General features: G+C 63.5%; 107 protein-coding genes (1 of these 107 cut by a window edge). 50 read left to right on the top strand and 57 right to left on the bottom strand.

Annotated elements, in window-relative coordinates:
• The 6 genes from SO156_RS03070 to SO156_RS03045 all read right to left on the bottom strand — a co-directional run.
• Positions 1-715, bottom strand: the 5' portion of a protein-coding gene (locus tag SO156_RS03070; protein ID WP_498533771.1) for an ABC transporter substrate-binding protein. It extends 512 nt beyond the left edge of the window; the window shows 715 of its 1,227 coding nt (coding positions 1-715); it begins with the start codon at positions 713-715; its stop codon lies off the left edge, out of view.
• A gap of 224 nt (positions 716-939) precedes the next feature.
• On the bottom strand, positions 940-1,680 hold the full coding sequence (locus SO156_RS03065) for an SDR family NAD(P)-dependent oxidoreductase (protein ID WP_498533770.1): 741 nt from the start codon (positions 1,678-1,680) through the stop codon (positions 940-942).
• A gap of 159 nt (positions 1,681-1,839) precedes the next feature.
• Positions 1,840-3,351, bottom strand: a complete 1,512-nt coding sequence (purF, locus tag SO156_RS03060; protein WP_458145137.1) for an amidophosphoribosyltransferase — start codon at positions 3,349-3,351, stop codon at positions 1,840-1,842.
• 31 nt (positions 3,352-3,382) lie between these two features.
• Positions 3,383-4,012: a CvpA family protein gene (locus SO156_RS03055; protein WP_458145115.1), complete on the bottom strand. Its 630-nt coding sequence runs from the start codon at positions 4,010-4,012 to the stop codon at positions 3,383-3,385.
• A gap of 162 nt (positions 4,013-4,174) precedes the next feature.
• Complete coding sequence (gene radA, locus SO156_RS03050) at positions 4,175-5,620, bottom strand: DNA repair protein RadA (RefSeq protein ID WP_458145116.1); 1,446 nt, start codon at positions 5,618-5,620, stop codon at positions 4,175-4,177.
• A 19-nt stretch (positions 5,621-5,639) separates the two neighbouring features.
• A complete protein-coding gene (locus SO156_RS03045; RefSeq protein ID WP_498533769.1) occupies positions 5,640-6,368 on the bottom strand; it encodes a sulfite exporter TauE/SafE family protein in 729 nt (242 codons plus the stop codon).
• 282 nt (positions 6,369-6,650) lie between these two features.
• Between SO156_RS03045 and SO156_RS03040 the strand changes: the two genes are divergently transcribed.
• Positions 6,651-7,019, top strand: a complete 369-nt coding sequence (locus SO156_RS03040; RefSeq protein ID WP_498533768.1) for a GFA family protein — start codon at positions 6,651-6,653, stop codon at positions 7,017-7,019.
• Between the two features lie 312 nt (positions 7,020-7,331).
• Here SO156_RS03040 and SO156_RS03035 read toward each other — a convergent pair whose 3' ends face one another.
• Positions 7,332-7,574, bottom strand: coding sequence for a DUF1127 domain-containing protein (locus SO156_RS03035; RefSeq protein ID WP_458145119.1), 243 nt, complete (start codon positions 7,572-7,574; stop codon positions 7,332-7,334).
• Positions 7,575-7,724: 150 nt separating this feature from the next.
• Here SO156_RS03035 and SO156_RS03030 point away from each other — a divergent pair, with 150 nt between their 5' ends.
• Both SO156_RS03030 and SO156_RS03025 read left to right on the top strand, forming a co-directional pair.
• Entirely contained in the window at positions 7,725-9,290 is a 1,566-nt protein-coding gene (locus tag SO156_RS03030; protein ID WP_498533767.1) for a winged helix-turn-helix domain-containing tetratricopeptide repeat protein, read from the top strand.
• 254 nt (positions 9,291-9,544) lie between these two features.
• A complete protein-coding gene (locus SO156_RS03025) occupies positions 9,545-10,108 on the top strand; it encodes a cysteine dioxygenase family protein (RefSeq protein WP_458145121.1) in 564 nt (187 codons plus the stop codon).
• Positions 10,109-10,233: 125 nt separating this feature from the next.
• On the opposite strand, the gene SO156_RS03020 is transcribed toward SO156_RS03025, so the two are convergent.
• Positions 10,234-11,454 carry a lanthionine synthetase C family protein gene (locus SO156_RS03020; RefSeq protein WP_498533766.1) on the bottom strand — a complete coding sequence of 407 codons (1,221 nt, stop codon included), beginning with the start codon at positions 11,452-11,454 and terminating at the stop codon, positions 10,234-10,236.
• 100 nt (positions 11,455-11,554) lie between these two features.
• Complete coding sequence (locus tag SO156_RS03015; RefSeq protein ID WP_498533765.1) at positions 11,555-12,325, bottom strand: exodeoxyribonuclease III; 771 nt, start codon at positions 12,323-12,325, stop codon at positions 11,555-11,557.
• A 41-nt stretch (positions 12,326-12,366) separates the two neighbouring features.
• Here SO156_RS03015 and SO156_RS03010 point away from each other — a divergent pair, with 41 nt between their 5' ends.
• Positions 12,367-12,585 (top strand): cysteine rich repeat-containing protein, encoded by a 219-nt coding sequence (locus tag SO156_RS03010; RefSeq protein WP_458145124.1) that lies wholly within the window; start codon positions 12,367-12,369, stop codon positions 12,583-12,585.
• Positions 12,586-12,765: 180 nt separating this feature from the next.
• Here the strand turns inward: SO156_RS03010 and alr are convergent, their stop codons facing one another.
• The gene (gene alr / locus SO156_RS03005; protein WP_498533764.1) at positions 12,766-14,049 is read right to left on the bottom strand and encodes an alanine racemase; all 1,284 of its coding nucleotides are present in this window, start codon (positions 14,047-14,049) and stop codon (positions 12,766-12,768) included.
• Positions 14,050-14,089: 40 nt separating this feature from the next.
• On the bottom strand, positions 14,090-15,601 hold the full coding sequence (locus SO156_RS03000) for a replicative DNA helicase (protein WP_458145126.1): 1,512 nt from the start codon (positions 15,599-15,601) through the stop codon (positions 14,090-14,092).
• Positions 15,602-16,145: 544 nt separating this feature from the next.
• Between SO156_RS03000 and SO156_RS02995 the strand changes: the two genes are divergently transcribed.
• Entirely contained in the window at positions 16,146-16,346 is a 201-nt protein-coding gene (locus SO156_RS02995; protein ID WP_458145127.1) for a transcriptional regulator, read from the top strand.
• 11 nt (positions 16,347-16,357) lie between these two features.
• On the opposite strand, the gene SO156_RS02990 is transcribed toward SO156_RS02995, so the two are convergent.
• Entirely contained in the window at positions 16,358-17,608 is a 1,251-nt protein-coding gene (locus SO156_RS02990) for a cyclopropane fatty acid synthase (protein ID WP_498533763.1), read from the bottom strand.
• 284 nt (positions 17,609-17,892) lie between these two features.
• Between SO156_RS02990 and SO156_RS02985 the strand changes: the two genes are divergently transcribed.
• A complete protein-coding gene (locus SO156_RS02985; RefSeq protein WP_498533762.1) occupies positions 17,893-18,936 on the top strand; it encodes a hypothetical protein in 1,044 nt (347 codons plus the stop codon).
• Between the two features lie 78 nt (positions 18,937-19,014).
• Here the strand turns inward: SO156_RS02985 and rplI are convergent, their stop codons facing one another.
• The 4 genes from rplI to rpsF all read right to left on the bottom strand — a co-directional run bounded on the left by rplI (position 19,015) and on the right by rpsF (position 21,476).
• The gene (gene rplI / locus SO156_RS02980; protein ID WP_458145130.1) at positions 19,015-19,614 is read right to left on the bottom strand and encodes a 50S ribosomal protein L9; all 600 of its coding nucleotides are present in this window, start codon (positions 19,612-19,614) and stop codon (positions 19,015-19,017) included.
• Positions 19,615-19,660: 46 nt separating this feature from the next.
• Positions 19,661-20,635 (bottom strand): DUF2232 domain-containing protein, encoded by a 975-nt coding sequence (locus tag SO156_RS02975; RefSeq protein WP_498533761.1) that lies wholly within the window; start codon positions 20,633-20,635, stop codon positions 19,661-19,663.
• Positions 20,636-20,763: 128 nt separating this feature from the next.
• Complete coding sequence (rpsR, locus tag SO156_RS02970; RefSeq protein WP_007592020.1) at positions 20,764-21,003, bottom strand: 30S ribosomal protein S18; 240 nt, start codon at positions 21,001-21,003, stop codon at positions 20,764-20,766.
• A gap of 5 nt (positions 21,004-21,008) precedes the next feature.
• Positions 21,009-21,476, bottom strand: a complete 468-nt coding sequence (rpsF, locus tag SO156_RS02965; RefSeq protein ID WP_449378574.1) for a 30S ribosomal protein S6 — start codon at positions 21,474-21,476, stop codon at positions 21,009-21,011.
• A 494-nt stretch (positions 21,477-21,970) separates the two neighbouring features.
• Between rpsF and SO156_RS02960 the strand changes: the two genes are divergently transcribed.
• Positions 21,971-22,675 carry a TetR/AcrR family transcriptional regulator C-terminal domain-containing protein gene (locus SO156_RS02960; RefSeq protein ID WP_498533760.1) on the top strand — a complete coding sequence of 235 codons (705 nt, stop codon included), beginning with the start codon at positions 21,971-21,973 and terminating at the stop codon, positions 22,673-22,675.
• A 3-nt stretch (positions 22,676-22,678) separates the two neighbouring features.
• The gene (locus tag SO156_RS02955; protein WP_458151115.1) at positions 22,679-23,704 is read left to right on the top strand and encodes a fatty acid desaturase family protein; all 1,026 of its coding nucleotides are present in this window, start codon (positions 22,679-22,681) and stop codon (positions 23,702-23,704) included.
• Here the strand turns inward: SO156_RS02955 and SO156_RS02950 are convergent.
• Complete coding sequence (locus SO156_RS02950) at positions 23,701-24,954, bottom strand: diguanylate cyclase domain-containing protein (RefSeq protein ID WP_458151114.1); 1,254 nt, start codon at positions 24,952-24,954, stop codon at positions 23,701-23,703. The two genes, SO156_RS02955 and SO156_RS02950, sit on opposite strands and share 4 nt — an antisense overlap.
• A 342-nt stretch (positions 24,955-25,296) precedes the next feature.
• Here SO156_RS02950 and fabD point away from each other — a divergent pair, with 342 nt between their 5' ends.
• From fabD to gmk, 7 genes are all read left to right on the top strand, one after another.
• Positions 25,297-26,268 carry an ACP S-malonyltransferase gene (fabD, locus tag SO156_RS02945; protein ID WP_458151113.1) on the top strand — a complete coding sequence of 324 codons (972 nt, stop codon included), beginning with the start codon at positions 25,297-25,299 and terminating at the stop codon, positions 26,266-26,268.
• 10 nt (positions 26,269-26,278) lie between these two features.
• Positions 26,279-27,016 (top strand): 3-oxoacyl-[acyl-carrier-protein] reductase, encoded by a 738-nt coding sequence (fabG, locus tag SO156_RS02940; RefSeq protein WP_458151112.1) that lies wholly within the window; start codon positions 26,279-26,281, stop codon positions 27,014-27,016.
• A 310-nt stretch (positions 27,017-27,326) separates the two neighbouring features.
• Positions 27,327-27,566, top strand: coding sequence for an acyl carrier protein (locus SO156_RS02935; RefSeq protein ID WP_027522576.1), 240 nt, complete (start codon positions 27,327-27,329; stop codon positions 27,564-27,566).
• A gap of 105 nt (positions 27,567-27,671) precedes the next feature.
• Complete coding sequence (gene fabF, locus SO156_RS02930; protein ID WP_498533759.1) at positions 27,672-28,937, top strand: beta-ketoacyl-ACP synthase II; 1,266 nt, start codon at positions 27,672-27,674, stop codon at positions 28,935-28,937.
• 113 nt (positions 28,938-29,050) lie between these two features.
• Positions 29,051-30,328, top strand: a complete 1,278-nt coding sequence (gene mltG, locus SO156_RS02925; RefSeq protein WP_498533758.1) for an endolytic transglycosylase MltG — start codon at positions 29,051-29,053, stop codon at positions 30,326-30,328.
• 113 nt (positions 30,329-30,441) lie between these two features.
• On the top strand, positions 30,442-31,329 hold the full coding sequence (locus tag SO156_RS02920) for a YicC/YloC family endoribonuclease (protein WP_458151109.1): 888 nt from the start codon (positions 30,442-30,444) through the stop codon (positions 31,327-31,329).
• Between the two features lie 3 nt (positions 31,330-31,332).
• A complete protein-coding gene (gmk, locus tag SO156_RS02915; protein ID WP_458151108.1) occupies positions 31,333-31,992 on the top strand; it encodes a guanylate kinase in 660 nt (219 codons plus the stop codon).
• Here the strand turns inward: gmk and SO156_RS02910 are convergent.
• Complete coding sequence (locus SO156_RS02910; RefSeq protein WP_498533757.1) at positions 31,925-33,232, bottom strand: hypothetical protein; 1,308 nt, start codon at positions 33,230-33,232, stop codon at positions 31,925-31,927. The two genes, gmk and SO156_RS02910, sit on opposite strands and share 68 nt — an antisense overlap.
• Positions 33,233-33,535: 303 nt before the next feature.
• Here SO156_RS02910 and SO156_RS02905 point away from each other — a divergent pair, with 303 nt between their 5' ends.
• Both SO156_RS02905 and SO156_RS02900 read left to right on the top strand, forming a co-directional pair.
• Entirely contained in the window at positions 33,536-34,036 is a 501-nt protein-coding gene (locus tag SO156_RS02905; RefSeq protein WP_458151106.1) for a helix-turn-helix domain-containing protein, read from the top strand.
• Positions 34,037-34,199: 163 nt separating this feature from the next.
• On the top strand, positions 34,200-35,447 hold the full coding sequence (locus SO156_RS02900) for a sensor histidine kinase (RefSeq protein ID WP_458151105.1): 1,248 nt from the start codon (positions 34,200-34,202) through the stop codon (positions 35,445-35,447).
• 15 nt (positions 35,448-35,462) lie between these two features.
• Here the strand turns inward: SO156_RS02900 and SO156_RS02895 are convergent, their stop codons facing one another.
• Positions 35,463-36,368: a transglutaminase family protein gene (locus tag SO156_RS02895; RefSeq protein WP_458151104.1), complete on the bottom strand. Its 906-nt coding sequence runs from the start codon at positions 36,366-36,368 to the stop codon at positions 35,463-35,465.
• Positions 36,369-36,521: 153 nt separating this feature from the next.
• Between SO156_RS02895 and SO156_RS02890 the strand changes: the two genes are divergently transcribed.
• Positions 36,522-36,785, top strand: coding sequence for a GlsB/YeaQ/YmgE family stress response membrane protein (locus tag SO156_RS02890; protein ID WP_458151103.1), 264 nt, complete (start codon positions 36,522-36,524; stop codon positions 36,783-36,785).
• A 20-nt stretch (positions 36,786-36,805) separates the two neighbouring features.
• On the opposite strand, the gene SO156_RS02885 is transcribed toward SO156_RS02890, so the two are convergent.
• The 7 genes from SO156_RS02885 to lptF form a co-directional block, all read right to left on the bottom strand.
• Positions 36,806-37,864: an alcohol dehydrogenase gene (locus SO156_RS02885; RefSeq protein ID WP_498533756.1), complete on the bottom strand. Its 1,059-nt coding sequence runs from the start codon at positions 37,862-37,864 to the stop codon at positions 36,806-36,808.
• A gap of 126 nt (positions 37,865-37,990) precedes the next feature.
• A complete protein-coding gene (rsmA, locus tag SO156_RS02880; RefSeq protein WP_498533755.1) occupies positions 37,991-38,845 on the bottom strand; it encodes a 16S rRNA (adenine(1518)-N(6)/adenine(1519)-N(6))-dimethyltransferase RsmA in 855 nt (284 codons plus the stop codon).
• On the bottom strand, positions 38,842-39,843 hold the full coding sequence (pdxA, locus tag SO156_RS02875; RefSeq protein WP_458151100.1) for a 4-hydroxythreonine-4-phosphate dehydrogenase PdxA: 1,002 nt from the start codon (positions 39,841-39,843) through the stop codon (positions 38,842-38,844). Before pdxA ends, rsmA begins: the two co-directional genes overlap by 4 nt.
• Positions 39,843-40,775, bottom strand: a complete 933-nt coding sequence (locus tag SO156_RS02870) for a SurA N-terminal domain-containing protein (protein ID WP_458151099.1) — start codon at positions 40,773-40,775, stop codon at positions 39,843-39,845. The genes pdxA and SO156_RS02870 overlap by 1 nt, the downstream gene beginning before the upstream one ends.
• A 56-nt stretch (positions 40,776-40,831) precedes the next feature.
• Complete coding sequence (locus SO156_RS02865; protein WP_458151098.1) at positions 40,832-43,318, bottom strand: LPS-assembly protein LptD; 2,487 nt, start codon at positions 43,316-43,318, stop codon at positions 40,832-40,834.
• Positions 43,318-44,415: an LPS export ABC transporter permease LptG gene (lptG, locus tag SO156_RS02860; protein ID WP_498533754.1), complete on the bottom strand. Its 1,098-nt coding sequence runs from the start codon at positions 44,413-44,415 to the stop codon at positions 43,318-43,320. Before lptG ends, SO156_RS02865 begins: the two co-directional genes overlap by 1 nt.
• The gene (lptF, locus tag SO156_RS02855; RefSeq protein WP_498533753.1) at positions 44,412-45,581 is read right to left on the bottom strand and encodes an LPS export ABC transporter permease LptF; all 1,170 of its coding nucleotides are present in this window, start codon (positions 45,579-45,581) and stop codon (positions 44,412-44,414) included. The genes lptG and lptF overlap by 4 nt, the downstream gene beginning before the upstream one ends.
• A 338-nt stretch (positions 45,582-45,919) precedes the next feature.
• Here lptF and SO156_RS02850 point away from each other — a divergent pair, with 338 nt between their 5' ends.
• From SO156_RS02850 to SO156_RS02840, 3 genes are all read left to right on the top strand, one after another.
• Complete coding sequence (locus tag SO156_RS02850) at positions 45,920-47,422, top strand: leucyl aminopeptidase (RefSeq protein ID WP_498533752.1); 1,503 nt, start codon at positions 45,920-45,922, stop codon at positions 47,420-47,422.
• The gene (locus SO156_RS02845; RefSeq protein ID WP_498533751.1) at positions 47,419-47,871 is read left to right on the top strand and encodes a DNA polymerase III subunit chi; all 453 of its coding nucleotides are present in this window, start codon (positions 47,419-47,421) and stop codon (positions 47,869-47,871) included. The genes SO156_RS02850 and SO156_RS02845 overlap by 4 nt, the downstream gene beginning before the upstream one ends.
• A 169-nt stretch (positions 47,872-48,040) precedes the next feature.
• A complete protein-coding gene (locus tag SO156_RS02840) occupies positions 48,041-48,535 on the top strand; it encodes a hypothetical protein (protein ID WP_458151117.1) in 495 nt (164 codons plus the stop codon).
• A gap of 171 nt (positions 48,536-48,706) precedes the next feature.
• On the opposite strand, the gene SO156_RS02835 is transcribed toward SO156_RS02840, so the two are convergent.
• Positions 48,707-49,075 carry an antibiotic biosynthesis monooxygenase family protein gene (locus SO156_RS02835; RefSeq protein ID WP_498533750.1) on the bottom strand — a complete coding sequence of 123 codons (369 nt, stop codon included), beginning with the start codon at positions 49,073-49,075 and terminating at the stop codon, positions 48,707-48,709.
• A 97-nt stretch (positions 49,076-49,172) separates the two neighbouring features.
• On the opposite strand from SO156_RS02835, the gene SO156_RS02830 reads away from it, so the two are divergent.
• From SO156_RS02830 to SO156_RS02820, 3 genes are all read left to right on the top strand, one after another.
• Positions 49,173-49,649: a MarR family winged helix-turn-helix transcriptional regulator gene (locus SO156_RS02830; protein WP_498533749.1), complete on the top strand. Its 477-nt coding sequence runs from the start codon at positions 49,173-49,175 to the stop codon at positions 49,647-49,649.
• Positions 49,650-50,061: 412 nt separating this feature from the next.
• Complete coding sequence (locus tag SO156_RS02825) at positions 50,062-50,313, top strand: hypothetical protein (RefSeq protein ID WP_498533748.1); 252 nt, start codon at positions 50,062-50,064, stop codon at positions 50,311-50,313.
• A 62-nt stretch (positions 50,314-50,375) separates the two neighbouring features.
• Entirely contained in the window at positions 50,376-51,362 is a 987-nt protein-coding gene (locus SO156_RS02820) for an amidohydrolase family protein (protein ID WP_498533747.1), read from the top strand.
• On the opposite strand, the gene SO156_RS02815 is transcribed toward SO156_RS02820, so the two are convergent.
• Positions 51,346-51,852: a winged helix-turn-helix transcriptional regulator gene (locus SO156_RS02815; protein ID WP_498533839.1), complete on the bottom strand. Its 507-nt coding sequence runs from the start codon at positions 51,850-51,852 to the stop codon at positions 51,346-51,348. The genes SO156_RS02820 and SO156_RS02815 overlap by 17 nt on opposite strands.
• Positions 51,853-51,966: 114 nt before the next feature.
• Here SO156_RS02815 and SO156_RS02810 point away from each other — a divergent pair, with 114 nt between their 5' ends.
• The 4 genes from SO156_RS02810 to SO156_RS02795 all read left to right on the top strand — a co-directional run bounded on the left by SO156_RS02810 (position 51,967) and on the right by SO156_RS02795 (position 55,055).
• Positions 51,967-52,575 carry a VOC family protein gene (locus SO156_RS02810; RefSeq protein ID WP_498533746.1) on the top strand — a complete coding sequence of 203 codons (609 nt, stop codon included), beginning with the start codon at positions 51,967-51,969 and terminating at the stop codon, positions 52,573-52,575.
• Between the two features lie 41 nt (positions 52,576-52,616).
• Entirely contained in the window at positions 52,617-53,267 is a 651-nt protein-coding gene (locus SO156_RS02805; protein ID WP_458150539.1) for a cysteine hydrolase family protein, read from the top strand.
• A gap of 35 nt (positions 53,268-53,302) precedes the next feature.
• The gene (locus SO156_RS02800) at positions 53,303-54,637 is read left to right on the top strand and encodes an epoxide hydrolase family protein (RefSeq protein ID WP_498533838.1); all 1,335 of its coding nucleotides are present in this window, start codon (positions 53,303-53,305) and stop codon (positions 54,635-54,637) included.
• Between the two features lie 106 nt (positions 54,638-54,743).
• Complete coding sequence (locus SO156_RS02795; RefSeq protein ID WP_498533745.1) at positions 54,744-55,055, top strand: putative quinol monooxygenase; 312 nt, start codon at positions 54,744-54,746, stop codon at positions 55,053-55,055.
• 75 nt (positions 55,056-55,130) lie between these two features.
• Here the strand turns inward: SO156_RS02795 and SO156_RS02790 are convergent, their stop codons facing one another.
• From SO156_RS02790 to SO156_RS02780, 3 genes are all read right to left on the bottom strand, one after another.
• Complete coding sequence (locus SO156_RS02790) at positions 55,131-55,889, bottom strand: sulfite exporter TauE/SafE family protein (protein ID WP_458150542.1); 759 nt, start codon at positions 55,887-55,889, stop codon at positions 55,131-55,133.
• A gap of 323 nt (positions 55,890-56,212) precedes the next feature.
• Positions 56,213-56,896, bottom strand: a complete 684-nt coding sequence (locus SO156_RS02785) for a response regulator (RefSeq protein ID WP_458150543.1) — start codon at positions 56,894-56,896, stop codon at positions 56,213-56,215.
• On the bottom strand, positions 56,893-58,425 hold the full coding sequence (locus SO156_RS02780) for a sensor histidine kinase (RefSeq protein ID WP_498533744.1): 1,533 nt from the start codon (positions 58,423-58,425) through the stop codon (positions 56,893-56,895). The genes SO156_RS02785 and SO156_RS02780 overlap by 4 nt, the downstream gene beginning before the upstream one ends.
• A 603-nt stretch (positions 58,426-59,028) precedes the next feature.
• Between SO156_RS02780 and SO156_RS02775 the strand changes: the two genes are divergently transcribed.
• The 4 genes from SO156_RS02775 (at position 59,029) to SO156_RS02760 (ending at position 63,071) form a co-directional block, all read left to right on the top strand.
• Positions 59,029-59,379, top strand: a complete 351-nt coding sequence (locus tag SO156_RS02775) for a hypothetical protein (protein WP_498533743.1) — start codon at positions 59,029-59,031, stop codon at positions 59,377-59,379.
• A gap of 306 nt (positions 59,380-59,685) precedes the next feature.
• A complete protein-coding gene (locus SO156_RS02770; protein WP_498533742.1) occupies positions 59,686-60,780 on the top strand; it encodes a serine hydrolase domain-containing protein in 1,095 nt (364 codons plus the stop codon).
• A gap of 116 nt (positions 60,781-60,896) precedes the next feature.
• Positions 60,897-62,153 (top strand): tetratricopeptide repeat protein, encoded by a 1,257-nt coding sequence (locus SO156_RS02765; protein ID WP_498533741.1) that lies wholly within the window; start codon positions 60,897-60,899, stop codon positions 62,151-62,153.
• A gap of 165 nt (positions 62,154-62,318) precedes the next feature.
• Positions 62,319-63,071, top strand: coding sequence for a hotdog family protein (locus SO156_RS02760; protein ID WP_498533740.1), 753 nt, complete (start codon positions 62,319-62,321; stop codon positions 63,069-63,071).
• A 470-nt stretch (positions 63,072-63,541) separates the two neighbouring features.
• Here SO156_RS02760 and SO156_RS02755 read toward each other — a convergent pair whose 3' ends face one another.
• The 5 genes from SO156_RS02755 to SO156_RS02735 form a co-directional block, all read right to left on the bottom strand.
• Positions 63,542-65,218 (bottom strand): arylsulfatase, encoded by a 1,677-nt coding sequence (locus SO156_RS02755; protein ID WP_498533739.1) that lies wholly within the window; start codon positions 65,216-65,218, stop codon positions 63,542-63,544.
• Positions 65,215-66,162: a formylglycine-generating enzyme family protein gene (locus tag SO156_RS02750; RefSeq protein ID WP_498533738.1), complete on the bottom strand. Its 948-nt coding sequence runs from the start codon at positions 66,160-66,162 to the stop codon at positions 65,215-65,217. The genes SO156_RS02755 and SO156_RS02750 overlap by 4 nt, the downstream gene beginning before the upstream one ends.
• Positions 66,163-66,348: 186 nt before the next feature.
• Entirely contained in the window at positions 66,349-66,768 is a 420-nt protein-coding gene (locus tag SO156_RS02745; protein ID WP_458150552.1) for a response regulator, read from the bottom strand.
• 132 nt (positions 66,769-66,900) lie between these two features.
• Positions 66,901-67,530 carry a response regulator gene (locus tag SO156_RS02740; RefSeq protein WP_498533737.1) on the bottom strand — a complete coding sequence of 210 codons (630 nt, stop codon included), beginning with the start codon at positions 67,528-67,530 and terminating at the stop codon, positions 66,901-66,903.
• Positions 67,527-69,098, bottom strand: coding sequence for a sensor histidine kinase (locus SO156_RS02735; RefSeq protein WP_458150553.1), 1,572 nt, complete (start codon positions 69,096-69,098; stop codon positions 67,527-67,529). Before SO156_RS02735 ends, SO156_RS02740 begins: the two co-directional genes overlap by 4 nt.
• Before the next feature lie 984 nt (positions 69,099-70,082).
• Here SO156_RS02735 and SO156_RS02730 point away from each other — a divergent pair.
• Both SO156_RS02730 and SO156_RS02725 read left to right on the top strand, forming a co-directional pair.
• The gene (locus tag SO156_RS02730) at positions 70,083-70,373 is read left to right on the top strand and encodes a hypothetical protein (RefSeq protein WP_458150554.1); all 291 of its coding nucleotides are present in this window, start codon (positions 70,083-70,085) and stop codon (positions 70,371-70,373) included.
• A gap of 46 nt (positions 70,374-70,419) precedes the next feature.
• Positions 70,420-72,924, top strand: a complete 2,505-nt coding sequence (locus SO156_RS02725; RefSeq protein ID WP_498533736.1) for an arylsulfatase — start codon at positions 70,420-70,422, stop codon at positions 72,922-72,924.
• Positions 72,925-73,097: 173 nt separating this feature from the next.
• Here the strand turns inward: SO156_RS02725 and SO156_RS02720 are convergent, their stop codons facing one another.
• The 3 genes from SO156_RS02720 to SO156_RS02710 form a co-directional block, all read right to left on the bottom strand.
• Complete coding sequence (locus SO156_RS02720) at positions 73,098-74,960, bottom strand: ABC-F family ATP-binding cassette domain-containing protein (protein ID WP_498533735.1); 1,863 nt, start codon at positions 74,958-74,960, stop codon at positions 73,098-73,100.
• Positions 74,961-75,035: 75 nt separating this feature from the next.
• Positions 75,036-75,218, bottom strand: coding sequence for a hypothetical protein (locus SO156_RS02715; protein WP_458150557.1), 183 nt, complete (start codon positions 75,216-75,218; stop codon positions 75,036-75,038).
• 221 nt (positions 75,219-75,439) lie between these two features.
• Entirely contained in the window at positions 75,440-75,691 is a 252-nt protein-coding gene (locus SO156_RS02710; RefSeq protein ID WP_498533734.1) for a sulfur globule protein precursor, read from the bottom strand.
• A 293-nt stretch (positions 75,692-75,984) separates the two neighbouring features.
• Here SO156_RS02710 and ndk point away from each other — a divergent pair, with 293 nt between their 5' ends.
• Together ndk and SO156_RS02700 are read left to right on the top strand one after the other, a co-directional pair.
• Positions 75,985-76,407 carry a nucleoside-diphosphate kinase gene (gene ndk, locus SO156_RS02705; RefSeq protein ID WP_027522612.1) on the top strand — a complete coding sequence of 141 codons (423 nt, stop codon included), beginning with the start codon at positions 75,985-75,987 and terminating at the stop codon, positions 76,405-76,407.
• A 15-nt stretch (positions 76,408-76,422) separates the two neighbouring features.
• Complete coding sequence (locus tag SO156_RS02700) at positions 76,423-77,283, top strand: TerC family protein (protein ID WP_458150559.1); 861 nt, start codon at positions 76,423-76,425, stop codon at positions 77,281-77,283.
• A gap of 1 nt (position 77,284) precedes the next feature.
• On the opposite strand, the gene ppx is transcribed toward SO156_RS02700, so the two are convergent.
• From ppx to SO156_RS02680, 4 genes are all read right to left on the bottom strand, one after another.
• On the bottom strand, positions 77,285-78,787 hold the full coding sequence (gene ppx / locus SO156_RS02695) for an exopolyphosphatase (protein WP_498533733.1): 1,503 nt from the start codon (positions 78,785-78,787) through the stop codon (positions 77,285-77,287).
• 15 nt (positions 78,788-78,802) lie between these two features.
• The gene (locus tag SO156_RS02690) at positions 78,803-80,992 is read right to left on the bottom strand and encodes an RNA degradosome polyphosphate kinase (protein ID WP_458150574.1); all 2,190 of its coding nucleotides are present in this window, start codon (positions 80,990-80,992) and stop codon (positions 78,803-78,805) included.
• Positions 80,993-81,142: 150 nt separating this feature from the next.
• Positions 81,143-81,820 carry a P-loop NTPase family protein gene (locus SO156_RS02685; RefSeq protein ID WP_458150561.1) on the bottom strand — a complete coding sequence of 226 codons (678 nt, stop codon included), beginning with the start codon at positions 81,818-81,820 and terminating at the stop codon, positions 81,143-81,145.
• A 106-nt stretch (positions 81,821-81,926) separates the two neighbouring features.
• Positions 81,927-82,469, bottom strand: a complete 543-nt coding sequence (locus SO156_RS02680; protein WP_458150562.1) for a CDP-alcohol phosphatidyltransferase family protein — start codon at positions 82,467-82,469, stop codon at positions 81,927-81,929.
• A gap of 153 nt (positions 82,470-82,622) precedes the next feature.
• On the opposite strand from SO156_RS02680, the gene purM reads away from it, so the two are divergent.
• Complete coding sequence (gene purM, locus SO156_RS02675; protein WP_498533732.1) at positions 82,623-83,696, top strand: phosphoribosylformylglycinamidine cyclo-ligase; 1,074 nt, start codon at positions 82,623-82,625, stop codon at positions 83,694-83,696.
• Positions 83,697-83,701: 5 nt separating this feature from the next.
• Positions 83,702-84,355, top strand: coding sequence for a phosphoribosylglycinamide formyltransferase (gene purN, locus SO156_RS02670; protein ID WP_498533731.1), 654 nt, complete (start codon positions 83,702-83,704; stop codon positions 84,353-84,355).
• Positions 84,356-84,443: 88 nt separating this feature from the next.
• Here the strand turns inward: purN and SO156_RS02665 are convergent, their stop codons facing one another.
• Positions 84,444-84,647 carry a cold-shock protein gene (locus tag SO156_RS02665; protein WP_283042530.1) on the bottom strand — a complete coding sequence of 68 codons (204 nt, stop codon included), beginning with the start codon at positions 84,645-84,647 and terminating at the stop codon, positions 84,444-84,446.
• 384 nt (positions 84,648-85,031) lie between these two features.
• Between SO156_RS02665 and SO156_RS02660 the strand changes: the two genes are divergently transcribed.
• On the top strand, positions 85,032-86,210 hold the full coding sequence (locus SO156_RS02660; protein ID WP_498533730.1) for an autotransporter outer membrane beta-barrel domain-containing protein: 1,179 nt from the start codon (positions 85,032-85,034) through the stop codon (positions 86,208-86,210).
• A gap of 10 nt (positions 86,211-86,220) precedes the next feature.
• Here the strand turns inward: SO156_RS02660 and SO156_RS02655 are convergent, their stop codons facing one another.
• Positions 86,221-87,264 carry a LysR family transcriptional regulator gene (locus tag SO156_RS02655; protein WP_458150566.1) on the bottom strand — a complete coding sequence of 348 codons (1,044 nt, stop codon included), beginning with the start codon at positions 87,262-87,264 and terminating at the stop codon, positions 86,221-86,223.
• A gap of 65 nt (positions 87,265-87,329) precedes the next feature.
• Between SO156_RS02655 and SO156_RS02650 the strand changes: the two genes are divergently transcribed.
• From SO156_RS02650 to SO156_RS02630, 5 genes are all read left to right on the top strand, one after another.
• On the top strand, positions 87,330-87,947 hold the full coding sequence (locus SO156_RS02650; RefSeq protein ID WP_458150567.1) for a hypothetical protein: 618 nt from the start codon (positions 87,330-87,332) through the stop codon (positions 87,945-87,947).
• Positions 87,934-88,554: a GNAT family N-acetyltransferase gene (locus SO156_RS02645; protein WP_498533729.1), complete on the top strand. Its 621-nt coding sequence runs from the start codon at positions 87,934-87,936 to the stop codon at positions 88,552-88,554. Before SO156_RS02650 ends, SO156_RS02645 begins: the two co-directional genes overlap by 14 nt.
• 25 nt (positions 88,555-88,579) lie before the next feature.
• Entirely contained in the window at positions 88,580-89,140 is a 561-nt protein-coding gene (locus SO156_RS02640) for an isochorismatase family protein (protein ID WP_458150569.1), read from the top strand.
• Positions 89,141-89,166: 26 nt separating this feature from the next.
• The gene (locus SO156_RS02635; protein ID WP_458150570.1) at positions 89,167-89,349 is read left to right on the top strand and encodes a hypothetical protein; all 183 of its coding nucleotides are present in this window, start codon (positions 89,167-89,169) and stop codon (positions 89,347-89,349) included.
• A 148-nt stretch (positions 89,350-89,497) separates the two neighbouring features.
• Positions 89,498-90,880 carry an aspartate aminotransferase family protein gene (locus SO156_RS02630; RefSeq protein ID WP_498533728.1) on the top strand — a complete coding sequence of 461 codons (1,383 nt, stop codon included), beginning with the start codon at positions 89,498-89,500 and terminating at the stop codon, positions 90,878-90,880.
• 181 nt (positions 90,881-91,061) lie between these two features.
• Here the strand turns inward: SO156_RS02630 and rnd are convergent, their stop codons facing one another.
• The 6 genes from rnd to SO156_RS02600 all read right to left on the bottom strand — a co-directional run bounded on the left by rnd (position 91,062) and on the right by SO156_RS02600 (position 98,291).
• A complete protein-coding gene (rnd, locus tag SO156_RS02625; RefSeq protein WP_498533727.1) occupies positions 91,062-92,210 on the bottom strand; it encodes a ribonuclease D in 1,149 nt (382 codons plus the stop codon).
• 398 nt (positions 92,211-92,608) lie between these two features.
• A complete protein-coding gene (locus SO156_RS02620; protein ID WP_498533726.1) occupies positions 92,609-93,928 on the bottom strand; it encodes an ABC transporter substrate-binding protein in 1,320 nt (439 codons plus the stop codon).
• A gap of 11 nt (positions 93,929-93,939) precedes the next feature.
• Positions 93,940-94,809 (bottom strand): carbohydrate ABC transporter permease, encoded by an 870-nt coding sequence (locus SO156_RS02615; RefSeq protein WP_498533725.1) that lies wholly within the window; start codon positions 94,807-94,809, stop codon positions 93,940-93,942.
• Complete coding sequence (locus SO156_RS02610) at positions 94,806-95,756, bottom strand: carbohydrate ABC transporter permease (protein ID WP_498533724.1); 951 nt, start codon at positions 95,754-95,756, stop codon at positions 94,806-94,808. The genes SO156_RS02615 and SO156_RS02610 overlap by 4 nt, the downstream gene beginning before the upstream one ends.
• Position 95,757: 1 nt before the next feature.
• On the bottom strand, positions 95,758-96,609 hold the full coding sequence (locus SO156_RS02605; RefSeq protein ID WP_498533723.1) for a phosphodiesterase: 852 nt from the start codon (positions 96,607-96,609) through the stop codon (positions 95,758-95,760).
• 203 nt (positions 96,610-96,812) lie between these two features.
• Positions 96,813-98,291 (bottom strand): protein adenylyltransferase SelO, encoded by a 1,479-nt coding sequence (locus tag SO156_RS02600; protein ID WP_498533722.1) that lies wholly within the window; start codon positions 98,289-98,291, stop codon positions 96,813-96,815.
• 194 nt (positions 98,292-98,485) lie between these two features.
• On the opposite strand from SO156_RS02600, the gene aspS reads away from it, so the two are divergent.
• Positions 98,486-100,258: an aspartate--tRNA ligase gene (gene aspS / locus SO156_RS02595; protein ID WP_458144655.1), complete on the top strand. Its 1,773-nt coding sequence runs from the start codon at positions 98,486-98,488 to the stop codon at positions 100,256-100,258.
• Between the two features lie 168 nt (positions 100,259-100,426).
• On the opposite strand, the gene SO156_RS02590 is transcribed toward aspS, so the two are convergent.
• Complete coding sequence (locus tag SO156_RS02590) at positions 100,427-102,400, bottom strand: aq_1923 C-terminal domain (RefSeq protein ID WP_498533721.1); 1,974 nt, start codon at positions 102,398-102,400, stop codon at positions 100,427-100,429.
• Between the two features lie 249 nt (positions 102,401-102,649).
• On the opposite strand from SO156_RS02590, the gene SO156_RS02585 reads away from it, so the two are divergent.
• Both SO156_RS02585 and SO156_RS02580 read left to right on the top strand, forming a co-directional pair.
• On the top strand, positions 102,650-104,962 hold the full coding sequence (locus tag SO156_RS02585; protein ID WP_498533720.1) for an NADP-dependent malic enzyme: 2,313 nt from the start codon (positions 102,650-102,652) through the stop codon (positions 104,960-104,962).
• Positions 104,963-105,120: 158 nt separating this feature from the next.
• Complete coding sequence (locus SO156_RS02580; protein ID WP_458144659.1) at positions 105,121-105,573, top strand: DoxX family protein; 453 nt, start codon at positions 105,121-105,123, stop codon at positions 105,571-105,573.
• 179 nt (positions 105,574-105,752) lie between these two features.
• On the opposite strand, the gene SO156_RS02575 is transcribed toward SO156_RS02580, so the two are convergent.
• The 4 genes from SO156_RS02575 to SO156_RS02560 all read right to left on the bottom strand — a co-directional run bounded on the left by SO156_RS02575 (position 105,753) and on the right by SO156_RS02560 (position 109,737).
• A complete protein-coding gene (locus tag SO156_RS02575; RefSeq protein ID WP_498533719.1) occupies positions 105,753-106,304 on the bottom strand; it encodes a dihydrofolate reductase family protein in 552 nt (183 codons plus the stop codon).
• Positions 106,305-106,313: 9 nt separating this feature from the next.
• A complete protein-coding gene (locus SO156_RS02570; RefSeq protein ID WP_458144661.1) occupies positions 106,314-107,312 on the bottom strand; it encodes a polysaccharide deacetylase family protein in 999 nt (332 codons plus the stop codon).
• A gap of 162 nt (positions 107,313-107,474) precedes the next feature.
• Positions 107,475-108,047: a glutathione peroxidase gene (locus SO156_RS02565; protein WP_458144662.1), complete on the bottom strand. Its 573-nt coding sequence runs from the start codon at positions 108,045-108,047 to the stop codon at positions 107,475-107,477.
• Positions 108,048-108,138: 91 nt separating this feature from the next.
• A complete protein-coding gene (locus SO156_RS02560) occupies positions 108,139-109,737 on the bottom strand; it encodes a L,D-transpeptidase (RefSeq protein ID WP_498533718.1) in 1,599 nt (532 codons plus the stop codon).
• A 207-nt stretch (positions 109,738-109,944) separates the two neighbouring features.
• Here SO156_RS02560 and SO156_RS02555 point away from each other — a divergent pair, with 207 nt between their 5' ends.
• Positions 109,945-110,493, top strand: coding sequence for a CreA family protein (locus SO156_RS02555; RefSeq protein ID WP_498533717.1), 549 nt, complete (start codon positions 109,945-109,947; stop codon positions 110,491-110,493).
• Here SO156_RS02555 and SO156_RS02550 read toward each other — a convergent pair.
• Positions 110,483-110,686 carry a hypothetical protein gene (locus SO156_RS02550; RefSeq protein WP_498533716.1) on the bottom strand — a complete coding sequence of 68 codons (204 nt, stop codon included), beginning with the start codon at positions 110,684-110,686 and terminating at the stop codon, positions 110,483-110,485. The genes SO156_RS02555 and SO156_RS02550 overlap by 11 nt on opposite strands.
• Before the next feature lie 416 nt (positions 110,687-111,102).
• Here SO156_RS02550 and SO156_RS02545 point away from each other — a divergent pair, with 416 nt between their 5' ends.
• Positions 111,103-111,267: a hypothetical protein gene (locus SO156_RS02545; RefSeq protein WP_498533715.1), complete on the top strand. Its 165-nt coding sequence runs from the start codon at positions 111,103-111,105 to the stop codon at positions 111,265-111,267.
• Positions 111,268-111,308: 41 nt separating this feature from the next.
• Positions 111,309-111,671 carry a hypothetical protein gene (locus SO156_RS02540; RefSeq protein WP_458144667.1) on the top strand — a complete coding sequence of 121 codons (363 nt, stop codon included), beginning with the start codon at positions 111,309-111,311 and terminating at the stop codon, positions 111,669-111,671.
• The last annotated feature ends 88 nt before the right edge of the window (positions 111,672-111,759 follow it).

Raw genomic sequence — 111,759 nt, 5'->3', positions numbered from 1 at the left:
TGATCGCGTTGGTGGTATCGCCGCCGGCATTGGCGAGGCCGACCACCTTGGCCTTTGAGGACTGCGCCTGCAGCAGGAAGGAGGAGAAGTCGGACGTGTTGAGCGGATGCCTGACCGCGCCAAGTACCTTGCCGCCACTGGCAGTGACGACGGCGGAGGTGTCGCGCTCCAGTGCGTGGCCGAAGGCATAGTCCGCGGTCAGGAAAAACCAGGTGTCGCCGCCCGCCTTCGTGAGTGCCTTGCCAGTGCCGTTGGCGAGCATGTAGGTGTCGTAAGTGTAGGAGATCGTGTTCGGCGTGCACGCCTTGCCGGTGAGGTCGGCGGAGGCTGCGCCCGAGTTGAGCAGAACCGAGTTCTTCTCCTTGACCAGATTGTTTACGGCCAGAGCAACGCCAGAATTGGGTACGTCCGAAATGACGTCGACCTTGTCGTTGTCGATCCACTGCCTTGCGATGTTCACGCCGACGTCGGGCTTGTTCTGGTGATCGCCGGAGACGACCTCGATGGTCCAGCCCTTGGCCTTCATGCCGGAATCCTCGACCGCCATCTTCACGGCGGCGACCGAGTTCGGTCCGCCGATGTCGGCATAGAGGCTCGACATGTCGTTCAGCACGCCGATCTTGATGGTCTTATCTTGGGCGGAAGCCGAGGTGGCGAAGCCGAGGCCGGCACAGGTCAACAGCGCGGCGTAGCGCCACGCGCGCAAATTTTTCATTGTATTCCCTCCAACTGTTGATGCCGGGACGGCCCTCTTGATTGGGGCTTTTGACCATCGGCGCGATCGGTCACGATCTTGATGTTCCCGATAGCCTGTCCTGATGCTTGCGGCAATGCGCTAATCGTAGCGGGCCGGCCGATCGGTTAACCCGATCGTCCTTCCACTGACTTAAATTTCATCAACCGGTCGCATGGCCGCGTGGCGGCCAGCATGCACGGACTTCAGGCCGGCGGACGGAAGCTCATTAGGGTGCGCGACTTGTAGTCGTAGAATTTGCCGGTTTCCGCCCAGTCGGGCGCGCACATCGGCACGATGAACTCCGCCGCCTGCTCGGGCGTGTCGAGCGTCAAGGGATCCTCGCCCGGCATCAGCGTCGCGCGCATGCGGGTGCGGATCGGCCCAGGATTGAAGAGGTTGACGCGCAGAGTGGTGCTCGCGGTCTCCTGTGCCCAGGCGCGCGCCAGCGTTTCCAGCGCGGCCTTGGAGGCGGCGTAGGGGCCGACATAGGCGGTCGCCTTGTTGGCTGCGCCCGAGGTGATGAACACCGCGCGGCCGGCGTCCGATTGTTTCAGCAGCGGCTCCATGCAGCGGATGAGCTGGAAATTCGCCGACACGTTGATCGCCATCACGTCGGTGAAGGTCTTCAGCTCGATATGGCCGAGCGGCGAGGAGGGGCCGAGCACGCCGGCATTGCCGACGAGAATGTCGAGCTTGCCGTGGCGCTCGTGCAGTGCGGCGCCGAGCCGCGCGATACCGTCGAAGTCGGTGAGGTTGAGCGGTACCAGCGTGGCGCTGCCGCCTGATTTCCGTATCTCGTCGTCGAGCTCTTCCAGCCCGCCCTGCGTACGCGCGACGGCGACGATGTGCGCGCCGGCTTTCGCCAGCGCGATTGCGGTGGCGTAGCCGATACCGCGCGAGGCGCCGGTGACGAGAGCGATGCGATTGGCGAGGGGCTTTGTCATGGCGGGGTTTTACAGGCGTGGATGGCCGGGACAAGCCCCCGCTTGGTCGTCATTCCGGGGCGATGCGAAGCATCGAACCCGGAATCTCGAGGTCCCACAATGCGCAATTGCGCATTGGGGTTCGGTCCTGCGGACCGCCCCGGGATGACGGCTACGCCGTCAACTCGCTTCCGCCAGCAGCGACAATTGCCGCGGCTGCTGCTCGGTCTGGGTCTGGTCGGTGAGATGCGTCGGATAGGCGCCGGTGAAGCAGTGATCGGAGAACTTCGGATTGGCCGGGTCGCGGCCGGGCTCGCCCATCGCGCGGTACATGCCGTCGATCGAGAGGAAGGCGAGCGAGTCCGCGCCGATGATCTCGCGCATCTCTTCCAGCGAATGCGTTGCGGCGAGCAGGCCGCCGCGATCGGGCAGGTCGATGCCGTAATAGTCGGGATAGAGGATCGGGGGCGATGCGAGACGGAAGTGCACTTCGGTCGCGCCCGCATCGCGCATCATGCGTACGATTTTCTTCGAGGTGGTGCCGCGCACCAGGGAGTCGTCGATCAGGATGATGCGCTTGCCTTCGATCGCGGCGCGGTTCGCCGAATGCTTCATGCGCACGCCGGATTCGCGGATCGCCTGCGTCGGCTGGATGAAGGTGCGGCCGACATAGTGGTTGCGGATGATGCCCAGCTCGAACGGCACGCCGGAGAACTGGCTGTAGCCGACTGCGGCGGGCACGCCGGAATCCGGCACCGGCACCACCACGTCGACCGGCACATGGCTCTCCCTGGCGAGCTGCGCGCCAAAGGCCTTGCGAACCTCGTAGACCGAGCGGCCGTGGACGATGGAATCCGGACGCGAGAAATAGATGTATTCGAAGATGCAGGGGCGCGGCGCCATCGGCGGGAACGGCTTGTGGACGTCCTGGCCGTTCTCGTCGAACACGATGACTTCGCCGGGCTCGATGTCGCGCACGAAGCGCGCGCCGATGATGTCGAGCGCGCAGGTCTCCGACGTCAGGATCGGGCAGCCGTCGAGCTCGCCGAGCACGAGGGGGCGGATGCCGCGCGGATCGCGCGCGCCGACCAGCTTCTTGTTGGTAACCGACACCAGCGCATAGGCGCCTTCGATCTCGCGCAGCGCGTCAATGTAGCGTTCGATGAAGCGGTTACGCTTGGAGCGCGCGACCAGGTGCAGGATCACCTCGGTGTCGGTGGTCGACTGCATCATCGCGCCGTTCCTGACGAGCTCGCGGCGCAGCGTCAGGCCATTGGTGAGGTTGCCGTTATGGGCGACCGCAAGGCCGCCGGCATTGAGCTCGGCGAACAGCGGCTGCACGTTGCGCAGGATCGTGGCGCCGGTGGTGGAGTAGCGGACATGGCCGACCGCGACACTGCCGGGCAGGCGGTCGATCACTTCGCGGCGGGAGAAGGTGTCGCCGACGAGACCGAGGCGGCGTTCGGAATGAAAGCGGGAGCCGTCGTAGGAGACGATGCCGGCGGCTTCCTGGCCGCGGTGCTGAAGGGCGTGGAGGCCGAGGGCGGTAATGGCCGCGGCGTCGGGATGGCCGTAGATGCCGAACACGCCGCATTCCTCGCGCAGCGTATCCCCCTCGAGATCGTCCTGAAGCTCGAGCCCGGCCGGGGGGAGGTCGAGATCAAGCTGGGCGTTCCAGTCGGGGTTTTGCATCTCGTCCATCGCGCCTCTCTTCGGGCTCAATTCAACGCGCCGCGGGTTTCTCGATCAGCTTTTTAAGGCTGTCACGAGCCGGTTTACTGTAGCCGTCGCTGCCGCCCGGAGGCTGCTGCTCGGTATCAGCTTGATCATCATCTGGTTTGTTTTTCTTGAATCTCTTCAAGATGGTGTTCTCGGGGTCATCCGGCAAGAGCGACATCAGCCAATCTCCGGTTCCCTGCAAGACCACACGGGACTTCGCCCCCGTCACCCAGTCCGGGCGCTGCTTGTCCGGGACCAGCCAGGTGAAGAACAGGAAGGCGACCACGACGATCAGGAGGCCGCGGGCCAGGCCGAACAGGAAGCCCAGGGTACGGTCCAGCGCGCCGATCCGGGAATCCAGGATCATGTCGGAGATCCGGACCGTGATCACGGAGACCACAATCAGCGTGCCGACGAATACGCCAGCCACAACCACGACGCTCGCGACCGTGTCGTTGTTGAAATAGGTCTTTGCCGTCGGCAGCAGCTTCGAGAATGAATAGAGGGTCACGATTGCCGCCGCGCCCCAGGCCGCGATCGACAGGATTTCGCGCATGAAGCCACGGACCATGGCAAGCAGGCCCGAGATCAACATCACGCCGAGCAGGATCAGATCGAGGAGTGTAATCGGCATCGGCTGGTCTGGTCCGCTCGTACTCTCAATGCTCAGCGAATCGATGTTTTGGCCGCCGCCCTAAGTGAGGGGCAGACGGTGTTCCCGGCAAGTCCGGAACCATGCAATCCCGCTGCTTTGTGACGGCTGTATAGCGGCGGGGCCGGGGATCGTCACCTCCACCTAGCCCTCTCCACGGCGGAATCTGGCAGGTGTGGCATTTTTCTCGGGCTGACTTGCGGATTCGCCCCGGCGAGAGCCGCGGGCGGCAATCTCGGCGACGAGCGTGGTCAGGCTGTTCACGGCGTTGAGCGACAGCCCGGCGTCACCGCCGGCCTCGCCCCGGGCCGATTCGGGCAGTACGGCGCGGCTGAAGCCGAGTTTCGCGGCCTCCTTCAGCCGTGAGGGGGTCTGGGCCACGGGCCGCACCACGCCGGAGAGCGAAATCTCGCCGAAATAGACGGCATCGGTGGGTAACTGTGCGTTAACCAGGGATGAGACCAGGGCCGCCGCTGCCGCCAGATCGGCTGCCGGCTCATGGATGCGAAGGCCGCCTGCGACGTTCAGGTAGACGTCGTGGCCGGACAGCTTGACCCCGCAATGGGCCTCCAGCACCGCCAGCACCATGGAAAGCCGGCTCGGGTCCCAGCCGACCACCGCGCGGCGCGGGGTGCCGAGCGAGGTGGGCGCCACCAGCGCCTGCAATTCGACCAGCACGGGGCGGGTGCCCTCGATACCCGCAAACACGGCGGTGCCGGGGGTGCCGAGGTCGCGCTCGGACAGGAACAGCTCGGAGGGGTTGGTGACCTCGCGCAGACCCAGACCCGTCATCTCGAACACACCGATCTCGTCGGTGGGGCCGAAGCGATTCTTCACGGCGCGCAAGATGCGGAATTGCTGCGAGCCTTCGCCCTCGAAGGACAACACGGCATCGACCATGTGCTCGACGACGCGGGGGCCGGCGATCTGCCCGTCCTTGGTGACGTGGCCGACCAGGATGATGGCGGCTCCCGTCTTCTTGGCGAAGCGGATCAGGGCCTGTGCGGAGGCGCGAACCTGCGTCACCGTGCCGGGCGCGGACTCGACCGTGTCGGTCCACATGGTCTGGATCGAGTCGATCACGATCAGGCGGGGGACCGAGCCTTCCGACAGCGTCGAGATGATGTCCTCGACCGACGTCTCCGCGGCGAGCTGCACCGGCGCGTCCGACAGCCCGAGCCGTTCGGCGCGCAAGCGCACCTGCGCGATCGCCTCCTCGCCGGAGATGTAGACGATCCGGTGGCCGGCGCGCGCCAGCAAGCTGGTTGCCTGCGTCAGCAGCGTCGACTTGCCGATGCCGGGATCGCCGCCGACCAGCAGCACCGAGCCGCGCACGAAGCCGCCGCCGGTGACGCGGTCGAGCTCGGTCATCCCCGAGGACAGGCGAGGGGCGTCGGGGCTCTTTCCCGCCAGGCTCTCCAGCGCGAAGGTGCGTCCCTTGCGCTTGGAGCGGATCGACACCGGCACGTTGCCGGTCGCGTCCTCCTCGGCCAGCGTATTCCACTCGCCGCAGGCCTCGCACTTGCCCTGCCAGCGGTTATAGGCCGCGCCGCAGTTCTGGCAGACGAAGGAGAGCGTGGATTTGGCCATGGGAACTGGTGAATCGGTGTCAGGGGGATTGGGTGGCGTTCCATAGCATGGAGAGGCCGGCCGCGACCATGATGGCGTCCATCACCAGGCGGAACACATCCGGCTTCATGTGCAGCACGAAGCGCTTGGCGATGAAGGCGCCGAACATCAGCGAGGAGCCTGCGATGAGGCCCTTGATTGCGACGTCGCCGGTCAGCGCGCCGAAGTGTTCGAAGGTCACGGACTTCGACAGATAGAGGCCGAGCGAGGAGGCGGCCTCGGTCGCGAGGAAGGCGCCCTTGGCGAGGCCATAGAACAGGAACAGCGGCACGCTGAGCGGGCCGGTCGAGACCACTATGCCGGTGAGATAGCCGATGATCGCGCCGCCGATCGCCAGATGCCAGAGATTGGCCTTCAGATCGTGCCGCGCGAGCCAGTGCCGCACCGGCACCATCGCGATCAGGAAAATCCCGATCGCAACATCGACCGCGTGCGAGGGCAGCGCCAGCAGCGTCCGCGCGCCGAGCGCTGCGGCGGGAATGCCCGTGATGGAATAGGCGGCACACGCCCTCCAGTCGACCTCGCGCCACCAGGCGAGGATCCGCGACAGGTTCGCCATCACGGCTGCGACTGCCATGATCGGCACCGCTTCCTTCGGCCCGTATTCATAGACCAGCACCGGCATCAGCATGATCGACGACCCCGTGCCGACGATGCCGGAAATGGTGCCGGCGACCAGGCCGACGATGAGGACGAACAGGAAGGCCAATTGCAACGGCTCCGGGAATCGGGGCGAGTGTAGCCAAATCTTGCCGCAGGTCGGACCGCTTCGCCTGCGTGACAAAAATCTCTAAAACAACCCCATGCAAAGTAGACGGAGGGCCAGTGTGACGCGCTCCGCGAAACCCTCTGGCACGGGCACAGGCCGGCATTGCCCGGCCGGGCGCTGCCTCCAAACCGGGCAGTGCGCCGCAGCACATGCTGACAGCATGTTGGCAGCAGGCCTCGGCTACGACCATCTCCTGACATTTTTGGGAACCAGGAGCGGGCCATGCCGGTCGAGGGAAGCTGCCATTGCGGGGAGACGGTGTTTGAGGTTACGGAGCCGCCGGCCAGCGTGACGCGCTGCACTTGCTCGCTCTGCGCCAAGCGGGGGGCGCTATGGGCCTATTACAAGCCGGCGCAGTTTCGCTTGCTCTCTCCGCAGGAGAACGTCGCGACCTATCAATGGGGCAGCCGCACCGTTAAACATCATTATTGCGCGAGTTGCGGCTGCGGCACCTATTCGGAGTCGCCGGACTGGTCGACCGGCAAGCCCGACTTCGACAATCCCAAGGTCGCGATCAACGCGCGTTTGTTCGACGATTACGATCTCGATGCGGTGCCGGTGAACGTGATCGACGGCAAGAATTTGTGGTGAGGGCGCGTACTCGGAGGCGCGAAAACGCACCCAAAATCGCCCGAGGATCCGGTTCAGATTCAATGACCAAAGTAGACGAGCATGGATACGATTGCTGCATACAGGACCGAACGTAGAAGGACACTCGAACGCCCCCATCGTCTTTCAGCGGAGGCCACGTTCCGCCTGAGCCAGTATTGCTCATACCAATCAGGCTGAACCCGAAATGCGCGCATCGTGGCTTGTTCGAATTGATTTGGGTGAGCCTCTTTCGGCTGCATGACACGTCCCTTATGCAGCCGGTTCATTTTTGAACCGGCTGCGCGGTCTTGCTCACGGCGAGACGACGGCGCCGCGTGGGTCGAAAGCGCGATTGGAGGAGACGTAGTCGATCTCGCCGCGCCCGATACCGAGATCGAAAAGTTCTCGATCGCTCAGACCGTCCAAGCTGGCGCGCAACTTCCCGCGTTTGCGCCATTCGAGAAACGCTTCGCGGCAATGCGCGAGGATCGTGAAGCCGAACCGCACCGTCACGACTGTCCGCCGTGACTCCAACGAGTTAAGGGCCGTTGTCATCGGGCTACCTCCCGGCGTTTCGCTGGGTCAGGATGCCCTGATGCGGCCGAGCACGCTTGACGGGCGGCTTACATTTTCCTTACCGGCGGCTTATTCTTTCGCGTCAGACCGTGCCGTGGCGACCTCGAAGGGCAATCGAGGGAATATCCCTTGCGCTATTTGTTCGAGCACTACGCGTTCGACACCGACCGGCGCGAGCTGCGGCGCGGAGATGACGTGGTGCCGACAGCGCCTCAGGTATTCGATCTGCTCGATTACTTGATCTGCAACAGGGCGCGCGTGGTCAGCAAGGACGATCTCGTCAACGCCATCTGGAAGGGACGTATCGTATCCGAGGCGGCGCTGACGACCCGCCTCAACGCTGCGAGAAGCGCGATCGGCGATACCGGCGAGGAGCAGCGCCTCATCAAGACGTTGCCACGAAAGGGTTTTCGTTTCATCGGGACGGTTCGCGAAGAGAGTCTGCATTCGGGCGCGACAGGGATCTCGGTCCGCCCCACGGGATCGGCGGAGGCTGCCCTCCCACCTGACAGGCCCTCGATCGCGGTACTGCCGTTCGAGAACATGAGCGACGATACCGAGCAGGACCATTTCACGGATGGGATCGTCGAGGAGATCATCACTGGGCTCGCCGGCTTCCAATGGCTGTCGGTAGTCGCCCGCAATTCGAGCTTCGCCTACCGGGGGCGTGCCATCGATGTGAGGCAGATCGGTCGCGAACTCGACGTCCGCTTTATCCTGGAAGGTAGCGTGCGCAAGACGGGGGATCGCATTCGCATAACGGGTCAGCTCATCGATACGGCGACGGGCACGCACGTCTGGGCCGATCACTTCGACGGCGGCCTGGAACATGCTTTCGATCTGCAGGACCAGGTGACGGCCAGCGTGGTCGGTGCGATCGAGCCGGTCGTCCTGCGGGTCGAGACCCGGCGCGCGACACGGAAGCCTGCGGCTACGTCGTGGGAGCGTTTGATGCACGGATTTGCGGTGCAAAGACGGTTGACCAGGGAGGCCAATGCGGAAGCGCTGCAAATCTTTCAGCGGGAAATACAGATCGACCCGGACTCAGCCGCGGGCTATGCGTTCGCCTCGCAGTGCTACACTTGGGCGAAGTCGTTCGGTTGGTTCACCGATCACGCGGCCGAATCCGCTGAAGGCGCGAGACTTGCCCGACGAGCGCTCGACCTCGGAAGGGATGATCCGCTATTCCTGACCGCGGCCGGTTTTGGCCTGGCGTATCTGCAAGGCGATCTCGACGTTGCAACGGATGCGGTCGCCCGTGCGCGGGCGCTCAACCCGAACTCCCCCGCCGCTTTGGGCCTGCATGGCTGGATTCATGTATGGCGCGGTGAGCCCGAGCTCGCGCTGGCCAACGTCGAACGTGCGCTGCTGTTGAGCCCTTCCGATGTCTTCGCCTTCGCATGGTGGTGTGTCGGCGCCTATGCGCATTTTGCCTGCGGCAGAAATGACGACGCACTGTCATGGGCAGAGCGGACTTCGCGGGAGCATCCCGGCTACCTTCCGGCCGCAAGGATGATTGTCGCCAGCGCCGCGCTCGGCGGCCGGCCAGAGAGCCCTGAGATGTCGTTAGCCCGCCTGCGTCAGCTCGATCCGATGCTCCGTCTTTCCAATCTCAGGGAGCAAATGCCGTTCCGCCGCGCCGAGGATCTCGCCAGGTTGACGGATGGCCTGCGAAAAGCAGGGCTGCCCGAGTAACGGCCCAGCTCCAGCATTGCCGGCTTCTGGCCCATGTCGGAAACGATCAGAGGCGCGACCGACATCTGGTTCGAGCGAGCCAAACCGACGAGTTGCTGCATCTGAGAGGCGATATGCGAAAACGTGAAAGCGAGACGATAGCTTTCGGGCGTTAAGTAGACAAAGCTGAAGCTTAGGGGAATGTGGCCCTTCTGCCCCTAACGGACGGGCCGATTGACCGGTCATTATGCGTTGGTCTCTAAAAGGAGATTGATATGTTTGAATCCGAGCAGTTCATTGCCGACTGCCGCGCAGCTTTCGCAACGGACCCAACCCACAAGGCAGTTCGTGAAGTCCTTGCGCGCGCGGTGTCCGATCCGGCGGCAGTCCTCAAAGGGCTTGGTGAACCGAAGCGCCCCGAAAGCCGCACGCTCTTCCATTCGGGCTCACTTACAATCCTCAACGTAGTATGGGCGCCGGGTATGATGGTGATGCCTCATGATCACCGCATGTGGGCCGTGATCGGCGTTTACTCAGGCCGAGAAGACAATATCTTCTGGCGACGCATTCCAAGCACGCCACACAAAGTCGAGGCAGCGGGCGCGAAGGCCCTCTGCGAAAGAGACGCCGTGGCACTCGGTCCCGACATCATCCACTCGGTCATCAACCCGATCGATCGGTTGACCGGTGCAATCCACATCTACGGCGGCGATTTCCTTGCAGTCGAGCGCAGTGAATGGGACTCGCTGACCCTCGACGAGCACCCCTTGGACCGCGAGCAGAGGCGCCGCATGTTTGAGCAGGCGAATGCACGTTACGAGGCCAGTCAACGGATTTGATCAAAGGCACCACCGACATCTGCTTCGAGAGCAAGATCGACGAGTTGCCGCATCTGGCCCGTCAGCGGAAATCGCCCGCGTGGGCCTACCTCAGCACGACCCATGCTGGTCCCAACTCGCTGGAGTCAGAACACATCGATGGTAGGGAACTGGGCATTCCCAGTGATGCAATCCCAAAGGTAGATTGCAAGGCCGATGTCTCCGGTCCAAAGCGAATATCGACCACGACCGGCAACCATCTGAGCGCCGCGATACTGGACGATGGCAGTCATGGCGAACTGGCGCGCGCGGTCGAGCCAAATCGGGTCCTTCGTGCGTCGGTAGAGTTTGAGGAATGCGTAGCCATTTCCACCCGTGCCGTGGCAAAGGTTCGAGCCCTTCGTTAGCGGTCCGGCGGCCCAGGCAAAGCGCCCGCCATCCAACAGAAGCGTGTCAAATTCTGGCGTAGCGAAGGGCGCGTCAGCAAAGGTCGTCACCATTCCCGGCGCACCGTGACAGTGCTGACATATGAAAAGTCGCTTCTCGCGCTTGCTTCTCGGGCCCCATGTCGTTCCGACATCGTACCGCCACGCGTTCGCTTCAAGCGACTTCGGCACAAATTCGGCTATGTGCGCCTGCTGTGGCGGCGTCAACCAATCCCATCCGAGCAATAATGGAATAACGTTGCCGGCGAAGCCGTGAACGGGCCCGAGAAAGCGATCTTTGGCACCGTAAAGATCCTGGGTCCAAAGTGGGCCTTGTGGCGTGTCCTCCAGTTCGGCTAACAGCCGCGCTGCCTGCACTTCGAAGAGGCCGCGCCAGCGCGTTTCCCCTGTCATCTCGCCCATATGGACTGCCGCTACCATCGACCCCGGCATACCCCACATGAGTTCTCGGATAGGCAGTCCATTGTTTGCTTCGGCGCGCCTATAAACCAGGTCGGCGAGGCTCGATGTCGGCTCAAGGCGCATTGCAAGAAGTGCCGCGCCCATGTCGCCGCGAAGCAGCGAGCCATGCTTCTCATAATCGGTCGGCGAACTGGCTTCGTGGTCGATGATTGTCCGCTCCATCAGCTTTGGCAGCACAGAGCGAAAGTCTTTGGCGACGCGGGTGGCACCTATGCGGTGTAAGTAATCTAGCGCCCAAATGACCCCTGCAGCGCCCTTGTAGAAGCTAGGGTCGCCATCGCCCGTCCCATCGTCACTCGGGTGAGCCGGCCAGAAGATGTCGGGACGGAAATGTGCGGTCGCATCGGCTGCAATTTCTTCAATTGCGGCCCGAACAACCAATTCATTCCAGGTGTCCTGGGCAAGCGGACGATGACGTCCGGGGGTAATCATTGCGTAGGGGTCCTGAGCGTCGTCCATCTGTACGTCAGATGAGGCAAGTAAGGATCGCACTATTGAACGAAGCTATCCAAAAGCGTGCCGCGTGGCAAACCAAGGTAGTGGATTTGCGAGCACGCACCTAACGCAGCACCACCCACGCCGGCGCGTGGTCGCTGGCACCGTCTTCGCCACGGATATTCTTGTCGACGCCAGCTTTGCTCAGGCGCGACGTGAGGGCAGGGCTGAGCAGGAGATGATCGAGCCTGAGGCCCGCATCGCGCAGCCAGCGATTACGCTTGTAGTCCCAGAAGGTATAGATGCGCTTCTCGGGATGGAGCGTGCGGAGCGAATCGCACCAGCCTTGCGCGACGAGTGAAGCGAACGCCGCGCGGCTCTTGGGCTGGATCAGGGCGTCCTTGTCCCAGGATTTCGTCGGATAGATGTCGAGCGCGGTCGGGGCGACGTTGTAATCGCCGGCGAGCACGACCGGCAGGTCCTGTTTGAGGAAGCTTTTTGCGTGACGCTTCAGGCGCGCGAACCAGTCGAGCTTGTAATCGAATTTCGGTCCAGGCTGCGGGTTGCCGTTCGGCAAATAGATGCTGGTGAAGATGATGCCGCGCACGGCGGCCTCGATGTAGCGCGCCTCGAGGTCGTCAGCGTCGCCGGGCAAGCGGTCGCGGGTCAACACCGGCTCGGCGTTGCGCGCGAGAATGGCGACGCCGTTCCAGGTCTTTTGTCCGCGCCAGACCGCACCATAGCCGGCCTTTTTGATGGCCGCCGCCGGAAATTCGCCATCACTAGCCTTCAATTCCTGAAGCGCGACGACATCGGGCTTCGCTGCATGGATCCATGCCAGCAGATTGGGCAGGCGGCGATTGATGTTGTTGATGTTGAATGTCGCAATCTTCATGTAGAGCTAACCGGCTCCTGCCTTCTGTCACCGGAGATACAATGTCCAAGTTGAAGTTTGCCGCCATCGTCGTCGCCGTCGCGTTCTCCGGAGCGGCCTCGGCACAATCGTCCGATCCGCGCGGCGCGTGCAAGGCGGATTATGACAAATTCTGCGCCGGCATCGCTCCTGGCGGCGGCAAGATCATCGCCTGCCTCAACGCCAAGCGCGATCAGCTCAGCGCGGCCTGCAAGACGGCGCTCGACAGCAGGAAGAAGTAGAGACTCGTGTCCCGGACGCGGCGCAGCGCTCCTGGCGATGCGAAGCATCGTCCAGTGCGGTGCGACGCAGAGCCGGGACCCAGAAGGCGGCACGGTTACAATGCGGAAAGATGGGCCCCGGCTCTGCAGCGCACCGCTGAAGTAGCGCTGCGCTGCGTCCGGGGCACGAGAGAATGTCGGTTAGGTCGGCAGCGGCGGCGGGCTCGCAGGCTGCTCGATCGGCGGCGGGGAGGGCGGCTGCTCGGCTGCCTGTACGGGCTCCGGCTTCGCCAGCGGCTCCACCACATTGCCGCCGTTGTAGACCCGGGCATAACGGTGGCCGAGGCTCGTCAGCACCTCGTAGCCGATGGTGCCGAAATGATGCGCGAGCTCGTCGACGGTGATGCCTTCGCCTAGCAGCGTTACCATGTGGCCGCGCCGCACCGCATTCGGCGGCAGATCGGTGATGTCGATCGCGATCAGATCCATGGAGACGCGCCCCGCGACCGGACAGCGTTTGCCGGCCACGATCACCTCGGCGCCGCGGGTGCCGTCATTGGAGCTGGCGGCTCGGAAGTAGCCGTCGGCATAGCCGACCGCGATGATCGCGAGCTTCGTGGGGCGCCGCGCGCTCCAGGTGCCGCCATAGCCGACCGTCTCGCCGCGTTCGATGTTGCGGATCTGCACGATGCGCGCCTTGAGATCGACCACGGGCTGCATCGGATTGTCGGCCTCCGGCGTCGGGTTGACGCCGTAGAGCGCCGCGCCCGGCCGCACCACGTCGAACTGGAAGGGAGCGCCCAGGAAAATGCCGGAGGAATTGGCGAGTGTGGCGGGAACGCCGGCGAACTCGCTCGCGATGGAGCGGAAGGTGGCGAGCTGCTTGGCGTTGACCGGGCTGTTGAGCTGCTCGGCGGAGACCAGATGGCTCATCACCAGCGTGATGCCGTGATCGCCGGCATTGATGCGCGGAATGATGGCCTGCGCCTCCTGGAGTGTCAGCCCGAGCCGGTTCATGCCGGTGTCGACGTGAATGGCCGCGCCCCTGGTCCAGCCCGTGCGTCGGCAGAACACATCCCATTCAGCGAGCTCGTTGAGATCGCCGATCACGGGGCGGCAATCGATCTTGGCGTAGTGCTCGCCGGTGTTCTGGAAAAAGCCGCCGAGCACATAGATCGTCGCGGTCGGCACCGCCGCGCGGGCGATGCGTGCTTCCTCGATCGTCGCGACGAAGAAGGTCTTGCAGCCAGCTCCGTACAGCGCGCGCGCCACCGGCTCGGTACCGCAGCCATAGGCGTCGGCCTTGATCACGGCGGCGCATTCGGCGGGCACCGCGGTCTTCTCGAGCTTGCGCCAGTTGGCGACGATCGCGTCGAGGTCGACGGTGAGCACGCCGCCATGGGCGGCGAGCGGCGCGGCCTGGTTGGCCTCCTCGGAGAGGAAGCCGGTTTGCGGGATGAGATTCGGAGCGGACGCCGCTGTCATGGCGCCGTTTTACGCAAGAGGCCGGTCTGGTTCAAGGAACTCAATAGTCGTTGTTGCTGCGAGCCGGCAGCTGGCTGTCGGGCGCAAGGTCGCCGAACCGCGTGACCGAGGCTTCAAACGCCAGATCGACGGTGCCTGTAGGGCCGTGGCGCTGCTTGCCGATGATGACTTCGGCCTTTCCGTGCGCAATACTCATGTCAAGCTGCCACTTCTCGTGTTCAGGCGTGCCCGGGCGCGGCTCCTTCATGGCGAGGTAATATTCCTCGCGGTACACAAACAGCACGACGTCGGCGTCCTGCTCGATTGACCCGGATTCACGCAAGTCGGACAGCTGCGGCCGCTTGTCGTCGCGAGATTCGACCTGGCGCGAGAGCTGGGACAACGCGATGACGGGAACGTTGAGTTCCTTGGCGAGCGCCTTCAGGCTGGTCGTGATCTCCGTGATTTCCTGCACGCGGCTGTCGCTGGCGCGCTTGCCCGAGCCTGACAGCAGCTGGATGTAGTCGATCACGAGGAGATCGAGGCCCTTCTGGCGCTTCAGCCGACGCGCGCGTGCCATCAGCTGCGCGATCGACAGGCCGCCGGTCGCGTCGACGTAGAACGGCAGCGACTGGAGCTCGATCGAGACCTCCCGGATCTTGTCGAAATCGGCTTCCGAGATGCCGCCGCGGCGGATGTGGGAGGAGGGAACGCCGGTGCGCTCGGCCACGATACGCGTGGCGAGCTGGTCGGCCGACATTTCGCAGGAGAAGAAACCGATCACGCCGCCATTGGCGGCCTTCAGGGTCCCGTCGGCCTGAAGCTCGCCGACATAGGCCTTGGCGACATTGTAGGCGATGTTGGTCGCCAGCGATGTCTTGCCCATGCCCGGGCGTCCAGCCACGATGATGAGGTCGGAGTGCTGGAGGCCGCCCATCTTGGTGTCGAGGTCCCGCATGCCCGTCGAGATGCCGGACAGCTTTCCGTCGCGCTGGAACGCCTTTGCCGCGAGGTCGACCGCGACTGCCAACGCCTGCGAGAACTTCTGGAAGCCGCCGTCATAGCGGCCGGATTCGGCGAGCTCGTAGAGGCGTCGCTCGGCGTCCTCAATTTGCGCTCGCGGCGCGAAGTCGACCGGCGCGTCATAGGCCACATTGACCATGTCCTCGCCGATGCCGATCAGGTCGCGCCGCAACGACAGGTCGTAGACGGTGCGACCATAGTCTTGGGCATTGATGATGGTTGTCGCTTCCGCCGCAAGCCGCGCCAGATATTGCCCGATGGTCATGCCGCCGATGTCGGTATCGGCGGGCAGGAACGTCTTCAGCGTCACCGGCGTGGCGATCTTGCCCATCCGGATCAGGCTGCCGGCGGTCTCGAAGATGGTCTGGTGCAGTGGTTCGAAGAAGTGCTTTGGCTCGAGGAAGTCGGAAACGCGGTAGAAGGCGTCGTTGTTGACCAAAATGGCGCCCAGAAGGCTCTGTTCCGCCTCGATATTGTGCGGTGCGCTCCGGTAGGCGGGGGTTCCGGCGTCGGGCGCGAGTTTCAGGACGGTCGAATCAGTCAGGGCCATGGTCGGATGTGCTTAGCAACTTTTCCGGCGGGATGCGGGGCGGCGATTAAGGCGCCCGCGGCTCCCAAAGCGGAAGCGAAAGCTGGTTGCTATCAACCGGTCTTTAAAATGGTGGATGATTAGCAGTCGCAGCATGGGCGATGCTTGACTGATGCTTTGCGGATTTCGCCCCGGGCGCCTTGATCTGGCTCAGGCCGGGTCACGGAAAAATCCGGATGATGTGAACCTTATGTGTCGGCGCGCAGACCTATTTTGCAGGCGCGTGGCGCGCTTGCCGGCCGACTGGTCAGACGATCAGCAGGTAGACCAGCGCAACCAGGGCGGCGGCAACGCCCGTGGCGATCAAGGCATAGTCGGTGCGGAGATCGTCCTGCACGTCGAAGGAGGTTTGGATCTTCTTGCTCATGGGTGACGGTCTAGGACAATTCCGACCACCACTTTGTGAAGCAGATCACAGACCCCCGGAATCTTTCGGGTAAGGCCCGGAACCAGCCGGCAGGCAAGGAATTGGTCCGGTCCACGACCGTCAGGAGACGAGGCGACAATGCGGCAGGAGCTGCAGGCATGGCGGAAAAGCGAGGCGGGCAGCCGGATCTGGCTGTCGGCGCTGATTGCTGCCATGGAGGACGCGTCCCGCCCGGAACCTGAGCGATCCAAGCTGCCGGCCGAGACGCTGGCGCAGTTCCGAGCGCAGCTCGCGCTGCCGGTCTCGCTGCGCTATCCGGCCTCGCGCCTGCGCCACTAGCCTTATTTTTCCTACTCGCCAGCCAGCTTCAGCCTCGGCCTGCTGCCGCTTTCCAGGCCGCGCAGCCGCGCCTCCTCATGCGCGATATAGTCGCGGGTCACCGGGACCACGCCCTGGCGTTTGGTGACCTGGATCTGGAAGTTCATCATCCCCTGCTTGCGGAACGTCATCTCGCAGGCGGCCAGGTAAAATTCCCACATCAGAGCAAAGCGCTCGTCATAGAGCTGCACCGCTTCCTCGCGCCGCGCCATGAACCGCTCACGCCAGGCCTTCAACGTCTCGGCATAGTGCAGGCGGAGGATTTCGATGTCGCAGACGAGGAGCCCAGCGTGCTCGATGGCGGGAAGTACTTCGGACAGCGCCGGGATATAGCCGCCGGGGAAGATGTATTTGGCGATCCAGGGATTGGTGGAGTCCGGCCCCTGCGACCGGCCGATCGAATGCAGCAGCATGACGCCGTTCTCGGCGAGGAGCTCGGCGCAGCGCTGGAAAAAGATCTCATAGAAGTTGATGCCGACATGCTCGAACATGCCGACCGAGACGATGCGGTCGAATGGACCGTCGATGTCGCGATAGTCCTGGAGCAGGAACTGGGCCGACCGGGTCAGGCTCTTCTCGGCCGCGCGGGCATTCGCAACCTGCAACTGCTCGGTCGAGAGCGTGATGCCCGTGACGTCGGCGCCTGCGATCTCGGCGAGGTAGAGGCCGAGCCCGCCCCAGCCGGAACCGATATCGAGCACGCGCTGGCCGCGTTTGATGACGAGCTTCGCTGCGACATGCCGCTTCTTGGCGAGCTGGGCATCGTCGAGCGAAGTGTCCGGGGTCTCGAAATAGGCGCAGCTATATTGCTTGTCGGCATCAAGGAAGAGCGAATAGAGCCGGCCGTCCAGATCGTAGTGATGGGCAACATTCGTCTTGGCGCGGGTACGCAGGTTGAACTGCCTCAAATGCCGCGTCAGGTAGCGCAAGTGCCACTGGGGTTTGGCCCATTGCGGCAATATTTCGGGTTGATCCAGGAGGATCGCCAGGGCATCGGCGATCGTGCCTTGCTCGACGACGAACTCGCCGTCCATATACGCTTCGCCGAGCCCGAGCTCGGGGTTGAGCAGGATCTTGCGCTGCGCCTCGGTTGTCGCGAAGCGGACCGCCACGTGCTGGCCGGAGCCGTCGCCACACGTGAATTTTGCGCCGCTCGCGGTCGTCACCGTCATCGATCCGCGACGGATGAACTTCATCAGGAAGCTGCGCAACAAACGGTCCATAGAACCACCCTGTCGAGCGAACCCGAAAAGATGCGACTAGCCCCCGTCACACCGACGCATCGGAATTGCATTGGTTCCTATGCATCTGCATTGGAATGTAATCAGCCGGTTCCGAACCTGCTACTGCGTTGTGTTCAAAGCCGATATTCGCAAAACGCGCGATCACATCCTTGCGTCATGAGCGCGCTTCCAATTGCGGCTCAATCGGCTAAAAGGTGACCCGCTGCCGGCGCCGCCCGACGCGCGGGCCGGCCTTCTTGCGTATTTTCAATGGAGATGACGGGATGTCGAGCCGAGCGCTCAGCCTCGCGACGGTGTTGCTTCTGATTGGCCTTGGTGCTCCAGAGGCTGCGTTAGCGCAGGCGACGAACCTCGAGGCCGGCAAGAGCCCGTCCCAGATCTTCGCCCAGACCTGCAATGCCTGCCACAAGTCGCCGCGGGGGCTTCTCAAGTCGGTGCCGCCGGGCTCGCTGCCGGGCTTCCTGCGCCAGCACTACACCACGAGCTCGGACATGGCGGGTGTGCTCTCCTCCTATCTCGTCTCCAATGGCGCGACCGACACGCGCTACCAGGCCAAGGACGGCAAGGACAAGAAGGACGGCGCTAAGGAGAAGGACGCCAATTCCAGCGCCACGCAACAGTCCGAGCATCCCAGCCGGCGCCAGCACCAGGACGCGGCGAAGCCGGAGGGCGAGGGCGCTCCCGCATCCGAAACCGGTCGCGCCGGTTCGAGGCGGATGGCGCGGCCGAGCGAAGAGGGGTCGAAGGATGGTGCAAATGAAGGCACCAAGCCCGAGGGCCAGGCGACCAATGAGCGCGGTCCCGAGGGCCGCAAGTCCAAGCAGCGACTGAGCAAGCGCGGCAGGCCCGAGCCGGAGGAAGCTCCGAAGGCCGAGACGCCCAGGGGCGAAACGCCCAAGGACATGCCTGCCGCAGCCGAGCCACCTGCCGAGGACAAGAAAAACGATACGAGGAACGACAGCGCCAAGGTCGATCCCGAAGCCAAGCCTGACAGCGCGAAGGACAAGCCGGCGGAGAAGCCCGCCGACAAGCCCGAAAGCGCCAAGGTCGAGCCTTCGACCAGCCAGACGCCCGCGCTGCGGCCCGATCCGGTGCCGCAGGTGACGCCGGCTCCGCCGGCGAAACCGGCCGAGGCTGCGCCCGAGCAGAAGCCAGCCGACACTGCGGCGAAGCCCGCCGATGCCTCTTCAAACGGCAGTGGCGCCTCTGCACCGGCGGCCAAGCCGCAGGATGCGCCGCCGACCGCGGCCGCCCCGTCGGCTCCAGCGGAGTCGTCCGGCTCGCCGGTCCCTCCGATCTCCCGTTAAAGAGAGAACGTCGCTGCCAAAACGAAAAGCCCGGCCGCTTAGGCGGCAGGGCTTCCGTTCGTCGTGTGAGCGCTCGGCTTACTCTTCGGTCGCTTCCGCCGCCGGCGCAACGTCGTCGTGCTGAGCTTCCGGATCGAAGAACTCGCCGGCGGCGGCGATTGCTTCCGCGGCCGCGTCGCGGTCCTCGTTGCGGGTCGAGATGTCCTCGCCGCGGTTGATGCGCTCGGCCTCTTCCTGGCTACGCGCGACCGTCACGGTGACCTCGACCTCGACCTCGGGGTGAACGGCGATCGTGATGGTGTGCTTGCCGATGGTCTTGATCGGCGCGTCGAGCTGCACCTGCGGGCGGGCGAGCGAGATGCCGTCCGCTTCGAACGCCATCACGATGTCGCGCACGGTGACCGAGCCGAACAGCTGGCCGGCTTCGGAAGCCTGACGGATCACGGTGATGTTCTTGCCCTCGATCTTCTCGGCGACCTTGGACGCCTCGGCCTTGGATGCGAGGTTGCGGGCCTCGAGGTCGGCCTTCATGCCGTCATACTTGGCGCGGTTGTCGGCGGTGGCGCGCAGCGCCTTGCCGCGCTTGAGCAGGAAATTGCGGGCATAGCCGTCGCGAACCTTCACGACTTCGCCCATCTGGCCGAGCTTGGCCACGCGTTCCAGCAAAATGACTTCCATAATCGTTCTCCTTTTGAAGTTCTGTGAGTTGGGATTTGGGTTGGACTTAAGGGGTTGGCAGTGGCGGCGGCCGGTTGCGCAGGAAGCGCTCGCGGAAGCCGAAGACGGCATCGGCAAGCCCGAGCGCGATCATCGCGATCACGGGCCATCCGAGCACGACGACGACGGCGTAAGTCGAGCCGAGCCAGAAGGCGCGGCTCTTCAGCGCAAGCGTCAGCGTATGCAGCACAGCGAAGCCGGTCAGCGCATAGGCCATCATCAACGCCGCCGTGATGATCTGCGCGGCGATCGCGATCAGCCCGCCGGCGAAGCAGAAGGCAATGGCGATGCACAGCACAGCGAGCGTCATCGGTGGCAGCTCGGCGGTCATCAGCGCGGGCCAGGGACGGCGCAGCCGCCCCGACGTCGCCGTCACCTTGGCCGCGAGCCAGAGGTTGAGGGTGAGCGTCATCATCGAAACGATGGTGGCGACGGCCGGTGCGACGGTCGCCAGCGCATCGATGAACTGGTCGGTATCGCCGGAGACTTGCGGATCGGCCGCGTGCAGGATGCGCATCAAGCCGCGGCGCAGCGAGGTCGTGATGCCCTCGGCATCGCTGCCGAGCGTGAGCAGCGCAGCGATCGTGATCAGCGCGGCAAAGCCCGCGATCCAGAGCAGGATGCGCCCGACCGGATACCATTCGATCTCAGCTTCGGCCGTTTGCTCCGCGCCCGCCGTGATCACGGCAGGCGTGGTATGGCGGCCGAGCAGCACGAGATGGCCGAGCCACCAGGCCGGCAGCGCGACCGTGACGGCGAAGGCGAGGCAGTAGGGCAGACCGAAAATGGCGCCGAGGCCGATCGCGGCAGCGATGCCGCCAAGGCTCGCATAAAGCGGTCCCCAGCCGATCGCGGCGACCATCAGCGGCAGGGGCGAGAGGTAGAACAGGACGAGCGAGATCAGCGCGCCCGAGACGATCGAGGCGAACATCAGCGCCGACGCAGCGCCGGCGATCAGGGCAATGAGTACAAGTGCCATCATCAGCTGTCCCGCTCCCTTCGAGCGGTTAGAGGCATTTCGCCCCAACCATCGGCAACCGGACGACCCGGAAGCCTTATGAGTTTGAATGATACGACCGGCGGCTATGGGGCCACCGGTCGAAACGTCGTTTAGCGGATCACGTAGGGCAAGAGGCCGAGGAACCGCGCGCGCTTGATGGCGCGGGCGAGCTCACGCTGCTTCTTGGCGGACACGGCCGTGATGCGGCTCGGCACGATCTTGCCGCGCTCGGAGACGTAACGCATCAACAGCTTGGAATCCTTGTAGTCGATCTTCGGCGCGTTGGCGCCCGTGAACGGGCAGCTCTTGCGGCGACGGAAAAACGGACGGCGTGCACCAGCTTCAGCCATTGTTCTTACTCCCCATCCGTCGTTTCAGCTTCGTCGCGCGGACGGCGCGGGCCGCGGTCACCGCGGAAGCCGCCTTCGCGGTCGCCACGGAAGCCGCCTTCACGCTCGCCGCGGAATCCACCGCCGCGGTCATCGCGCTCGCGATCGCGGTCGGCCTTGCGCATCATCGCGGAGGGACCTTCCTCGAGCTCCTCGACGCGGACGCTGAGATAGCGGATCACGTCTTCGCTGATGCGCTCCTGGCGCTCGATCTCGGCGATCGCCGCGGACGGCGCGTCGATGTTGAGCAGCACGAAGTGCGCCTTGCGGTTCTTGTTCATGCGGTAGGTGAGGGAGCGCACGCCCCAGTTCTCGGTCTTGGTGACCTTGCCGCCGAGACCCTCGACGATACCGGTCATCTGGGTCGTCAGCTCTTCAACCTGCTGCGGGCTCGCGTCCTGACGCGCGAGAAAGACATGCTCGTAAAGAGGCATGGAAGTCCTTTCCTCATGTTGGCGCTTCACCCGGCGTCAAGCCCTTAAGAGGCCTTCGGAAAGGACTCTGGGATTAAGCTCAGAAGGCGGAAACACGGGACGACGGGCCGACTGGCCCTGCCACATCAAAATCAACAAGTGAATTTGCTGAGACCGTCCGTTCAGCTCCCGGCCGGGGTCTGCGGATGGCGCGCTTTATACGGATTTTGGGCGGCTTGGCAAGGTTCGGCAGGCGGGTTTTGGGAGAACCGCAAGCGAACAGGATTGCGGCCGGTTCCGGTGCGGGAACACCGCGCTTGTACGGAATCCCCAGAATTTATGGAAAGTTGTAGGGTTGTGACTGCCGGGGCTGAATTTCATCTCGAAACCATTTTTACCGGCAAGGGGCCGCTCAGGAGCGGCCCCTTTCGATTCCAGCGCAACCCAAGGCCGCGCGCACCTTTGTCTTGATTTATTTGTTTGTATAGCATACAAATAAATGACGGGAGGAGCCGATGGTCAAATCCGTCAAGGATCCGCTGGAAGCGCCTCGGGGCGACCCGAAGCATACAGCTCGGGCCACCCGTTCGGCGGGGCGCAAGATGCGCTCGCTGCTCCTCGATGCTGCTAGTCCCTTGTTCAGGGAGCAGGGGCTTTCCGGGACATCGATTTCCGACATCGCGACCGCCGCGAACGCGTTTCCGAGCCAGATCACCTATTACTTCCGCACCAAGGAGGCGCTGTTCGTCGAATGCGCCTGCCGCGATCTGCTGTATCTGGCGCGCGCCACCGAGCAGGCGGCGCTCAGGGCGCACACGCCGCAGGCCTACACGCACGCGCTCGCGCAGACAGTCACGGCGACCGATTCAGTGGCCTTCTTCGCCGAAGCGCTGACGTTGACACGGCGACGACAAGATCTTGCGCCGCTGGTCGAGCGCACCATCGAGCGCCTGCACACCGAGGGCGCGCGCGCCTACGCGGCCCAGATCGAGCGCCACGGCTGGCGGACGCTGCGCGCGCCGGACGAGAGCTCACGCAGGTTCTGGGCGGTGGCGATCGGCGTCATCGTGGAAGGCTACGCGATGGGCCGCTCGCCGGATGAGCTGTGCGCAGAGATGCTGCGCGTGCTCGGCGGGCAGGCGAAATCGGCTGGCGATGCGGCGCGCCTGCGGCTCGTCGGGGATCGCGACGCATCAACACCATCGGACGAGGAGAGTTAGGCCATGACCGCGCTTCGCATGCGTGCCCGCGATTTCCTGACCGAAGACCAACTCGTCGACGTGCGCGAGCGCGTCACCTGGAAGGGCGTAGCACTGATCGCGCACGCCTGGGCGCTGATCGCGGCTGCGATCGCACTGGTTGCGTGGTGGCCGAATCCGCTGACCTACATTCTCGCGGTCGCGATCGTCGGCTCGCGCCAGCTGGGCTTGGCGATCCTCATGCATGACGGCGCGCATGGCTGCCTGTCGCCGGATGAAAAGACCAATCTGGCGCTGAGCCAGTGGTTCTGCGCCTATCCGATCTTCGCTGAGACGCGCAGCTATCGCCGCTATCATTTGCAGCACCATGCGCGCACGCAGCAGGAAGACGACCCCGATCTCGTGCTGTCGGCGCCGTTCCCAATCACCCAGCTGAGCTACCGGCGCAAGTTCATCCGCGATATCACCGGGCAGACCGGCTATCAGCAGCGCAAGGCGCAACTGCTCAATGCGCTCGGTCAGAAGGAATGGCCGTGGTCGCAGCGCGCCGCGCATTTCTGGGAGAAGCTCGGGCCGCAATGCGTTATGAATGCGCTGCTGTTTGCAGTGCTCGCGGCCACCGGCGTTTGGTGGGCCTATCCGCTGCTATGGCTGGTGCCGCTTTTGACCTGGCAGATGGTCATTACACGTATCCGCAACATCGCCGAGCATGCGGTCGTGCCCGACAGCCACGATCCCCTGCGTAACACCCGCACCACGCATGCCAATTTTCTCGAGCGGCTGTTCATCGCGCCGTACTACGTGAACTATCACCTCGAGCATCACCTCTTGTTCTATGTGCCCTGCTACAATTTGCCCAAGGTGCATCGCCTGCTGAGCGAGAGCCGGCACGCTGGCCGCATGGAGGTGCAGCCGAACTATCTCGCGGTGCTGCGGCTCGCGACGGCCAAGCCAAACCGCGATGATCGTCCCGGGCAATTGGTCAGCAGCGTTCGCCGCGCGCAGGCGGGCGCCGAGGTCGGCGCGGATCAGAAGGCAGGCGGGTTCTAGTCGGCCAGCGCAGGAGCTCTTGCCGCGGGAACGAGTGGCACCACCTCGGTGATCTCTTCGATGTCGGAGGCGTGAATCACGAAGCCGCCCTTGCCGCGGCGCTTGGCCTCGTACATCGCGCGGTCCGCCGCGCTCAGCAATTCATCTGCGGTCATCCCGTCCCGGGGCGCCGTTGCGAGCCCGATGCTTGCGCCGACACGCGCCGCCGGCGCAAATTCGAATGGTTCGGAAACCCGCGCGATGATCCGCCGGGCAATGTCGGCGGCCTCGGTGTCCGCGATGTCGGGCAGTAGGATCACGAATTCGTCGCCACCAACGCGGCAGACGACATCGGCCTCGCGCACGCTGGCGCGCAGGCGGTCCGCGACGGCGACGAGGACGGCGTCGCCGGCCGCATGTCCGAGCCGGTCGTTGACGCCCTTGAAGTTGTCGAGATCGACGCAAAACACGGTGAGCTTCGCGGCCGATGGTGACGCGGCCTCCGGCCATGGTCCGTCGAGCAGCTCCGAAAACAGCTTCCGGTTCAGGGCGCGATTGGGAAGACCGGTGAGCAGGTCGTGGTGCGCCATCTGGCGATTGTTGCGCTCGGAGCGATGCAGGTTGAGCAGGATCTTGTGATTTTCAAGCAGCAGGAAAATCAATCCCGCGGTGTAGACCGGGGTTTGCAGGCCGACGATGAACAGGAAGGGAATCGGGGACAGCATCGTGGCCACCGCAAAGGGCAGCGTCAGGATGCAGATCATGAGAATTCCATAGCGCGGCGTTCCGGCGCTACGCGAGGTAATTCCACCGGTCAGGTTGGCGAGGCCGACGCCGGCGGTCAGGACCAGTGGCAGCTGTCCCGATGCGACGCATTGATAGCAGCCCGCAGAAATCAGGATCACGGATAGCAGGCCGACCCAGACCGGCGTGCCGCTCGCGGCACCTGGCCCGTCGGCCTTGGCTCGCGCGAAGGCTTTCATCATCAGGTAGATTCGGGTGCTGCCCAGGACCAGTTCTGCCAGCACCCAGGCATAGGCCCATGCGGCGCCAGTCAAGGCAGCGGCGAGCGATGCGATCAGCAGGGACGCGAGCACCGCCACCGCGAGCGTCTTCGTCTTGTTGGTCCTTTGCTGAAGAAACTCGTTATGAATGTCGTCGGGCTGCGAGGTCGGGCCGGCAAGCAACCAGTCGACGCAGCCGTGCCACCACAGCTGCGGTTGCGCGGCAGCGGTGGAAGCTGTCGAAGTCGGTGTAACTACGGATGCCATGGCCGCAATTTCGACAGCCGGTATTTAAGGTGGCTTAAAGCGCACCAGCGAGTTCCAGACAGCGTAAATGTTTGCTGCATGGCGGCTGCACCGTCCGCCGGAAGGCATGGCAGCAGCCCATGGCCGCGCGGTCGGGCCGGGAGGGATGAATCAGGCTGCATCGGGGGCCGGCGGTGGGGCGTAATCCGTCAGTGATCCCCGGTCCCGGACGTCGTCGCGGCTTGACATTCCGGCCCCGGTCAGTGTCTACGGCCCCCTTTGGAGCATGATCGGGAAACGGCCCGCGCCCGGCGTAGAATGGCCGCCCGGTCCTAATGAGGCTCAGCGAGCCAGGGAGCGCCGATGACGGCAGCATTCACATTTCCGGGGCAGGGTTCCCAGGCCGTCGGCATGGGCAAGGCCCTGGCCGAAGCCTTTCCTGCGGCCCGCGCCGTGTTCGACGAGGTCGATGCCGCGCTTGGGGAAAAGCTCACGGCCACCATCTGGGATGGCCCGGCGGAGACCCTCCAGCTTACCGAAAACGCCCAGCCGGCCTTGATGGCGGTCTCGCTCGCCACCTTGCGCGTGCTGGAGGCCGAGGCCGGATTTTCCGTGGGGCGGGATGCGGCCTTCGTCGCTGGGCACTCGCTCGGCGAATATTCGGCGCTGGCTGCGGCTGGGAGCCTGACGATTTCCGATACCGCGCGGCTGCTGCGCACACGCGGGCTCGCAATGCAAAAGGCCGTCCCGGTCGGCGCCGGCGCGATGGCCGCGCTGCTCGGCCTCGACTACGAGGCGGCCATGGAGGTCGCTCATGAGGCGGCGCAGGGCCAGGTTTGCCAGGCCGCCAACGACAATGGCGGCGGTCAGGTCGTGGTCTCCGGCGACAAGGCGGCGGTCGATCGCGCCGTCGAGATCGCCAAGGGCAAGGGTGCCAAGCGCGCGATGCTGCTGCCGGTATCCGCGCCCTTCCATTGCAAGCTGATGCAACCTGCCGCCGATGCCATGGCTGAGGCGCTGTCCAAGGTCACGATCAAGGCGCCCGCGGCGCCCCTGGTCTCGAACGTGCTGGCAAGCGCCATCACCGATCCCGACGAGATCCGGCGCCGTCTGGTCGAGCAGGTCACCGGCACGGTGCGCTGGCGCGAGTCGGTCTCCTATATGGCGGGTCACGGCGTGACGCGCTTCTTCGAAATCGGCGCGGGCAAGGTGCTGACGGGTCTCGTCAAGCGCATTGCGGACGGCGCCGTCGGCGTGGCCGTCGGTGGGCCAAACGATATTGCCGCGGCCAAGGACGCCTTGAAAGACGCCTTGGCTGCCGCGAAGCAGGGTTGAGGAGCTATCGATGTTCGATCTGACTGGCAGGAAGGCGCTCGTCACCGGCGCGACCGGCGGCATCGGCGGCGCGATCGCGCTGGCACTGCACGCGCAGGGCGCCACGGTTTCGATTTCGGGGACGCGGAAAGAGGTGCTGGACGAGCTTGCCGGCAAGCTCGGCGAGCGCGTGCACGTGCTGCCGTGCAATCTCTCCAAGGCCGACGAGGTCGAGGCGCTGGTGCCCGCCGCGGAAGCTGCGATGGGGCAGGTCGACATCCTCGTCGCCAATGCCGGCATCACGCGCGACAATCTCTTCGTGCAACTCCGTGACGAGGACTGGGAAGAGGTCATCAACGTCAACCTCACCGCGACCTTCCGCCTCGCGCGCGCCGCGACCAAGCTGATGATGCGCAAGCGCTTCGGCCGCATCATCGCGATCACCTCGGTGGTCGGCGTCACCGGCAATCCCGGGCAGGGCAACTACACCGCCTCGAAGGCGGGCCTGATCGGCATGATCAAGACGCTCGGCGCCGAATATGCCAAGCGCGGCGTGACCGCGAACTGCATTGCGCCCGGCTTCATCAAGACGCCGATGACGGACGCACTCAACGACAAGCAGCGCGAGACGATTCTGACCAAGGTTCCGGCCGCCCGGCTGGGGACGCCGGAGGATATTGCTGCAGCTGCGGTGTATCTCAGCTCCAACGAAGCAGGCTACGTCACCGGCCAGACCATCCACGTCAACGGCGGCATGGCCATGATCTGAACGTAATCCGGCCGGCCGAGGGCCGGGCGGACCGGATGCGGCAAACGGCCGTTTCCGAAGCGAATTGAGGCTTGTAGTCAAGGCAATTGAAGTGTGATAACCGGACCTTCAACGGATGGGCAAAGAACGCCATTGCAGGTTTTTGAAACCCTGTATATTGGCGATGCGGAGCCTTGGCCGTCGTTCGCCGGGCCCTGCATCGGCTAGGATGGGGCCAAATCAAGTTCGTACGCAAAGGCAGTTAAACGACCACGACGGCTCGTATCGTCCCGGGGGGTCGGGTCTACAGGGAACAACACGAGGTTAAGCAATGAGTGACATTGGCGAACGGGTTAAGAAGATCGTGGTCGAACACCTTGGTGTTGAACCCGAGAAGGTTATCGACAGCGCGAGCTTCATTGACGACCTCGGCGCCGACAGTCTGGACACCGTCGAGCTGGTGATGGCGTTCGAAGAAGAGTTCGGTTGCGAGATTCCGGACGACGCCGCGGAAACGATTCTCACCGTCGGCGACGCGACCAAGTTTCTCGAGAAGAACGCGAAGAGCTAAGGCTCCAAAATCCGCGGTCGAGCCACGAAACCGGACGGATCGTTACAGCGATCCACCGGTTTCTTATTATCGGCCGCGATTCCTTGAGAACCGGAGTTTCGGGATATGAGACGAGTTGTCGTCACGGGCCTCGGCATGGTGTCGCCACTCGGCTGCGGCGTCGAACCGACCTGGCAGCGTATCCTGAACGGCGAGAGTGGGGCGCGCAAGATCGAGACGTTCGACGTCTCCGATCTGCAGACCAAGATCGCTTGCGTCGTGCCGCGCGGCGACGGTTCGAACGGCACTTTCAATGCCGACCAGTGGATGGAGCCGAAGGACCAGCGCAAGGTCGACGACTTCATCATCTTCGCGATGGCTGCGGCGACGCAGGCCCTCAACGATGCCAACTGGCATCCTGAGAACGAAGAGGACAAGTGCGCGACCGGCACCCTGATCGGCTCCGGCATCGGCGGCCTCAACGGCATCGCGGAGACCGCAATCCTGCTGAAGGAGCGCGGGCCACGCCGGGTCTCTCCGTTCTTCATTCCGGGCCGGCTGATCAATCTCACCTCCGGTTACGTCTCGATCGAGCATGGGCTGAAGGGGCCGAACCATTCCGTGGTCACGGCCTGTTCGACCGGCGCGCATGCGATCGGTGATGCCGCCCGTCTGATCGCGCTGGGCGATGCCGACGTGATGGTCGCCGGCGGTGCGGAATCGCCGATCAGCCGCATCGGGATCGCCGGCTTCAACGCGGCGCGCGCGTTGTCGACCGGATTCAACGATACGCCCGAGAAGGCCTCGCGGCCTTATGACAAGGATCGCGACGGCTTCGTGATGGGCGAGGGCGCGGGCGTGGTGATCCTCGAAGAGATCGAGCACGCTAGGCGCCGTGGCGCGAGGATCTATGCCGAGGTGATCGGCTATGGCCTGTCGGGCGATGCCTATCACATCACCTCGCCATCTCCGGATGGGGACGGCGGCTTCCGCAGCATGTCGGCCGCGTTGAAGCGCGCCGGGCTGACGCCGGCCGATCTCGACTACATCAACGCGCATGGCACCTCGACGCCGCTCGGCGACGAGATCGAACTCGGTGCGGTTGAGCGGCTGCTCGGCAACGCGGCGTCCAAGGTCGCGATGTCCTCGACCAAATCCTCGACCGGGCATCTCCTCGGTGCAGCGGGCGCGATCGAGGCGATTTTCGCCATGCTGGCGATTCGCGACAACATCGCGCCGCCGACCATCAACCTCGAGCACCCGTCGGTCGAAACCGCGATCGATCTCGTGCCGCAGGCGGCGAAGAAGCGCGAGATCAACGTGGCGTTGTCGAATTCATTCGGTTTTGGCGGTACCAACGCATCGGTGATCGTCAGGCGTCTGGCCGATTAGCTCGCGTTTGAGACGAATTCACCGTTTTGCCTAAGTCATAGTTGCGGGCGTGTGCTATTAGCCGGGCAGACGATTGTCAGGCTGCGATTGAACCGGCAGGATTCAGGTTTTCGATGAGTGAAAGGCCGCCCATTTCGCCCCGAAGCCCGCGCGCTGCGCTGGAGCCTGAACAGGTGCCGCCGCCGCCGAAGCGGTCGGACCGCGCGCGAAACCCCTTCGTGGTGATCGGCAACGCCATCATTACCATCCTCCTGATCGCGATGCTTGGGGCCGGCGCGGTCTATTATTACGGTCGGCAGGTGCTCGAGGCGGCGGGGCCGCTCCAGGAAGACAAGATCGTCAACATCCCCTCGCGTGCGGGCAAGCGCGACATCGCCGACGTCCTGAACAGGGAAGGCGTCACCGACGTCAATCCTTGGGTCTTCATCGCCAGTGTCTTCGCGCTGAAGGCGAGTTCGGACCTGAAGCCCGGCGAATATTCGTTCCAGAAGAACGCGTCCTTGCGCGACGTCATCGCCACCATCGTCGAAGGCAAGGTGGTGCAGCATGCGGTAACGATTCCGGAAGGTCTGACCTCCGAGCAGATCGTGGCGCGGCTTTCGGACAATGACATCTTCACCGGCAGCGTGCGCGAAGTGCCGCGGGAGGGCACGTTGCTGCCGGAGACCTACAAGTTCCCGCGCGGCACCACGCGCGAGCAGGTCGTTCAGCGCATGCAGCAGGCACACAAGCGCGTGCTCGCCGAAATCTGGGAACGCCGCAGCCAGGACATTCCGATCAAGACGCCGGAGCAACTGGTGACGCTCGCCTCGATCGTCGAGAAGGAGACCGGCAAGCCCGACGAGCGCAGCCGTGTCGCGGCCGTGTTCGTCAATCGCCTGAAGCAGAAGATCAAGCTGCAGTCCGATCCGACGATCATTTATGGCCTCGTCGGTGGCAAGGGCACGCTCGGCCGCCCGATCAAGCGCAGCGAGATCACCCAGCCCTCGCCCTACAATACCTACGTGATCGACGGCCTGCCGCCGGGGCCGATCTCCAATCCCGGCCGCGCCTCGCTGGAGGCTGCTGCCAATCCGGCCCGCACCCGCGACCTCTATTTCGTTGCCGACGGCACCGGCGGGCACGCCTTCACCGAGACCTACGACGCGCACCAGAAGAACGTCGCAAAACTGCGCGCGATGGAGAAGCAGATCCAGAACGACACGGTCGAGCCGGCCGACGACGCCCAGGCGCCGGCCGCCGCCGCGCCCGCCGGCGCAGATACGGCGCCGACCGCAACCACGCCGCCCAGGCCGACCCAGCAGAAGAGGCCGCCCGCGACTCGCCCGGCCAATCAGGCCCCGGCCCGCCAGGGAGCTGCGCAACCCTCGCCGCAGGTTATCCAGCGCTAGGGCCGCAAGGCTCACCTGCGGTGGTTACGGATACCACTTTGCGGCAAAATGGTCTTAAGATTCGCGTGCCTTGATGGCTTTGCGAATCTCATCTGTCTGGAGAAGTTCACCCGATGGCGCTGTCGTCCATGACCGGCTTTGCCCGAAGCCACGGCGCGAGCGGGCCGTATACGTTCGAATGGGAATTGAAGTCGGTCAACGCCAAGGGCTTTGACCTGCGCGTGCGGCTGCCGCAGGGCTTTGACGAGCTCGAGGCCCACGCGAAGAAACGCGCCGGCGAGGTTCTGTCGCGCGGCACGGTCTACGCCAATCTCAACGTCAAGCGCACCAACGCCGAGGCGACCGTGCGGATCAACGAGGACGTGCTCTCAGCCGTGCTGAAGGCCGCCTCGCAGATCGCCGGCAAGGTCGACGCGGTGGCGCCGAGCATCGACGGGCTTTTGGCCATCAAGGGCGTCATCGAGGTCGCCGAGCCCGAAGGCAACGAGGAAGAGGACAAGGCGGCGCGCGCCGCCGCGGCCGAAGCCTTCGACAAGGCGCTCGCCGAGCTCCTCGACATGCGCAAGCGCGAGGGTACCTCGCTTGGTCAGATCCTGACCCAGCGCGTGGACGAGATCGAGGCGCTGGCGAAGAAGGCGGAAGCCGCGCCCGGCCGCAAGCCGGAGGCGATCAAGGCAAAACTCGCCGAGCAGATCGCGACGTTGCTCGACACCTCCGATCGCTTCGATCAGGATCGCCTGATGCAGGAAGCGATCCTGATCGCGACCAAGGCCGACATCCGCGAGGAGCTCGACCGCATCGCCTCCCATGTCGCGCAGGCGCGCGAGTTGATCGGCAAGGGCGGCCCGATCGGGCGCAAGCTCGATTTCCTGGCGCAGGAGTTTCACCGCGAGGTCAACACCTGCTGCTCGAAGTCGAACGACATCGAGCTGACCAATACGGGGCTCGCCATGAAGAATGTGGTCGAGCAGTTCCGCGAGCAGGTTCAGAATCTGGAGTGATCGATGACGACGGGCGGTCACGGAACTGATGGTGTCGAGCGGCGCGGACTGATGTTCGTGCTGTCCTCACCCTCCGGCGCGGGCAAAACGACGCTGTCGCGCCTGTTGATCGAGCGAATGCCCGGACTGAAGATGTCGGTCTCCGCGACCACGCGCGCGATGCGGCCCGGCGAGGTCGACGGCCGTGACTACCTGTTCGTCGACAAGCCGCGCTTCGAGGCGATGGTGAAGGGTGACGAACTGCTGGAATGGGCGATCGTGTTCGACAACCGCTACGGCACGCCGCGCGCTCCGGTCGAGGCCGCGCTGTCGGCAGGGCAGGACGTGCTGTTCGACATCGACTGGCAGGGCACGCAGCAACTGCGCGAGAAGGCGCGCGCCGACGTCGTCAGCGTCTTCATCCTGCCGCCCTCGGCGGCGGATCTCGAGAAGCGCCTGCACTCGCGTGCGCAGGATTCCGACGAGGTGATCCGCAACCGGATGAGCCGCGCCAGCCACGAGATGAGCCACTGGGCCGAGTACGACTACATCGTCATCAACCACGATGTCGATGAAGCCTTCTCCGAGGTGCAGTCGATCCTGAAGGCCGAGCGCCTCAAGCGCGAGCGGCGGATTGGCGTCGTTGGCTTTGTACGAGGTCTGCAAGGTCAGCTTCAGGGTTAGGCGGCGCCAGCCGCGGGCCTTCCTTCGCCAGCCGTTCCAGGATCGCGGTGATCGCATCGATATCGACCGCGTCGGCATCGCGGTCGTCGCCGTCATCCGCAGCTGCATCGACAGCGGCGACATGCGGCTCGTCGGTTTCCGCGCCCGATGCGACGTGCAGGTCCTTGCGGTCCAGATCCTCGGGGACCAGCTCTTCGAACTCGCTCGTTGCATCCTCGAGACGCTGATCCACGTGCAGCGCGGAGGCGCCATTGGTCTTGCCATTGGCGGTCTTGCCATTGGCGTTGGCCGCCGTGGCCAGCGCAGCACCGAAATCGACCGGGCGCGGCCGCTGTGCGCGCGGTGCGGCAGTTGCCGCCGCATCGATCCACGGCGCGTGGCTCCTGTCGTCCTGCGCGGGCTCCCAATTGACGCGGCGGCGGCCGCCTTCAGCCTGGACGCGCCTGCGCGAGCCGGCGAAGCGATAGATGACGCTGCCGGTGATGCCGGCGAGCGCCAGCGCACCGCCGATGACGAGCAGCAGGGTCTGCAGCGAACCGGTCGGCTTTTCGGCCGGGGCATCGGCCGAGGCGAGCGTCATCGAGCCGGCGGAGGGCGAAGTCTGCGGTTTGGGCGCGGGCCGTGCATCGGCGAGTTTCGGCGCGGGCGCGGGCGCGGCTTGCGGGGCGGGCGAGGGGGCCGCACCCGGGTCGGGCCAGCGCGCATCGACGGTCGGCTGGCCTGCACCGGCATCGGCCACCGCGACCGGACGCTGAAGCGCTGCGGGCGGTGTGCTAGGTACGCTCGGCGTCGGAATTGATGCGGTCGCGTCGGTTGTTGCAGAAGCGGTCTGTGTTGGGAGTTCGGCGTGCGCGTCCTGCACCGAGCGCGGCGCAGGCTTGTCGGCCTTCTGCGTGGCTGAGGTCGCCGGCGCGCTCTGCGTCGCCGGCGCGCTCTGCGTCGCCTGTGCGCTTTGTGTCGTCTGCGCGCTCTGGGCAGTTTTCGCGCCTTCCTCCCGCAGATACCAGCACTGCCGCTTGGTGCCGCGTTCGACGCGATAGTACCAGTGCTGACCCTCGGGCGCTGTGCCCTTCGGTGCGCGAAGGCAATCGTCGGTGGCGCTTGACGAATTTTGCGACGCATTCTGCGCGTCTGCTGCGTCCGGGGCGCTCGCCGCGTTTTGCGATTCCGCACTCAAAGGTATGCCGGCGAGTACGCTCGCAAACAGAGCCGATAGGAATTTCGCGGTTCGGTTGCCCATCCTGGTCTCCCGGCTACGCCTTACGCAACACGTCACTGTCCCCCTTCTCGTCAAAGAGTTGGGTGGCAATGAGCCGCAAATCCGGAGAGGATGAGGCTTAAATCGGGCCTGCGCAGCGTTCGTTGCGCCGCGAAAATGAACGATTTTCGGGACAATCGTTTGATCGAGATTTGCGTTTCCGAGCAGCCAGCCGCCTGGGGTCACAATCTCGAAGTTCGGGTTCCCTGCCGCAAATTTGCCTATCCGACGGTGCCACCAAGGCGATAAACTTGGCCTGCGGTATCGTTTTGATGGATCATGGCCATGGCCCTTTTCCACGATCATTCCGACAAGAGCAGTTCTGCCGAAAAGTGGTCGGTTGCGGGCGAGGAGTTCGTCCTGCTCGACACCGTCCAGCCGCCGGCCCGCATCGCGATGGCGCGGGAGCGCATGCTGCTGAGCAGGCTCTATCTCGGCCTGATCCGCAGCCTCAACGACGACTACGGCGCCGACTTCGTCAGGCAGAACGACAGCGCCACCTTCCGCACTATTGGCATCTACCTGTTCCTGCGAACCGCGATGTGCTCGCCGGTGCGGGCGAGCATGGTTGCGGCCGCGCTGAAGCTGCCACGCGCAACCGTGCTGCGCAGGCTCGAGGAGATGATCAGGCAGGGATATGTGGAACGCATCGGCAATGCCTACCGTGTCACCGACAAGGTCAACATCCCCGATTTGCAGCAGCGCTTGCAGCAGCGGATCGACATGATCCTGGAGACGGCGAGCGAGCTGGCGAAGCTGACGGGCAGGGATGGACACGCGCATTGAGGCGACACGGCCGCAATCTCAATTTTGCAGGATTTGGATAGTATACCGCGGTTTTGCCGAAGCCGGAGAGACGCTGTGTGTCGTCCTGGAACGATAGCGGCGAGGGGCCGGCTCAGCCAAAGAGGATGCGACTCGAACGTACAAAAACAATGTCGAGGCGGTCATGGTACAGGCGTCAAAATCAGCGCTCGCATCCGAGGTGTTGCTGTTTCCGGAGCAGCCCGCTCTGAAATCGATTTACGACACTGCACCAATTGGACTTGCCTGCCTCTCCCCGGATTGCCGTTACCTGCAAATCAACCAGCGGCTCACCGAGATCTGCGGCATCTCGGTCGAAAACCATCTCGGCCGCTTCGTGCGGGATTGCGTTCCGGCCTTGGCGGATACCGTCGCAGAGATCGTCCGCTCGATCATGGATACTGGAGAGCCGGTGGTCGGCATAGAGGTCGCCGGCCAGCGCGCCGATCAGGCCGAGGAGCGTTACTGGGTGACCTACTGGCATCCGCTGCGTGCGCCGAGCGGCGATATCATCGCGGTCAACGTCGCGGCCGAGGAAATCACCGAACGCAAGCGCGCCGAGGCGGAGGTGCGCAAGGCAAGGGACGCCGCCGAAACCGCGTTGCGTCATTTGCGCGAGACCCAGCAGTCGCTGATCGAGGCCGAAAAGCTCGCGGCGCTCGGCCGGATGGTTGCCGGCGTGGCGCACGAAATCAACGGTCCCGTGGGCAGCAGCCTGACGATCGCCTCGACGCTTCAGCGCAAGTCGGAGGCCTTCACCTCGGAAGTTGCGGGCGGCAAGGTTCGACGCTCGAGCCTCAACGAGTTCATCAGCCTCGCCGGCGACGCGTCCGCCCAGCTCATCGCCAACCTGTCGCGCGCGGCGGAGCGGATCCAGTCCTTCAAGCAGGTCGCGCTCGATCCGGGTCAATCAGCGCTGCGCCGCTTCGACGCTGCCGAATTGTCGGAGCAATTGCTGTCGCATCTCGATCGCGAATGCCATCGCCGCGGTATCGCACTCGATCTGCGCCTCGCGCGAGGTCTCGAAATGGACAGCTATCCCGGTCCCTTCGGGCAGGTTCTGACCCATCTGGTCATGAATGCCATGACCCATGCATGGCCGGATGGTGCCGGAGGTCAGATCCGTGTCGATCTGAGATCTGCGGGTGATGATCAGGTCGAGCTCGTCGTGTCCGACGACGGCCGCGGAATGCCGCCGGACGTCAAGCACTCCGCTTTCGATCCGTTCTTCACCACGCGACGTCACCATGGCGCGACGGGGCTTGGACTGCACGTCGTCCATGGTGTCGTCACCGAACGCCTGGGCGGCCGCATCAGGCTGGACAGCGAGCTGGGGGCAGGGACGTATGTGCGGCTGATCCTTCCGAGGAGCGCACCGCGGTCCGACGACTGAGCTGTCCCGGGCCATTCAGCTCTCGGAGGGATCGCGGATCTCGCCGATCTTGTGAACCGCGACCTTGATCGACATGCCCTGATAGTCCCCTGCATCACCGAACCACGATCCCTCCAGCGGAATGGCCTGGCCAGGATGCCGGGCGACCGCGACCGGGATGAGATCGAAGCCTGCATTGATCTGGTTGGTCGGGTCGTAATCCAGCCATCCGGCGCCGGGGAGAAACACCTGGAGCCACGCATGCGTGGCGCCGGAGCCGGTCATGCCCACGGCGCCGCCATCCAGCGCCTGGTCGTAAAGGTAGCCGCTGACGAAGCGTGAGGCGAGGCCGAGGCGGCGCAGCACCTCGATCATCAGCCAGGCGTAGTCCCGGCATGTGCCGGATTTCGTACGCAGCGTCTCGCTCGGGGATTGTGTGCCTTGCGTTTCTCGGGCGCGGTAGCTGAACCCCTCACGAAACGTGCGCAGGATCCGGTGCAAAACGTCTGTCGTCTGGTCCTGGTCGCCGGCGACGAAGGCCTTCGTCCACGCTGCAACGATGCCGTCGGGGTCGTCGGCGTGGGGACGCAAGTAACCGGCGAGGTCGGTCCACTCGTCGGGCGAATACTGCACGGGGATTTCATCGGCGCGCGACTCCAGGGGAAAGGATTCAATGCCTTTGATGCCGAAGAACACGCCGCGCACCTGGAAGGTGAAGGTCAGCTCGCTGCTCGGCTCTGCGAACTCCATCACCGTAACGGTGTTGGAGCGGGAATCGGTAATCCAGTGGATCTTCGACGTCGGGCTGGTTTTCGCCGACCAACCGAGCAGCCGGGCAGATGCACCGCGCCTCGGCAAGAACATCGCCCGATGCGTCCCGAACGTAACAGGCTTTGCATATTTGTAGGTGGTGGTGTGGGTGATCTCGCCCAGCATTGCCATGCCGGCCTCCCTCGCGCGACCCGATGACGGTCTTGTGCAGTCAGGGCGGCCCGAGAACGCCGGCCTATGTTGATCTATGTCAAAGGCGCTCCCGTGTGATCTCTTTCAGGATGCCGATCACCACACGTGCCGGCCCATGACAGGAGCAACGAGATGGGGATCGTCTGGACTATCATCATCGGCTTTATCGTCGGCGTAATCGCAAAATTCATCATGCCGGGCAGCAACGAGCCGAAGGGCTTCATCCTGACCACCATCCTGGGAGTCGTGGGCGCGTTCGTCGCGACGTTCCTGGGCCAGTCGGTGGGCTGGTACCGGGCGGGCGAATCTGCAGGCTTCATCGGCGCGATCGTCGGCGCAGTGATCCTGCTCTTCGTCTATGGCCTCGTCCTGGGCCGTCAGGGACGAACGAGCTGAACCCGGCGCGTTCGAGTCGATCAGTTCTTCAACACGATGCGGCCCACGACCTTGCCGGCGCGCAGGCTATCGATCCATTTCTGGACGTCGGCCATCGGTTCTTCCTGCATCGGCGTCGGTTTGATCTTGCCGGCGCGGGCGAGCGCCATCAGCTCGTGGGCTTCCGCAAGCGTGCCGACCATGAAGCCCTCGATGGTCATGCGCTTGTACACCCATTGCACCATCGGCAGCGTGAACTGGCCGCCCATCAGGCCGGAGACAACGACCTTGCCGCCGCGCGCGAGCACGGAGACTGCGAACGCCATCGACCTCTCGTTGCCGGCGAAATCGACCACCTCATCGAAACCGCCGTCGGTCTCCTTAAGGATGCGCCTGATAACCTCCGGCTCGGCCGGATCGTAGGCGGTCGCCGCACCGTTCCTCAGCGCGGTCTCGCGCGCCGCCGGGCTCAGATCGGCGACCGTAATCGGCTGCTTGAACATGGCCTGCGCGAATGACAGGCCCATCATGCCGACACCGCCGAGGCCGATCAGCAAGAGGTTGCGCTGGCGCGGACGGTCGACGAGGCGCTTGAGCGCGCCGTAGGCGGTCACGCCCGAGCACATCAATGTCGCGGCCTGGTTGACCGGCAGGGGATCGTAGTCGAGCAGGTATTTTGCATCGGGCACCAGCACGTGGCTGGCAAAGCCGCCGTCGATGGAGACGCCGAGAAAGCGCTGCTTGGCGCAGATATTCTCATCGCCATTGGCGCAGTCGCGGCACTGTCCGCAGCCGATCCACGGGAAGACCGCTTTCCTGGCGCCGACGAGGCCAGCCGGCACATCGCTGCCGACTTCCTCCACGAGGCCGGCGATCTCGTGGCCGAGCGTGAACGGCAGCGTCATGCCGCGCGTGGTGTCGAGCTTCTTGCCGCCGCCGAGATCGGCATAGCCGTCCTGGATATGCAGGTCGGAATGGCACAGGCCGCAGCGCTCGATGCGCACCAGCACCTCGCGTCCTTGCGGCTTGGGCGTGTCGATGATGGTCTCGCACAAGGGCGCATCGAACTTGACCAGGGACTGCCGACGCATCAACGCCATTTTCCTTCCTCCGAAATTTCCGCCAAAGCGCGATCATCGCGCGTTGGCTTGTTGTTTGCGCATGACCTCTTTGCAAAACCGCTGCGCACTTTGCGCTGGCGCGGCCCTGCGGGTCCGGATCGTGCTTCAGGCTTGGCGTCGTATATCGGCCAATTCACGCGCCATGGCAACAAAGCCCGCGACCGGAATGGTCTCGGCGCGTCGCGTCGCATCGACGCCAGCGGCCGCGGCGAGGCGCGCGGGATCGGCCTGAAGTGATTTCAGGCTCTGGCGCAGCATCTTGCGGCGCTGGCCGAAGGCGGCGGCCGCGACCTGTTCGAGCAGCCGGCGGTCGCAGGGCAGAGGCGCCGCGCGCGGCACGAGGCGCACGACGGAGGAGGTGACCTTTGGCGGCGGCACGAAGGCGGAGGGCGAGATGTCGAACAGGATTTTTGTCTCAGCGCGCCAGTTGGCGAGCACGCCCAGGCGTCCATAGGCCTCCTCGTTCTCGCGCGCCACGATGCGCTCGGCAACCTCGCGCTGGAACATCAAGACCATCATCTCGTACCACGGCGGCCACGGCTCGCTGGTGAGCCAGCCGATCAGGAGCTGGGTCGCGATGTTGTAGGGCAGGTTGGCGACGATCTTTGCCGCCTGGCCTGCGAGCAGGGGCCTCGGATCGAAAGTCATGGCATCGCCATGCACGATCTCGAGCCGCCCCGGATAGCGCGCGGAAATATCCTGCAAGGCGGGAATCGCGCGCTCGTCATGCTCGATCGCGATGACGCGCGCAGCACCAAGCGCGAGCAGGGCACGGGTCAATCCGCCGGGACCCGGACCGATTTCGACGATCGTCGAATTCTCGAGCGGTGCAGCGGCACGCGCGATGCGCGCTGTCAGGTTGAGGTCGAGGAGGAAGTTCTGGCCCAGCGACTTGCGGGCCGACAGCGAATGCTGGCGAATGACCTCGCGAAGCGGCGGGAGGTCGTCGATCGCGCTCATGCCGGTTGCGCGGCCATGCGGCTTGCCAGCTGCAGCGCCGCGATCAGGCTTGCGGGATTGGCCTTCCCCGTGCCTGCGATGTCGAACGCCGTGCCGTGATCCGGCGATGTCCGGATGAAGGGCAGACCGAGCGTGACGTTGACCGCGTCGTCGAATGCGAGCGTTTTGATCGGGATCAGCGCCTGGTCGTGATACATGCAGACCGCACAGTCATAGGTGTTTCGCGCGGCGTCGTGGAACATGGTGTCGGCTGGCAGGGGGCCTCTGGCCTCGATGCCGTCGTTGCGCAGCATCTTGATCGCCGGCATGACGATGGTCTGCTCCTCGTGGCCGAGCGAGCCGTCCTCGCCGGCATGCGGATTGAGACCGGCGATCGCAATTCGCGGCCGGCTGATGCCGAAACGGGATTTCAGCTCGGCTGCGACGATGCGCACCGTCGAGACGATGAGCTCGCGCGAGAGCTGTGTCAGCGCGTCGCGCAGCGAAAGATGAATGGTCACCGGTACCACCGCAAGTCGCGGCGACCAGAGCATCATCACAGGCTGCGGCACGCGTCCGTCATGTTCGGCGAGTTCGGCGAGAAATTCGGTGTGGCCGGGATGGCGGAAGCCCGCGCGGTAGAGCACGCTCTTGGCAATAGGGTTGGTGACGACGGCGCCAGCGTGGCCTTCGTGGACGTCGGCGACGGCCTGGCGAATGGAGGCGAGCGCTGCGGGCGCGCTGCTCTCGTCGGGCCGGCCCGGCCCGGCCGTTGCGATCTCGCCGGTGGCAACCACCGGCAGGGCGTCGGGGAAGGCGGCGACCGCTTCCTCGGCACGCACTCGCGCGATCTTGATATCGGCGCCGAGCGCCTTGGCGCGGCGCGCGATCAGCGCGTCATCGCCGAGCAGATAGAACGCGGGCAGCTCGAGCTCGTTGCGGCGCAGCCAGGCCGAGATCGTGATATCGGGGCCGATGCCGGCAGGCTCGCCCAGGGTCAGCGCGAGGGGCCTTGCCATCAACGATATTCGATCATCGCCGCTTTGCGGATTTCCGCCAGGTACCGCTTCGAGGTCTTCTCGTACTTCTCGACGTACATCTTCTCACGGACCTCGCGCCGCTTCGGCGTGTCGATCATGGTCGGATTGCGCGCGCACAGCACGACCATTTCGATGCCCTGCTTGGTGACCTCCGGCGGGGTGAGATGGCCGATCGGCGTGTCGTCGAGCACCTTGCGAAGCGCCTCCGGGAGGTCCGCGGTGGTCTTGGTGACGCTCTCGCGGATCGCCGCATTGGGAGTCGAGCGGAACAGCGAATTGGCTTCATCGCAGCTCGTGATGCGGCTGCGGTACAATTCGGCCTCCTTGTGCCGCGCCTCGGTTGCCGCCTGCGACGAGCCGCGCGGCACGATGAGAACGATCGGCTGCATCTTGTATTCGAATCCCTCGACCTGAAGCTTCTCGCCGTTCTGGGCCTGCACGGCGGACGCGACATCGCGCTCGCCGACCTGCAGCTGTTCCTTGAAGCGCCCGCGAACGAGGCTGGTCCAGACCATTTCGGCGCGCATGCGGTTCTTCAACGTTTCTGGCCGCACGCCCTTCACCTCGAGTGATTTCGCGAGCTGCTCTGGCGAGATGCGCATGCGCTGGGCCATGCCGGAGAAGGACTGGTCGACATCGGAGCTGGTGGGCTCGACGCCGTATTTCTTGCCTTCCTTGATCTTCACTTTCTCGTCGATCAGCTCGTTGATGACCTCCTGCCGGCCAGCATTCTTCTGGTTCGTCAGGACGTCGAGCTTGCTGCGCTGCTCGATGTCGAAATCGGTGATGGGCTCGCCATTGACCATGACGACGACGGTCTGCGCCCGCGACGGGGCTGCGCCGCCGATCAGGAGCAGGGAGATGCCGAGCGCGATGAGGGGAAGGCGATGGACTCGCAAAGTGGTCGTCATAGATGTCGTCGCTCGTATGCTTGCGATCAGAACAAGCCCCGCAAGGTCAAATCGGCCTACTGCATGCCGGCAGTGCCGCTGGTTCCCGAGGAGTTCGCCAGCGTTCGCAGGCCGATCTGGAACATGAACGCGTGGCTCAGAACAGGCGGGGTGCTGCCCGCCGAGTAGCTATAGGACGTTACATAGTTCGCCGCCAGCACGAAGCAATCGTCGACATAGCCGGCGCCGACCACATACTGATTGATCTTGTTGGCCTCGAGGTCCCAGCGCGCAGAGCCCTGGACCACCCAGTTGGCCGCGACCTTCACCGAAGCGCTGGTGAGGATGCCCTCGCGGCGGGTCAGGTAGCCGAGTTCCGGCTGCGGCGCATAATTGCCGTAGATCATGCTGACTGACCAGCGGTCGAAATTGGCACGACCTTCAGCCTCGAAGCGCTCGACATTCCAGGTCTGCTCGTCGAACCGGCCGCGCACGCTGAACGTGTAGGTCCGGTTCGGCGAATAGCCGACGCTCGCGACATAGTCGGATCGCGGCTTGTCGAGACCTGAATCCAGGCCGGTATTGGTGGAATCCTGGACAGCGAAAGAGTTCATGCCAAACAGCTGGTAGGACTGCCCGAACAGCACCTTGACGGCGCCGCCCTTGTCGAACTGGGTGGTGGCCTGCACGCCGACATTGGCGCGGCCGCCGCCTTCGACCCGATCGTAGCCCGAGAACTTGTCGACGCTGAACAAATTGCTCGCATCGAACACCATGCTCTGCGCGTCCTCGTTGGGGAGCTTGCCGGCATAGGTCTCGTTCGGCCGGATGATGACCTGCGCGATCGGCTCGACGACCGTCGAGCCCCACGGCTGGACGTTGATGAAGGGATAGCGGTACTCGAGGCCGACCGTCGGCATCAGGCGCAGCGCCTGGGTGTCGCCGACCGGAAGATAGTTCGACACGCCCGGCTGGTTCGAAACCGAGGAGTTGATCGCGTCCGCACGCAGGATGGCGAACGGCGTCCAGATTTCACCGAAGGGATCGGTGAAGGACTTGCGCCACTGCGCTTCGGCCGTCAGGCGCGTGTAGGTGCCGGGGAAGCCGCGCAGCAGACATTGTGAGGGCGTGCGCGCGGCGGTGTCGGCCGAGGTGGTGGTGCAGAGGCCGTTGGTGTTGGCGGTCGTGGTGATCGGATCGAACACCGCGTCGTTGCGCGTCAGGTTGAGGAAATTCGTCTTGTAGGAGACCTCACCACCGAAGATCGGATAGTTGATCACATTCGAGTAGTCGATCACGGGGTAGACGACCGGCACCTGCTGCTGATTGCCCGAGAAGCTCAGGAAATACATCGTGCGCGCGTCGAAGTAGCTGCGGTTGCCCACCCCCGTCAGATAGAGCTGGGAGATCGCTTCCGTCGGCAGGCTCAGGAACGAGGAGAAGGGGTCGCGGTACTGCGACAGCCGGTAGTCCGACATGAAGTAGTAGTCGGAGAGCAGAACGCCGTCCCAGCCCCAGACCCATTTGTCGTTCAGCGCGAACTGGCCCTTGGTCTCGACGCCGCCGCGGAACTGGCGGTCGCCCGGCTGGCCGGCGAAATTGCTGGGGTTGAGCTGATCGATGCCGTAGACGCGGATCTGGTAGGCGCCGTCGATCAGGCGCTGGCGAAATTCAGCCTGAAACAGCACGCCCTGCTTGGACGTGATGCGCGGATTGAAGGTCGCGTCCATGTCAGGGGCGATCGCCCAGTAGAACGGCACTTCGACGCCATAACCGAACGCCGTATAGGACGTGAAGCCCGGCATCAGGAAGCCGGTCTTGCGCTTCACCGTCGGGTCGGGAGTCGAGAAGTACGGCATGTAGGCGAGCGGCACGCCGAAGAATTCGAGCTGCGCCGTCTCGAAGTACAGCATCTTCTCCTGCTGGTCGTGGATGATGCGGGCACCCTTGACCTGCCACAGCGGGGGCTTCTTCGGATCGTCCTTGCACGGCGCGCAGGCGGTGTAGACGCCGTTCTCGAACACCGTGTAGTTGCCGCTGGAGCGGTCGGCGCGGCTCGCGGCCATGCGGGTCTGGTCGGCGGTGTCCACGCGCAGCGAATCGACGAAGCCGTCGCGGTAGTCGTCCGAGAGGTCCATGATCTCGGCGTAGGTGATCTTGCCGTCGGCATCCGTCATGCGGATGTTGCCTTCGGCATGGAGGCGCTTGGTCTTCTGATCGTAGATGACCTTGTCGGCCTCGACGCTGGTGCCGTTGTAGAACAGCTGGACGTTGCCGACCGCGGAGACGCGCGAATTGTTGTAGTCGTAGTCGACCTCGGTCGCCTGCACGAGCATCTGGTTGTCGTTGGGGGCCTTCGGCGGCTTCGGACGCGGCGGCAGCGGATTGTAGGTGAAGCTCTGCGCGGCCGCAGGCGCGGTCGCGGCAAGATCGAGCAATCCACCCAGCGCGAGCGCGGCAAGGAAGGCGAGCAGGAGACTACGGGCAGGCAAGCCACATCCGTTCGCGCGCGCCTCGGTGCGCCGCGTCAAACGAGACACGAGCTCTCGGTGGACGGCAGTCACTATCCGTCCTCCTGATAGAGCAAGGCCAAAAAGCCGGTGAGGCCGCCCACCACAACGGGCAGCCACGCCGCAGCGATCGGATGCATCAACTCAGCCTTGCTCAAATCCTCAGTAACTTTGGACAGGACGTAGAGCAGAAAGCCTGCGCCCACGCCACTCAAAACCATCTTCTGCACGCCGCCCATCCGGAAGAAACGCAACGACACCGAAGCCGCCAGCATCACCATCGCTGCAAGCAGAAACGGCTGCGCCAGAAGCTTATGGTACTGGAGTCGATATCCGGCTGTCGCGAAGCCCGAGCTTTCCGACGAACGGATGTAGCTCGGTAGTTGCCAAAAGGACACAGTTTCGGGTGTGGAAAAGCTGTTGCGAACCTGCGCTTCGGTCAGAGTCGTGGGAATCTCCAGGCGGTCCTGATCGACAGGGGGCGCGTCCAGGGAGAAACGCCGTACCGTCCTGAACACCCAGCGGCCATCCTCGAGCGTTGCCTCGCGCGCCTCGATACGCTCCTTGAAGTGATACTCTGTATCAAACCGGAACAGCGTCAGGCCGGTTAGCCGAATGCCCTGCTGCTCGCTGCGTGCGGCGTTGATGATGACCTGGCCTTCGCTGGTGACCTGGTTGAGCCAGAAGCCGGAGGCATCCTGGATGCCGCCGCCGGGCGCCGAGCCGAACAGTTCTGCCTCCATGCGCTTGGAGAGCTCGCGCAGGTTCGCCGACATCGGATTGTAGGCAACCGTCGCGATCACCCCGATCAGCAGCGCGCTACCGAGCGCGGGGGAGATGAACTGCCAGGCGGAAATGCCGGCAGCCCGTGCCACCACGAGTTCGAGCCGGCGGGAGAGGGCAAGGTAGCAGGTCATGGCGCCGATCAGCATGCAGAACGGCGTCAGCTTCTCCAGGAGCTGCGGCACGCGGAACAACGACGTTTCGGCCACCATGATCGCGGAGGCGGACGCAAGCCCTGAGGTCTTGCGCACCATCTCGATGTAGTCGACCAGCACCAGCAGCAGGAAAATGCTCGCGAACACGCCCAGCGCCGCGATGACGAAGCGGCCCGCGAAATAGCGTCCGAGTGTGTTGGTGAGCATGCTCATGCGGCAACCGGTCGTCGGAACAGCCGCGCAATACGCGCATTGGATTTGTTGACGGCTTCCAGCAGCGCAGGCGGCGCTTCCACCACGATGCCGCCGACGATCATCCAGACGCCGAGGCCGATGGCGATCGCCAGCATGGCATATTGCACGAGAGGCGCCACCGGCGACTTTACCGCCATCACCGAGCAGGCGAAGCCCGCCATGCGCAGGCCGAACACGGCGAGGATCGAGCTGCCGATCGAGAAGTTGCGGCTCTGACGGGTGGTGCGCGGCGCGCCCAGGAAGGCGAAGGTCAGCGCCGCAAAGGCGAAGGGATAGAGCGGCGCCATAATGCGGTCATGCAGCTCCGAGCGGAACTGGCCGGGCACCGACTTGTAGACCGGATCGTCCTCGGAGGGGGAGAACAGCTCCCAGAGATAGCGTTCGCGAATTCCGAGCGTGACGTCGCGCCCCTGGTTGGAGAATTTCGACATGTCGAAGCCGTGGCGGGCGAAGGTCACGAGTGCGGGATCGCGCTTGCCGACCTCGAAGCGTTGCAGATTGCCGTCCTCCAGCACCAGGATGGTCTCGCCGCCGCTCTTCACCACCGTGCCGCGCTCGGCGACGATCGAGTTGCGCTCCTTCGGATCGCGGCGGTCGTCGATGAAGATGCCGGCCATGATGCCGCCGGGCTGGCGCTCGCGAATCCGGATCGTGAGGTTCTGGTCGAGCTGGGCGAAGCGGCCGGGCTGCAGGATGTTGGTGAGGACGTCGGCGGTGATCTCGGCGTCCCATTGCTTGATCCGCCGCATGCCGTCGGGGGCGAGATAGGCGGCGATGAAGGCGACCAGCAGCGCCACCACGCAGGTGGCATAGAAGAACGGATAGAACAGCCGGAACGGCGAGAAGCCGGCGGCGTTCATCACGATGATCTCGGAATCGGTCGCGAGCTTGTTCAGCGTGTGCGAGATCGCGATCATCAGCGCAATCGGCGAGATGATCAGCACCAGCGCCGGAATCACGAGGCTGGTGATGCCGAGGAAGGTCAGGATCGTCTGGCCCTGACTCGTCATCAGGTCGATGCCGCGCAACGCCTGCGTAATCCAGATCACGCCGGTGAGGCTGACCAGGACCAGCGCAAACGACGCCAGCGTCGTGCGGAAAATATACCTGTCGATCGACCCCATGCGCTACCGCACGATCCCCACCAGGCCCCTTCTGGGTCCCAAATTCCGGACATCCCGACCCATCCCCAAAGGGATCCCCAAGGATCGTTCTGCCACGTCTTTCACCACTTCACACTCTCACTACCATCCCTTTGATCCGTCAACAAAATGGCTGCCCCGTGGCACCCTCATCATATGGCTAATATTTCCTTCTTGTGGCCCGCCGGCCACGGGCGGCGCTTGGCATGCGAGGCGCGGACAGGTCATAGTGCGCCCCGGAGCAGTGAATCGTCATTCAGCCGGTACCCGGAGCGGTGCCCAAGGGGTGGCAAAAGTCTCGTCTTTTGGAGGAGTTATCCATGTCCGACGCCGTTAAGGTCGGCTTTGTCCCGTTTTCCGCCATCCCGCGCGACACGCTGGTGGCGTTTTGCGACGACGGCCTGCGATTCGGCCCAGCGACCGCCAAGGCGCTCGGATCGGCAGCGGACATGGTCAAGCGGGCCGCCGAGGCGAGTCAGTTCAAGGGCAAGACGGGCGCGGCGCTCGACATCCTGGCTCCCGAGGGGCTGAAGGCGAGCCGCCTGATTGTGATCGGGGCTGGCAAGGCTCCGGCCCTGAAGCTCAACGATTTTCTGAAGTTCGGTGGCGTGACGGCCGGCAAGCTGAAGGCTGGCGCAAGCGCCGTAACCATCATGGCCGAACTGCCTGACGGCGCCATGACAGCGGAGCAGGCGGTCGCGATCGGCGCGGGCCTGCGGCTGCGCGCCTATAAATTCGATCGCTACAAGACGAAGAAGAAGGATGGCGAGGAGGGCGGTGCCTTGCGTGCCGACGTCGCGTTCGCCGTCGCTGACTTGGCTGCGGCGAAAAAGGCCTTCGCGCCGGCGGGCCATGTGGTAGACGGCGTGCTGATAGCGCGCGATCTCGTCAACGAGCCGCCGAACGTGCTGTACCCCGAGGAGTTCGCGCGGCGTGCGAGCCAGCTCCGCAAGCTCGGTGTCAAGGTCGAGGTTCTCGACGTCAAGGCGATGCACAAGCTCGGCATGGGCGCGCTGCTCGGCGTCGGGCAAGGCTCGGCACGGCCGAGCCGCACCGTGATCATGCGCTGGGACGGCGGCAAGAAGGGAGAGGCGCCGGTCGCCTTCGTCGGCAAGGGCGTCTGCTTCGATACCGGCGGCATCTCGATCAAGCCGGCCGGCAGCATGGAGGACATGAAGGGCGACATGGGGGGAGCGGCCTGCGTCGTCGGCCTGATGCACGCGCTCGCGGCGCGCAAGGCAAAGGTCAACGCGGTCGGTGCCATCGGTCTGGTCGAGAACATGCCCGACGGCAACGCGCAGCGTCCCGGCGACATCGTCACCTCGATGTCGGGCCAGACCATCGAGATCATCAACACCGACGCCGAAGGGCGTCTCGTGCTGGCCGACGTACTCTGGTACGTCGCGAAGAGGGTGAAGCCGAAATTCATGGTGGATCTCGCAACGCTCACCGGCGCGATCATGGTCGCGCTCGGCACCGAGCATGCCGGCATGTTCTCCAATAATGACGAGCTCGCCGAACGTCTCCTGACGGCCGGCGTCGAGAGCGGCGAAAAAGTCTGGCGCATGCCGCTCGGTCCCGAATACGACAAGCTGATCGATTCCCAGTTCGCCGACATGAAGAACACCGGTGGCCGCCATGGCGGCTCGATCACCGCGGCGCAGTTCCTCCAGCGTTTCGTCGACGGCACGCCCTGGGCGCATCTCGACATCGCGGGCACCGCCATGGGTGCGCCGAAGACCGACATCAACCAGAGCTGGGGCTCCGGCTATGGCGTTCGCCTCCTGGACCGCCTGGTCGCCGACCACTACGAGCGCAAATGACCGAAGTGCTGTTCTACCATCTGCAAAACATGACGGTGGAGAACGTGTTACCGCCGCTGCTCGAGAAATCGCTCGAGCGCGGCTGGCGCGTCGTGGTGCAGTCGACCTCGGAGGAACGCGCCGATGCGCTCGACGCGCATCTATGGACCTATCGCGACGATTCCTTCCTGCCGCACGCGACATGGCGGGTCGGTGACGCCGCGGAGCAGCCGGTCGTGCTGGCGGTCGAGGAGGGCAATCCCAACGGCGCCAATGTCCGCTTCCTGATCGACAACGCCGCACTGCCTCAGGATTCGGAGGGCTATGAGCGCGTGGTGCTCCTGTTCAACGGCGACGATCCTGACGCGCTTGCGCTTGCGCGCAGCGCCTGGACGGATTGCAAGACTCGCGGATTTGATGTCACGTATTGGCAGGCCGACGAGCGCGGCCGGTGGCAGCGGCGCAACTAGCGATTGGCCGTCGAATTAATGATAATTTGCGGCTTTGGGGGTAATGCTGGCCTCCGTCACGGTCGTGCCGCAAAGTGATGTTGGGACAATCGTTTAGGGCTGGTCCTTAACGCGGGGATTTGAGTTTATCGTGCAACATCAAAAGCTTCCTCCGACGCTTCTGCTGGCGTTGTGCGCCCTTGCGCCGCTGATCGCGGGCTGCTCCAGCGCGTCCGATATGATGTCGAGGGATGCCGAATGGTTCAATAAGCCGGCCCGGCTCTTCATCAAGAACATCTCGATCGAATCGCCGCCGCTGACTCCCGACAAGCCGGTGACGGCGGAAGATCTGGTCAGCGCTGACGGTGCCTGTCCAGGCATGGCGCCTGCGGGCGCGCCGGTTGATGCCAATGCCTCGACCACGGCGCCCGCTCCGTCGGGCGGAACGGTCGCGCTCGGCCATACCGAATGCGACGTGGTCCGCGGCATCGGTGCGCCGAGCAACGTCAATCTCTCCAATGATGCCGGCGGCAGGCGCGTGGCCGTGATCACCTGGGCGAGCGGTCCGCGTGCCGGCATCTACACCTTCACCGCAGGCCGCCTGTCGTCGATCGAGGGCGGCCCCGAGCCGGCGCCGATGCCGAAGGCAGCCAAGCCGAAGCCTAAGAAGAAGGCGGCGACCTGAGCGAGGGTTCGTGTTGCGGGCGCGGCGCCGCCTGATGCGACGCTATCGTGGACTCGTAGAACTTCCGCCTCTGCTGCCGGATCGACGTGTTGCGATCGTGGCGCTGCAGCGTTACGAGATGCTCGTGAGTCGTATTGACGATCTCCTCCCGCAAATGGGTTGCCGGGCGAGCTACGCGAGGCAGATGCCGGGGACCGCGACCTTCTGGAACAGGTGCGGAGACGCAACGGCAGAAGAGGGATAGGCCGAAATCTTCGATCTGAACTCAGGGTGCGTGAAGGCAGCCCGGAAATGGTCAGTCGACTCCCAGACGGCGTAGTTCAGATAGGTCGGGCTTTCGCCGATCGCGCGGTGAAGCTGCGTAGCGATGAAACCCGGCTGCCGCTTCATGAAGGCAGCATCGTCTTGCCAGACCCGGAGGAATGTTTCCTCATCGGCTTTGTCGAGCGTGAACAGATTCACGAGCACGACAGGGCTCGTATCGATGCCGAGCTGACGTTCGATCGGAAACGCGGGGTCCAATGGGCGTAGGTGGGACATGAAGGCCTCCGTTATGTTGGTTGCATGATGTCAATGTGGTATTATATCTAGAATGCCGATTTGACATTATGATGTCAATAAAGATTTATGGTGACGGATGCTGAAATCCCAACGAACGACTGCCGGCGATGCCCTGAGCAACCTCATGCTTGACCTGTTCCGGCTGAATAGCCTGGTCCTGACTGCAGGTGACCGGTTGGTTGCCAGGCTCGGGCTCACGAGTGCCCGCTGGCAGATTCTCGGCGCCATCGTGCACGCAGAGCGAGCGCAGCCGGTCGCATGGCTCGCCCGCGACCTCGGTGCCAATCGGCAAAACGTGCAGCGGATCGTCAACGACCTTCACGCGGAGGGGCTCTTGGCGTTCGAGGTCAACCCCCATCACCGGCGCGCGCAACTTGTGGTCCTGACTGACAAGGGAAGGCGCACTTTCGACGCCGCGATGGCTTTGCAGGCCCCGTGGATCAACGACCTTTCGGAAGGACTTTCGGTGAAGGACCTGCAGACGGTTCACCGCTTCATCACGGCATTGCGCAACAAGCTCGAGAGCAATGACGAAACTGAAGATCGGATGTAGTGGCGGCGCCAGTGTCTTTGCGCTCTCCATCCTGACGCTGATTAAGCCCGCTGATCGAGAATGAGATCGGCGAGCAGGAGCCGCCGATCCGTTCAACGATCATCGATCGGACTTTTTGCCGTTCGCTTGGCCGTAAGCCGGCTTGTTGTCAGGCTCAAACGCGCACGCGCTGACTGTGATACCGATCAGGATCAGCAGCGTTGCGGTCGTCCAAAATTTCATCTGCTCAGCCCCAGAGTATCGACGGGTCATTCCCTGAAAAACACGGATCTTTGACGTCGCGGGCTGGGATGGGGTTCAACGCTGCGCTTGACCCCAGGCTACCAGAATCACGCAGAAAAATTACGGTGCACTCAATTGAGGCGCCGCGCTTTAAGCGGGAAAGCCGGGATTGCCGACATGATGAACCAGGATGGAGTTTGAGGAGACGAATGCCCGGAAGCGAAGGCATTTCGACGTGAAATGGTTGAAGCGATACGTAGTTGGCTGCCTGATCGCGGTGTTCGTCTTCGCCGCCATAGATGGATATAATCGGCCGGACGGGGATATGCGCGTCGGCGCGATCCTCATGGCGGCTGCTGGTTGGCCCGTAGTCGTGGCCATTATCGTGGGAAGCACCATCGGCGGAATGATGCATGGGATGAACCAAGAGAAGGCAGGATGAGTGTGGGGTGGCGTAAAGGCGCTATGAAAACGTTCTCTCGATGGCGCTCGTGATCGCGTGACATGACGTCGTTTCAAGAGGCGCTGACGACCGGCGATTTGGAAGCGCTCCGGTCATTTCCGAAGAGCGACTTGCACAACCATGCTTTTGGTGGCGGCAATCGAGCATGGATCGCTCGCATGACGGGACACGACGTCGCGCCGCTCGACAGGCCGCTCGGTTCGATGGCTGAAATGCATCAATGGGTCAGCGGGCATATCGGTCCGCTGTTCGACGGTCCGAGGGGCCGCCTGACGGCCTTCGAGGCGACGCTCGTCCAGGCGCAATATGATGGCGTTTCGCGGCTGGAGATCGGTGAGGACGTCTGGGCTATCACTTTGTTCGACGGGTGCGCAGAAAAGCTGACCCGCGAGCTTATCGGCATCCATGCGCGCGTGGCTCCTGAGATCGAATGGATTCCGCAACTCGGGATGTCTCGACATTGCAGCGTAGCGAGCTTGATCAAATGGCTCGAGCCATTCCTGGAGCTCGGCGTCTACAAAACGATTGATCTGTCGGGAGACGAACTCGCTCAGCCTATCGAAGCGTTCAAGCCTCTTTACCGCATGGCCAAGGAAAGAGGTCTAAGACTGAAGGCGCATGTTGGGGAATGGGGCGACGCTGACTCGGTGTGGCGCGCGGTTGAGCAGCTTGAGCTTGATGAAGTCCAACATGGCATTGCAGCGGCAAATTCTGCTCAAGTCATGCGTTTCCTTGCGGACAACAAGATTCGCCTGAATATCTGCCCGACATCGAACGTCATGCTTGGAAGGGTCGAGTCGCTGGCTGCTCATCCGATCCGAACGTTGTTTGACGCTGGCGTTCTCGTCTCGATCAACACCGATGATGTGCTGGTCTTTGGCCAAGGCGTTTCGGAAGAGTTCTGGAACCTGTTCGACGCAAAACTTTTCGACGCGGATGAGCTGGAGGCGATCCGCCTGGCGGGCCTCACCGATCCGGCACCGCAACGCCCTCGCACGGGTACTGGAATATCTAGCGGTTCGCCTTGAAAGCTTCCCACCGTGCCTCGCGCTCTCGTTGGTATTTGAGAGCCCGCTCGGCGACCAGATCCTCGCGATGAAGTGGTTTGCCGCAGGATTCGCAGGCCGGACCTAGGCCCGCCGGCTTGCCACAGGTGAGGTGCGTATAGTTCACTGCGCGGGTTTCCTTCGGCGACTTGCACCAGGTCTCTCCCCAGGCGCGTAACGCCAGGATCACGGGATAGAAGGCCTCGCCTTTCTTCGTGAGTTGATACTCGTGGCGTAGCGGCCGCTTGTTGTAGACACGCCGCTTCACCAGCCCGTCCACCTCCAGCTTCTTCAGTCGCGCCGCAATCATTTGCGGTGTTGCACCCGTCTGCGCCTGGATCTCCTCGAAGCGGTGCATCCGCATGAACAGCTCCCGTAGGATCAACACCGTCCAGCGATCGCCTACGACTGTCGCGGCGCGTGCCACGGGGCAGAGTGTTTGGTCAGCAGTGTTGTCATTCATCGTCTTCATCACGTTTTCTTCATCGCGCTTGTGCCTATGACTTTCATAGCAAATATGGGGCGAGGTCGGTTCAAATACAACGGGCGGCCATTGGCGCCCGGTTCGTCAACGAAGGAGCGAACCATGGCCACCGCAAGCAAGGACGCGAAACCGGGCAAGGTCGACATGAAGCTGGAAGTCACGGTCATTCCCGTTTCAGACGTCGACCGCGCCAAGCGCTTCTATGAAAATCTGGGTTGGAGGCTCGACGCCGATTTCGTCAGGGCGGACGGATCTCGGGCTGTGCAATTCACGCCTCCGGGCTCGCCGGCCTCGATCCATCTCGGCACCGGACCGGCGCTACCCCGCTTTCTCATCGTGAACGACATCGAGGTGGCCCGCGCCGAACTGATCGCTCGCGGCATCGACGTGAGCGAAGTGTTTCACCGTGGACCGCAAGGTCGCATCCCGGGTCCCGATCCGGATCGCCCCAGCTACGGCTCGTTGACGACGTTCAACGATCCGGACGGAAATGTCTGGCTGCTCCAGCAGGTCACGCAGCGGCTGGCGGGTCGCGTCAGCGAAGATCGCACGACATTTGCCTCGCCAGCCGATCTCGCCGCAGCCCTCCGTCGCGCAGCCGTCGCTCATGGCGAACATGAGAAGCGGGCAGGCGCCCCCGATGCGAACTGGCCGGACTGGTACGCCGAGTACGTCATGCGGGAGCAGACCGGCCAAAAGCTGCCTGACTGAACCCGATGCAACCGGCCGCAGGGCGGCCCGAGGAGGCGACAGTGACCGAGACCGTCTATCCACGCGGGAGAACCGCTCTGCTTTTCGTCGATCCCTACAATGATTTCTTGTCCGAGGGCGGCAAGGTGTACCCGCGCATCAAGCCGATCGCCGATGAGGTTGGGCTTCTCGACAACCTTCGCCGGCTGGATGGCGCCGTACGTGCGGCAGGCGTTCAGGTCGTCATCGTCCCGCACCGACGGTGGGAGCCGGGCGACTATGAGGCCTGGGATCATCCCAATCCGAGTCAGCGGTCGATCATGCATCGCCACAGCTTCGCGCGCGGGGAGTGGGGTGGCGAATGGCATCCCGACTTTGCGCCGAAGCCAGGAGACCTCGTCGCTCATGAGCACTGGGGACAAAGCGGCTTCGCTAACACCGATCTCGACTTGTTGCTGAAGCAGAAGGGCATCACGCACGTGATCGTAGTCGGGCTGCTCGCCAATACCTGCATCGAGTCCACCGCTCGCTACGCCATGGAGCTCGGTTATCACGTCACGCTGGTGCGCGACGCTACGGCCGCTTTTACCCACGACATGATGCATGCCGCGCACGAACTGAACGGTCCGACCTACGCCCATTCGATCCTGACAACCACCGAAGCGATCGCGGCTTTGCCGGCCGCGTCCCATAGTGAGGAGATCGTCAAGTGACCACGCAATCTCGGAAGCCAATTGCAATCGCCGCAGTGCAGCCAAACCGTGAGACTATCGATCATGAGAGGCGTAAGCTGCTCGTCGGAGCTGCCGCTGGACTTGCCGCTGCAGGCGCCGTCAACCTGTTTGCGATACGTCCGGCGCCGGCCGCAACCAACGACGAGATCCGTCCGTTCCACGTCGACATTCCCGAAGCCGATCTCGTCGACCTGCGCCGTCGCCTTGCGGCGACCCGGTGGCCCGAGAAGGAGACGGTCGCCGACGACTCCCAGGGCGTGCCGCTCGCTATGCTGCAGGACCTCGTCCGCTACTGGCAAACCGATTACGACTGGCGGAAGGTCGAGGCGCGGCTCAATGCCCTGCCGCAATTCATCACCGAGATCGACGGACTCGACATCCACTTCATTCACGTCCGCTCGAGGCACGAAAACGCGTTGCCGATGATCGTGACGCATGGCTGGCCTGGCTCGGTCATCGAGCAGATGAAGATCATCGATCCCTTGACCGATCCGACCGCGCATGGCGGCTCCGTGGAGGACGCTTTCCATCTGGTGATCCCTTCGATGCCGGGCTACGGGTTCTCCGGCAAGCCGACCGCGACCGGCTGGGATCCGCAGCGCATCGCGCGCACCTGGGTCGTGCTGATGAAGCGGCTCGGCTACAAGAAGTTCGTCGCGCAGGGCGGTGACTGGGGCTCGCCCGTCTCCAATGAAATGGCAAAGCTGGGAGCGCCGGAATTGCTCGGCATCCACGTCAACCTGCCCGGCGTCGTTCCGCCCGAGATCTTCAAGGCGGTTGCAGCGGGCGATCCCGCTCCGGAGAATCTTGCTCCGGATGAGAAGCGCGCCTTCGACCAGCTCAGGATCCAATTCACGAAGCGGCGCGCCTACGCGCAGATCATGGGGACGCGTCCGCAAACGCTGGCAGCCTTGACGGATTCGCCGGCTGGCCTTGCAGCCTGGCTGCTCGACCACGGCGACGGCTTTGCCCAGCCGGCCTCGGCGATGCAATCGGCGGTGCTCGGGCGCGCCGTCAACGGGCACTCCGCGGGCGCGCTGACCCGCGACGACGTGCTCGACAACATCACGCTGTACTGGGTGACCAACACGGCGATTTCCTCTGCCCGGCTCTACTGGGAAAACAAGGCAAATCTCTATTTGCCTGCCAACGTCCCGATCCCGGCCGCCGTGACGGCATTTCCCGGTGAGAGCTTCGTGGCGCCCCGGAGTTGGGCCGAGAAGGCCTATCCCAAGCTGATCTACTTCCATCAGGCCGACGCCGGCGGTCATTTTGCGGCGTGGGAGCAGCCGGAGATCTTCAGCCGGGAGGTCCGCGACGCGTTCCGGCCTCTTCGCAAGGCAACTTGAAAACTTCGGAGCGCGTGGCGCGCGCACACACATCAGATCGAGCGAGCGGCGTTGCGACATTGAATCACCAACGCATCTCGCTCAGGCGCGAGGGAAGGAGATTGTCATGGTCAAGCTTGTGATTATGGGAAGTATCGAAGTCGCGCCGGGAAAGCGGGATCAGGTCGTCCCGCTGGTAATGGCCCATCGCGCGCGATGCCTCGAAGATGAACCCGGCATGCTGCAGTTCGAAGTGGTGCTGCCCCGCGACGACGCGTCGAGACTTCTGATCTATGAGGTCTACCAGGACGATGAGGCCTTTGAGGTGCACCGGAACGGAGCGTCCATAGCGCAAATGCGGCACGAGACTGCCGGTTTGGTCGTCAAGGTCGTTGCGACCAAGTGCACAGCCGTCGAGTCGTCCCAAGCACGGCTATGACAGCTTGACTTGCGCTCGCGCGACTTTAAGGCCCTGAGAACGGTCCTGTCGGGATACGGAACGTCCGCTCTCGATCTACGCGAGGTAACCGGACACTCCATCCCAGAGCAGCTTCAATGCCGTGACGACCAGCAATCCGTAGCAGGCCCGGTAGATTTGTTGCTGGTCCAGCTTCCCGTGGAGGCGCCAGCCAAGCCAGACGCCACTGGGAATGGCGAGCAGGCATGCTGCCATCACGATCCAGACGTTGCCGCTCGGCCTTACCAAGAGCAACCACGGCACCGCCTTGGTCGCGTTGCCAACTGTAAAGAAGAGGCTCGTCGTCCCGGCGTAGACTTCCTTGCTGAGGCCGAGCGGCAGCAGATACATCGCAAGCGGCGGACCGCCGGAATGCGCGACCATGGTGGTGACGCCCGAGGCGAGACCGGCAGCAACCGCCTTCGGCGACGAGCGCGGTTGCACCGTCACCTTCGATGCACTCAAAAGCCATAGGCCGACGAAGACCAAAGTGACGACCGCCATCACGATCGCGACGGCACGATGGTCCAATACCCGGAATAGCAGATAGCCTAGACCGATGCCCGTTACGAGGCCGGGCAGCAGAAGCGCGAGGTCCGGCTTCGACCAGGTCGAGGGTTTCCAGTAGCGGAGCGCGAACAGATCCATCGCGATGAACAGCGGCGCGAGCAGGCCTCCGGCCGTGACCGGGTCCATCACGAACGACAACAGCGGAATGCCCACGATGGAAAACCCGCCGCCGAACGCGCCTTTCATGAAGCAGATCAGGAACACGCCGGCAAACGCGATGAGGACTGTGGTGACCGTCAGATCCATGTGCTGGTCTCTATGAGAGTCGCGCCATCGGGCCACCGCCAAGCGCTGGTTGCAGCGCGCGATCGAATTAATGTCACCACATTGATCCGAGAGTTGTCTCGGTTCAATGGAAACATTGTCATCGGTGCAATTTAGCAGAGAGCGTCTCCGGGACGGGGCCGCTCCGGGTGCGGTCCGCACGGGCATAGCCAACCTTCAGTGCGCGACTGCTTCTCCAGCTTGGAGACTTCCGGAAAAGGAGGCATTTACGGATCTTGCGTGGCGTCTCTCATCAGTCGGATGAGCCTGGGAGCGGCCATCCAGGGACCGAATGCCATCGGCTGTCAGGCAGACCGGAAATTGTCCTCGTGCTCGCGTTCCTCAACTCGCGTTATCAATCCGCTTCGCAGCCCAAAAAGCACGAGCTCAACATCGGAAGAAACGCTGAGCTTCGACTTGATGGCATAATGGTAGTTCGAGACGGTCTTCGGACTGAGATTGAATGCGGCGGCAATGTCCTCGCCCGACCGGCCGGCGAGCAACATGCGCAGGATTTCGAATTCACGTGGCGACAAACTATCAATGGCACTTGCATCATCCTGCAAGCTGTTCCTCGCAAGGGCTTCACTGATCTCGGGGCAGATTGCAACGCGGCCGGCAGCCGCGTCACGTACCGCGCTAACGAGCAACTCGGGCGGGCTGCTCTTTGTAACGAAGCCCTTCGCACCGGCCCTGAAGGCCTGGAGAGCGAATGTCGCGCTCAAATGCATGGTGAAAACGAGCAGGCGGGCTGCTGGGTCCCACTGACGTATCTGGCGAATGGCATCAATACCGCCGCGACCTGGCAGCGACACGTCCATCACCACGACATCGGGACTTTTGCTCTTATAGGCTTGATAGGCTGCCGCCGCATCGGCGGCCTCGGCAACGACGGTAATGCCTTCGTGCTTCTCGAGAAGCCGACGGTATCCCTCACGCACAACCGCGTGGTCATCGACAAGCAGGACGCTGATGCTTCGCGGCGTCATGATGCTGTCCCCCGGATATCGGTAACAGGAATGATGGCACTAAGGATGAGGCCCTTCTCTGGCCTCGACATGACTTTCATCTGCCCGCCCAGCGCGAGTGTTCTCTCGCGAATCCCGATCAGCCCGAGGCCAAAACCAGTCTCTTTCCTGATCTCAGGCACTAATCCAGCACCATCGTCTTCAACCGTTGCCTCGACCGAGCCGGCGCCAGACGGTGGCGTACCACCTCGGGCAAGATCGATGCGCACCACGGCACGCACGTTGGCCGCCTGCGCGTGTTTCGCCGCGTTTGTGAGACCTTCCTGAACGATATAAAAGACGTGAACGGTAATCGCCGGGGGGAGCGCATCGAGGTCCCCGTGCGTTTCAAGAAAAAATCGGGTCTTCCCGCAACCGCGGCGATTGTGATCGCCGATTAATCCCTCGAGGCTCGTGAGCAGGCCGACGTCGTCGATCTCCTGCAGTCTCAACTCCTGCACGGTCCTGCGAAGCCCCTTCATGATATTGCCAGCGGTTTCCGTCAGGGCCTGAGCTTCGGCAACAAGAGGTGGACAATCGGTCGTGGCTGTGAACTTGATCGAAGCTGCCGTCGCACTCATGGCACTGAGGCTCTGGGCCAGCTCGTCATGAAGTACCCTTGCGAGGTGACGCCTTTCCTGCTCCCGCGCTTCCACCAGACGTCGCGCAAGCTCGGCGCGCTCCGAGGTCGCGACTTCCAGGGTGTTCGCGAGGTCGTTGAAGACGCTGCTTATGCTCTGCAACTCGGCAAGACGGAAGGGCGGGAGGCGGCACTTCAGATCGCCCGCAGCTAATCTGTTGAGGCCGCTGACGACATCTCTCGTCGGCCGCAGCGCGCGCTCGACGACGAAATACACCAGGATGCCAAGTGCGCCAATTGTCGCTGCGGAGAGGCCGAGCATCCGCGAGATCTCGGACCAGGCGCGCGCCGTCACGGCTGACGGGTTCGTGCTGACGACGACCGAGCCAAAGACAAGACTTTGGTATCCGATGGGACGCTCGTAGGTCATGCGACTGCCGACTGCCCACCGATAGATGGCCGAAAACCAGGCAGGCGCCTCGTCCACCTGACTGCGGAAACCCAGACAGCTGGAGACGACATCCTTGCCGGCTTCATGGAGCCGCACGCACTGACCGGGGCTCATCACCTGGTCGAGAAAGCCATCCAGCTGACGAAAGCGGACTTGCAGATCAAAGCGCCTTCCGAAGAACGTCCGCACGTCGCCATGGAAGAACGCAAGCGGCATTTCGACGAACCTGCCAACAGCATCGGCTACAGCCCGATTGGCCTTCGACGTCTCCTCTGCTGCTCGGTAGACGGAGATCGCCGCTCCGCCAAGAAAACAGAGTAGCGCAACAGCCGCTACTTGCCTCAATAGCGACCACTTGAGATCGATGACCGGCCGGCGCCGAAGAATCCTCATCTTCCGCATGGCGAGGGGCCCGTAGCAATTTCGGCAGATTACAGCATCCAGCTGCCGCTCGGTACTGTTTGGTTCGATGTCGGGCAAATTTCCCAGGACCTCGCATGGAGTCCGCCGTTTGCCCGGTTGACGGTCTATCGGATGCTGCGCTCGCGGCCTTATGAAGTGCTGGCGAATTGAACCAGGTCAATTTGGAAGTCGTGGTGCAAATATCTCTGCCATCCAGGAGGGATGTCATCATGAGAAATCTATTTGTAATCACAATTGCCGTCGTCTCCATCGGAGGCACTTGGACCAACAAAGCGGGCGCGTGCAACTTGGACCGTCCGACTTTCGAACTCATGGGCTTCCCGATCTCCCCGCACCAGGTAGCGGTATTGGGGGCGGCCCATGTTGAGGAGAGCCCAGCCACGTCGCAGCTCATGTTCGCTGGTATGCCCGCTTCTCCTCACCAGATTGCGGTTCTCACGTCGCGCTCGAAATCCCCCAAATTGGCTCAGGCCACGGTTGGTATTCGAGAACCGGCCACCGTTGGCTTGGCGCCACCTGGCTTGCCGATAGGGGCGACTGGCGCGGGGCTTTGTACCGCCGACTGAACGCTTGAGAGATCGACCAGCACTTCAAGACCGCTCGATGAGTCTTCCATTGTGAGTCTTCCATTGCGCCAGACCAGATTACGGAGGCGAAGACATGCTGGCGATGAGGCGGGCGACTGTTGCGATCTGTCTGCTGCTGCTTACCACCGCAGCGCTTGCGCGAGACGACGGCCGCTACGCGAAATCCCCGCTGAAACCTTGGTTCGAGAGCCTGGAAAGCGAATTCGGGAAGTGCTGCGAGGACTCCGACGCCTACGTGGTCTCCGAGCCGGATTGGGAGTCCGATCACGGACGATATCGCGTTCGCATTGATGGCGAATGGGTTCTGGTGCCAGACGGCGCTCTCATCACGCAACCCAACCTCGCCGGACGGACGATGGTCTGGAAGCACTACATCGACGGCCATCCCCGTGTCCGCTGTTTCATACCGGGCAGCATGGGCTGATGGGTCCACCAACGCGAAAACGCGGTTCTCTCCGGCAGGCCGCATTTTGACCCATCTGCGAAGTCGTGCTCTTGATGGAAGAGCTGCGCTGATGCAGCGCAACACGCGGAGGCGGCGATGAACAGGGCAACAGGGCTGATTTCGATCATCGCGGTGGTTATGCTCGCGACCTTCGGCATCACAAGTGCGCAAGAAGGCGCCAAGCGCGCCGCCGCCGGACCGGTCTTGTCGAACACCGGTCATGATGCGGCCGCTTACGGCGCTGACGAGGGATATCCCCTTGGCACATTGTCGACTGGCGCAGAGATGCGGCATCTCGTGGCGACCTATAGCCATTTTGACGAACTGACACCGGCGCGCGTCGTTGCGCGTGCAGCCACATCCTGGCCGTTTCAGCGCGCCACCGAGCCCGAGATTTACTACAGCTTCGACGGCGAGCGCCGCACGATCGCGGATTATCTTGCCCGGCAGCCGACGACCGGACTGCTGATCGCCAGGGACGACACTATTCTGTACGAACATTATCAATACGCGCGATCGGACCGCGATCGCTTTCTCTCCCAGTCGATGGCGAAAACCATTACTGCGATGCTGATCGGCATCGCTGTGGCCGACGGTGTCATCAAGTCGATCGACGACGACGTCGCGACCTATGTCACCGCACTCGCAGGTACTGAGTACGGTAAGACGCCGATCCGTGCGCTGTTACACATGTCCTCTGGTGTCAGCTTCGAAGAGCGGTACGATGGGCAGGACGATATTGCGCGCCTCGGGCGCGATCTGTTCGGCCGGCCCGGCAAGGCCCCCGTGGTCAGCATCGCGCAGTTCAATACCCGCATTGCGCCGCCTGATACGCGATGGCACTATGCCAGTTCCGAGACCGAAATCCTTGGCCTCATCTTGCGCTCGGTGACCGGCACTCCAGTCGCAGATTACCTCAGTCAGAAGATATGGCAGCGGATCGGCACCGAAGCCGATGCCTCGTGGGCGATTGACGGTACCGGCCAAGAGGTGACCTTTTGCTGCTTTAACGCCGTGTTGCGCGACTACGCCCGTTTTGGACGCCTGCTGGCGCATGACGGCGTGTGGAATGGGCGCGAGGTCATTCCACACCAATGGCTGATCGATGCGACGACGGTGAGTTCAGCCGACGTCCATCTCGCACCTGGTGTGGCCACGAAGTACTACGGCTATGGCTATCAGGTCTGGCTACTGCCCGGCGGCGAACGCCGGTTCGTGTTGCTCGGCATCCGCGGCCAGATGATCTTTGTGGATCCCGGGACCAAGCTGGTGATGGTACATACAGCGGTGCGTCCCGAAGCGGTCGATCGGAATGCGTCAGCAGAGACCGTAGCACTATGGCTGGCCGCGGTGGACCAGCTTGGTCGCACCGCGCGATAGGCGTCCCATTTCGTGGGGCCCACAGCGGACATCGGTTGCCGATGGCAAATGGCCTGCCGTTGGGGATAAAGTCACGTCAGACGTTCGCGCCGGAGCGCCTGGCGGAGGAGAACAGCATGGCAGCGCGCGGATCAGGTGGACTGCTCCTTTGCGTGGCGCTCCTGCTCGCCATGCCGGCGCGGGCCGCTGCGCCGGTCGATCGGGACGGGTGCGCCGCCAGCGCCGACAAGCCCGATGTCGGAGGCGCGGCATGCAGCCGCGTCATCGACGATATGAGCGAGCCGGTGGCCGAACGCGTCAGGGCGTTCAAGAATCGGGGGCGCGGCTCGTTCAACAGGAAGGACTACGACCGAGCGATCGCCGACTACGGCGAGGCCATCAAGCTCAGCCCGAAGGACGCCTGGGCCTTTGCGCACCGATGCGAGGCTCACGAGAGCAAAGAGGACCACGACGCGGCCATCGCGGATTGCACCGCGGCGATCAAGATCGATCCGAAATATGGCAGGGCCTACAACGATCGTGGCGTCGCCTATTACGGTCTGCACGACTACGACGCGGCGCTGGCTGACCACGCCGAGGCGATCAGGCTCGATCCCAAAGAGGCGTGGGCCTATGCCCGTCGCGGCATGGCCTGGACGGAAAAGGGCGAATTCGACCAGGCCGTCGCCGATCTCACCAAGGCGGTGACCATCGATCCGAAATCCGCCTTTGATTTGGGCCAACGGGGTCAAGCGCTCTTCAGGAAGAGGTTGATCACGAAAAAAGGTGGATGGGAGCCCGCGATCGCGGACTACGGCGAGGCCATCAAGCTCGATCCAAATCTGGTTTGGCTGTACAGCTCGCGTGGCGTCGCCTACAGCAACAATTTCCAATACGATCTGGCCATTCCGGATTGCAGCGAGGTCATCAAGCGCGAACCCAACAATTCCGGCGGGTACAACTGTCTCGGCGTCGCCTACGAAGGTTTGAAACAATATAGCCGTGCGATCGCCGCCTATAATCAGTCCATCAGCATCAATCCAAGGAACGGCGTGGCGTATTGGAATCGCGGCAATGCCAATGTGGGGCTGCGCAAGATCGGTGACGCGATCGCCGATTATGACCGGGCGATCGCGATCAACCCGAAAGACTTCAACGCTTTCAACTCCCGCGGCAAAGCCTATGTCGTAAAGGGCGACCGCAACCAGGCGATTGCGGATTACACGCAGGCGATCCAGCTCAATCCGTCCTATGTCGAAGCCTACGACAATCGCGGCCTCACCTATGAAGCGCAGCAGCGCCGCACTGATGCAATCGCCGATTTCCGCAAGGCGCAGTCGATCAACCCGGCCGACCAGGTCAGCAAGCAACAGCTCCGCATGTTCGATTTCTGATAGCGGGGCAAGCAACGCTCTCCGGCAGGTCGTAGACGAACCGACGCCGGTCATGGGATGGACAACCGGGGAGATTTGAACCTTCGGCCGGCCTTCATGGACCTACGTCTGGGATAATAGCCTGTGTCCGAGGGGGAGGGCGCGGTCCGGGAAAGTGGGGATGCCATGCAGACGATGACGATCCCGCGTCGCTTTCGTGGTCCGCCGAATTCCGGCAACGGCGGCTATGTCTGTGGGATGCTGGCGCGCCAAATCGCCGGTGCCGCGGAAGTAACATTGCGCGCTCCACCGCCCTTGGAGACAGAGCTTGATTGTGTTGAGGTCGAGACGGGGGCATGGGAGCTTCGCCAGGGCACGGCGACGATAGCGATCGGCCGGGCCGTAACGCTGGACGTCAGCCGCATTGAGAGGGCGACCTACGCCGAGGCGGTTGAGGCGGAGAAACGAACCCCGGTCAAGCCGCACGAGCATTTTCTGCCGATGTGCTTCGTTTGCGGGCCTGACCGGGCGCCGGGCGACGGGCTGAGGCTTTTCGCAGGACCACTGGTCCGACAAAACGGCGGCGGGGCCTTTGCTGTACCCTGGACGCCCGACGCTTCTCTCACCGCCGCCGATGGCCTGGTTGCGCCCGAGTTCGTGTGGTCTGCACTGGATTGTCCGACCGGCTACGTATCCCAGTGCGACTCCGAAACCGGGAACTTCGGCGTCTTGCCGATCCTGCTCGGGCGCCTTTCCGTGCGCATCGACGGCCGACCACGTCCGGGCGAGCGATGCGTGGTGACGTCCTGGAAAATTGGCAGCGAGGGCCGCCGTCTCATCGCCGAAGCTGCGCTGTTCGGTGAAGAGGAGAACCTGCTCGCGGTCGGCCGTGCCATCTGGATTGTCGTTGATCGGCAGGTACAGCTTGGAAGGACATAGAGAGCCGGGGCTGCCGGAGGCTGGACCGCGGAAGGCGGAGGAATACATGCGCGCGGTACTCTGCAATGGCTTCGATGGAATCGGCGCATTGAGCCTCGGTGAGGCGGTTGAACCTCGACCCGCGGCCGATGAAGTCTTGATCGACGTACATGCGGCCTGCCTCAGCTTCGCGGATTACCTGATGATTTGCGGTGGCTATCAGAAGCGGCCGGCTCTCCCTTGGGTACCGGGAATGGACGCTGCATATAGTCGCCCCAGTATCGGAGCAAGGGATCAGCTTCCTCGAGCTTCCGCTTGAGCTTGCTCTCGCTGATGGCCAGGAGCTCGCATCCATTTCTGGTGTAGGCCGATGCTGCGTGCTGCGCCGGGTCGCTTGCTGCACGCTGGCGGTCATGGCGATCTCCCGTCGACCGGATTCCCGTGGGAGCGCCGGCCGGCCTAACGCGGGTCGGCGCTCTGTTTTGCGGCTTTCAACCGCCGTGCGCACTCTCCAACTGGCTCATGATCTGATCGACGCTGAAGCTTGACGGCTTTTGCCGTGGCGGGAAGTCTTTGAATGTCGCGACAAACTGCGCCACGAACGCTTGCGCGGGGACAAACAGGAATGCCCGCTGCATCGTCCAGTCGTAGTAGGTATTTGAGGTGATATCCGCGCGCTCGTAGGGATCCGTTCGCAAGTTGAACAGCTTGGGCAACCGCCGGCAGACAAAGGGTTCTCCCCAAAGATCGAGGGTACCGGGCGTCTTCTGTTCGCAGAACACGACCTTCCAGTTCTGATAGCGTATCGCAACGAGCTCGGCGTCGTCGTTGATATAGAAGAACTCCTTGCGCTCGGATTTGTCCTGCTGGCCAGTGAGGAACGGCAACTGATTGTAGCCGTCGAGATGGACCTTGAACGTCTTGCCCATCGAGCCGTAGCCGGTCAGCAATTTGCTCTTTATGTCAGGCTCGCCGGCCGCGGCCAGCAACGTCGGGAACCAGTCGAGTGCGGCGAAGATTTCATTGCTGACCTGTCCCGGCTTGATGCGGCCTGGCCAGCGGATCATCGCAGGAACGCGGTAGGCGCCTTCCCAATTGGTGTTCTTCTCACTGCGGAACGGCGTCATCCCGCCGTCGGGCCACGAGTTCATGTGTACGCCGTTGTCCGTCCCATAGATCACGATGGTATTGTTGGCGATGCCGAGATCGTCCAGTGTGTTGAGCAGGCTCCCGACGTCCCCGTCGTGTTCGAGCATACCGTCGATGTATTCACTCAGACCGCTGCGTCCCCTGTATTCCGGCCGCACATGCGTGTAGAGATGCATGCGCGTGGCATTCCACCAGCAGAAGAACGGTTTGTTGGCCTGTACCTGCCGCTTGATGAAGTCGATCGCGGCGTTGGTCGTCTCGTCGTCGACCGTTTCCATTCGTTTCTTGGAAAGCGGGCCAGTGTCCTCGATGGTCTGCGTGCCGACCTTGCCGAACCGCGGATCGATGGTTGGGTCGTCGCGATCGGTGGCCTTGCATTTGAGCACGCCGCGCGGCCCGAATTTGGCCTTGAACGAGGGGTCCTTCGGATAGTCCTCGCGCTCAGGCTCTTCCTCGGCGTTGAGATGATAGAGGTTGCCGAAGAATTCATCGAAGCCGTGCATCGTTGGCAGGAATTCGTTGCGATCGCCGAGGTGGTTCTTGCCAAACTGGCCGGTGGCGTAGCCCATCGGTTTGAGCGCCACGGCAATGGTGATATCCTCGGAACGCAGGCCGAGGGCCGCGCCGGGCAGGCCAACCTTGGTCATTCCGGTGCGCAGACCGGACTGGCCCGTGATAAACGATGCGCGTCCCGCGGTGCAGCTCTGTTCGGCGTAGTAGTCGGTGAACATCAAGCCTTCATGGGCGATACGGTCGATGTTCGGCGTCCTATATCCCATCAGGCCGAACGAATAGGCGCTGACGTTGGCTAATCCGACATCGTCACCCCAGATGACGAGGATATTCGGCCGCTGTCCGGACGGGGCGGGTTGTTGCGCTTGTGCCTCGCCCACCTGGATCCGCCCGGCAGCTGCAAGCGCGGAGGTCGCTGCAAGCGCGGTGCTACCCAGCAGAATGCGGCGTCGATTCAGGGGGGCATCCTTCATTTTGATTGCGTCTTGATCGCTATTCGCACTCATGCTTCGCTCCTTTCGCGGATGACACAACGAAATCCGACATGGGTCGTGGAGGTATCGACCGGCTCAGCGTGGCGAGCGGCCGGGCGGTAGCGGCGGCAGTAGTTCGGCGCGCACAAGTGCGAGCCGCCTTTCAACACCTTCCGCGGAATCTTGATATTGGGCTGGCAGGGATCGTAGCTCTGCTGTTGACACCCACCGTGTGGGTTCTCTGGAATGCAACAGGCCTTCGGCGCATCGGCTTCGTGCCTTGGTGTGTACCAGTCGCCGGTCCATTCCCAGACATTGCCGATCATGTCGTAGAGGCCATAGGCGTTGGGCGGGAAAGCGATGACCGGCGAGGTGAATGCGAAGCCATCATCGCCGCGGTTCTGATGCGGGAAGCTGCCCTGCCAGGTGTTGGCCATGTGCTTGCCCCCCGGCGTGAGCTCGTCGCCCCAGGCGAACTCCGCGCCATCCAGGCCCCCTCGCGCAGCGAATTCCCATTCAGCCTCCGTTGGTAGGTCTTTGCTGGCCCATTGCGCATAAGCGAGCGCATCGGAGTAGGCGACGTGCACCACAGGATGATCGTCGAGATTGGCGATACTGCTCTTCGGACCGTAAGGGTGGCGCCAATCGGCACCTTTCATGAAGGTCCACCATTGGCTCCAGTCGTGGAGGTCAACCGGTCGCGGGGGAGGCACAAAAACCAGCGAGCCGGCATAGAGCATATGGGGCAATGCGCCCGGATAGTCCTTCGGATCGGGCGGGATTTCAGCAAACGTGACGTGGCCCGTCGCTTTGGCAAACGCCTTGAACTGACGATTCGTAACCGGCGTACAATCGATCCAGAACGGATCGATTGCGACGCGGTGCACAGGAGCTTCCTCCGGATAGTGCCGGTTCGAACCCATCCTGAACGTGCCACCGGGGATAAAGGTCATGCCCTTGTGGTCAGTCGTCAGCATCGGCGTTGTGCTCGCATCTCGAAGTGCCGGCTCCGGTGACGGGCAACGGGGTTCGTGCGCGGTCATCCCCGCGAGACCACGGAGTCGCGACCCCTGCAAAAGGGGATTGATCATTCGCCGTGCCTCTCGGTCTGCTCCACCGCCTTATCGGCAGCCCTCTTTTGTCGGCTTGGATGTCTTTTGCTCTCAGTCACTTTTCAGCCCGCCGCCAAGCACGGCACGCGCCGAAGACGAAATGTATTGGCCGCCTGCGAGAACCGTTTCGACCGCATCGGCCAACTCGTCGCCCGCATCGGATTTCACGACGTAGCCGCGCGCGCCTTCGGCGAGCGCTCGCCTGATGATGGCCGGCTCATCCAGAACGGTCGCGAAAATGATTGGAATCTGCGGATGCAGCTCCAGAATGCGGCGCGCCGCTGCCAATCCGCTGATGCCCGGCATTGCGACATCGCTGATGATGAGATCGGGAATATCGAGCTTCACGGCCGCGATCAGGGCCTGCCCGTTTGGAACGATGTCGATGGCATATCGAAAATCGAGCAAAGCTTGCAGGTGTCGAGCCATGTCGGGATGATCCTCTGCCAAGATGACACGTACTTGCCGCATGTTCGTCTCGGCTTGTGGCAATCGGCTTGAGTGCGCGTGAGGCTACGCGTTCAGTCAGACGGACACATCGGGGAAAGCCGAGGCGGGGGATGTGGAAATCACGGGGTGGTCGATCCGGATTTCCCGGTCATCTCACTCGGGAATGAGCCTTTGTTTGATGGCAAATTTTACCAAATCGGCGGTGCTCTTGACGCCGAGTGCGGCAAGCAGCTGGCTCTTGTGATCTTCCACTGTCCTCACGGAAATCCCAAGCTGGGCCGCGATTTCTTTCATGCGCTTGCCCTGCGCGATCAGCCGCAGCACTTCCAGCTGGCGTGAGGAGAGCGAGAGCCCACCGCCATCGGCGGAGCGTGACATCGTCTGCAGCACGTCCTTGGTGATGTGTGGCGTCAGATAGATACGGTCGGCCATCACCGCTCGGATCGCGTCGAGCAATTCCTCTCCGGCGGCTGCCTTGAGAAGGTAACCGCATGCGCCGTCGCGTATCGCCTGCGTCGCGAGCTGCGGTTCGGTATGAACCGTCAGGAAAATGAAGCGGGTCTGCGACCCTCCTGCCTTGAGCTGGCGAAGAGCCTCCAGTCCGCTCATGACTGGCATGGTGACATCGGACACGACGATGTCGGGTTTCAATCTCCGCACGGCCTCGACGAGCTGTTTTCCGTCTCCGACTTGCGCAACGAGGTCGGCGACTTCGCTGATCAACCGGCCCAGCCCTTCCGCGACCATCACATGGTCGTCTGCGAGAATCACGCGCGGTTTCAATGCGATCCTCCGGCTGGAATGCAAATGGTGGCAACGGTGCCTGCCTTCGGTGCCGACTTGATCTCGAACGTGCCGCCCAGCATCCTCACACGCTCGCGCATGCTCAGGAGCCCGAGACCGCACTGGCTGCCGGAGGCGTCAGCGTCGAAACCGTCCCCGTCGTCGGCAATCTTCATCACGATTTGACCGTCCTCGCGGGCGACCGAAATACGCCCGGTACGGGCATGGGCATGCTTCGCGATGTTGCGCAGTGCTTCCTGTGCAACCCTGTACAAGCACAGCTTGACGTCGTCCCTTACCTCCGTGCAGCCTTCGGCTACATCGAGATCGATGGATGTGTTCGAGCCACGGGCGATCTCTTCGCAGCGTTCGCGCAACGCTTCTGGCAAGCCGGCATGTTCGAGCACGCCTTGATGCAGACCATGCGAGAGGTCGCGCATATCTTCCGCCAGATCGACTGTCAGCCGCTGTAGCCGTGTCAGTTCGGCTTTGGTCGGCTCTTGCGAGCTCGGGAGGTGGCGTCTCAGACTGCTCAATCCGATTGACAGTGAGGCGACGCGCTGGCCGACATCATCGTGCAATTCTCGTGCAATTCGCCGACGCTCTTCGTCTTGCGCATGAATCAGCCGGCCGGCAAGGTACCGCAGCTGCTCGTAGCTGGTTCGCAGCGCGTTCTCCTTCGAGCGATTGTCCTGCTCCGCCGCCCAGCGACGCGACCGCTGCACGATGAGGGCGGCTATGAGGAGCGACTGGAGGACGATGAGGGAGCCGGCTCCGATGATGTAGCGATGATAGAGCTCCCAAACGCCGGGTTCCTTGAAGAGAACCACCGAGCCCGGCGGAAGATTGCTTTCGCTCAGGCCCCAACGCTGCATGGCCTGATAGTCCACGCGATAGGCCGCTTCGGCGCTGGTTCGTGGGGGAATCGTGTCCGGGGCCTTGCCCGCAAGAATTTCGAGCGCGATGTCGCCAGCGGTGCGGCCCATTGCTTCGTAGCTCTCGCTGAACCCGCCGACAAAGCCTCTCACCGGATAGGGATAGGGTGCATAAATCGGGGCCGACGAAGACTTGATGAGCTGGGCGGCGACCTCGGATGGCATCAGTGCCCTCCCGCCGCCGTCGCGAAACATCGAAAGGAGAATGACGATCGCGTCGCCAGGGATCTGGGCGACCTTGGCGATGACTTCATCGTAGCGTAGATCGAACAGATAGGTTGTCTCAACCTTGTGATCTCGCGCCTCGACTACCCTTCGAGCGATCGGTTGCCATCGGCGGTCGACAAGCCCGCTTCCTGCGATGATGAAGAGGCGACGCGCGTCCGGTTGGAGACGCTCGGCCAGAGCGATGGTCCCATTCAAATTCGCGTCGAGGTCGACAATGTGGCCGGTCACGTCAGACGGCGGCTTTGCAGCGGAGTAGCCCTGCTGCGAGACGCCGAGAAAGACAACGGGAACATGAGGAGCGAAATCGTCCCGGTGCTTTATGACGAAGGGGAGGGCATCGCCGCCGATGAGCATCACGACGTCGGGCCGCCGCTGTATGTATCTGTCCCGAAGAAAGTCGGCCATCAGGGACTCGTGACCCGGCTCGGCAAAACGTGCGAGGTCGAGATATTCGGCGTCGAGCTCGATCTTCTGCGGCGAACGCTCCAGAAGACGGCCTCGCGCTCCATCCGAAGCCATGGACGTAGCTGGAAATGTATAATTGTACGAATGCAGGATCAGAATGTGCTTCGCCGCCTCGTCCGCGTGGCTTGGCGATCCAAGGCCCAGCAAGCCGCACAAGAGGAGTCTCGTCGTTCTGTGGCGCCTCATTGAGGCACGCAGGCGCGAGAGACCGAGAATCTTGGCCCAGCACATCGAGAAACCTTGGCTTTCGTCGATCCAGGAAAACTATCGACTACCGCGGGCGTTGAGATGTGCAGTTCGTGCCACACACCAATTTGTCGCGGTCAAGGAGGGACTTAGCGATCTTCCTCGATAAGCGCTCCAAACCAGGTGTCGCATTTGATCTAAGTCAAAAGTGCCGCGTGCCGCGCGTGCAGATGAGCTCATGACCTCTTGAGTCGGAAATCTGGCGCTCTCAGACCGTCCCGATGAAGGCGAAAGCACATTTCGATAGGGCACGCGTCGTCGCGCGAGAGCAACGGGCAAAGTCGTGGGAATTGCGTGCTGCAACGAGCTTGGCGACGCTCTTGCGCGATCAAGGTCAGCAGGATGCCGCTCGCGAAGTGCTCGCTCCAGCTTATGGTTGTTTAGCGAGGCTTCGAAACGCTCGACCTGAAAAGAGCCGAGGCATTGCTCCGTGAGCTCGCATGACGTCTTATCCGCTCAACCGACTTTGCTGACGAGCGCGCCCCGCGATTCGTTGGACGCTTTTACACTTCGACCGCACGCGGATCACCATTGATCTAGATCAAAGCTAACGTGAGACACGCTGTCACCAGTGTCCAAGTTCCAGCCTTTTACGCCCAGGCGGTGGATCCGATTCCGAGAACTCAAGCCTTCGATAATGCCATCAAAGGCGGCGTCTTATGGGACGGGAGGCGTGTCGTGAGTAAGTCTCGATATCTGCTATTCCTAACTTTCCTTGTCGTCGTCGGCGTGCTGTCGGGCGGTGAGCGTTGGCTATCCGCGGCCTGGGCCGCTGGCGAGACGCCCAAGGACATGCTTGCTGCCCAAATCCGCAGCCAAGGGATGGCTTGCGACAGGGCGCTCCGCGCCACGCGAGACGCCAAGCGGTCAGGCCCGGATCATGAGGTATGGGTTCTGAAATGCCAAAACGCGACCTACAGGATCGCGCGATATCCCGACATGGCAGCCAAGGTAGAGCAGTTGCGATAGCGCCATCTGCATCCCTGATGCAGGCGTAGCAGCAAGGGAGATGGTCATGAAAATATCGGCGCTGTTACTCTCGACCGCGATAGTGTGCGTGTTCACGACTGTGCCGGCCGCAGCGCAACAGACCGCGGGTACTGCAGGTTCGCCCGCTGCCACCACAACGATCGACGGTCGCTACCTTCCGCCACCGCCACAGCGGTTCGAAGGCGAGATCGGTCTCAACGCGGCGCAATCGAAACCAGCGTGGCCCGCGCGTGTAGTGCCACCCAAGGGCGCGCCGAACGTTCTCTTGATCCTGACCGATGACGTTGGCTTTGGAGCGCCGTCGACCTTCGGCGGTGTTATTCCGACGCCGACGCTCGACCGCGTCGCCGCCAACGGGCTGCGTTACACCAACGTTCACACAACGGCACTGTGCTCGCCAACGCGCGCGGCGCTCATCACAGGTCGCAACCATCACTCAGCCGGCTTCGGCGTGGTCACGGAGCAGTCCACCGGTTTCCCCGGCTACGACAGCATCATCAAGAAGGATACTTCGACGATCGGCCGGATACTCCAGGAAAACGGTTATCGCACGTCGTGGTTCGGCAAGAACCACAACACGCCCGACTGGACCGCGAGCCAAGCGGGCCCATTTGACCAATGGCCGAGCGGCATGGGTTTTGAGTATTTCTATGGCTTCGTCGGTGGCGATACCAGCCAGTGGCAGCCAAACCTGTTCCGCAACACCACCGCGATTTCCCCTAATGTCGGTCATCCAGGCTGGAACCTGACCACCGCGATGGCGGATGATGCCATTCACTGGCTAGCCCAGTTGAATGATATCAACCCGTCCCTGCCATTCTTCGTCTATTACTGCCCAGGAGGCACGCACGCGCCACACCAGCCCACGCCGGAGTGGATCAAGAAAATCAGCGATATGCACCTTTTCGATAAAGGCTGGAATGCGCTGCGTGACGAGATTTTTGCCAACCAGAAGAGGCTCGGCGTCATCCCGCAGGATGCCAAGCTGACACCGTGGCCCGACAATTTGCTCAAGAAGTGGGACGCGCTGGGTGATGATGAGAAGAAGCTTTTCATCCGGCAAGCGGACGTCTATGGGGCCTATCTCGCTTACACCGACCATGAAATCGGCCGCGTCATCCAGGCCGTGGAGGACATGGGCAAGCTCGACAACACGCTCATCATCTTCATCAGCGGCGACAACGGCGCTTCTGCCGAAGGAACGCCCCTCGGCACACCGAGCGAGGTTATGTCGTTCAACGGTGTCCAAGTGCCCGTAGCCGATCAGATGAAATGGTACGACGTCTGGGGGTCCGACCAGACCTATGCACACATGGCCGTTGGTTGGACTTGGGCGTTTGATACCCCGTTCAAGTGGACGAAACAGATCCCATCCTTCTTTGGAGGCACGCGCAACGGCGTGGCGATCTCCTGGCCGGGGCATATCACTGACAAGGGCGGCATCCGCAATCAGTTCGGTCACGTGATCGACATCGTGCCGACGCTGCTGGAAGCGACCGGCATTCCCGCGCCGGTCATGGTCGATGGCATCGCGCAGAAGCCGATCGAGGGCGTGAGTATGGCTTACACGTTCGACAAGGCCAACGCAGACGCGCCGTCGCGGCATCACACCCAGTATTTCGAGATGTTCGGCGTGCAGGGGCTGTACAATGACGGCTGGATGCTCAGCGCCGTTCCGCTTCGCGCACCGTGGGAACTGGTAGGAAAGGCAATCCTGGATCCCGCGAGCGCCTACAAGTTCGAGCTGTATGACGTCCGGCACGATTGGACGCAATCGACCGATGTCGCCGCCGCCAATCCTGGCAAGGTGCGCGAGATGACCGACCTGATGTTTGCCGAGTTTGCCAAGTATCAGGTGCTGCCGCTTGATGCCTCAGTAGCAACGCGCCTGGTTGCTCCGCGACCCAACGCGGCGGCCGGCCGGCGTCTCTTCACCTACTCGGGCGAGACCGTGACCGGCATTCCCCATGGGGACGCGCCGAGCCTGCTCAACACGTCCTGTACCATCACTGCCGATATCGACGTCCCGCAGGGTGGGGCTGAGGGCATGATCCAAACCAACGGTGGGCGTTTCGGCGGGTATGGTCTGTACCTGTTGAAGGGCAAGCCCGTATTCGTCTGGAATCTGCTTGACCTCAAACGGATCCGCTGGGAAAGCCCGGACGCTCTGTCGCCCGGCAAGCACACCATCGAGTTCGATTTCAAGTATGATGGTCTGGGCTTTGCGACGCTCGCGTTCAACGACATGAGTGGCCTTGGCCGCGGCGGCACGGGCGCACTGAAAGTCGACGGCAAAGTGGTGGCGACGCAGGCCATGGATCGTACAGTGCCATTGATCCTGCAATGGGACGAGACGTTTGACATCGGGGCAGACACCGGCACGCCGGTGGATGATTACGATTACAAGGTCCCGTTTGCGTTCACCGGCAAGATCGACAAGCTGACCATCGCGCTCGATGAGCCGAAGCTCTCGCCGGACGATGTGCAGAAACTGGAGGCTGCATACCGCGCCGCGCAGGACGCGAACTAGCGCCCGGGCACTCGGACAATCCCATCTCGGCTTCGCCGAAGCGGCGATTTCGGCCCTTCGGCGTAGCCAAAGCCCAGTGCGTTCGCTTAAGGTATGATAGCACCTCTACTTTGCATGGGGTTGTTTTTCAGTTTTTGATGTGAGCCTGCCGCGGCAGCCCCCGCAGGCAGCCTCTAACCCGCCGCCTCATCATACTGCGCACTCGCCTCGAGCCATTGCTCTTCGGCGCGCGCGAGCGCGTCGGCGGCGTTGGCGCGTGCTTTGGAGAGCTGTGCGGCCTGCTTGGGATCGCGGGTGAAGATGTCGGGCAGGGCGAGTGCGGTGTCGATCTTGGCGATGATCTCGCTGACGCGGGCAATCTCGGCCTCGGCCTCTGCGATGCGCTTCTTGAGCGGGCCGCGATTGTCCGATCGTGCGCGCTGCGGTTTCTCGGCTGGCGCGCTGCGCTCGCGCGGGTCATTGTCCGCGCTTGCCGCCGACAGCACCACACGCCGGTAGTCGTCGAGGTCGCCGTCGTAGTTGGTCACCGTGCGGTCGGCGACCAGCCAGAGCCGCTCGGCGCAGGCCTCGATCAGATAGCGGTCGTGCGAGACCATGATGACGGCGCCGGGAAAGTCGTTGATCGCTTCCGCAAGCGCAGCGCGGCTGTCGATGTCGAGATGGTTGGTCGGCTCGTCCAGGATGATCATGTTGGGACCGAAGAAGGTCGCTAAGCCCAGCAGCAGCCGCGCCTTCTCGCCGCCCGACAGCTTGCCGGCCTTGGTGTCGGCCGCCTTGCCGGAAAAGCCGATCGCGCCGGCGCGCGCCCGCACCTTGGCCTCGGGCGCATCGCCCATCAGCTTGCGGACATGGTCGTAGGCGGACGCATCCTCGTTCAGCTCGTCGAGCTGGTGCTGCGCGAAATAGGCGATCGACAGTTTGTCGGCGCGCGTGACCCTGCCGGAGAACGGCGCGAGCTTGCCTGCGAGCAGTTTCACCAGCGTCGACTTGCCGTTGCCGTTGGCGCCGAGCAGCGCGATGCGGTCGTCATTGTCGATGCGCAGGGTGACGCGGCTCAGCACGGGTGTCGTCGGATCATAGCCGACCGAGACGTTGTCGACGGCGATGATCGGCGGCGACAGCGTCTTCTCCGGCGGCGGGAAGCTGATCTCGTGCACGTCCTGCGTCACCAGGGCTGTGATCGGTTTCAGCCGCTCCAGCATTTTGACGCGCGATTGGGCCTGGCGGGCCTTTGAGGCTTTGGCCTTGAAGCGGTCGACGAAGGCTTGCAGGCGCGCGCGCTCGGCCTCCTGGCGCTTGACCTGTTTTGCGTCGAGCAGTTCGCGGGCGGCGCGCTGCTCCTCGAACGACGAATAGGTGCCGCGATAGAGAGTGAGCTTGCCGCGGTCCAGGTGCAGGATCTGGTCGACCGAGCTTTCCAGCAGGTCGCGGTCGTGGCTGATCACGATCACGGTGCGCGGATAGTGGGCGAGGTGATCCTCCAGCCACAGCGTACCTTCGAGGTCGAGATAGTTGGTGGGCTCGTCGAGCAGCAGCAGGTCGGGCGCTGCAAACAGCGTCGCGGCGAGGGCCACGCGCATCCGCCAACCGCCGGAGAACTCCGAGCAGGCGCGCAACTGGTTCGCGGCGGAGAAGCCGAGGCCCGAGAGGATCGCAGCCGCGCGGGCAGGGGCCGAATGCGCATCGATGTCGACGAGGCGGGTCTGGATCTCCGCGATGCGATGCGGGTCGTGCGCGGTTTCGGCCTCGCGCAGCAGCGCGTCGCGCTCGAGATCGGCCTTGAGCACGACCTCGATCAGGCTTTCCGGGCCGTCGGGCGCTTCCTGCGCGAGGCTGCCGATGTGCCAGCGCGGCGGCAGCGCGACCGCGCCATGCTCGGCGGCGAGCTCGCCGCGGATGACCTTGAACAGTGTCGACTTGCCGGTGCCATTGCGCCCGACAAGACCGACGCGCGAACCAGGCGTGATCTGCACGGAGCTCTCGTCGATCAGGAGGCGTCCGGCGAGGCGGATCGAAAGGTCGGTGATGGTGAGCATGCGGCCTTGTCACCGCAGCGCGCGGCAAACGCAACCCCGTTGTTGCCCCTAATTCTGGGATCTAGTTCTTGGGCTCTAGTTGTTGGGATCGCCGTCGCGATCCCGCTTGCGCAGCTCGTTCACGAGGTGCTCGAGATATGTCGGAAGCCGCGGCTCGGGCCGAAGGCTCTGCTGGAGCCGTTCGCCGATGGCGTCGCAGATCGATCGGCTGGTCCGCCGGTCCATCTGTTCGCTGTCATTGGCGGATTGCCGAGGCATCACGGGTTCCATCGTAAGAAGCAAGGACACCCTACCAAGTCACTGACCGCGAAATAGTTTCGGGCCCCGATGGGACCGCCTTCCATTCTAGTAAAGACTGTATGAAAGCGGCGATGTGCTACCCAAGGTAAAAGCCCCGGCGGCGGGGGACGCCGGGACTTCTTCTGGTCGTTCTCTTGGTTCGTTCTCTTGGTTCGTTCTCTTGGAAGGTGCTGACGGGCTCAGTAGCAGCGGTTCACCAGCCGCCAGCGGGGTCCCCAGGGGGTCGGGACCAGCTGGCGCACATAGCACCCGCCATAGCCGTAGGAGACGGGGCCGCCGACATAGAAGCGCGGTGCGCCCCAGCCGTAGCCGTGCCAGCCGCCATGCCAGCCACCCCAGCCGCCATGCCAGTGGGCGGAGGCAGAGGTCGGAGCCAGCGCGGCACCCAGCGCGACCGCGGCGACTGCAGCAAGCGAAAGTTTCCTGAACATGTGATCTCCTCAAAACTGCCGGCGCGGGCCTGCGCGTCGATGGAATGGCCGCCGAAACGCCTGTTGAAAGGCAGAACGCGTCTCGATGGCCCCGACCTTAGGCCCGCGATCCTGAACCGGGGCCTGAACGGAGGTTGCAGATTGGGTTCATCTCGGTGAAATAATTGTAATTCCACAGCTCGGTCTCCCGCGGCGATCAGCCCGTGAAGCCCTTTAGCCGGTCGCTTGCCGTTCGCCGAGAGCGCCGATATAAGCCCGGCAACTCCAAATCACCCCCTCTCAAGGATAGAACCATGGCGATTGAACGCACCTTCTCGATCATCAAGCCCGACGCGACCGAGCGTAACCTGACCGGCGCTGTCAACGCCGTGATCGAGAAGGCCGGCCTGCGCATCGTCGCCCAGAAGCGCATCCGCATGACCAAGGGCCAGGCCGAGACCTTCTATGCCGTGCACAAGGCCCGCCCGTTCTTCGGCGAGCTCGTCGAGTTCATGACCTCCGGCCCCGTGGTCGTCCAGGTGCTGGAAGGCGAGGGCGCGATCGCCAAGTACCGCGAGGCGATGGGCGCGACCGACCCGTCGAAGGCGGCTGACGGCACTATCCGCAAGCTCTACGCCAAGTCGATCGGCGAGAACTCGGTGCATGGCTCCGACGCCCCCGAAACGGCCGTGATCGAGATCGCCCAGTTCTTCTCGGGCAACGAGATCGTCGGCTGATCGGAAGGACGCATTGTGAACTGGCTCTGGCAGATCTTCGACCCCGGCACGCTCGGGTCGTTCTTCACCCAGTTCCGCAATGAAATGGCCGAACCGGCCTTCTGGGTCGCGGTCGGCAAGATCATCTGGATCAACATCCTGCTCTCCGGCGACAACGCGCTGGTGATCGCGCTTGCATGCCGTGGGCTGAAGCCGCGGCATCGGCTATGGGGTATGGTGCTCGGTGCGGGGGCGGCGGTGCTGCTGCGCATCGTGTTCACCGGCATCGTCGCGAGCCTGATGGCGCTGCCATACCTCAAGCTGGTCGGCGGTCTCGCTTTGATCGTGATCGCCGCCAAGCTTTTGGTGCCGGAAAGCGAGGACGAGGACGACGTCGCCTCGGCCTCGCATCTGTGGCAGGCGGTGCAGATCGTCGTTGTCGCCGACATCATCATGAGTCTCGACAACGTCATCGCGGTCGCGGCTGCCGCAAACGGCAGCGTGCCGCTTCTGGTGCTCGGTCTTGCCGTCAGCGTGCCGCTGATCGTCGCCGGCGCTGCGCTGATCATGGCGCTGCTGTCAAAACTGCCGATCCTGGTCTGGGCCGGCGCGGCGTTGCTCGGCTGGATCGCCGGCGAGGTGATCGCGACCGATCCGGGCGTCGAGCCGAAGCTGCATGCGCTGTCCGACGGTCCGTTCGGCGCATCGCTGGATTCGCTGCTCGCAGGCTTGCGCATCCCGCCGCAATTTGCCCATGGCGGGGCGGGCGCCGAGTATCTCAGCTGCGTGCTCGGCGTCATCGTCGTGCTGGTCGTCGGCTATATCTGGCGCCGGCGCAGCATGCATGTTGCCGCGCTCGAGGCCTCCGAGCGCCACGCCAAAGTGTCGGCGGAATAATCTAGCGCCTTACGATCGACCCCGAGCGGCCTACCAGACGGGCGAGCTGCTTGAATCGGCCGCCGACGCGATCGGCGACGAGATCACCGAGACGGTGCTCGAACACCAGCATCAGCTTGCGGCCCTCGGTGCGGAAATGGGTAGCCGGCAGCACGCCGGGCCGGGCCGCCGAGATCAGATGCGCAACGCGGAACGCGGCGCCCAGGAGCCGCGTGCGCTCGAGATGCGCAGGCGTGAGCAGCTCCTGCATGGTCAGGGGCGGCTGGTTCTCTTCGCTCAAGCCCGCGTAGCGATAGAACACCGACAGGCCGACGAAGGCGCGGCCCTCGTGGCTGACTGCGCCGAAATTGCCGTTGACCACGAGGCTCAGGGTCTGCTCGCCGCGGTGGTCAGGATGGACGCGCCAGCCGATGTCCGAGAGCAGACACGCGGTGTGGCGCAGCCTGCGGTCCTCCTCGGTCTCGCGCAGCCTCACCACGCGCGCGAAGCGGTCGGTCCATTCGATGAGCTCGCGGGCATGGCGCGCCGAACGCGACATCAGCTGGTTCAGCTCTTCTGCAGCGCAGATCAATCCGTCCTTGGCGCGTTCGGCTTCCGACAGCTTCTCGTGCAGCAGGCCTTCGCGCACGCCGAAGGTCGAGAACGCGATCGTCTTCGGCCGTGCGACGCGGATGACGTGTTCGAGCACGAGCGCGGCATAGGCAAGGAGGGGCCGCCGCGCGTCGGCGACCAGTTCGATGTCGGCTAGCAGGTTGGACGCAGCCAGGCGCCGCAGGCGCCGCGCGAAATCCAGCGCATCCGCGGCCGGTATCGAATAGCCGTGCATCACCTGCAGCGGATAGCCGCTCTGGATGATGTGGATGCGGGCGAGTGCGCGCCATGTGCCGCCAACCGCATAGAAGGTGCGGCCGCGCCCGGCCTTGAGCTGCGCCACGGCGTCGAGTTCCTCGCGCACGATGCGGTCGGCGCGCTTCAACGATTTATGCGCGAGATCCTGCAAGGCGAGCCCGCCGAGCGGCAGCGTCACGCCGCTGCGCACGCTGTTGCGGTGGACCTCGACGAGCTCCAGCGAGCCGCCGCCGAGATCGCCGACGATGCCATCGGGGTGATGAATGCCGGAGACGACGCCGAGCGCCGAGAGTCGTGCCTCGCGCGGGCCCGACAGGATCTCGATCTTCACCGCGCAGATGCGCTCGGCCTTGGCGATGAAGTCGGGGCCGTTGGATGCATCACGGCACGCGGCGGTCGCGATTGCAAAGACGCGCCCGACCTGCATCACCCGACACAGCGCCCGAAATCGCTTCAGCGAGGTCAGCGCCTTGTCGACCGCGTCGGGCGCGAGCAGGCCCGTGCTCTGCACCTCGCGGCCGAGGCCGCAGAGCGTCTTCTCGTTGAAGATCGGAATGAGGCTCCGCGCCAGTGCCTCGTAGACGACGAGACGAACCGAGTTGGAGCCGATATCGATCACCGCGACGCTTGCGCCACGTTTGCGCGGCCGCGTCACGGCAACAATCCCCGGTCAGGACTGATGACGTTCGTTCCGGCGCGTGAGACGCCGCGGCGAGGATTCCTTGAGCGACTTTCCACGGCCAGACAGACTCGGATTTGTCATGAAGTAGTTGTGCACGTTGAAAGGCTCCTCGCCCTTCGCGGCCTTCATACGCGTTGACGATCCATCGGGCAACAATTGCCAGCTCTGCTCATTGTCCTTCAGATTCGCGACCATGATCTGTTCGAGAACCTGCTGATGTACCGTCGGATTTTGCAGCGGGCACAGCACCTCGACACGGCGGTCGAGATTGCGCGGCATCATGTCGGCTGACGAGATATACACAGCCGCTTTCGCGCTCGGCAGGCCCTGGCCCATGCCGAAGCAGTAGATGCGGCCGTGCTCGAGGAAGCGCCCGATGATCGACTTGACGCGGATGTTCTCCGACAGGCCGGGGATACCCGGCCGCAGGCAGCAGATGCCGCGCACCACGAGCTCCACCTGGACACCGGCTTGAGATGCCTCATAGAGCGCGTCGATGATATCGGGATCGACCAGGGCGTTCATTTTCATCCAGACCGCGCCGGGCTTGCCGTGCCGTGCATACTCGATCTCGCCCTGGATGTGCTCGATGATGCGCTTGCGCAGCGTCAGCGGCGATACCGCCATCTTGTCGAGATCGCTCGGCGCCGCGTAGCCGGTGATGAAGTTGAACACGCGCGCAGCGTCGCGGCCGATGGTCGGGTCCGAGGTGAAGTAGGAGAGGTCGGTGTAGATGCGCGCGGTCACCGGATGGTAGTTGCCGGTGCCGGTGTGAACATAGGTGGTGAGGCTGCCGCCCTCGCGGCGCACGACCATCGAGAGTTTCGCGTGCGTCTTCAACTCGAGGAAGCCGTAGACGACCTGCACGCCGGCGCGCTCGAGGTCGCGTGCCCAGCGGATATTGGCTTCCTCGTCGAAGCGCGCCTTGAGCTCGATCAGCGCGGTGACGGACTTGCCCGCCTCGGCGGCCTCGGCCAATGCACGCACGATCGGCGAATTGTTGGAGGTGCGGTAGAGCGTCTGCTTGATCGCGACGACGTCTGGGTCGCGCGTGGCTTGCTGGAGGAACTGCACGACGACATCGAAGGATTCGTAGGGATGATGGACGATGAGGTCCTTCTGCCGGATCGCCGCGAAGATGTCGCCGCCATGCTCGCGCACGCGTTCGGGATGACGGGGCACGTAAGGGGTGAATTCGAGGTCGGGGCGATCGAGGCGGGTGAGTTGCGACAGCTCGTTCATGGCGAGCACGCCGTCGACCAGGAATACTTCGTCTTCGGCCGCAGAGAGCGCGTGCTGCACGAAGCTGCGCAGCTGCTCCGGCGTCTTGGCGTCGACCTCGAGCCGGATCACCGATCCGCGGCGACGGCGCTTCAGCGCCGTCTCGAACACGCGCACGAGGTCTTCGGCCTCTTCCTCGATCTCCATTTCGGAGTCGCGGATGATGCGGAAGGCGCCCTGGCCGTGCACGGTGTAGCCGGGGAACAGACGGTTGATGAAGAGCGCGGTGGCCTGCTCGAGAGGGATGAGCCGCGTCACGCCCTCAGCGGGCAATTTGATGAAGCGGTCGATCTTGCCGGGCATGCGGATCAGCGCGTTCATCTGCTTGCCGTCGGCATCGCGCGTGAGCTGGAGCGCGATGGTGAAGCCGAGGCTTGGGATGAACGGGAAGGGATGGGCGGGATCGATCGCCAGCGGCGTGAGCAGCGGGAAGACGTTGTGGAGAAAATAGTCTTCCAGCCAGGTTCGTTCGGGCTTGGTGACTTCCTTGCCGTCCACGAGCACAATGCCGACCTCGGCAAGCGTGCTGCGCAGGTCGCGCCAGATCGCCTGCTGGTCGCTCGCAAGCTGGGAGACGGTTCGGTTGATCAGCGCCAGCTGCTCGGACGGGGTCAGGCCGTCGGGGCTGCGCTCGGGGATGCCCTCGCGGACCTGAGCCTTGATGCCGGCGACGCGGACCATGAAGAACTCATCAAGGTTATTCGCGGAAATCGACAGGAATCGCACCCGCTCCAGCACCGGGTGGTGCGAGTTGACCGATTCCTCCAGGACCCTGCGGTTGAAGTGCAGCCAGGAAAGCTCGCGATTGATGAATCGCTCGGGGCTCGTGGCGATCGCCGGCAGGCCAGCCGATTCCGATTCTTTTTCTTTAATTTCAACAGCTTGCGCGGAGTCCATGAGAAGTCGGTCCATCTTGTCTCGCCTTACTTTGCGACTTACGCGCAAAACCGGCGGGAGCATGTGTTAATGCGATGACGTTTCGATGACATTGATGTTCTGCTTGTCGGCCGCGTCAAGCGGGCGGGGCTTGCAAAGGGTCTGAAAAGGTCAGGCGTCGCGGAGCAGCTCGGCGGCTAGTGCACGGGTCACGGGCCGGCCGAGCCGCAGGGCTTCGCTGTCGAGCAGCTCCACGGCCCGCCGAGCGGCTGCGGAGGAGCGCTCCAGGCGGGTCGCAAGATAACTCACCACGCTCTCATCGACGCTCAATTGGCGGTCGGCGCAGAACTTGACGATCAGGCCGCGGAAAAGCTGGTCGTCCGGGGGCAGGAGCGACACCACCGGCACGGCGCGCACGCGCGAGCGCAGGTCGCGCAGCTCGATATCCAGCGCCGCCGGTAACTCGCGGCCGGTGAGCAGGACGTAGGCTCCTTCCTCGCGCGCGAGGTTCAACAGATGGAAGAGCGCGCGCTCATCAAAGTCCTGCGCTTTCAGGTCCTCAACGACCAGTGCGCCCGTGGCGAGCGCTCCAGGCACCGCGGCCGCGATCAATGCATTGGCAGTGGTGGAGCGGGCGCCGGCTTCTTCGGCCCAGATGGCGGCGAGATGGCTCTTGCCTGAGCCCTCGGGCCCGGCCAGCCACATGATCCGGTTTGGCCATTCGGGCCAGCCGTCGATCAGCGCGAGCCCTGCGGCGTTGGCCGGGCCTTCGAGAAAATTGTCCCGGCTCAGGCTTTCCGCGTGCGGAAGCGAAAACGCCAGTTGTCGGGGATGAACGCGGCCTGCCACGCTTGCTTTGCTCCATGCCGGACGGGCCGGCCAAAACTTGTGCCAAAGGGGTTTGGCGCAAAAGCCTATCGGTTGCGAGTTGGCCTTTTGCGGGGCCGGTCTGCGCTCATTTCGCTTCGATCGTGCTCATGTGCCGCAGCCACTCGACGAGATAGAGCGACACCGAGGTGAGCGTGAAGACCGTGACGAGGCCCATCAGGATAATATCATAGGGCTCCGGCTTGAAGCCGAAGGCGAGTGCGGCCAAGACCAAGGCTGCGAATGCCACCTGGGCTGCGGTATTCAGCTTCGACACCATCAGGGGTTTCATGGCCACCGGCTTGTCGAACAGCCAGGACACGATCACGGCGGCGACGATCATGATGTCGCGGGAGACCACCAGGATGACGATCCAGCGCGGGATGGCACCCCAGATCCCCAGCGCCATGTAGATTGAGACCAAAAGCGCCTTGTCGGCGAGCGGGTCGAGCAGGGCGCCGAGCTCACTCGTCATGTTGAAGCGCTTGGCCAGGAAGCCGTCGACGGCGTCGCTGATCCCAGCGATCAGGAACACACCGAACGCCACCTCCATTTGGCTCGACACGATGGCCCAGACGATGATTGGGACCAGCATGATGCGGCCCAAAGTGATGATGTTCGGAATACTCACGCGGCGCTTCCCGGCACCCGGTGTGACCTCGAATCCGGCCCTTTGGAGGCTGAACCGGTTGATATCTACATAGTATAGCCTCAGGCCCCTTGCGAGCCATTGCGCGGCCCTCGAATTCGACGTAACCAGCCGCAAATCCACTGGAAATCGGGCATGACCGACCGCAAAAACGGCCTTACCTACGCCGATTCAGGCGTCGACATCGATGCGGGCAATCGCCTGGTCGACCTGATCAAGCCGATGGTGCGCGCGACCGCACGTGCCGGCGCCGATGCCGAGATCGGGGGGTTCGGCGGCCTGTTCGACCTCAAGGCAGCCGGGTTCAAGGACCCCGTCCTGGTCGCCGCCACCGACGGCGTCGGCACCAAGGTCAAGATCGCCATCGAGACCGGCCTGCATGGCGGGATCGGCATCGACCTCGTCGCGATGAGCGTCAACGACCTGGTCGTGCAGGGGGCCGAGCCGCTGTTCTTCCTCGACTATTTCGCGTGCGGCAAGCTCGACCCCGAGGCTGCTGCGTCGATTGTCGCGGGCGTTGCCGAAGGCTGCCGCGAGTCTGGCTGCGCATTGATCGGCGGCGAGACCGCCGAGATGCCCGGCCTCTACAAGGACGGCGACTATGATCTCGCCGGATTCGCGGTCGGTGCCGCCGAGCGCGGAACGCTGCTGCCCCGCAAGGATATCGCCGCGGGCGATGCCGTGATCGGGCTGGCCTCCTCGGGGGTGCATTCCAATGGCTTCTCGCTGGTGCGCAAGATCGTCGAGCAGTCCGGCCTCGGCTTCGAGGCCCAGGCGCCGTTTGCGCCCGTCATGACGCTCGGGGGCGCGCTGCTCGCGCCGACCCGGCTCTATGTCAAATCCTGCCTGCGTGCGATCCGCGAGACCGGCGCGGTGAAGGGCCTTGCCCACATCACCGGTGGCGGTTTCACCGACAACATCCCGCGCGTGCTGCCAAAACATCTCGGTGTCGGCATCGATCTCGCCCGCTTGCCGGTGCTGCCGGTGTTCAAATGGCTGGCGGCGCAAGGCGGCATGGCCGAGCTCGAAATGCTGCGCACATTCAACTGCGGCATCGGCATGATCGCGATCGTCGAGCCGGATGCCGTCGACAAGGTGATGCAGGTATTCACCGATGCCGGCGAGACGGTGGCGCAACTCGGCACCGTGATCCCGGCCGAGGGCGAGCATCGCGTCGTCTATAACGGCCAACTCGATCTGTCTCTGTAAAACCCATGAAGCGCCGCGTCGCCATCCTGATCTCCGGCCGAGGCTCCAACATGGCGGCGCTGATCAAGGCCGCCGCCATGCCGGATTTTCCGGCCGAGATCTCGCTCGTCATCGCGAACAAGGCCGACGCGCTGGGCCTGGAAAAGGCGAGGGCGAGCGGCGTGAAAACGCTGGTGATCGAGAGCAAGCCGTTCGGCAAGAACCGCGCAGGGTTTGAGGCGGCGCTGCAGGCCGCCCTCGACCAGCACTGCATCGAGCTGATTTGTCTGGGCGGCTTCATGCGGTTGTTCACGGCCGAGTTCACGCAAAGCTGGTACGGGCGGATGCTCAACATCCATCCCTCGCTGCTGCCGTCATTCCCCGGCCTCGACCCGCACGGCCAGGCCTTGCGCGCCGGCGTGAAACTGTCTGGCGCGACGGTGCACTTCGTGAACCCTGCGACCGATGCCGGCCCGATCGTGATGCAGGGCGCCGTTCCCGTCAGCGACAACGACACGCCGGACACGCTGTCCGAGCGCATCCTCGAAGTCGAGCACCGCATCTATCCAGAAGCGCTGCGACTGCTTGCAACCGGCAAGGTCCGGATCGACGGCGACGTCTGCAAGACGGCGGGAAGCGGTGGCTCGGAGAATTTCCTGATCTCGCCGGTGGTGAGCTGAAGCGCCATGCAGGCTTGAGCCACAAACGAAATCCCCCGGGCGGGGCCGGGGGAATTCACGCTTGCCTGTGTCGATCGTGAGCAGAAAGTCAGTGAACCTTGAGGTTCTCTGCGGAAGTCTTGCCGCGATTCTCCACGAGATCGTATTCAACCACCTGATTTTCATTAAGGGTGGTCAGCCCAGCGCGCTCGACCGCGGAAATGTGGACGAACACGTCCTTGTCGCCGCCGTTCGGCTTGATGAAGCCATAGCCCTTTGTCGGGTTGAACCATTTGACGGTGCCCTTTTGCATCGCCAGTCTCCTCCTTTAGACATAAAAAAGACGCGGCGACGTCTTTGCGCGTGCCACGCCACAAACGGGCTTCCGGAAGTCTGTTCGAGTCTTGAGTCTCAATGTCGCGAAACGCACAGTCGAGCGGCCAAATCCGATTGTGCCTGATATTGCAACATGAAAACCGCTTGCTCGCAAGCAGCGCGCAAAGTTCAAAGTCCCGACCGACGTTCGATGGCACAATTTGCGACCTGTGGCAGCGGTACCACAGGGCGGGGCAATCATCCCATTCAGTGTTGCCCAGGCGATTGACCCTTCATGCCGGTTCAGCGCAAATCGTCGGAGGTACTGCAATGCGTGTTGCATTTTTGCGCGTTGCCATTTTGCTTCGGGAATTGTGTCGACATGCGCTGCCTCTCGCAGCCCTCAGGAACAAGACGGACGAGCCGGTTGGACCTTGTCCGGCGTGCCGCGAGCGTTATTGCGGTCGCCTTTGCGCTCTCGCTGATGATCATGGCCGCGCCGGCACATGCACAGTCGCCCACACCGACGCCGACGCCCACAGCGACGCCGACGCCAACCCCGACGCCCACGCCGTCACCGACGCCATCACCGACGCCTACCGCGATCAACTACGGCCAGTCGGCGGGCAACACCACGCTCAATCTCGGCTCTAGTTTCCTGGAGCGACTGGGCAACCAGGCCTCGAACGGCTTCGACAGGACCTCCCGCACCAATCCCGGCGGTGGCGGCGCTGCCGAGGCGGCGGAAGGGCCGCGCTACCGGACCTGGTTCGAGGGTTACGGCATTTCGATGCGAACCGACGCGCAGGGCGACTTCGTCGGCGACAAGCGCACGACCGTTGGCGGGGTCGCGGGCTTCGGCGCGCGGCTTGCGCCGGGAGTCAATCTCGGCTTCTCCGTCGACCAGAGCCACACCGACATCGACGTGCCCTTGGCGCTCCAATCGGCAACGCTGGATCTGACCCAACTCGGCGTCAACGGCTCCGTCGACAAGGGGCCCTGGACCTGGGCCTTTGCGCTCGTCCATGGCTTCGGCAACGTCCATTCCAGCCGGGACAGCGGCTTTGGCTTTGCGACTGCGCGCTATAGCGCCGCCATCGACGGCGCGCTGACCGAGATCAGCTACTACTGGACCCAGGACCAGATCCGCTTCGTCCCCAAAGCTGCGCTGGAATATGTCCGCGCCACCAGCGCTTCGTTCCAGGAGACGGGCAGCCTCTTTCCCCTGACCGTCGGCTCGTCCGCGCTTGCGCGCGCGCGCCTCATGCTCGGCGCCGAGGTGGGGCGCTACTTTATCTTCGACCAGAAGATTCTGGACCTGTCAGCCTACGGCAAGTTCGTCGACAATTTCTATCAGGACCTGGGATCGATCCAGGTCAGCCTGGGCAGGCAGAGCCTCGTAGTGCCCGGCATCGGCGAGAGCCGCTACGGCCTCGACACCGGCGCGTCGGCCTCGCTCAGCCTGACCAACACCGCGCGCCTCTACCTCAATTATGACGGCAAGTTCCGCAACGAGTTGCGGTCGCACCAGGGCACGGTCGGCTTCGAGTACAGATGGTAGCCGCTGCCGATCAGGTCGGCGCCGCCGCGACATAGCCCGTCAGGCCAAAGCTCTCCCGGGCCGTTGCCATCATCGGCACCAGCTCGTTCGGGTGGATGAATTCGTCGCGGAAGCAGGGATAGGTGCGCGGATCGAAGATCTTCTTCAGCCACTCGACCACGATCTTGTGTCGCTCCGAGGCGCGGAATTCCTTGTGATAGGTGAGCCAGAGATCGGCGTGGTGGCTGACGCCGAGATCGACGGCGACGACCGGCGCGCCGATTGCGATCGACACCGTCGGCAAGAAGCCGATGCCGGCGCCACGTTCCACCGCGTAGAGCACGCCCACCGATGAGTTGGTCTTGATCCCGACGATGCCCTCGAGCGACTTGAGCCCCAGGATGCGCGCATAGGCGGTATCGTCGACCTGCGGTGCGCTCTGCTTGATGATCCGGTGGTTCGGCAACTCGGCAAGTGTGCCGGGCACGCCGTGCAGGCTCTCGTAACCCTTCGAGACGAAGGGATAGATGTGCAGCCGGCCAAGCTTGGCCACGATCAGATCCGGATTGGTCGGCGGCTCGAGCTGGATCGCGATGTCGGACTCCAGGCGCGCAACATCGGCCTGCTCCATTGCGCAGCGCAGGTCGACGGTGATCTTGCGATAGGTCTTCTGGAAGTCGATCAGTCGCGGCAGGATCCAGAAATTTCCGGGCCCTTCCGTCACTGCGACGCGCACGGTGCCTGTCGCGTCGCTCGAACCACGCGAGGCGCGGCGAAATACATTGAAGGCGTGACGCTCCATCAAGGTGACATCGGAGATCATCGCCGTGCCTTCGTCGCTCAGCGTCAATCCGCTCTGGTCGCGCAGAAACAGCTTGCAGCCGATGCTCTCTTCGAGCCGGTCGATCCGACGCATCAGCGTCGTCGAGGTGAGGCCGAGCTCTTCGGCAGCGTTGCGGAAACTTTTATATTTCGCGCAAGCTAAAAACAGCTTCAAATCGTCCCAGGATGCATCCAGGGACTCATCGCTGCGGTGCTGCGTCATCGCAGCACCCCGGTGCAATAGTTGCTGCATACACCTGTTCCTTACCCGATAAGCTCCTCATCCTAACGGGACAGGGCGAAACTTAGAGGGGTGGGATGGGTATGGAAAGAGGCTCGTTTGCCGCGAGGCATGAATTTGACGCGCTGCCGCTCAGTCCAGACATCGATGTCCACTGTGCGCAATTTTCCGAAATTGCCGCGCTTGCCGGCATGGCGCACCGGTTAGTCCCCGGCGTGCGCATCGGCGAGCAGGAGCTCGCGCGCTATTTCACCTTCGATTCCCAATGCCTTCTGACCTTCACCCGGAACGGCGTACTGGTGGGTGGAATGGCGTTCCTGTTTCTCAACGAGCGCGGCCATGACGCACTGCTGCTCGACGAGATCTGTCTGACCGAACCCGACATCCGGCATCTTGCATGTGGCGACGAGGAGGTCTCGGCCATCTACATCTGGGCCATCGCGACCACCGGCCGCGGCATCGCCGGACTCGGCAAAGCGGCCGCGCATCTGCGGCAGCCGCGGTTACGAAGCGCCGATTGTTTCGCGCAGCCGTCGACGGCTGCCGGACGCGATATCATGAAAGCGACGGGTTTTGAGCCTATCGCGAGCTTCCAGCCCGACCTCTGGTGTTACGAGAGGCCATGGAATCGACTGCCCATGCGCGGGCGGGGCGCAATGATCGAAGTAGGGAGTTTTGCAAATGCACGGCACTAGAATTCCTTTTGCCAAACCTGACTCGCGCGCCATCACGGTCCGCATCGCGCGCGATCCCAGCGACCTCATGCTGGTCACTGCCATCCGCTCGGCGGTCTATCTCGCAGAGCAGGACTGTCCTTTCGAGGAAGAGTTCGATGGCAATGATTTGGTCGCCGCGCATTTCATCGGCTTCATCGGCAACGAGCCCGCCGGCTGCCTGCGCGTTCGCTTCTTCGGCGAGTTCGCCAAGGTCGAGCGACTCGCGGTGCGGCATCAGTACCGGCGCTCGCGCGTGTCGTTCAAGCTCGTGCAGGCAAGCGTCGAGTACGTGAGGCGCAAAGGCTTCCGCAAGATCTATGGGCAGGCGCAGGACCGGCTCGTCGACTTCTGGGCCCATTTCGGTGCCAAGCCGCTCGGCCACAATCGCAAGATCACCTTCTCGGATTTTTCCTATACCGAGATGGTGCTCGAGATCGAGCCGGGGCCGGACGCGATCACGCTGGACAGCGATCCTTACGTGATCATCCGTCCCGAGGGCGATTGGGATCGGCCGGGGGTGCTTGACGCCTCGGCGGGACGAGCGGTGACATCGCCGCTGCGTAACGTCTCGATGGCTCAACGCTGAAATTGGTGCAGCTACGAACAAGCCAATGCCGGACTTCATTGACGACGATCCGCCGATCCTGGTTTGCGCCGATCTGCAGGTCGAATATCTGACTCCCGGGCGTCGCCATGTCATTCTCGATGGCGACGCCACGACCTCGCGCTGCCTGGAGTTGTTGACGCTGTGGCGCGACAATCTCTGGCCGGTGATGCACCTCAAGCGCATCGCGCAGGCCGCCTGGTTCAATCCGGCATCCAAACTGACCGATTGGATTGGCGAGCTGAAGCCGCGCCCAGGGGAGATGACGTTTGAGCATCCGCTGCCGTCGGCCTACAGTTCCGCGCGGTTCGCGGACTACAGCGCGAACATTCGGAACATCCGCTGCGTGCTACTCGGTTTCTCCCTCGACGAGACGATCTTGGCGACGGTGGTCGACGGGTTTCACAGAAGCCATCGCTATCAGGTTGTCAGCGACGCTGTCGCCTGTCGCCATCCGGGCCGTGGCGACGCGGCGACCTATAAGCAGTCGGTGATGAATGTGATCGGCAATTTTGCTACTGTTCGCGCCAGCGCCGAACTCAACAGGACCGGCGCCATCGCGGTATAGACGGGCGCGGCCCGCGACGAGGGTGATTGACGACATTATCCCGGGGGCAAGAGCTGGAAGGTTTGGTCGGCGATTTGTCGCGCGCCCTCGAAGCCGCGCGCCGACTTGGGCTGTCAACGACCGTCTATCTGCTCTCGATGGCACTCGTCGAGGCGCGCGAGGCGGCCGAGGCCGACTCGGATGGTGGCGATGATGACGGGGCTGCCTGAACCGACGCATTACCTGTTTTCCTGCAACGCTGCTGTGCTGCCGACGAATTGACGTTGCAAGTTGTGCCGTGCCGCAATAGCCAAGTGACGATGCCATCGACAGACGAGCTCCGTTTCGGCGCGAGCCGAAGGCTGAAGGAATGATGTGATGACCATGCTGCCCAATTCGCAAGAAGCCCGGGATGTCGCGTTCCAGCTCCATCCCTATACGAACGCGCGTACCCATCAGCAGAATGGCCCGCTGGTGATCGAGCGAGGCGAGGGGCCCTATGTCTTCGACGCCGCGGGCAGGCGCTATTTCGAGGCGATGGCCGGCCTGTGGAGCGTCGGGCTCGGCTTCAACGAGAAGCGGCTGGTCGAGGCTGCGTACCGGCAGATGCAGGCCCTGCCGTTCTATCATACGTTCTCCGCGAAATCGCACGGGCCCTCGATCGATCTCGCCGAGAAACTCGTCGCCCTCGCGCCGGTGCCGATGAGCAAGGTGTTCTTCACCAACTCCGGCTCGGAAGCGAACGATACGGTGCTGAAGCTGATCGCTTATCGCTCGAATGCGCTCGGTCAGCCGCAGCGCAAGAAGGTGATCAGCCGCATGCGCGCCTATCACGGCGTCACGATCGCCTCCGCAAGCCTCACGGGTCTGCCGAACAATCACCGTTCCTTCGATCTTCCATTGCCGAATATCCTGCACGCGGGCTCGCCGCATTTCTACAAGGATGGCCAGGCTGGCGAGAGCGAGGAAGCCTTTGCGACGCGACGTGCGGAGGAGCTGGAAGCGCTGATCGTGAAGGAAGGTCCGGACACCATCGCGGCCTTCTTCGGCGAGCCGGTGATGGGAGCCGGCGGCGTGATCGTTCCGCCTGCGACCTACTGGGACAAGGTCCAGCAGGTCTTGAAGAAGTATGACATCCTGCTCGTCGCCGACGAGGTCATTTGCGGCTTCGGCCGCACCGGCAAGATGTTCGGCTGCGATACCTACAACATCAAGCCCGATGCGATCGTCGTCTCCAAACAGATCACCTCAAGTTATTTCCCGTTCTCGGCGGTCTTGATGAATGACCGGATGTTCGAGCCGATCGCGGACGAGAGCAACAAGATCGGCGTTCTCGGCCACGGTTTCACGGCAGGCGGTCATCCGGTCGGCGCGGCGGTCGCGCTGGAAAACCTCAAGATCATCGAAGAGCGCGGCCTGGTCGCGCATGCTGCAGAGACGGGAGCGCATTTGCAGGCGCGGCTGCGTGAGCTTTCGAGCCATCCGCTCGTCGGCGAGGTTCGCGGCGTCGGCATGATCGCCGCGATCGAGCTCGTGCTCGACAAGCAGCGCAAGATGGCCGCAAGCACGCCGGGCGCCGTCGGCGGCATCGCGGCGCGGATGCTCCAGGAGCGCGGCGTCATCTCGCGCAACATGCTCGACGCCATCGCCATCTGCCCGCCGCTGATCGTCACCAAGGGCCAGATCGACGAGCTGGTTGGCACCATCGCTGGCGTGCTGGACGACATGAAGGCGGAAGCTGCAAAGCTGACGCCGGCGTAGGGGGCGTGTGGTGGTGAGCGGTACGGTTGGTCACATCTTCGGGTGTCGTCCTGGCGAAAGCCAGGACCCATACCGCGTGATCTATCGATAGAACTCGGGGCTAGTACCGACTGCCTAACGAAATCCTAGGGTAATGGTCCTGGCTTTCGCCAGGACCACCTTGGGGAGGGATTGCGGGCTATTACGCCCGGCTCACCCCGACGACGCGGCCCTTGTCGATCGCGAGCGCGAGCTGGCCGTGCTTCAGCTTGAGCGCGGCGTCGCCGAACAGCTCGCGGCGCCAGCCGCGCAGCGCGGGCACGTCGGCCTCGTCGTCGGCTGCGATCTCTTCGAGATCGTCGACGGTCGCGATCACCTTGCTCGCCACCGCGTGGCGCTCCGCGGTCATCCGCAGCAACACCTTCAACAGCTCGACGATCGCCGCGCCGTTGGAATTGTTGCGCGGCTTCTCCAGCTTCGGCAGCTTCGAGAGGTCGCGCGCCAGCCCGCGCTCGACGGCGGCGATGATGTCCGCGCCCCACCTGGATTTCTCAAAGCCCTTTGGCACCGAGCGCAGATGGGCAAGCTTCTCCACCGTGGTCGGCGCGTGGGTGGCGATGTCGCTGATCGCGTCGTCGCGCAGCACGCGGCCGCGCGGCACGTCGCGGCTTTGCGCTTCCTGCTCGCGCCATGCCGCGACCTCCATCAGCACCGCCAGATCCTTCGGCTTGCGCACCCGCGTCTTGAGCCGCTCCCAGGCGCGCTCGGGGTGGAAGTCGTAGGTGCGGGGCGAGGTCAGGATCTCCATCTCGATGGAGACCCATTCGCTGCGACGGCGCTTCTTCAGGTCGGCATCGAGCGCGGCGAACACTTCGCGCAGATGGGTGACGTCGGAGACCGCATAGTGCATCTGCTCCTTCGTCAGCGGACGGCGCGACCAGTCGGTGAAGCGATGGGTCTTGTCCGGCCGGTGGCCGGTGACCTTTTCGACGAGCTGGTCATAGGCGATGCTGTCGCCATAACCGAGCACCATGGCCGCGACCTGAGTGTCGAACACCGGATGCGGGATGATGTTGGCCTGGTGCCAGATGATCTCGATGTCCTGGCGGGCGGCGTGGAAGACCTTCAGGACCTTCTCGTTGCCCATCAGCTCGAAGAAGGGTTTGAGGTCGATGCCCTCAGCCAGCGCATCGATGACCACGGCCTCCTTCGGGCTCGCCATCTGCACCACGCACAGGAGCGGGTAGTAGGTGGTTTCGCGCAGGAACTCGGTATCGACGGTAATGACGGGGTGCTCGGCCAGCCGGCTGCAGGCAGCGGCTAGGTCAGCGGTGGTGGTAATCAGATCCATGAACGGCCCATGACACGTACATCAGCCGTTCTGCCGAAAGTGCTGTGATGTCAAGGGGGTTGGAACGAATTCGACGCTTGATTTCGGCCGGAATCGTCGATGCCGGCCGCGGAAGGGCTAAACCGCAGGCCGCGGACACGAAATCCTACTCGTACCGGATCCGCTGCGACGGTTTCCGCCCGCAGGGCAGCGCCACCACGACCACGCACATGGCGAGCATCGCCAGTCCCAAGAACTCGAAAACCAAGAGATCCACGGCCAACTCCCCGAAAGATCGCTAGACTTGTCGGCGGGAAATTGACGGTCTGTTAATTGTCGTGGTTACCGGCGCCGGGACGGGCCGGATGGTGGACGGGAGGTTAACGGGCGCTCCGTCTGACGGAGCGCCCGGTTTGACTTCAAGGCAGCTTCAGCGCCGTCTCGGCATTGTACGGCTTGAGCAGCTCGTCGGCGGCCTTCTGGGCAGCGGCGAGTGCATCCTTGGGCTGCTTCTTGCCGTTCAGGACCAGCATCACCTCGTCCTCGAGGGTCTTGCGGACCGGCACGGTCTTGTAGGTCGCAAACCAGGGCTTTGCGACTTCGAGCTGGTCGACCGCGGTCTTCGCGTCCGGATTCTTGCCGAGGAAGTCGAGCATCTCCGGCGTCTTGTAGGCGGCCACGTTCGGGGCGAAATAGCCGGTGGCACGGCTCCACCAGCCGCTCTTCTCCGGCGAGGTCATCCACTTGATCAGCGTCCAGGCCGCCTTCTGCTTGTCGGCCTCGAGTCCCGCCGGGATGATCAGCGATGCGCCGCCGATCGGCACGGCATTGCGGACGTTGCGCGGGATGAACGCGACCTTGTAGGGGAATTTGGCGTTGTCGCGCACGTAAGTGAGCGAGCCGGTCGAGAGCATCATCATCGAGGCATTGCCGGAGATGAAGGCGGTGCTCACGGCCGGGCCTGGCGTGGCGCCCGGCGGATGCACCTTGTGCTTGGCGATGAGGTCGTTCCACCAGGACAGCGCGCCGAGCATCGAGGGCGTGTCGTAATAGACTTCGCCGCCGAACTCCTCGTTGTAGTAGCGCCCGCCATTGGACATGGTGAGCGTCTCCATCATCCAGCCGCAATAGTCATAGGCGCAGGGAATCTCGATGCCCCAGCGCGTGACCTTGTCGCCCTCGCGCTTGGTGAGCTTCTTGGCCCAGTCGGTGACTTCGGTCCAGGTCTGCGGCGGCTTGTCGGGATCAAGACCGGCTTCCTTGGCCTGCTCGGCGTTGATGTAGAGCAGCGGCGTCGAGTTGTGGAACGGCACGCCATAGACCGAGCGGTTGATCACGGCATTGCCGTGCAGCGCGGGGAAGAACTGGCCGAGGAACTGCGCCTTGGTGGTGCCATCGGCGGCGATCAGGGAATCGAGATTGGTGAGCTCGTTCTCGATCTGCATGTCGAGGAGAAAGTTCGCCGACATGATCACGGCCGCCGGCGGCTTGCCGGCCTTGATCGCGGCACGCGTCTTGATCAGCGTGTCGTCATAGGAGCCGGTATAGACCGCGGTCGTCTTGATGTCGGGATGGGTCTCGTTGAATTCCTTGATCATGGTGCCCATGTCGCGGGCGAGCTTGCCGTCGACGGGGACGGGGAAGAACAAGTCGATCTCGGTCGGGCCTTCGGCAAAGGCCGGAAAGGCGAGGGCGCCCGCGATGGTGAGGCCGAGCGCAAGCCGGCGGGAGAACAGCATCGAAAAATCTCCTATTTGATGCCTGAGGTGACGAAAGAGCTGATGAAGCGTTTCTGAAAGATCAGGAAGGTGACGAGCAGCGGCGCGATCACGATCAAGGTGCCGGCGGCGATCGTGCCCCAGGCCTGCGTACCTTCGGCGGTGGCGGTGAACACGGACAGCCCCACGGTGAGCGGCCGCTTGTCCGGCGAATTGATCACCATCAGCGGCCAGAGGAAGTCGTTCCAGTGGCTGGTGACGGAGACGATCGCAAACGCCGAGAAGCTCGGCAGTGACAGCGGCACGTAGATGTGGCGGATGCGCGCGAACACGCCGGCGCCGTCGATCAACGCCGCGTCCTCGAGCTCGGTCGGGATGGCCTCGAATGCCTGTCGCATCAGGAAGGTGCCGAAGGCCGAGGCGAAAAACGGCATCATCACCCCGGTCAGGGTGTCGTAGAGCCCGAGCTTTGCCACCAGCGTCAGGTTCGGCACGATCAGCAGCACCGGCACCAGCATGAGCTGGAGCAGGAACAGGTAGAAGATCAGCGTCTTTCCGGCGAAGGAAAGCCGCGCGAAGGCGAAGCCTGCAAGCGTCACGGTGACGAATTGCACGAGCAGGATGCCGGTGCAGATGATGGTCGTGTTGAGGAAGTAGCGCGGGAAGTCGCCGATGTCCCACGCGTCTTTGATATTGTCGAGCGTGGGTTTCAGGCTCGGCATCAGCTCGGCCATGGCGTTGATGCCGTCCGAGGCCGGCCGCAGCGTCGCCACCACCATCCACAGGAACGGGATGAGCCAGACCAGCGCGAGCAGCACCACGAGCACAAAGCCGAGCTTCGGCGTGATCTCGTTTCGCGTTGCGAGCGGAACGTCCTCGAACAGCCGCTTGAACGGATTCATGGCCCGCCCTCGCGGTTTGCCAGCGTGCGGAAGGACAGCGCGGTCAGCCCCATCAGCACGCCGAGCGAGAGCAGCGTCGCGGCCGAGGCCTTGCCGACGTCGTAATGCTCGACCGCCTGCTCGTAGATGTAGAAGAGCACGAGATTGGTCGCGTTCGACGGTCCGCCCTTGGTCATGACGAAGACGTGGTCGACCTGCGTCACCGCATTGAGGCCGGCGATCACGGTGACGAACAGGAAGGTGGGCCTGAGCTCGGGCAGGATGATGTAGCGCAGGCGCGCATAAGGTCCGGCGCCGTCGAGGTAAGCTGCTTCCATCGCGTCTTCGGGCACGGCCTGGAGGCCAGCGAGGAAGAACAGCATGTAGTAGCCGGCGTTCTTCCAGATCGTGATCACCATGATCGCGCCGAGCGCGATGTCGGGATCGCCGAGCCAGTTGGGCAGCACCGGAAGCAGGCGGCCGATATAGTGGTCGAGCAGCCCGACATTGGGCAGGAAGATGAACAGGAACAGCGCCGATGCTGCGACCATCGGGATCAGCACCGGCAGGAACAGCGCAGCGCGCAGTGCGCTCGTCACCGCATTGGTGCGCGACAGCGCCAGCGCAAAGAGAAAGGCGAGCGCCATGCTCGGCACCACGGTGCCGACCGCGTAGATGAGATTGTTGACGACAGCGCCGGTAAAGGCGGGGTCGGCGAGCACGGCCGCCAGATTGTCCAGCCCGACGAAGCGGCTCGGTGCCCGCGGCGTGGCGCGCTGATAGAGCGCATCGACGAACACCCGTCCCACCGCGCCGTAGGTGAACGCCGCGAGGAAGATCAGCGACGGCAACAGCAGCAGATAGGCCGGAAGCGAGGCCTTGAAGCCGGCGGCGAACCTTTGGAGGACGTTGAGGCGCGGCGGTGCTGCTCTGGTAACGGCGAGCGATGCTGGTTCGGCCAGGCTCATCTCACCGCGCCGGGAAGTTGAGCGCATAGTCGCGGTCGTCCATCCCCTCTGGTGGGGAGAAGGGGAAACGCAGGTTGGTGTCGAGGAAGTCGTGGCTGTGCACGACCAGGTTCTCCTGGTCGATCAGCACCACTCCGTAGGCCGGCGGCTCATGGCTCGCCAGATGGTTGGTGGCGGCAGGATCGAGCTCGAACCAGACCTGGTGATTGGTGCCGCGCAGGGTGGAGAAGGGGATCTTGCCGTAGCTGCCCGAGATCGGCCGGTGCACATGGCCGAAGAACAGGTGGCGGATGCGGGAACGATAGGGCGCGATCACCTCGGCAAATTCAGCGCTCTGCTTCAGCGCGATCTCGTCCATCGCGTGGACGCCGACCGGGAACGGCGGATGATGCATGAAGAAGACGAACGGCACATCAGTCGGCGCCCTGGCGAGGGTCTCGGCAAACCAGCCGAGCCGCTTTGCACACATCTCGCCGGCATCGCTGGTCTCGTCCAGCGTGTCGAGGAAGACGAACAGGCCGTGATCCGTGATCCGCGTGCCCTGCACGAAACCGTTGGTATCGCGCGGCGCCGCCTTGAGCCCGTCAAGGCAGGCGACGCGGCGGTCGTGATTGCCGACCATCGCGATGTAGGGAATCTTGAGCGGGGCCATCGCAGCTGCGAAATCCGCGTAAGCCTCGGCGTCACCCCAATGGGTGAGATCGCCGGTCACGACGGCAAAGGCGGCATCGGCATGGTGCGTGTTGATATCAGCGATGGCGGCATCGAGGCGGGCACGCGGATCGAGGCCGTAGAGTTTCAGGCCGGGGCCCGCAAGATGCGTGTCGGTGAGGTGGATGAATTTGAAAGGCATGGCGCGTGTGTCAGGTCTCTGGGAGGACGGTCGCCTCCGGCAAGACGGCCCGCCAGCCGGTTAGAGTGCGAGTGTTTCAGTTTGATGACGATGGTTGCCGATGCGACAAATTGTTGGGCAGAACGGCAGAGGGGGTCAACCGGGTCGTCTCGCGGTGCGGTAGGGAGCGGATCGTGCAACGGGTAGCAGCGAGCGCCAGCCGCTCACGTCCCGCAGAACGTCCGCAACACGCGTTGATCCGGCAACGGCGGGTCGGAGTAGGCCGCGTAGTCCGGCTGATCTTCGTACGGCTTCGCCAGCACCTTCACCAGCTCTTCGAACGGCGTGTAGTCGTCATTGTCCACAGCGGCGCGGATCACCGCTTCGACGCGGTGGTTGCGCGGGATGAAGGCGGGGTTGACGTCGTGCATGGCGGCCTGCCGCTCGGATGCGGACTGTGGCTCTGAAGTGAGACGCTCGCGCCAGCGCTTGGCCCAATCGTCGAACGCTGTCGGGTCCATGAACTGCGCGCGGACGTCGGCAACTCCATCTTCGTCGGCCGCGGCCTCGCTGAGCTTGCGGAAGGTGAGGGTGAAGTCGGCGGCATTCTTGGCCATCGCATCCAGCAAGTCCTGGATCAGCGCCTCGTCGCCGTCGCGCTCGGTGAAGAGGCCGACCTTCCTGCGCAGGCCCGCCTGATAGGCCTTGCTGAAAGTGTCCGGGAACGCGCCAAGAATTTCCTGCGCCTGCTCGATCGCTTTCTCCTGATCGTCGGAGAACAGCGGCAACAGGCATTCGGCGAGCCGCGTCAGATTCCATAAGCCGATGCGCGGCTGGTTGGCATAGGCGTAGCGGCCCATCTCGTCGATCGACGAGAACACCTGCGCAGGATCGTAGGAGTCCATGAAGGCGCAGGGGCCGTAATCGATGGTCTCGCCCGAAATCGAGGTGTTGTCGGTGTTCATCACGCCATGGATGAAGCCGACCAGCAGCCAGCGCGCGACGAGATCGGCCTGGCGGGCGACGACGCCGGCGAGCAGCGCGTGATAGGGGCGCTCGGCGCCACGCAGCTCCGGATAGTGTCTCTCGATGACATGGTCGGCGAGCCGGCGGATCGCGTCGGTGTCGCGGCGCACGGCAAAATACTGGAAGGTGCCGACGCGGATGTGGCTTGCGGCCACGCGGGTCAGCACCGCGCCGGGCAGCGCGGTCTCGCGGATCACATGCTCGCCGGTGACGACGGCGGCGAGCGAGCGCGTGGTCGGGATGCCGAGCGCGTACATCGCTTCGCTCACGACGTATTCCCGCAGCACCGGCCCGAGCGCGGCGCGGCCGTCGCCGCGGCGGGAGAAGGGGGTGGGGCCCGAGCCCTTGAGCTGGATGTCGCGGCGGACGCCGTCCTTGTCGATGACCTCGCCGAGCAGGATCGCCCGGCCGTCGCCGAGCTGGGGCACGAACTGCCCGAACTGGTGCCCGGCATAGGCCATCGCGATGGGGTCCGCGCCGGCAGGAACCGTCTTGCCAGCCAGGATCTCGGCGCCCTCCGGCGTCTCCAGCAGGTCCGGATCAAGCCCGAGCTGGACCGCGAGCGGCCGGTTCAGCTTGATCAGCCGGGGCGCGGCAACCGGGGTTGGCGCCACGCGGGCAAAGAAGGTGTCCGGCAGCGCCGAATAGGAGTTCTGGAACGGGAAATGGACGGTCATGGGCTTAAATGTAGGGCTGGAACGCCCATTGGCAAAGGCTCAGGTCCGGCTTGCGTAAAAATGGACTGTTCGGGCCGAAAACAGGCCGTTCCCTTGGTTGCCGCACCCGTCCTCGTCGGGTAAACCCACCCGCAACGTCGGACCGGCCATTTGGGTCGTCCGATTCGATCCTCCGACATCATTTTGGGACTACCATGCATCGCTACCGGTCACATACATGCGGCGCGCTCCGCGAGAGCCACATCGACGAGACGGTTCGCCTGTCCGGTTGGGTCCATCGCGTCCGCGACCACGGCGGCGTGTTGTTCATCGACCTGCGCGATCATTACGGCCTGACCCAGTGCGTGGTCGACCCGGACTCGCCGGCGTTCGCGCTGGCCGAGAAGCTGCGCTCGGAATATGTGGTGCGGATGGACGGCAAGGCCCGCCGCCGCCCGGAAGGCACTGACAATGACGACCTGCCGACCGGCAAGGTCGAGGTCTATGTCAATGAGATCGAGGTGCTGGGCCCGGCTGGTGACCTGCCGCTGCCGGTGTTCGGCGACCAGGAATATCCCGAAGACATTCGCCTGAAGTACCGCTTCCTCGACCTGCGCCGCGAGAAGCTGCACCAGAACATCATGACGCGCGTCGCGATCATCGATTCCATGCGCCAGCGGATGAAGGCGCAGGGCTTCTTCGAGTTCAACACGCCGATCCTGACCGCGTCCTCGCCGGAAGGCGCGCGCGACTTCCTGGTGCCGTCGCGCATCCATCCCGGCAAGTTCTACGCGCTGCCGCAGGCGCCGCAGCAGTACAAGCAGCTGCTGATGATGAGCGGCTTCGACCGCTATTTCCAGATCGCGCCCTGCTTCCGCGACGAGGACCCGCGCGCCGATCGTCTGCCCGGCGAGTTCTACCAGCTCGACGTCGAGATGAGCTTCGTCACGCAGGACGACGTCTTCGCGGCGATGGAGCCGGTCATCACCGGCGTGTTCGAGGAGTTTGCCAAAGGCAAGCCGGTGACCAAGGGCTGGCGGCGGATTCCGTTCGCGGAAGCTCTGCGCAAATACGGCAGCGACAAGCCGGACCTACGCAACCCCATCGAGATGCAGGACGTCTCCGAGCATTTCCGCGGCTCCGGCTTCAAGGTGTTCGCGCGCATGCTCGAAGACCCGAAGAACCAGGTTTGGGCGATTCCGGCCGCGGGCGGTGGCAGCCGCGCCTTCTGCGACCGCATGAATTCGTGGGCGCAAGGCGAGGGCCAGCCCGGCCTCGGTTACATCATGTGGCGTGAGGGCGGCGAGGGCGCGGGTCCGCTTGCAAACAACATTGGCCCCGAGCGCACCGCTGCGATCCGCACGCAGCTCGGCGTGAAGGAGGGCGATGCCGCCTTCTTCGTCGCCGGCGATCCCGACAAGTTCTGGAAGTTCTCTGGCCTTGCCCGCAACAAGGTCGGCGAGGAGTTGAACCTCACCGACAAGGAGCGGTTCGAGCTCGCCTGGATCGTCGACTTCCCGATGTACGAGTACAACGAGGACGACAAGAAGGTCGACTTCTCGCACAACCCGTTCTCGATGCCGCAGGGTGGCCTCGAGGCGCTGAAGGGCCAGGATCCGCTGACCATCAAGGCGTTCCAGTACGACATCACCTGCAACGGCTACGAGATCGCCTCGGGCGGCATCCGCAACCACGTGCCGGAAGCCATGGTGAAGGCGTTCGAAATCGCCGGCTATGGCGAGCAGGAAGTGGTCGAGCGCTTTGGCGGCATGTACCGCGCCTTCCAGTACGGCGCGCCGCCGCATGGCGGCATGGCTGCGGGCGTCGACCGCATCGTGATGCTGCTCTGCGGCACCACGAACCTGCGCGAGATCTCGCTGTTCCCGATGAACCAGCAGGCCATGGACCTCCTGATGGGCGCGCCGTCGGAAGCCACGACCAAGCAGCTCCGCGAGCTGCACGTTCGGGTGAACTTGCCGCAGAAGTGATGAGCAAGTTCGGGTCTCGTGCCCCGGACGCAGCGCAGCGCTCTTCAGCGGTGCGCTGCAGAGCCGGGGCCCACGTCCCCCCGACCAGCGGCCTCTCTAGGTCCCGGCTCTGCGCAGCAACGCTAGCGCGTTGCAGCGCGTCCGGGACACGAGACCAACCAGCTCTCTTTACAGCCTCGTCGACGCCTCGATCCTGAACTGCGCCAGCGTGCCCTCTGGGTCGGCGTTGAAGAGCTGCATCAATTGCAGCAGCGGCACCGTCGCGCGCGGCGTGACCTTGATGACGAGTGTCTGGCCCGGCGTCTCGATGAAGCTTGCGATCGCATCCACGGCCGCGCCCGCCTCGGGATTAGCGGCCGCGATCTCCGCCCGCTGGGCCTTGACGCTGTCAACGAGCGTCTGGCGTGCAGCGTCACGGCTGACATTTCGTCCTCGTGCATTCTGCGTCACCGCGGTATCGACGAGACCATTGTCGCGCACTGAGAATTCGAGCGAATCAGCCTCAATATTGGCCGCCTGACCCATGAACTGGGCTGGATCGGCCGAAAACAGCTCGCGTGGCACGTTGCTCAGCGCAATTCGCAATTGCGCTTTTGCGATGCCTCCGATGTCGAGGGTTGCCGGCGCCAGGGCGAAGCTCTTGGAGGACTCTGTCCACTCCGCGCCGAGATCGAGGTCGATGGGGAGTTGCTCGATTCCGCCGAGAACCAACGGAAGCTGCTTCGGGTCGGATGGATCGGTAGGCGTGACGAATTTCGCAACCACATGCGCCTTGCTCGGGATCGAGCCGATCAGCTGCCCCCAGTCCAGTCTCAGCGTGTCGATCGTGACGAGCTTTTTGGTGTTCTTGAAGGGCGCGGCCACGCCCTTGACCTCTGCGCCTGCGAGCACACCGAACAGCCCGAGCATCTGGTCGGGCGAGGGCGCCCGGCCGGGAGTGGTCAGACTCGCTGCCCAGCGCATCAGACCCGCTACACTGAAGGATTTCAGCGCGAAGCGCTCCATCTTGAACTGCCCCTGCGGCGCCGGCGCGTCGAGGCCTTCGAGCGCGAACTCGCCTTGGGCGTATTTGATCGCATTGAGCCGGACGGTCCCTTGCGGCGTGCCCATCGACAGATTGCTGATCTCGATCTTGCCGACCCGCAGGCCCTCGTACATCGCGGCCACCTTCTCCATCATCTCGCGCCCCTGGGCAGGCGTTGGTGGAGACGACGGGTCCTTCGGCAGCAAGGCCAGAACCTCGGCCGGCCGGAATTTTGACGGCTGAACTCCGAGGTCCTCGATGGCGATCCCATCGACTTGCGCGCGCACGCCTTGGGTCGATGTCAGCACATAAGGCCCGACCGAAATCCTCCCATAGGCCCGATGATAGCTGTCGTCATTGGCCTTCTCCGGATCGAGTGCGGCGATCACGGCATTCACGTCGACATCGTCGATGATCATGTCGGAAAACTCGCCGATGAGCTTGTCGGGCTTAGCCGCCCTAAGCGTGGTGAAGCTGAAAACGGCGCGATCGATCTTCGCCGTATCGACCTTCCCGCGATTGATGTTGCGGATCGCGAGCCCCGAATAGGTGATTTCACCGCTGCCGGCTGCGTTTGAGCCGGTGTCCATGGTGACGCTCACCGTCGGCACCGTGACCGAGGCAGCCGTGAGGCTCGCATACTGCGCGAGCGCGAAGCGGTAGGCGTCGACCAGCGAGGGTGAGGCCGGCGCGCCTTGGGCGCGGGCTGGGCCGGAGTAGCCGGTCACCGCGACCTGCGGGAGCTTGTACGTTGCCTTTACCTTTGCCGGACCGGCAGCGCCGTCGATCGCGAACTCAGCGCCTGCGATGTCGATCGTCTCGGCCGAAAAATGCGCCTCGTCGGTCTGGCGGACGCCGGCCGCCTTGATGCTCGCGGCCCTGAGCCCGGCCAGCGGCGGCTGTGCCGGCTCGACGGTGATATCTTCGACCGTCAGGGTCCGCGTCATCAGGTCAAACGCCACCTTGCCATGGCTCGCCTTGCCGCCGCGGCTGCGGATCTGGTCGAACGCCGCCTCGACCTCGGCGGTGGCGCGGTGCTGAACGTAGAGATTGAAGCCAAGCCAGCCGCCGCCTGCGAGCAACGCAAGCGCGATCAGGCCGATCAGGATTCGTCTCATGCGGTCAGCTCCAGTTGCTGGCTCAGGGCAGAACAACCTGCCATATTCGCAATAGCTTGCCCGGTCCAGGGAAAGCTATGGTTTTCAAATGTTTGACGGCACCGTCTGTTGATGGGGCCACAATCGGATGTTGCCACAAAGCCGCCGGCCGTGCTTGATCCCGTTTCCATGATCCGGAATACCGTCTTCGGGCTGGGGCCGGTCGGGGAAAAAAGCTTTGAGGCCGCAAAACGCGAGGCGAGGCAGGGCATGTCGTCTTATTCTGAAGATCTCCACCAAGCGGCGCTGGCCTATCACCGTCTGCCGCGGCCCGGAAAACTCGAGATCCAGGCGAGCAAGCCGCTCGCCAATCAGCGCGACCTTGCGCTCGCCTATTCGCCGGGCGTCGCCGCCGCTTGCACCGAGATCGCCAACAACCCGGCCGAAGCCGCCACGCTGACGGCCCGCGCCAACCTGGTCGCCGTCGTCTCCAACGGCACCGCGGTGCTGGGGCTCGGCAATATCGGGCCGCTGGCCTCCAAGCCCGTGATGGAAGGCAAGGCGGTCCTGTTCAAGAAATTCGCCGGCATCGACGTCTTCGACATCGAGATCGCCGCCGACACCATCGAGCGCGTGGTCGAGACGGTGGCGGCGCTGGAGCCGACCTTCGGCGGCATCAATCTCGAGGACATCAAGGGCCCCGAGTGCTTCGAGATCGAGGCGCGGCTGAAGGAGCGCATGAAGATCCCGGTCTTCCATGACGACCAGCATGGCACCGCGATCATCGTTGCGGCCGCGATCACCAACGGCCTGCGGCTGAACGGCAAGAAAATCTCGGACGTCAAGATCGTCGCGTCGGGAGCAGGGGCGGCGGCGCTCGCGACGTTGAACCTTCTGGTCTCGATGGGTGCACAGCGCAAGAACATCTGGGTCTGCGACATCGACGGCCTCGTCTATGACGGACGCAACACGCTGATGGACCGCTGGAAGGCGGTCTATGCCCAGAAGACCGACAAGCGTACGCTCCGCGACGTGATCGGCGGCGCCGACATATTCATCGGGCTCTCGGCACCGGGCGTGCTGACGCCCGAGATGGCCAAGGCGATGGCCGACCATCCGCTGATCATGGCGCTTGCGAACCCCACGCCGGAGATCATGCCGGAGGAGGCGCGGAAAGCGCGCCCCGACGCCATGATCTGCACGGGGCGGTCCGACTACCCGAACCAGGTCAACAACGTCCTTTGCTTTCCTTTCATCTTCCGCGGTGCGCTCGACGTCGGCGCCACCGCGATCAACGAGGAGATGAAGCATGCCGCGGTCGATGCCATCGCGCAGCTCGCGCGCGAGGCGCCGTCGGACGCGGTCTCGCAAGGCAGCTTCGACACCGGCGAGGCGGGTGGCTTCGGCCCGGGCTCGCTGATCCCGAGCCCATTTGATCCTCGGCTGATCCTTCGCATCGCGCCGGCGGTCGCCAAGGCCGCGATGGAATCCGGGGTTGCGACGCGTTCCATCACCAATTTCGATGAATATGCGGCCCAGCTCATGCGCTTTGCCTTCCGCTCCGGCATTGTCATGAAGCCGATGTTCGCCAAGGCCAAGACCCAGCCTGTGCGGGTGATTTACGCCGAGGGTGAGGACGAGCGCGTGCTGCGCGCCACGCAGGTGGTGCTGGAGGAGAAGCTCGCGCGTCCCATCCTGGTCGGCCGTCCGTCGGTGGTCGAGGCACGCATCAAGCGCTTCGGCCTCTCGATCAAGGCGGGCAAGGATTTCGACCTGGTCAACCCCGAGGACGATCCTCGCTACCGCTCCTATGTGCAGTCCTATGTCGAGGTCGCTGGCCGCCGCGGTATCACGCCCGAGGGAGCGCGCACCGTGGTGCGCACCAACAACACCGTGATCGCGGCGCTCGCCGTGGGGCGCGGCGAGGCCGATGCGATGCTCTGCGGCGTCGAGGGCCGCTACATGAGCCATCTGCGCCACGTCCGCGAGATCATCGGCTTCTCGAGCGGGATCAGCGACTATGCCGCGCTGGCGCTGCTGATCACCACCAAGGGGGCGTTTTTCATCGCGGACACCCAGGTGCGGCCCAATCCGAGTGCGGAGGAGCTGGCCGAGATCGCGGCGCTCGCAGCCATCCATGTGCAGCGCTTCACGCTGAAGCCGAAAGTCGCCTTCGTGTCGCATTCCGATTTCGGCAGCTATGACACGGACACCTCGCGCAAGATGCGCCGTGCGACGCAGCTCCTGAAGGAGAAGCATCCGGAGATCGAGGCCGATGGCGAGATGCAGGCCGACACTGCCCTGTCGGGGGCGGCACGCAAGCTGGTGCTGCCGCACTCGAACCTGGAAGGCGAGGCCAACATCCTGATCATGCCGACGCTGGATGCGGCCAATATCGCTTACCAGACCATCAAGGTGCTGGCCGACGCGCTTCCCGTGGGACCGATCCTGATCGGCCCGGCGCGCCCGGCACACATCCTCACGCCGGGTGTCACCGCGCGCGGCATCCTCAACATGACCGCGGTCGCCGTGGTGGAAGCCCAGGAGCGGGCGGCGCGGCAGCAGCCGAGCTTGTTTACGTAAGCAGTCCAGGCCTCACCGGATCACCGCGCTTTCTCTTCTCCCCTTACAAAGGGGAGAGGGGAAGATATTTCCCCGTTTGAAAATCGCGCGTGGACTCTTCATAATCGCGCTGTCATCGCGTCAGCGTCCCGCCCTAAAGCATTGCCAAGAGGCCGACCATGCCAGCGTTCGTGACTTTCGGGCGAATCCTGTTCGCCGTGCTGTTCATCTATACGGGCGCAACGAAGCTGTTCGCGATACAGGCGACTGCCGATTTCATTGCCAGCAAGGTCACTGTGCCCGAGATGATCGCGCCCTATGCCCAGCAGGTCGAGCAGGCCACCAGCATGACGACGCCGCAGCTGCTCGCGATCGCGGTCGGCGGACTCGAGATCATCGCGGGGCTGATGATCGCGCTGAACTTCGGGGCGCGTTTCTTTGCGCTGCTGCTGATCATCTACGTCGCGATCTCGACGTTCCTGTTCTACGACTTCTGGAACCAGACCCCGCCCGACAACGCGAAGATGCTGGTGGACGCGCTGAAGAACCTCTCGATCATCGGCGCGCTGTTCATGATCATGGGCTATGGCCGCGCCACACGCCCGGTCGAGGCGGCTTACGGCGACGTATAGCGTCGCAGCACGACATGCAACCGGAAGTGACAGGGCTGCGCTGATGGAATGGCGCCGCGCGACTGATTTTCCCGACGTATCAATGACTTTGCAAAAGCCGCCGGGCGCCGCGCCGACGGTCATTGGCTACTGTGCATGGGGTTGTTTTCGACATTTTCGCTCGGCAGCAGGACGAGCAACTACCCGCGCTTCCACGGTGTGACCGTGACGCCATGGGCCATTTCGAGCATTTCCGCTTCACCCGGCTTCATCCCATGCGCCGCAAGCACCTCGTGCGGCGTCCGCTCCGGCACACCGACGAAGCAGCCTTCGCCGCCAGGCAGGCGCACCCGCGGGGCTTCCGAGAGCCAGAAGGTGTCGTAGCGGTCCATGAACATGTCGAACACGACGGGGCCGCCGATGATTGCGACCGTGCCCGAGGATACGTCGGCGAAGGCGCAGGCCTCCTCGAAGCTCGCGCCATGCGGATTCCACAGTGTCGCGTTCGGCATCTCCGGATCGACCGCGAGCGCGGCTATCTTGCGGGTCAGGATCAGCCGCTTTCGCTTGGGTGAGTTCGGCTGTCCCTCATGCGAGTGCCGGCCGTGCACGATCAGCGCGGCGCGATCGAGCGCCTGCTCGAAGAACCTCTTGTCACCCTCGAACTTCAGGCTATCGGGCATGGCATGCCGCGCGTCGGCAAGCATGCCGTCGGCGGAGACGATGACGTAGCCTTCGAAACGGAAAGACAAGTGTGAAGGCTATTCGGAAACGGTCGTCACCACGCTGTTGACCGGGCGCTGGCTCACCGTCGGCAGCTTGACGTCCTTGAGCAGCTCCTGGTCGTACTCGGGCAGCGTCGATACCGGGCTCTTCGCGCGCATCGCCACGACCTTGTAGCCACCGGCCTTGAGCTGCTGCAGCAGTGCGGGCAGCGCTTCGGCGGTGTGCTTCTGGAAGTCGTGCATCAGGATGATGCCCTTGCCGAGCTTGGTCAGCTTCTTCATCACGGTGTCGATCACCTTCTCGGGCTTGGAGGCCTTGAAGTCGAAGGAGTCGAGATCGCAGGAGAAGATCGCGATGTTGCGGTTGCCGAGATAGGTGACCATCTCCGGTGGGTGCTGCAGGGCCGGGAAGCGGAAGAACGGCGAGGGCGAGATGCCGCCGAGCGCCCACTTCACCGCGGAGAAACCTTTCTCGATTTCGTCCTTCTTCTGCTGTTCGGTCAGCTTCTTGTCGTTGAGATTGGCGTGCGACCAAGTATGTGCGCCGACGGTGTGGCCGGCGGCATAGACCTGCTTCAGGATCTCCGGCTCGTAGGTCGAATGCTTACCGATCGGGAAGAAGATGCCGGTGGTGCATTCATCGGCCAGCGCCTTCAGCACCGCGGGCGTGTTACGCGGCCAGGGGCCGTCGTCGAAGGTCAGCACGACCTCGTGGTCGCGCAGGAAGTCGAGCTCCTTGAAGTGCTCGAAGCCGAAGCCGGGACCACCCGTGGTGTCGATCTCGACGGTACGAGCGACGCCGAGCGCATTGGGATTGCTGCAGGCGGCGCGTGCCGGCTGCGCGCCTTGTGCCGCCGCTGGCGGGCTGGCGGCCGCCGCGGGAGCTGCCGCCGGGGCAGGTGCCGCTGCCGGCGCTGCGGCAGGGGCGGCTTGCGTGGCTGCCGCGGGCTTCGCGGCCGGGGTCTGCGACCATGCGGCGCTCGCCATCGCAAGAGAGATTGCGCTCGCCAAAATCAGTCTTGCCGCAACACGCATGACGTTGTCCTCGATAGATTGATCCCGTTGTTCGGCCGTAGCTTTTTTGCCCCTGTCCGAACCTGTCCGCCCCAGACAGTCTTAGCCTAGATGGTTGGCCATCGCCAATGCAACGGCTGTTTGGCTCCGCGAGGGAATTGTGCCCAAGCGCGTGAGACCGGCTCAGCTATCGGCAAGCGCCTTGGCGACGGCTGTCTTGATGCGGGTGTCGGTCGGCTCGACCGCCGAGGCAAAAACCTCGGTGATATAGCCGTCGCGGCCGATCAGGTATTTGTGGAAGTTCCAGCGCGGAACTTCCTTGGGCCGGGCTTCCGCGGCCCATTTGTAGAACGGATGGGCCTTCGGACCGACCACGACGACCTTGGCGGCGATCGGGAAGGTAACGCCGTATTGGTGATGTGCGGTCTCCGAGATTTCCGTCGCGCCGCCTGGCTCCTGGCCGCCGAAATCGTTGGAGGGCACGCCGATGATGGTTAGTCCGCGCTCGCGGAACTCGCTCCAGAGTTCCTGAAGTCCAGCATATTGCGGGGTGTAGCCGCACAGCGAGGCCGTGTTGACGATCATCAGCGGCCGGCCGGTAAACGCGGCGAGCCGGATATCGTCGCCGGAGAGCGCGGGGAAGGAGAAGGCATAAGCCGAGATCTTGCTCATCGCGCCCTCGGCAAGCGCGCGAGTCGCGGCGGGAACGGCGATCGCGCCGACCGCCGCGGTGAGCATTGTCCTTCGGTTCAGCATGGCGATGTCCCCCAAGTTGATCCGGGACGGATCATACTCCGGGAGAACGATCCCTCGCGCTCAATACCGCGTTATGCGCGCTACAGCGCGATCAGTGCAGACGAACGATGAAATCCGTGCCTTCGCCGGTTTCGCCCTGGTTGATGCCCTGGTCGGAGACGATGATCGAGCTGCCGGTGGCGAGCATCTCGTTGATCTTCGCCATGGTGTCGGCGGCGATGGAGATGCGGTCGAGCGCCTCGGCCGGACTATCCGCAGTGATCACGGGCTTTGCGGCAACCGGGATGACGCCGGCCATGCGGTGGCGGCGGGTCATGCGGCCGTCGTCGTCACGCTCTACCGAGCGGACGGCGACAGGGATCGACACCACCGACCAATGCAGCGCGTTGGCATCGCTCTTGTCGGCTTCCGCGGTGAAGACATGCGTGCCGAGCGGACGGTCGCTGGCGGCGATCGTCACGGGCGCTTCGAACAGTGGCGAAAAGTTCTGCCGCACATAGATCTTGGAATCCTTGCGGCTGATGAACACCGCGATCTGGCCGGCGCGCTTCGGCGGCTCGGGCTTTGCGCCAGGGGCCGGCTCGGTGGCGCGGGTCTGATCCTTTTTCGCATCGGCAGCGGGCTGCGCAGGCGTCGGTGCCGTCACCGCGATATCGGGTTTCTTGGCATCGGTCGCTTCGGTTTTTGCAGGTTCAGGCTTGGCGGTCGCTTCGTCCGATGCCGGTTTTGCCGGCTCGGATGCGTCGGCGGTTTTCGCACCGTCCGTGCTTGCGCCTTCGTTCGGAGCGGGCGTGTTGGCGGGGGCTTCCTCGCGCGCCATCGCGTTGCCGATGGTTGCGTCGGACATCACGCTGTGGCCGACGGTCGAGCGGAGCTCCATCGCCGGCTCGGCGTTCGCACTCTTGACCTCGGTAGCCTCGTTGGCCTCGGCGGCTTTGCTCTCGTCGGCCTTGCTCTCAGGAGACTTTGCCGCGGCCGGGCCCTTGTCCGACTTGTCGGCGACAGTCGTCGCAGGTTGCTCCAGGCTCGCAGCGGGTTGCGGCGGGACGCGCAGGCTCGCGAGCAGGGGATGCGAGAAACTGTGTGGCGTCATCTCGCCGGGCGTCACGATCACGCGCGCGCCCATCTTGGTCCAATTCCACATCTTCACCGCGAACGCCATCGGCATGCGGATGCAGCCATGAGAGGCGGGATAGCCAGGCAGGACGCCTGCATGCATGGCGACACCCGACCAGGTGATCCGCTGCATGTACGGCATCGGCGCGCCGCTATAGATGTTGGAATGATGGAATTTGTGTTTCTGAATGACGCTGAACACGCCCAGCGGCGTCGGATGGCCCTTCATGCCGGTCGACACCGGCGATTGCGCGAACACGCCGTTGGAATCGTAGACCGTCACCTTCTGCCGGTCGATCGAGATAGCGATGACCAGAGGCCCTTGCGGCTTGGCGCCGGTCTCCCTCTCAGCGATCTCCTTCTTGCCCGGGACAGTCGCGCGTTTGCGCGGCTTCGCACGCTCAATCCGCGGCTGTGGCTGGTGGTAGTAAGCACCGTCGGTATAGTCCGACCAGTAATACATCGCGGCTTCCGCCCGGGTCGTGGTGACAATCGCACCCGCCGCCGTCAAAATGGCGACCCGCCACAACTGCGCCCTTGCGGCAGAAGAACCGGTCACGCTCACGCTGTTCATCCTCGAATCCGTATTCCAAATCAGTAATTAGTCTCGCAAAGGGGATACGCGTTCACTACCACAGCGGTTCGGCTATCAGCCAATTTTGTCGAAGCCGTAGCAAAAAAGCCTCACAGACCGGTAAACGGTGGCCGCGCAGGTAGCTTGTCGCCTTCCTGATCGGCCCTCGCATCCCTAAATTGCGGGGACTTGTTACCGGAGAACTTCATGTCATCTCGTTTCCCCGGTCTTTCGGGCATGCGCTTGAAAGGCCTCGCTTTATTCCTCCTGCTCATGGCCATGCCGGCCAGCTTTGCCCAAGCCGCCGACGAGCCCGATCTGATCTTCCGCCGCTCCACCGTCTTCAAATGGCTGAGCCCGAACGACAAGCTCGCGACCTACGGCCTCGACGATCCCGAGGTCGAGGGAGTTGCCTGTCATTTCACGGTGCCGGAGAAGGGCGGCTTCAAGGGATGGATAGGGCTCGCGGAGGAGGTCTCTGACATCTCGCTCGCCTGCCGGCAGGTCGGTCCTATCAAGTTCAAGGACAAGCTGGAGCAGGGCGATGACATGTTCCGCAAGCGCCGCTCGCTGTTCTTCAAGAAGATGCAGATCGTGCGCGGCTGCGATACCAAGCGCAACGTGCTGGTTTACATGGTTTATTCCGACAAGCTGATCGAGGGCTCGCCGAAGAATTCGACGTCGACCGTGCCAATCATGCCGTGGGGGCCGACGGATAACAGTATTCAGAAGTGCAGCGACTTCTTCACTCAGTGACGAGATTGCGGCTGAAGCGCGGCTTTGCGAGATGCGAGCCGCTCAGCCGCACGAAGGCCTGCGGTGCCGCCTCATAACCGCGGTCGGATTGCAGCGCCATCGCGCCGGCGGCGTAGCGCGGCCACTGCCTTTCGTTGGCTCGGTCAGAGCCCTGGTCCACGTCGCGCGCCATCGCGCGATCTAAAGCCATCATGATTGCCATCCCTCAACTCTGAGCCTCGGTTTGATGCCGGGCTTATCGCTGTTCGAAGCTTCGGGCGTCGCTGAAACGTCCCCGGTGCAGCGGAACTTCGCGCTTCTTTGCGCTCCTCTTCAGCAGAGAAACGTAAAATGCCTGTGAAGCGTCTGCTTCGGGACTGTGGCCGCGAGCGCTTGCGGGTTGCTGCGGGAACACCGGAGAGCGCCGCGAAGCAGCCATCGGGCTGTGAGACGACCTCACTGAAATAATTGGGGTTTTTGACTTAATGTTTCGTCGTATCGGCGCCGACGAAACAATTCTCACGAAGATGAAACCATTTTACGCATTTGGCGCATCACGCCTGAAACCGCCCGTGGTTATCAACCGACCAGAGGTAGCGGCGCACAGCCGCGGGGAACTGGAGACTTCACATGCGGGCGCTCAGCTTCATCCTTGCTTTCAGCTTTGTGCTCGCCGGGTCCTCGCTGGCCGGAACCAGCGACGGTGGGCTGCCGGGCGTCGGGACCTTTGCCTATCGCGGCACGCCGGTCGGCGCCAAAGCGCCTCAGCCGATCGTGATGGCCGCGCGTCTCTGATCGCAAGAAAAAAAGACCAGCAGGATCAAGAAAAGCCAATCATGTCTCGCATAGGCGCCGCCGTTTTCCTCGCGTCCCTCCTCACGATCACTGCGGCCCAGGCTCAGGTGCGCTTTCCCAGCAGGTTGCCGGATCCTCGCACCGATTTCGTGCGCCAATGCGCGCCGCACATGCTCGGGCGATGGGCGCATCCGGAGGAAGTCTGCGGCTGTCTGCATGACCATGCCGCCGCAGTTGTCGAGGACCGCGACCTGCGCGAGGCGCTCCTTCGTGGCATCAGCGAGACCGGCGTGCCGACCATCGAGAACGAATGGGTGCCGGTCACAAAACAGTCCGAGATCGGACCAACCTTCACCAAGATCGCCAAGCCGACCCTTCAGTGCATGTTCGACCCGGCGAAGTAGACTTTAGAGCATGATCCGGAAAAGTGCGCAGCGGTTTTCCGAAGAGATCACGCTCAAACAATAACCTAGCGCAATGACGCTTCATCCC

It is taken from the genome of Bradyrhizobium sp. UFLA05-125, assembly GCF_059803515.1.
Note: the sequence above shows the minus strand (reverse complement) of the source record. Positions and strands in the feature narration are given on the sequence as shown.

What these genes read in the sequence shown, in the direction of transcription:
- SO156_RS02650 (WP_458150567.1), top strand. Translation starts at nt 87,330, where the DNA reads ATGGGTATGGAAAGAGGCTCGTTTGCCGCGAGGCATGAATTTGACGCG.
- SO156_RS02615 (WP_498533725.1), bottom strand. Translation starts at nt 94,809, where the DNA reads ATGAATCCGTTCAAGCGGCTGTTCGAGGACGTTCCGCTCGCAACGCGA.
- SO156_RS02900 (WP_458151105.1), top strand. Translation starts at nt 34,200, where the DNA reads ATGGTACAGGCGTCAAAATCAGCGCTCGCATCCGAGGTGTTGCTGTTT.
- pdxA (WP_458151100.1), bottom strand. Translation starts at nt 39,843, where the DNA reads ATGGCAAGGCCCCTCGCGCTGACCCTGGGCGAGCCTGCCGGCATCGGC.
- SO156_RS02790 (WP_458150542.1), bottom strand. Translation starts at nt 55,889, where the DNA reads ATGGATCTGACGGTCACCACAGTCCTCATCGCGTTTGCCGGCGTGTTC.
- SO156_RS02745 (WP_458150552.1), bottom strand. Translation starts at nt 66,768, where the DNA reads ATGCGGCAAGTACGTGTCATCTTGGCAGAGGATCATCCCGACATGGCT.
- SO156_RS02580 (WP_458144659.1), top strand. Translation starts at nt 105,121, where the DNA reads ATGCCAGCGTTCGTGACTTTCGGGCGAATCCTGTTCGCCGTGCTGTTC.
- SO156_RS02545 (WP_498533715.1), top strand. Translation starts at nt 111,103, where the DNA reads ATGCGGGCGCTCAGCTTCATCCTTGCTTTCAGCTTTGTGCTCGCCGGG.
- rnd (WP_498533727.1), bottom strand. Translation starts at nt 92,210, where the DNA reads ATGGATCTGATTACCACCACCGCTGACCTAGCCGCTGCCTGCAGCCGG.
- lptF (WP_498533753.1), bottom strand. Translation starts at nt 45,581, where the DNA reads ATGGGGTCGATCGACAGGTATATTTTCCGCACGACGCTGGCGTCGTTT.
- SO156_RS02825 (WP_498533748.1), top strand. Translation starts at nt 50,062, where the DNA reads ATGGAGTTTGAGGAGACGAATGCCCGGAAGCGAAGGCATTTCGACGTG.
- SO156_RS03010 (WP_458145124.1), top strand. Translation starts at nt 12,367, where the DNA reads ATGTCCAAGTTGAAGTTTGCCGCCATCGTCGTCGCCGTCGCGTTCTCC.
- fabF (WP_498533759.1), top strand. Translation starts at nt 27,672, where the DNA reads ATGAGACGAGTTGTCGTCACGGGCCTCGGCATGGTGTCGCCACTCGGC.
- SO156_RS02960 (WP_498533760.1), top strand. Translation starts at nt 21,971, where the DNA reads ATGGTCAAATCCGTCAAGGATCCGCTGGAAGCGCCTCGGGGCGACCCG.
- SO156_RS03065 (WP_498533770.1), bottom strand. Translation starts at nt 1,680, where the DNA reads ATGACAAAGCCCCTCGCCAATCGCATCGCTCTCGTCACCGGCGCCTCG.
- SO156_RS02610 (WP_498533724.1), bottom strand. Translation starts at nt 95,756, where the DNA reads ATGAGCCTGGCCGAACCAGCATCGCTCGCCGTTACCAGAGCAGCACCG.
- SO156_RS02920 (WP_458151109.1), top strand. Translation starts at nt 30,442, where the DNA reads ATGGCGCTGTCGTCCATGACCGGCTTTGCCCGAAGCCACGGCGCGAGC.
- ndk (WP_027522612.1), top strand. Translation starts at nt 75,985, where the DNA reads ATGGCGATTGAACGCACCTTCTCGATCATCAAGCCCGACGCGACCGAG.
- SO156_RS02600 (WP_498533722.1), bottom strand. Translation starts at nt 98,291, where the DNA reads ATGACCGTCCATTTCCCGTTCCAGAACTCCTATTCGGCGCTGCCGGAC.
- SO156_RS02995 (WP_458145127.1), top strand. Translation starts at nt 16,146, where the DNA reads ATGCGGCAGGAGCTGCAGGCATGGCGGAAAAGCGAGGCGGGCAGCCGG.
- SO156_RS02555 (WP_498533717.1), top strand. Translation starts at nt 109,945, where the DNA reads ATGTCATCTCGTTTCCCCGGTCTTTCGGGCATGCGCTTGAAAGGCCTC.
- SO156_RS02570 (WP_458144661.1), bottom strand. Translation starts at nt 107,312, where the DNA reads ATGCGTGTTGCGGCAAGACTGATTTTGGCGAGCGCAATCTCTCTTGCG.
- SO156_RS02690 (WP_458150574.1), bottom strand. Translation starts at nt 80,992, where the DNA reads ATGGACTCCGCGCAAGCTGTTGAAATTAAAGAAAAAGAATCGGAATCG.
- SO156_RS02975 (WP_498533761.1), bottom strand. Translation starts at nt 20,635, where the DNA reads ATGATGGCACTTGTACTCATTGCCCTGATCGCCGGCGCTGCGTCGGCG.
- SO156_RS02775 (WP_498533743.1), top strand. Translation starts at nt 59,029, where the DNA reads ATGCTGGCGATGAGGCGGGCGACTGTTGCGATCTGTCTGCTGCTGCTT.
- gmk (WP_458151108.1), top strand. Translation starts at nt 31,333, where the DNA reads ATGACGACGGGCGGTCACGGAACTGATGGTGTCGAGCGGCGCGGACTG.
- SO156_RS02950 (WP_458151114.1), bottom strand. Translation starts at nt 24,954, where the DNA reads ATGGCATCCGTAGTTACACCGACTTCGACAGCTTCCACCGCTGCCGCG.
- rsmA (WP_498533755.1), bottom strand. Translation starts at nt 38,845, where the DNA reads ATGAGCGCGATCGACGACCTCCCGCCGCTTCGCGAGGTCATTCGCCAG.
- SO156_RS02665 (WP_283042530.1), bottom strand. Translation starts at nt 84,647, where the DNA reads ATGCAAAAGGGCACCGTCAAATGGTTCAACCCGACAAAGGGCTATGGC.
- fabD (WP_458151113.1), top strand. Translation starts at nt 25,297, where the DNA reads ATGACGGCAGCATTCACATTTCCGGGGCAGGGTTCCCAGGCCGTCGGC.
- SO156_RS02565 (WP_458144662.1), bottom strand. Translation starts at nt 108,047, where the DNA reads ATGCTGAACCGAAGGACAATGCTCACCGCGGCGGTCGGCGCGATCGCC.
- SO156_RS02720 (WP_498533735.1), bottom strand. Translation starts at nt 74,960, where the DNA reads ATGCTCACCATCACCGACCTTTCGATCCGCCTCGCCGGACGCCTCCTG.
- SO156_RS03020 (WP_498533766.1), bottom strand. Translation starts at nt 11,454, where the DNA reads ATGGACGACGCTCAGGACCCCTACGCAATGATTACCCCCGGACGTCAT.
- SO156_RS02830 (WP_498533749.1), top strand. Translation starts at nt 49,173, where the DNA reads ATGCTGAAATCCCAACGAACGACTGCCGGCGATGCCCTGAGCAACCTC.
- SO156_RS03040 (WP_498533768.1), top strand. Translation starts at nt 6,651, where the DNA reads ATGCCGGTCGAGGGAAGCTGCCATTGCGGGGAGACGGTGTTTGAGGTT.
- SO156_RS02770 (WP_498533742.1), top strand. Translation starts at nt 59,686, where the DNA reads ATGCGGCATCTCGTGGCGACCTATAGCCATTTTGACGAACTGACACCG.
- SO156_RS02540 (WP_458144667.1), top strand. Translation starts at nt 111,309, where the DNA reads ATGTCTCGCATAGGCGCCGCCGTTTTCCTCGCGTCCCTCCTCACGATC.
- SO156_RS02655 (WP_458150566.1), bottom strand. Translation starts at nt 87,264, where the DNA reads ATGCAGCAACTATTGCACCGGGGTGCTGCGATGACGCAGCACCGCAGC.
- SO156_RS02845 (WP_498533751.1), top strand. Translation starts at nt 47,419, where the DNA reads ATGACCGAAGTGCTGTTCTACCATCTGCAAAACATGACGGTGGAGAAC.
- SO156_RS02590 (WP_498533721.1), bottom strand. Translation starts at nt 102,400, where the DNA reads ATGAGACGAATCCTGATCGGCCTGATCGCGCTTGCGTTGCTCGCAGGC.
- SO156_RS02585 (WP_498533720.1), top strand. Translation starts at nt 102,650, where the DNA reads ATGTCGTCTTATTCTGAAGATCTCCACCAAGCGGCGCTGGCCTATCAC.
- SO156_RS02795 (WP_498533745.1), top strand. Translation starts at nt 54,744, where the DNA reads ATGGTCAAGCTTGTGATTATGGGAAGTATCGAAGTCGCGCCGGGAAAG.
- mltG (WP_498533758.1), top strand. Translation starts at nt 29,051, where the DNA reads ATGAGTGAAAGGCCGCCCATTTCGCCCCGAAGCCCGCGCGCTGCGCTG.
- SO156_RS02750 (WP_498533738.1), bottom strand. Translation starts at nt 66,162, where the DNA reads ATGCTGACGACTGACCACAAGGGCATGACCTTTATCCCCGGTGGCACG.
- SO156_RS02785 (WP_458150543.1), bottom strand. Translation starts at nt 56,896, where the DNA reads ATGACGCCGCGAAGCATCAGCGTCCTGCTTGTCGATGACCACGCGGTT.
- SO156_RS03055 (WP_458145115.1), bottom strand. Translation starts at nt 4,012, where the DNA reads ATGCCGATTACACTCCTCGATCTGATCCTGCTCGGCGTGATGTTGATC.
- SO156_RS02910 (WP_498533757.1), bottom strand. Translation starts at nt 33,232, where the DNA reads ATGGGCAACCGAACCGCGAAATTCCTATCGGCTCTGTTTGCGAGCGTA.
- SO156_RS03025 (WP_458145121.1), top strand. Translation starts at nt 9,545, where the DNA reads ATGTTTGAATCCGAGCAGTTCATTGCCGACTGCCGCGCAGCTTTCGCA.
- SO156_RS02660 (WP_498533730.1), top strand. Translation starts at nt 85,032, where the DNA reads ATGCGCTGCCTCTCGCAGCCCTCAGGAACAAGACGGACGAGCCGGTTG.
- SO156_RS02760 (WP_498533740.1), top strand. Translation starts at nt 62,319, where the DNA reads ATGCAGACGATGACGATCCCGCGTCGCTTTCGTGGTCCGCCGAATTCC.
- SO156_RS02620 (WP_498533726.1), bottom strand. Translation starts at nt 93,928, where the DNA reads ATGCTGTTCTCCCGCCGGCTTGCGCTCGGCCTCACCATCGCGGGCGCC.
- SO156_RS02735 (WP_458150553.1), bottom strand. Translation starts at nt 69,098, where the DNA reads ATGGCCGACTTTCTTCGGGACAGATACATACAGCGGCGGCCCGACGTC.
- purM (WP_498533732.1), top strand. Translation starts at nt 82,623, where the DNA reads ATGACCGACCGCAAAAACGGCCTTACCTACGCCGATTCAGGCGTCGAC.
- SO156_RS02560 (WP_498533718.1), bottom strand. Translation starts at nt 109,737, where the DNA reads ATGAACAGCGTGAGCGTGACCGGTTCTTCTGCCGCAAGGGCGCAGTTG.
- SO156_RS02715 (WP_458150557.1), bottom strand. Translation starts at nt 75,218, where the DNA reads ATGCCTCGGCAATCCGCCAATGACAGCGAACAGATGGACCGGCGGACC.
- rpsR (WP_007592020.1), bottom strand. Translation starts at nt 21,003, where the DNA reads ATGGCTGAAGCTGGTGCACGCCGTCCGTTTTTCCGTCGCCGCAAGAGC.
- SO156_RS02550 (WP_498533716.1), bottom strand. Translation starts at nt 110,686, where the DNA reads ATGATGGCTTTAGATCGCGCGATGGCGCGCGACGTGGACCAGGGCTCT.
- SO156_RS02990 (WP_498533763.1), bottom strand. Translation starts at nt 17,608, where the DNA reads ATGGACCGTTTGTTGCGCAGCTTCCTGATGAAGTTCATCCGTCGCGGA.
- SO156_RS03000 (WP_458145126.1), bottom strand. Translation starts at nt 15,601, where the DNA reads ATGGCCCTGACTGATTCGACCGTCCTGAAACTCGCGCCCGACGCCGGA.
- rpsF (WP_449378574.1), bottom strand. Translation starts at nt 21,476, where the DNA reads ATGCCTCTTTACGAGCATGTCTTTCTCGCGCGTCAGGACGCGAGCCCG.
- SO156_RS02630 (WP_498533728.1), top strand. Translation starts at nt 89,498, where the DNA reads ATGACCATGCTGCCCAATTCGCAAGAAGCCCGGGATGTCGCGTTCCAG.
- SO156_RS02890 (WP_458151103.1), top strand. Translation starts at nt 36,522, where the DNA reads ATGGGGATCGTCTGGACTATCATCATCGGCTTTATCGTCGGCGTAATC.
- SO156_RS02835 (WP_498533750.1), bottom strand. Translation starts at nt 49,075, where the DNA reads ATGTCCCACCTACGCCCATTGGACCCCGCGTTTCCGATCGAACGTCAG.
- SO156_RS02895 (WP_458151104.1), bottom strand. Translation starts at nt 36,368, where the DNA reads ATGGCAATGCTGGGCGAGATCACCCACACCACCACCTACAAATATGCA.
- SO156_RS02905 (WP_458151106.1), top strand. Translation starts at nt 33,536, where the DNA reads ATGGCCCTTTTCCACGATCATTCCGACAAGAGCAGTTCTGCCGAAAAG.
- SO156_RS02645 (WP_498533729.1), top strand. Translation starts at nt 87,934, where the DNA reads ATGCACGGCACTAGAATTCCTTTTGCCAAACCTGACTCGCGCGCCATC.
- SO156_RS02605 (WP_498533723.1), bottom strand. Translation starts at nt 96,609, where the DNA reads ATGCCTTTCAAATTCATCCACCTCACCGACACGCATCTTGCGGGCCCC.
- radA (WP_458145116.1), bottom strand. Translation starts at nt 5,620, where the DNA reads ATGGCCAAATCCACGCTCTCCTTCGTCTGCCAGAACTGCGGCGCGGCC.
- SO156_RS02640 (WP_458150569.1), top strand. Translation starts at nt 88,580, where the DNA reads ATGCCGGACTTCATTGACGACGATCCGCCGATCCTGGTTTGCGCCGAT.
- SO156_RS02710 (WP_498533734.1), bottom strand. Translation starts at nt 75,691, where the DNA reads ATGTTCAGGAAACTTTCGCTTGCTGCAGTCGCCGCGGTCGCGCTGGGT.
- SO156_RS02935 (WP_027522576.1), top strand. Translation starts at nt 27,327, where the DNA reads ATGAGTGACATTGGCGAACGGGTTAAGAAGATCGTGGTCGAACACCTT.
- fabG (WP_458151112.1), top strand. Translation starts at nt 26,279, where the DNA reads ATGTTCGATCTGACTGGCAGGAAGGCGCTCGTCACCGGCGCGACCGGC.
- SO156_RS02815 (WP_498533839.1), bottom strand. Translation starts at nt 51,852, where the DNA reads ATGAAGACGATGAATGACAACACTGCTGACCAAACACTCTGCCCCGTG.
- SO156_RS02870 (WP_458151099.1), bottom strand. Translation starts at nt 40,775, where the DNA reads ATGACGACCACTTTGCGAGTCCATCGCCTTCCCCTCATCGCGCTCGGC.
- SO156_RS02985 (WP_498533762.1), top strand. Translation starts at nt 17,893, where the DNA reads ATGTCGAGCCGAGCGCTCAGCCTCGCGACGGTGTTGCTTCTGATTGGC.
- lptG (WP_498533754.1), bottom strand. Translation starts at nt 44,415, where the DNA reads ATGAGCATGCTCACCAACACACTCGGACGCTATTTCGCGGGCCGCTTC.
- SO156_RS02755 (WP_498533739.1), bottom strand. Translation starts at nt 65,218, where the DNA reads ATGAGTGCGAATAGCGATCAAGACGCAATCAAAATGAAGGATGCCCCC.
- SO156_RS02765 (WP_498533741.1), top strand. Translation starts at nt 60,897, where the DNA reads ATGGCAGCGCGCGGATCAGGTGGACTGCTCCTTTGCGTGGCGCTCCTG.
- aspS (WP_458144655.1), top strand. Translation starts at nt 98,486, where the DNA reads ATGCATCGCTACCGGTCACATACATGCGGCGCGCTCCGCGAGAGCCAC.
- SO156_RS02955 (WP_458151115.1), top strand. Translation starts at nt 22,679, where the DNA reads ATGACCGCGCTTCGCATGCGTGCCCGCGATTTCCTGACCGAAGACCAA.
- SO156_RS02725 (WP_498533736.1), top strand. Translation starts at nt 70,420, where the DNA reads ATGAAAATATCGGCGCTGTTACTCTCGACCGCGATAGTGTGCGTGTTC.
- SO156_RS03035 (WP_458145119.1), bottom strand. Translation starts at nt 7,574, where the DNA reads ATGACAACGGCCCTTAACTCGTTGGAGTCACGGCGGACAGTCGTGACG.
- rplI (WP_458145130.1), bottom strand. Translation starts at nt 19,614, where the DNA reads ATGGAAGTCATTTTGCTGGAACGCGTGGCCAAGCTCGGCCAGATGGGC.
- SO156_RS03015 (WP_498533765.1), bottom strand. Translation starts at nt 12,325, where the DNA reads ATGAAGATTGCGACATTCAACATCAACAACATCAATCGCCGCCTGCCC.
- purF (WP_458145137.1), bottom strand. Translation starts at nt 3,351, where the DNA reads ATGCAAAACCCCGACTGGAACGCCCAGCTTGATCTCGACCTCCCCCCG.
- alr (WP_498533764.1), bottom strand. Translation starts at nt 14,049, where the DNA reads ATGACAGCGGCGTCCGCTCCGAATCTCATCCCGCAAACCGGCTTCCTC.
- SO156_RS02850 (WP_498533752.1), top strand. Translation starts at nt 45,920, where the DNA reads ATGTCCGACGCCGTTAAGGTCGGCTTTGTCCCGTTTTCCGCCATCCCG.
- SO156_RS02810 (WP_498533746.1), top strand. Translation starts at nt 51,967, where the DNA reads ATGGCCACCGCAAGCAAGGACGCGAAACCGGGCAAGGTCGACATGAAG.
- SO156_RS02820 (WP_498533747.1), top strand. Translation starts at nt 50,376, where the DNA reads ATGACGTCGTTTCAAGAGGCGCTGACGACCGGCGATTTGGAAGCGCTC.
- purN (WP_498533731.1), top strand. Translation starts at nt 83,702, where the DNA reads ATGAAGCGCCGCGTCGCCATCCTGATCTCCGGCCGAGGCTCCAACATG.
- SO156_RS02885 (WP_498533756.1), bottom strand. Translation starts at nt 37,864, where the DNA reads ATGGCGTTGATGCGTCGGCAGTCCCTGGTCAAGTTCGATGCGCCCTTG.